Annotated in this window: 88 protein-coding genes, 1 tRNA gene and 2 pseudogenes (1 of these 91 running past the window's edge); 33 read left to right on the top strand and 58 right to left on the bottom strand. The window is 61.2% G+C overall.

The annotated features are described in order from the left end of the window. The 11 genes and pseudogenes from HNR38_RS11700 to HNR38_RS11650 all read right to left on the bottom strand — a co-directional run. Positions 1 to 1813, bottom strand: a pseudogene (locus tag HNR38_RS11700) (hypothetical protein); the annotation flags it as partial. Positions 1814 to 1890: 77 nt separating this feature from the next. Beyond that, positions 1891 to 2805, bottom strand: a complete 915-nt coding sequence (locus tag HNR38_RS11695; protein WP_183704294.1) for a transglutaminase-like domain-containing protein — start codon at positions 2803 to 2805, stop codon at positions 1891 to 1893. 12 nt (positions 2806 to 2817) lie between these two features. Next, on the bottom strand, positions 2818 to 3645 hold the full coding sequence (locus HNR38_RS11690; protein ID WP_183704293.1) for a rhodanese-like domain-containing protein: 828 nt from the start codon (positions 3643 to 3645) through the stop codon (positions 2818 to 2820). Between the two features lie 196 nt (positions 3646 to 3841). Further along, positions 3842 to 5785, bottom strand: a complete 1944-nt coding sequence (gene gspD / locus HNR38_RS11685; protein ID WP_379919065.1) for a type II secretion system secretin GspD — start codon at positions 5783 to 5785, stop codon at positions 3842 to 3844. Positions 5786 to 5893: 108 nt separating this feature from the next. Continuing rightward, positions 5894 to 6481 (bottom strand): type II secretion system protein N, encoded by a 588-nt coding sequence (locus HNR38_RS11680; protein WP_183704290.1) that lies wholly within the window; start codon positions 6479 to 6481, stop codon positions 5894 to 5896. Between the two features lie 171 nt (positions 6482 to 6652). Continuing rightward, entirely contained in the window at positions 6653 to 7432 is a 780-nt protein-coding gene (locus HNR38_RS11675; RefSeq protein WP_183704288.1) for a slipin family protein, read from the bottom strand. A 28-nt stretch (positions 7433 to 7460) separates the two neighbouring features. Beyond that, positions 7461 to 8843: an NfeD family protein gene (locus tag HNR38_RS11670; protein WP_183704286.1), complete on the bottom strand. Its 1383-nt coding sequence runs from the start codon at positions 8841 to 8843 to the stop codon at positions 7461 to 7463. Between the two features lie 45 nt (positions 8844 to 8888). Beyond that, positions 8889 to 9917 carry a L,D-transpeptidase family protein gene (locus HNR38_RS11665; RefSeq protein WP_183704284.1) on the bottom strand — a complete coding sequence of 343 codons (1029 nt, stop codon included), beginning with the start codon at positions 9915 to 9917 and terminating at the stop codon, positions 8889 to 8891. 52 nt (positions 9918 to 9969) lie between these two features. Further along, the gene (locus HNR38_RS11660; protein ID WP_183704282.1) at positions 9970 to 10539 is read right to left on the bottom strand and encodes a TMEM165/GDT1 family protein; all 570 of its coding nucleotides are present in this window, start codon (positions 10537 to 10539) and stop codon (positions 9970 to 9972) included. A gap of 249 nt (positions 10540 to 10788) precedes the next feature. Further along, a complete protein-coding gene (locus HNR38_RS11655) occupies positions 10789 to 11214 on the bottom strand; it encodes a MarR family transcriptional regulator (protein WP_183704280.1) in 426 nt (141 codons plus the stop codon). 171 nt (positions 11215 to 11385) lie between these two features. Then, positions 11386 to 12672 (bottom strand): MFS transporter, encoded by a 1287-nt coding sequence (locus tag HNR38_RS11650; RefSeq protein WP_183704278.1) that lies wholly within the window; start codon positions 12670 to 12672, stop codon positions 11386 to 11388. 232 nt (positions 12673 to 12904) lie between these two features. Between HNR38_RS11650 and HNR38_RS11645 the strand changes: the two genes are divergently transcribed. Together HNR38_RS11645 and HNR38_RS11640 are read left to right on the top strand one after the other, a co-directional pair. Beyond that, positions 12905 to 13804 carry a BrxR family helix-turn-helix transcriptional regulator gene (locus HNR38_RS11645; RefSeq protein WP_183704276.1) on the top strand — a complete coding sequence of 300 codons (900 nt, stop codon included), beginning with the start codon at positions 12905 to 12907 and terminating at the stop codon, positions 13802 to 13804. A 12-nt stretch (positions 13805 to 13816) separates the two neighbouring features. Continuing rightward, positions 13817 to 15571, top strand: coding sequence for an ExeM/NucH family extracellular endonuclease (locus HNR38_RS11640; protein WP_343068298.1), 1755 nt, complete (start codon positions 13817 to 13819; stop codon positions 15569 to 15571). Here the strand turns inward: HNR38_RS11640 and queE are convergent. Both queE and queC read right to left on the bottom strand, forming a co-directional pair. Then, the gene (queE, locus tag HNR38_RS11635) at positions 15555 to 16214 is read right to left on the bottom strand and encodes a 7-carboxy-7-deazaguanine synthase (protein WP_183704274.1); all 660 of its coding nucleotides are present in this window, start codon (positions 16212 to 16214) and stop codon (positions 15555 to 15557) included. The genes HNR38_RS11640 and queE overlap by 17 nt on opposite strands. Then, positions 16214 to 16879 (bottom strand): 7-cyano-7-deazaguanine synthase QueC, encoded by a 666-nt coding sequence (queC, locus tag HNR38_RS11630; protein ID WP_183704272.1) that lies wholly within the window; start codon positions 16877 to 16879, stop codon positions 16214 to 16216. Before queC ends, queE begins: the two co-directional genes overlap by 1 nt. Before the next feature lie 148 nt (positions 16880 to 17027). Between queC and HNR38_RS11625 the strand changes: the two genes are divergently transcribed. Next, positions 17028 to 17540, top strand: coding sequence for a 3'-5' exonuclease (locus tag HNR38_RS11625; protein ID WP_183704262.1), 513 nt, complete (start codon positions 17028 to 17030; stop codon positions 17538 to 17540). On the opposite strand, the gene HNR38_RS11620 is transcribed toward HNR38_RS11625, so the two are convergent. Further along, a complete protein-coding gene (locus HNR38_RS11620; RefSeq protein ID WP_183704260.1) occupies positions 17509 to 17745 on the bottom strand; it encodes a hypothetical protein in 237 nt (78 codons plus the stop codon). The two genes, HNR38_RS11625 and HNR38_RS11620, sit on opposite strands and share 32 nt — an antisense overlap. 549 nt (positions 17746 to 18294) lie before the next feature. Between HNR38_RS11620 and HNR38_RS11615 the strand changes: the two genes are divergently transcribed. Continuing rightward, the gene (locus HNR38_RS11615) at positions 18295 to 18567 is read left to right on the top strand and encodes a hypothetical protein (protein WP_183704257.1); all 273 of its coding nucleotides are present in this window, start codon (positions 18295 to 18297) and stop codon (positions 18565 to 18567) included. 49 nt (positions 18568 to 18616) lie between these two features. Here HNR38_RS11615 and HNR38_RS11610 read toward each other — a convergent pair whose 3' ends face one another. Next, a complete protein-coding gene (locus tag HNR38_RS11610; RefSeq protein ID WP_183704254.1) occupies positions 18617 to 19843 on the bottom strand; it encodes a GGDEF domain-containing protein in 1227 nt (408 codons plus the stop codon). A 125-nt stretch (positions 19844 to 19968) separates the two neighbouring features. Here HNR38_RS11610 and HNR38_RS11605 point away from each other — a divergent pair, with 125 nt between their 5' ends. Next, entirely contained in the window at positions 19969 to 21162 is a 1194-nt protein-coding gene (locus tag HNR38_RS11605) for a cation:proton antiporter (RefSeq protein ID WP_183704241.1), read from the top strand. 95 nt (positions 21163 to 21257) lie between these two features. Here HNR38_RS11605 and HNR38_RS11600 read toward each other — a convergent pair whose 3' ends face one another. From HNR38_RS11600 to HNR38_RS11565, 8 genes are all read right to left on the bottom strand, one after another. Beyond that, a complete protein-coding gene (locus HNR38_RS11600) occupies positions 21258 to 23498 on the bottom strand; it encodes an NADP-dependent isocitrate dehydrogenase (RefSeq protein ID WP_183704238.1) in 2241 nt (746 codons plus the stop codon). 351 nt (positions 23499 to 23849) lie between these two features. Continuing rightward, entirely contained in the window at positions 23850 to 25841 is a 1992-nt protein-coding gene (locus HNR38_RS11595) for an acetoacetate--CoA ligase (RefSeq protein WP_183704235.1), read from the bottom strand. A 17-nt stretch (positions 25842 to 25858) separates the two neighbouring features. Then, entirely contained in the window at positions 25859 to 26638 is a 780-nt protein-coding gene (locus tag HNR38_RS11590) for a 3-hydroxybutyrate dehydrogenase (protein ID WP_183704231.1), read from the bottom strand. Positions 26639 to 26650: 12 nt separating this feature from the next. After that, positions 26651 to 28015: a TRAP transporter large permease gene (locus tag HNR38_RS11585; RefSeq protein WP_183704228.1), complete on the bottom strand. Its 1365-nt coding sequence runs from the start codon at positions 28013 to 28015 to the stop codon at positions 26651 to 26653. Beyond that, positions 28015 to 28653: a TRAP transporter small permease subunit gene (locus HNR38_RS11580; protein WP_183704225.1), complete on the bottom strand. Its 639-nt coding sequence runs from the start codon at positions 28651 to 28653 to the stop codon at positions 28015 to 28017. Before HNR38_RS11580 ends, HNR38_RS11585 begins: the two co-directional genes overlap by 1 nt. 111 nt (positions 28654 to 28764) lie before the next feature. Beyond that, a complete protein-coding gene (locus HNR38_RS11575; RefSeq protein WP_183704222.1) occupies positions 28765 to 29817 on the bottom strand; it encodes a TRAP transporter substrate-binding protein in 1053 nt (350 codons plus the stop codon). 341 nt (positions 29818 to 30158) lie between these two features. Further along, positions 30159 to 31571, bottom strand: coding sequence for a sigma-54 interaction domain-containing protein (locus HNR38_RS11570; RefSeq protein ID WP_183704219.1), 1413 nt, complete (start codon positions 31569 to 31571; stop codon positions 30159 to 30161). 24 nt (positions 31572 to 31595) lie between these two features. Further along, positions 31596 to 31958 (bottom strand): DUF6164 family protein, encoded by a 363-nt coding sequence (locus tag HNR38_RS11565; RefSeq protein ID WP_183704216.1) that lies wholly within the window; start codon positions 31956 to 31958, stop codon positions 31596 to 31598. A gap of 79 nt (positions 31959 to 32037) precedes the next feature. Here HNR38_RS11565 and HNR38_RS11560 point away from each other — a divergent pair, with 79 nt between their 5' ends. Genes HNR38_RS11560 through HNR38_RS11545 form a run of 4 tightly spaced genes read left to right on the top strand, consistent with a single transcriptional unit; the run spans position 32038 to position 36491 of the window. Further along, positions 32038 to 33423 (top strand): DUF2868 domain-containing protein, encoded by a 1386-nt coding sequence (locus HNR38_RS11560; protein ID WP_183704213.1) that lies wholly within the window; start codon positions 32038 to 32040, stop codon positions 33421 to 33423. Beyond that, positions 33420 to 34850 carry a GTPase/DUF3482 domain-containing protein gene (locus HNR38_RS11555; RefSeq protein ID WP_183704210.1) on the top strand — a complete coding sequence of 477 codons (1431 nt, stop codon included), beginning with the start codon at positions 33420 to 33422 and terminating at the stop codon, positions 34848 to 34850. Before HNR38_RS11560 ends, HNR38_RS11555 begins: the two co-directional genes overlap by 4 nt. Positions 34851 to 34900: 50 nt before the next feature. Then, the gene (locus HNR38_RS11550) at positions 34901 to 35290 is read left to right on the top strand and encodes an ectoine synthase (protein ID WP_183704207.1); all 390 of its coding nucleotides are present in this window, start codon (positions 34901 to 34903) and stop codon (positions 35288 to 35290) included. A gap of 10 nt (positions 35291 to 35300) precedes the next feature. Then, positions 35301 to 36491, top strand: coding sequence for an MFS transporter (locus HNR38_RS11545; RefSeq protein ID WP_183704204.1), 1191 nt, complete (start codon positions 35301 to 35303; stop codon positions 36489 to 36491). Here HNR38_RS11545 and HNR38_RS11540 read toward each other — a convergent pair whose 3' ends face one another. Together HNR38_RS11540 and HNR38_RS11535 are read right to left on the bottom strand one after the other, a co-directional pair. After that, positions 36492 to 37283 carry an alpha/beta fold hydrolase gene (locus HNR38_RS11540; RefSeq protein ID WP_183704201.1) on the bottom strand — a complete coding sequence of 264 codons (792 nt, stop codon included), beginning with the start codon at positions 37281 to 37283 and terminating at the stop codon, positions 36492 to 36494. It lies immediately after the preceding gene. A gap of 83 nt (positions 37284 to 37366) precedes the next feature. Continuing rightward, positions 37367 to 37537, bottom strand: a pseudogene (locus tag HNR38_RS11535) (type III PLP-dependent enzyme); the annotation flags it as partial. A gap of 41 nt (positions 37538 to 37578) precedes the next feature. Here HNR38_RS11535 and HNR38_RS11530 point away from each other — a divergent pair. Then, positions 37579 to 38424 (top strand): eIF2B alpha/beta/delta subunit family protein, encoded by an 846-nt coding sequence (locus HNR38_RS11530; protein ID WP_183704198.1) that lies wholly within the window; start codon positions 37579 to 37581, stop codon positions 38422 to 38424. On the opposite strand, the gene hrpB is transcribed toward HNR38_RS11530, so the two are convergent. The 7 genes from hrpB to HNR38_RS11495 form a co-directional block, all read right to left on the bottom strand. Then, positions 38378 to 40855: an ATP-dependent helicase HrpB gene (gene hrpB / locus HNR38_RS11525; RefSeq protein ID WP_183704195.1), complete on the bottom strand. Its 2478-nt coding sequence runs from the start codon at positions 40853 to 40855 to the stop codon at positions 38378 to 38380. The two genes, HNR38_RS11530 and hrpB, sit on opposite strands and share 47 nt — an antisense overlap. A gap of 23 nt (positions 40856 to 40878) precedes the next feature. Then, complete coding sequence (locus HNR38_RS11520; protein WP_183704192.1) at positions 40879 to 42069, bottom strand: YbfB/YjiJ family MFS transporter; 1191 nt, start codon at positions 42067 to 42069, stop codon at positions 40879 to 40881. 93 nt (positions 42070 to 42162) lie between these two features. Then, positions 42163 to 42828, bottom strand: a complete 666-nt coding sequence (locus HNR38_RS11515) for an SCO family protein (protein WP_183704356.1) — start codon at positions 42826 to 42828, stop codon at positions 42163 to 42165. 140 nt (positions 42829 to 42968) lie between these two features. After that, positions 42969 to 43877, bottom strand: a complete 909-nt coding sequence (gene cyoE, locus HNR38_RS11510; RefSeq protein WP_183704189.1) for a heme o synthase — start codon at positions 43875 to 43877, stop codon at positions 42969 to 42971. Beyond that, complete coding sequence (locus HNR38_RS11505) at positions 43874 to 44968, bottom strand: COX15/CtaA family protein (protein ID WP_246362641.1); 1095 nt, start codon at positions 44966 to 44968, stop codon at positions 43874 to 43876. The genes cyoE and HNR38_RS11505 overlap by 4 nt, the downstream gene beginning before the upstream one ends. Before the next feature lies 1 nt (position 44969). Further along, the gene (locus tag HNR38_RS11500) at positions 44970 to 45611 is read right to left on the bottom strand and encodes a hypothetical protein (protein ID WP_183704186.1); all 642 of its coding nucleotides are present in this window, start codon (positions 45609 to 45611) and stop codon (positions 44970 to 44972) included. Then, positions 45592 to 46311, bottom strand: coding sequence for an SURF1 family protein (locus tag HNR38_RS11495; protein ID WP_183704184.1), 720 nt, complete (start codon positions 46309 to 46311; stop codon positions 45592 to 45594). The genes HNR38_RS11500 and HNR38_RS11495 overlap by 20 nt, the downstream gene beginning before the upstream one ends. A gap of 67 nt (positions 46312 to 46378) precedes the next feature. Here HNR38_RS11495 and HNR38_RS11490 point away from each other — a divergent pair, with 67 nt between their 5' ends. Beyond that, positions 46379 to 46582, top strand: coding sequence for a twin transmembrane helix small protein (locus HNR38_RS11490; protein WP_183704181.1), 204 nt, complete (start codon positions 46379 to 46381; stop codon positions 46580 to 46582). 13 nt (positions 46583 to 46595) lie between these two features. On the opposite strand, the gene HNR38_RS11485 is transcribed toward HNR38_RS11490, so the two are convergent. The 3 genes from HNR38_RS11485 to coxB are packed head-to-tail and all read right to left on the bottom strand — an operon-like array spanning position 46596 to position 50308. Continuing rightward, complete coding sequence (locus HNR38_RS11485) at positions 46596 to 47483, bottom strand: cytochrome c oxidase subunit 3 (RefSeq protein WP_183704178.1); 888 nt, start codon at positions 47481 to 47483, stop codon at positions 46596 to 46598. 52 nt (positions 47484 to 47535) lie between these two features. Next, entirely contained in the window at positions 47536 to 49119 is a 1584-nt protein-coding gene (ctaD, locus tag HNR38_RS11480; protein ID WP_183704175.1) for a cytochrome c oxidase subunit I, read from the bottom strand. Positions 49120 to 49177: 58 nt separating this feature from the next. Continuing rightward, positions 49178 to 50308, bottom strand: coding sequence for a cytochrome c oxidase subunit II (coxB, locus tag HNR38_RS11475; protein WP_183704172.1), 1131 nt, complete (start codon positions 50306 to 50308; stop codon positions 49178 to 49180). A gap of 259 nt (positions 50309 to 50567) precedes the next feature. Between coxB and HNR38_RS11470 the strand changes: the two genes are divergently transcribed. The 4 genes from HNR38_RS11470 to HNR38_RS11455 all read left to right on the top strand — a co-directional run bounded on the left by HNR38_RS11470 (position 50568) and on the right by HNR38_RS11455 (position 54568). Next, positions 50568 to 51839, top strand: coding sequence for an MATE family efflux transporter (locus HNR38_RS11470; protein ID WP_183704352.1), 1272 nt, complete (start codon positions 50568 to 50570; stop codon positions 51837 to 51839). A 180-nt stretch (positions 51840 to 52019) separates the two neighbouring features. Then, the gene (locus tag HNR38_RS11465; RefSeq protein WP_183704350.1) at positions 52020 to 52679 is read left to right on the top strand and encodes a hypothetical protein; all 660 of its coding nucleotides are present in this window, start codon (positions 52020 to 52022) and stop codon (positions 52677 to 52679) included. A gap of 72 nt (positions 52680 to 52751) precedes the next feature. Continuing rightward, positions 52752 to 53138 carry a DoxX family membrane protein gene (locus HNR38_RS11460; RefSeq protein WP_183704169.1) on the top strand — a complete coding sequence of 129 codons (387 nt, stop codon included), beginning with the start codon at positions 52752 to 52754 and terminating at the stop codon, positions 53136 to 53138. Between the two features lie 107 nt (positions 53139 to 53245). Further along, complete coding sequence (locus tag HNR38_RS11455; RefSeq protein ID WP_183704166.1) at positions 53246 to 54568, top strand: Na+/H+ antiporter family protein; 1323 nt, start codon at positions 53246 to 53248, stop codon at positions 54566 to 54568. A gap of 52 nt (positions 54569 to 54620) precedes the next feature. Here HNR38_RS11455 and ccoG read toward each other — a convergent pair whose 3' ends face one another. The 4 genes from ccoG to prlC all read right to left on the bottom strand — a co-directional run bounded on the left by ccoG (position 54621) and on the right by prlC (position 59877). Next, a complete protein-coding gene (gene ccoG, locus HNR38_RS11450; protein WP_183704163.1) occupies positions 54621 to 56006 on the bottom strand; it encodes a cytochrome c oxidase accessory protein CcoG in 1386 nt (461 codons plus the stop codon). 97 nt (positions 56007 to 56103) lie between these two features. Further along, positions 56104 to 57513: an aminotransferase-like domain-containing protein gene (locus HNR38_RS11445; RefSeq protein WP_183704160.1), complete on the bottom strand. Its 1410-nt coding sequence runs from the start codon at positions 57511 to 57513 to the stop codon at positions 56104 to 56106. A gap of 3 nt (positions 57514 to 57516) precedes the next feature. Then, positions 57517 to 57771 carry a YheV family putative zinc ribbon protein gene (locus HNR38_RS11440; RefSeq protein ID WP_183704156.1) on the bottom strand — a complete coding sequence of 85 codons (255 nt, stop codon included), beginning with the start codon at positions 57769 to 57771 and terminating at the stop codon, positions 57517 to 57519. Between the two features lie 60 nt (positions 57772 to 57831). Further along, positions 57832 to 59877 (bottom strand): oligopeptidase A, encoded by a 2046-nt coding sequence (prlC, locus tag HNR38_RS11435; RefSeq protein WP_183704153.1) that lies wholly within the window; start codon positions 59875 to 59877, stop codon positions 57832 to 57834. Positions 59878 to 60077: 200 nt separating this feature from the next. On the opposite strand from prlC, the gene HNR38_RS11430 reads away from it, so the two are divergent. Then, positions 60078 to 60614: a gamma carbonic anhydrase family protein gene (locus HNR38_RS11430; RefSeq protein WP_183704149.1), complete on the top strand. Its 537-nt coding sequence runs from the start codon at positions 60078 to 60080 to the stop codon at positions 60612 to 60614. A 181-nt stretch (positions 60615 to 60795) separates the two neighbouring features. Beyond that, positions 60796 to 61245: an Hsp20/alpha crystallin family protein gene (locus tag HNR38_RS11425; RefSeq protein WP_183704146.1), complete on the top strand. Its 450-nt coding sequence runs from the start codon at positions 60796 to 60798 to the stop codon at positions 61243 to 61245. A 66-nt stretch (positions 61246 to 61311) separates the two neighbouring features. Here HNR38_RS11425 and HNR38_RS11420 read toward each other — a convergent pair whose 3' ends face one another. From HNR38_RS11420 to HNR38_RS11390, 7 genes are all read right to left on the bottom strand, one after another. Continuing rightward, complete coding sequence (locus HNR38_RS11420; protein WP_379919064.1) at positions 61312 to 62133, bottom strand: flagellar motor protein MotB; 822 nt, start codon at positions 62131 to 62133, stop codon at positions 61312 to 61314. 18 nt (positions 62134 to 62151) lie between these two features. Then, positions 62152 to 62925 (bottom strand): motility protein A, encoded by a 774-nt coding sequence (locus HNR38_RS11415; RefSeq protein ID WP_183704142.1) that lies wholly within the window; start codon positions 62923 to 62925, stop codon positions 62152 to 62154. Between the two features lie 34 nt (positions 62926 to 62959). Beyond that, the gene (gene aroE, locus HNR38_RS11410) at positions 62960 to 63787 is read right to left on the bottom strand and encodes a shikimate dehydrogenase (protein ID WP_183704139.1); all 828 of its coding nucleotides are present in this window, start codon (positions 63785 to 63787) and stop codon (positions 62960 to 62962) included. Then, positions 63780 to 64706, bottom strand: a complete 927-nt coding sequence (gene hemF, locus HNR38_RS11405) for an oxygen-dependent coproporphyrinogen oxidase (RefSeq protein WP_183704136.1) — start codon at positions 64704 to 64706, stop codon at positions 63780 to 63782. Before hemF ends, aroE begins: the two co-directional genes overlap by 8 nt. Positions 64707 to 64714: 8 nt before the next feature. Next, the gene (gene tsaC / locus HNR38_RS11400) at positions 64715 to 65287 is read right to left on the bottom strand and encodes an L-threonylcarbamoyladenylate synthase type 1 TsaC (protein ID WP_183704133.1); all 573 of its coding nucleotides are present in this window, start codon (positions 65285 to 65287) and stop codon (positions 64715 to 64717) included. A 44-nt stretch (positions 65288 to 65331) separates the two neighbouring features. Continuing rightward, positions 65332 to 66477, bottom strand: a complete 1146-nt coding sequence (dprA, locus tag HNR38_RS11395) for a DNA-processing protein DprA (RefSeq protein WP_183704121.1) — start codon at positions 66475 to 66477, stop codon at positions 65332 to 65334. A 72-nt stretch (positions 66478 to 66549) separates the two neighbouring features. Next, on the bottom strand, positions 66550 to 67566 hold the full coding sequence (locus tag HNR38_RS11390; protein WP_183704106.1) for a LysM peptidoglycan-binding domain-containing protein: 1017 nt from the start codon (positions 67564 to 67566) through the stop codon (positions 66550 to 66552). 358 nt (positions 67567 to 67924) lie between these two features. Here HNR38_RS11390 and def point away from each other — a divergent pair, with 358 nt between their 5' ends. From def to fic, 8 genes are all read left to right on the top strand, one after another. Beyond that, a complete protein-coding gene (def, locus tag HNR38_RS11385) occupies positions 67925 to 68428 on the top strand; it encodes a peptide deformylase (protein ID WP_221275777.1) in 504 nt (167 codons plus the stop codon). Between the two features lie 97 nt (positions 68429 to 68525). Further along, on the top strand, positions 68526 to 69461 hold the full coding sequence (gene fmt, locus HNR38_RS11380) for a methionyl-tRNA formyltransferase (RefSeq protein WP_183704100.1): 936 nt from the start codon (positions 68526 to 68528) through the stop codon (positions 69459 to 69461). A gap of 2 nt (positions 69462 to 69463) precedes the next feature. Further along, positions 69464 to 70765 (top strand): 16S rRNA (cytosine(967)-C(5))-methyltransferase RsmB, encoded by a 1302-nt coding sequence (rsmB, locus tag HNR38_RS11375; protein WP_183704097.1) that lies wholly within the window; start codon positions 69464 to 69466, stop codon positions 70763 to 70765. After that, positions 70762 to 72165 carry a Trk system potassium transporter TrkA gene (trkA, locus tag HNR38_RS11370; RefSeq protein ID WP_183704095.1) on the top strand — a complete coding sequence of 468 codons (1404 nt, stop codon included), beginning with the start codon at positions 70762 to 70764 and terminating at the stop codon, positions 72163 to 72165. Before rsmB ends, trkA begins: the two co-directional genes overlap by 4 nt. Positions 72166 to 72301: 136 nt before the next feature. After that, complete coding sequence (glyQ, locus tag HNR38_RS11365) at positions 72302 to 73327, top strand: glycine--tRNA ligase subunit alpha (RefSeq protein WP_183704091.1); 1026 nt, start codon at positions 72302 to 72304, stop codon at positions 73325 to 73327. A 2-nt stretch (positions 73328 to 73329) separates the two neighbouring features. Next, on the top strand, positions 73330 to 75411 hold the full coding sequence (gene glyS, locus HNR38_RS11360; RefSeq protein WP_183704087.1) for a glycine--tRNA ligase subunit beta: 2082 nt from the start codon (positions 73330 to 73332) through the stop codon (positions 75409 to 75411). Positions 75412 to 75509: 98 nt separating this feature from the next. Next, positions 75510 to 75586, top strand: a tRNA-Pro gene (locus HNR38_RS11355). A gap of 261 nt (positions 75587 to 75847) precedes the next feature. After that, the gene (gene fic, locus HNR38_RS11350) at positions 75848 to 76954 is read left to right on the top strand and encodes a protein adenylyltransferase Fic (RefSeq protein WP_183704084.1); all 1107 of its coding nucleotides are present in this window, start codon (positions 75848 to 75850) and stop codon (positions 76952 to 76954) included. 60 nt (positions 76955 to 77014) lie between these two features. Here fic and HNR38_RS11345 read toward each other — a convergent pair whose 3' ends face one another. The 8 genes from HNR38_RS11345 to HNR38_RS11310 form a co-directional block, all read right to left on the bottom strand. Beyond that, positions 77015 to 77407, bottom strand: a complete 393-nt coding sequence (locus HNR38_RS11345; RefSeq protein ID WP_183704081.1) for a globin domain-containing protein — start codon at positions 77405 to 77407, stop codon at positions 77015 to 77017. Between the two features lie 125 nt (positions 77408 to 77532). After that, on the bottom strand, positions 77533 to 78399 hold the full coding sequence (locus HNR38_RS11340; RefSeq protein ID WP_246362665.1) for a phosphate/phosphite/phosphonate ABC transporter substrate-binding protein: 867 nt from the start codon (positions 78397 to 78399) through the stop codon (positions 77533 to 77535). Beyond that, the gene (locus HNR38_RS11335; RefSeq protein ID WP_183704076.1) at positions 78399 to 80729 is read right to left on the bottom strand and encodes a putative bifunctional diguanylate cyclase/phosphodiesterase; all 2331 of its coding nucleotides are present in this window, start codon (positions 80727 to 80729) and stop codon (positions 78399 to 78401) included. The genes HNR38_RS11340 and HNR38_RS11335 overlap by 1 nt, the downstream gene beginning before the upstream one ends. A gap of 48 nt (positions 80730 to 80777) precedes the next feature. Next, on the bottom strand, positions 80778 to 81899 hold the full coding sequence (locus HNR38_RS11330) for an ABC transporter permease (RefSeq protein WP_183704073.1): 1122 nt from the start codon (positions 81897 to 81899) through the stop codon (positions 80778 to 80780). A 1-nt stretch (position 81900) separates the two neighbouring features. After that, entirely contained in the window at positions 81901 to 84618 is a 2718-nt protein-coding gene (gene rbbA, locus HNR38_RS11325) for a ribosome-associated ATPase/putative transporter RbbA (RefSeq protein ID WP_183704071.1), read from the bottom strand. Further along, entirely contained in the window at positions 84611 to 85609 is a 999-nt protein-coding gene (locus HNR38_RS11320) for an HlyD family secretion protein (protein ID WP_183704068.1), read from the bottom strand. The genes rbbA and HNR38_RS11320 overlap by 8 nt, the downstream gene beginning before the upstream one ends. Before the next feature lie 71 nt (positions 85610 to 85680). Next, entirely contained in the window at positions 85681 to 87951 is a 2271-nt protein-coding gene (locus HNR38_RS11315; protein ID WP_183704065.1) for a helicase C-terminal domain-containing protein, read from the bottom strand. Beyond that, positions 87948 to 89651: a VRR-NUC domain-containing protein gene (locus tag HNR38_RS11310; protein ID WP_343068293.1), complete on the bottom strand. Its 1704-nt coding sequence runs from the start codon at positions 89649 to 89651 to the stop codon at positions 87948 to 87950. Before HNR38_RS11310 ends, HNR38_RS11315 begins: the two co-directional genes overlap by 4 nt. A gap of 138 nt (positions 89652 to 89789) precedes the next feature. Here HNR38_RS11310 and HNR38_RS11305 point away from each other — a divergent pair, with 138 nt between their 5' ends. From HNR38_RS11305 to recD, 5 genes are all read left to right on the top strand, one after another. Then, positions 89790 to 90260: a hypothetical protein gene (locus HNR38_RS11305; RefSeq protein ID WP_183704062.1), complete on the top strand. Its 471-nt coding sequence runs from the start codon at positions 89790 to 89792 to the stop codon at positions 90258 to 90260. 21 nt (positions 90261 to 90281) lie between these two features. Beyond that, positions 90282 to 90506 carry a hypothetical protein gene (locus HNR38_RS11300; protein ID WP_221275776.1) on the top strand — a complete coding sequence of 75 codons (225 nt, stop codon included), beginning with the start codon at positions 90282 to 90284 and terminating at the stop codon, positions 90504 to 90506. A 90-nt stretch (positions 90507 to 90596) separates the two neighbouring features. After that, entirely contained in the window at positions 90597 to 94190 is a 3594-nt protein-coding gene (gene recC, locus HNR38_RS11295) for an exodeoxyribonuclease V subunit gamma (RefSeq protein ID WP_183704056.1), read from the top strand. After that, entirely contained in the window at positions 94187 to 97924 is a 3738-nt protein-coding gene (gene recB / locus HNR38_RS11290; protein ID WP_183704052.1) for an exodeoxyribonuclease V subunit beta, read from the top strand. Before recC ends, recB begins: the two co-directional genes overlap by 4 nt. Then, positions 97921 to 100173: an exodeoxyribonuclease V subunit alpha gene (recD, locus tag HNR38_RS11285; protein WP_183704049.1), complete on the top strand. Its 2253-nt coding sequence runs from the start codon at positions 97921 to 97923 to the stop codon at positions 100171 to 100173. Before recB ends, recD begins: the two co-directional genes overlap by 4 nt. 130 nt (positions 100174 to 100303) lie before the next feature. Here the strand turns inward: recD and HNR38_RS11280 are convergent, their stop codons facing one another. Then, on the bottom strand, positions 100304 to 102094 hold the full coding sequence (locus HNR38_RS11280; RefSeq protein WP_183704047.1) for an ABC transporter transmembrane domain-containing protein: 1791 nt from the start codon (positions 102092 to 102094) through the stop codon (positions 100304 to 100306). 229 nt (positions 102095 to 102323) lie between these two features. Here HNR38_RS11280 and HNR38_RS11275 point away from each other — a divergent pair, with 229 nt between their 5' ends. The 3 genes from HNR38_RS11275 (at position 102324) to HNR38_RS11265 (ending at position 106324) form a co-directional block, all read left to right on the top strand. Continuing rightward, complete coding sequence (locus tag HNR38_RS11275) at positions 102324 to 104093, top strand: ABC transporter transmembrane domain-containing protein (protein ID WP_183704043.1); 1770 nt, start codon at positions 102324 to 102326, stop codon at positions 104091 to 104093. A gap of 75 nt (positions 104094 to 104168) precedes the next feature. Then, the gene (gabT, locus tag HNR38_RS11270; protein ID WP_183704030.1) at positions 104169 to 105446 is read left to right on the top strand and encodes a 4-aminobutyrate--2-oxoglutarate transaminase; all 1278 of its coding nucleotides are present in this window, start codon (positions 104169 to 104171) and stop codon (positions 105444 to 105446) included. Positions 105447 to 105556: 110 nt separating this feature from the next. Further along, on the top strand, positions 105557 to 106324 hold the full coding sequence (locus HNR38_RS11265) for a VC0807 family protein (protein ID WP_183704027.1): 768 nt from the start codon (positions 105557 to 105559) through the stop codon (positions 106322 to 106324). A 70-nt stretch (positions 106325 to 106394) separates the two neighbouring features. Here HNR38_RS11265 and gyrB read toward each other — a convergent pair whose 3' ends face one another. The 3 genes from gyrB to HNR38_RS11250 all read right to left on the bottom strand — a co-directional run. After that, the gene (gene gyrB / locus HNR38_RS11260) at positions 106395 to 108809 is read right to left on the bottom strand and encodes a DNA topoisomerase (ATP-hydrolyzing) subunit B (RefSeq protein WP_183704024.1); all 2415 of its coding nucleotides are present in this window, start codon (positions 108807 to 108809) and stop codon (positions 106395 to 106397) included. 72 nt (positions 108810 to 108881) lie between these two features. After that, the gene (gene recF, locus HNR38_RS11255; protein WP_183704020.1) at positions 108882 to 110000 is read right to left on the bottom strand and encodes a DNA replication/repair protein RecF; all 1119 of its coding nucleotides are present in this window, start codon (positions 109998 to 110000) and stop codon (positions 108882 to 108884) included. A gap of 13 nt (positions 110001 to 110013) precedes the next feature. After that, positions 110014 to 110073: the 3' portion of an ABC1 kinase family protein gene (locus tag HNR38_RS11250; protein WP_183704017.1), read on the bottom strand. The gene runs 1224 nt beyond the window's last position; only the last 60 of its 1284 coding nucleotides appear in the window; its start codon lies beyond the right edge, outside the window; its stop codon occupies positions 110014 to 110016.

Here is a 110073-nt window from a genome sequence, read left to right as displayed (position 1 = left end):
CAAAGGTGTGGGTGCCTGTCAGGGCCAAACGACCACCATCAACGTTGACCGCACCACCTGTTGCTATCTCTTCCTTCTCGAAGGTCACTCGGGCGCGTTGAATGGTTATTACATCCAAATCAGACGCACTCTTACGAATGCTCGTTGTCTGAGTATTAATGCCGGATCCGCCAATCAACAGCTCCGAGTGCCCCTGAGACTCGTCCTTAAAATAAACTGTCCCAGCACCTCCATCCTTGGTATCGCTTGAGCTGCTACCCGAGCCGCCAAGGGCCGTTACACCCGACCTATTAAAGCCATCCAACGCTTGATAATAGATCGCAATACGGCCGCCACCACCACCGCCACCGCTACTACTGTAAGATCTGGCATTACCACCATTGGCTTGAATGGACCCCGACCCTGAGAGCGTATTAACACGGAGCCAAATAGAGCCACCGCTCCCGCCACCGCCGTTTCTGCTCTCTGAGTCGCCATTCGAGAGAATCTGACCATCTAGGGTCAAGACGTCCGCGGTCAGCCGAACGGAACCACCACCTCGAGTTAAATCGGAACTCCCCGTCCCATAATCGTCAGGCTCCTCATAGCTGCCATACTCTTCGCTGCTTGAATACGTATAATACTTGCCTCCGCGGCCACCGTAGCTACCCCCAGCTCGATAATGAATGTCGCCCTTTTTTTTGCCAGATCCACGGCCATTGACATTAATTTGGGACGTCGAATCAATTGACACCGAGCCCGAAACTGCAATATCCAACTTGGTGTCAGCGGCAGTTGGATGAACCAAGGTTGCTTCATTGCTAAGAGCCAAGGAGCCAAAGGTGTGGGTGCCTGTCAGGGCCAAACGACCACCATCAACGTTGACCGCACCACCTGTTGCTATCTCTTCCTTCTCGAAGGTCACTCGGGCGCTTTGAATGGTTATTACATCCAAATCAGACGCGCTCTTACGAATGCTCGTTGTCTGAGTATTAATGCCGGATCCGCCAATCAACAGCTCCGAGTGCCCCTGAGACTCGTCCTTAAAATAAACTGTCCCAGCACCTCCATCCTTGGTATCGCTTGAGCTGCTACCCGAGCCGCCAAGGGCCGTTACACCCGACCTATTAAAGCCATCCAGCGCCTGATAATAGATCGCAATACGGCCGCCGCCACCACCGCCACCGCTACTACTGTAAGATCTGGCATTACCACCATTGGCTTGAATGGACCCCGACCCTGAGAGCGTATTAACACGGAGCCAAATAGAGCCTCCGCTCCCGCCGCCGCCATTTCCGCTCTCTGAGTCGCCATTCGAGAGAATCTGACCATCCAGGGTCAAGACGTCCGCCGTCAGCCGAACGGAACCACCACCTCGAGTCGACGAGGAACTCCCCATCCCATAATCGTCAGGCTCCTCATAACTGCCGTACTCTTCGATGCTTGAATACCTATCATACTTGCCTCCGCGGCCACCATAGCTGCCACCGACCCGATAGCGAATACTCTCTTTATTGCCATATCCACGGCCATTGACCTTAATTTGGGAAGACGAGTCCACCGTCGCTTTACCCGATACGACAACGTTGAATTTATTGTCGGTAGCAACCGGATGGGTCAAAACAGCTCCATCAATGAGACTGAGCGTATTAAAGGCGTGCGATCCATCAACCGTCAGGGTCGCTCCTTCAACCACCACGTCCTGATTCTCGTAGGACTGATCATCTGCCGATATGGTGGTATCTTCCGTGATGGTTACGCCCCAGGACTTTGCCAGCGGCGCCATCAGCAGGAGCAGAACACACAGGGGCTGTAACTTGTTGAAGGTTTTCACACGCTATTCCTTAAGGCTTAAAACCTGACATCTGCCGCCTTCCGCTTGCGGCACTGGTATTCGTATTCAATGGCTCACTAATTCATCTGCACTCGAATTCGCGGGTCATAAGAGAAGAATCTCTGGGAGTTCAAAGCATCGCCGCTTTGGTTCTGAAACAGTCGAAAGGCGATGTAACGGTCGGCATCGTTGTCGAATACCCCCGCATGAGGATCGGCGACACGCCATTGGTTGTTGGCGTTAGCCATAACCCAGTTGTGGTAGTCCGACGCCTGAAGAATGCTGTTTCCCGCCTGAGCAGGGAAGCCGGCAACCATAAGCGCCGGCATGTCTTCCGAACGTGCTATGGCAATCAACGCCTGTGCGAACTCGGTGCAGTCTCCTTTCAGTTCACGGAGGGCATATTCCGCCCCCCGGTCTTCGGCAACGTAGCCTACGTCCTCCAGGTTTTCGTGGACCCAACGGTTCGCGGAGCCAAGACGCTGAAGAGGGCCTGAAGCATTCTCCATCTGGCTGACAGCCTCAACCAGATACCCGGCTGAGCCCGGGACGATGGGCGTTAAAAAGGACTCCGGAGTTAACGGGGAGTCATAAGCAGCTCTATCCGCCAGCTTGAGCCACACACTGATGGAAATGGATTTTTGCCCGAAGGGCGGAAACTGTTGAATGCTGAATACCAGGGTCTGGTTACCGAGGGCATCGGTTTCCAGTTGGTATGGCAAACTGGCTTCGATGCGTTCGACTTTCTGAAAAGGGGTCTGACTGACAGGAGCGAACACCTTGAATTCTGTTTGCTCAAGGGCCTGATTGGAGTGGTTTTCCAGCGTAAAACTGTAGCGGACCATCCTCTCTGTGATGACAGGGCTCAACTCATGCCCCTGTTCCTCCGTCATAAAAAAACCAACGATGCCCACAGCGACAAGAACAGCAAAGCCAACGAGACTCAGAAGAATCGGTTTTCGCTGCATCGCTTTAGTGAGTTGATCGCTCATGCTTATCGCTTCCTACCCACCGCATCGGTATCGTGCCGGAATTCTGCTTCGCTGGGATGCAGAGGCCAGCAGTTGGCTGTGGTTGGTGCGCAATTCTTGCGGGGAGAGCTCCAGTACGTGGATTGAACGATGTTTACGGGCGAACGCCTTCACATCGGGTCGGGAGCCAATGTACACAAGGGGGAAAAATGCGTCGTACCCTCCGGAGGTAAACAGGCGGGCCAACTGACTCTCAAGTGGGACATCCGAAGACAAGCGATGAAGGGCAGCATCGTCACCGATGACGGACAGCATAGCCTCCGCCTCACCTTCATCAACAAGTATGGATACTCGCTGACGGGCCAGTTCTGTAAAAAAAGCATCGGCTTCAATTTCTGGCAGGCGGGCGATGGCGCCAGGGTCGCCTTGCATCCTGGTGCCTGCCGCACTCCAGGCAGCAACGCCACCGGCAAGGACCGTCAAGTTATCAAAGTGATGATCCCCAGCCCGTGCGCACAACTCTGCCATCCGGGTTCGGGAAAACCCCTGGTCTACTACCAGAACCCTTCGCTTTTGCAGGGCAACCGTATTCATTAACTGATCGGGGGAGAGGTTTACGCTGCCCGGGATGTGGGCTTTTCTGTAGAGATCGGAGGGTCGGACATCCACGATCAGGAAGTGATCGGGCGGGATCTCATCGACCGTTCGGAAACAACTGAAACTTTCATTTTTGTTGCGGGGGCGGGCGGTCAAGGCAGCCTGCTCGAGATAATCGGCCTCTACCTTGCATTCCGGAACGACGGCATCATCGCCTTCAGCCGCTTTAGTGGGAAAAGACACCCACAGAACCAACAGGCCCAACACAATTTTCCTGGCGACACATCCATGTCTGTACATCTTCCGGGCCTTTTCCAGAAAGCCACCCCGTCCATAGGGGACTCAAAAAACCCTACCACAGGAAAAATGTTAATGGTAGTTAATCGAACGGTAATTTTTAAAATCGGCGAATTTAGCGGTTTTACATGCATAAAGCACCGAAAATATGCGCGAATTGGCCTTAATTAATGGGAACAAAAAGATGGTCCGTCGTTAGGGGCTGTCGTTTTTCTGAAAGATTGAGTTTTTCCCTTGTACTCAGATCTATGTCATAGAAATCGTCAAAGGTATCGTTGGTGATCTCTGCGGTATCGGCCTGATCTCGCATAATACTCGGCCTCAGGAACACAACCAGGTCCCGTTTCACCCATTGTTTGGTCTCTGAGGAAAACAGCTTTCCAATACCCGGAAGGTCGCCCAACAGAGGAATCTTGCTGGTCGTCACCTGGAGGTCATCACGCGTCAGGCCACCAAGGACAATGGTCTCCTGGTTATCCGCCAGGACAGTCGTCTTGATGCTTCTTTTGTTGGTGATTAAGTCAGACGCCCCCTCAATGTTTGTCCGGGCCAGATTCTCGGTCGTCTGCTCCACTTCCAACCTGACCAGCCCGTCCTCGCTGATGGTTGGCGTAACATTGAGTGTCAGCCCGATGTCTCTGCGCTCAATGGTGGTAAACGGATTGGTGGTGCCATCGCCACTCACGGTACTTTGCCCGGTACGAAAGGGGACATTCTGCCCGACGATGATCTCCGACTCCTGGTTATCCAGGGTAATAAGGCTTGGCGTTGACAGCAGATTGGCAGCGGCGGAGGTATTCAGCGCCTGAATCAACACCCCCCAGGTAATACCGGACTGATTCACCTCGGTAACGCCCACGGTGAGGCCGCTTGCAAGTTGGGGCAGGGTATCTCCAACAAGCGCACCGATGACCGAGTTCAATCCAAGCATGCCGCTGCTGCTGGTGAGATTCGTTCCGGCGCCCGTTACCCTGCCGCCAGATTGCTCCCCGGCGACCACCTGAACACCGGCAGACTCGCCGGTCTCATCACTGATTTCAACAATGGCCGCCTCAATCATGACCTGAGCCCGACGAACATCCAGCTGGGCAATGATCGACTTCGCTTTCTGCATTATTGCCGGCTTGCCACGGATGACCAGGGCATTCAAATCGTTGTCGGCGATAACGGAAAACCCGTCATCCGGTTGACCAGACGCGTCCCCGGCTTTCTGACTTGCCACCGTATTCAGAATTTTCGTCAGGTTATCCGCGTCCGCATGTTTCAGGCGCACAACCCTGATATCACCCTGCGTGGCAGAGGGCTGATCAAGCTTTCGAACAATTTTGTACATGCTGTCGCGGAACTTCTGATCACCATAGATGATCAATCGGTTCGAGCGCTCGTCCGCCGTTACCTGAGCCTGGTTTGCCTGTTCAGCACCACCAGCCGCGATAGGTCCGAGTTTTGACAACACAGGCGCAAGATCCCCAACCCAGGCTTCGTGCAACTGAATCACCTCAACCTCAAAGCCGGACGGAACATCCAACGACTTAATAAGACGTCGAATCCGGGCAATATTACTGCGCCGGTCGCTGATGATCAGGGCGTTGGCCGTTGGCACGCCCGCCAGGTGTCCGTATTTTGCGACCAGTGGGCGTAGGTGTTGAGCCAACTCAGTTGCACGGGTGTTTTCGACAGGAATGACCTCTGTCATTAACTGGCCAGAGGGAGGGCGGGTAAAGCGATCGAGCGCTTCCGGAGACTCTTTCGCATTGACCTGCTGCACCACCTTGATCGCGTCTTCACCAGAAATGGCCGTAAAGCCGTGGACTTCAAGCACTGACAGAAACAGGTCATAGATCTCGGCTGCATTCATCGGCGTGCTAGAAAGAACCGTTACCTTGCCGCGAACCTGAGGATCGACAATGATATTAAAACCCGTAATATCAGCAACCTGCTCAACAAATGCGCCGATATCGGCTTGCTTGAGGTTCAGACGCCAGGTTGGTTCATTCTGGGCATAACTCTGGGTTACCAGTAGTGAGGAGAAAAGAAAAACCAACAACTGGAAGAAAGGCATAAAAGACGGGAACCCTCGTCTGCTTCGCAGTGCGGTGACATCCATTTTCACTTATCTCCTTGTTAACCGTTGCGACTCGCACCCTTGCCCTAGCCTTCGCTCTATGGCGGGAATGGGGCTTGGACAGGCACGCTAATATGACCACCGTACTGCTCAGCCAAGTTCAGCGGGGTGATTTGTATCCGTCGTTTTTACATTGGAATCGGGCTGTTTCACGGGCTCGGCAATGGCGGGCCGTTTTTTTCCATCCTCGTCTCGCCCCTCGAAACTCAGAGCCTCATATTGACCATTACGCCTAAGAAAAATCCGGTCTGGCTCAACACGGATGAGTTCAGCATCGCCAGGAAGTGTTTCGCCTACGCGAAAGTATCCGGTATTTCCTTTATCGTCTGTGACAATTGCCCCGGAAAGCTGTCCATCAATACCGGCAATAATGCCCAAGAGGGATAACGTCAAATTGGTTTCGGGCACATTTTCCTGAACAGGGACTTTATCGGCCTCTTCTCCCGCTCGCTCTATGGAGCCAAACATCTGATAGTTCTGCAAAGGACTCTTTATGCTTTGCCTATCGGTCGCACGCGCAGGGGCTTCGGGGAGAGATAATGCGGCAGGATTCGAAGTAAACACGCGAATCGCTTTTGCGACATCAAACGCAATAAGAGCAACCAGCCCCAAGGCCAGAGCCCATGAGGCTACATGTGCCAAACTTGACGCGCCGACCCGTCGCGTTAACTTCTTCATACCCGACATCCATGTGACTAACTCAGGGGCGTGCCGCCCCCTTCAATTCCATCGATTGTACAGAGAAATGTCGCCAACGTTGACCCAAAGCGACTCTGATTTGTAGCTTATTGAAACAGATTGGCCTGAGCCACTGATCTACTGACTCAGGCTCTCACGCCATGTTCGCACCTACTCGTCCTTGCCCTTGTCCGCCGGCTTGTGCTGCATAAAGCCCTTGATCATGTCCATCGGCAGGGGGAACACGATGGTGGAGGAATTCTTGGTGCTCATGTCCGACAGGGTCTGCAGGTAGCGCAACTGCATGGCGCCGGCTTCGGAGGACATGACTTCCGCGGCCTCCACCAGTTTCTTCGATGCCTGCAGTTCACCCTCGGCGTGGATAACCTTGGCCCGGCGCTCCCGTTCGGCTTCGGCCTGACGGGCAATGGCGCGGATCATGGAGTCATCCAGATCCACGTGTTTGATTTCCACGTTGGCCACCTTGATGCCCCAGCCTTCGGTCTGGGCGTCGATGATTTCCTGGATGTCGGCGTTGAGCTTGTCACGCTCAGACAGCATTTCGTCCAGGTCGTGCTTGCCCAGCACCGAGCGCAGCGTGGTCTGGGCCAGCTGACTGGTGGCGTCGCCGAAGTCCTCAACCTGAATGATGGCTTTTTCCGGGTCCACAACCCGGAAATAGAGCACCGCACTGACGTGCACCGTGACGTTGTCCCGGGAGATGACGTCCTGGGTGGGCACATCCAGGGTGATCACCCGCAGGTCGACCCGCTCCATCTGCTGGATGCCGGGAATCACGATGATCAGGCCCGGGCCTTTGACGCTCTGGAAACGGCCCAGGAAGAACACCACGCCGCGCTCGTACTCGGGCAGGATCTTGATCGCCGATCCGAGGATCAGCAACAGCACCACAGTGGGTGCGAGATAGGGAATGAAATCGCCCAGGTTCATACGGCCTCCTTGGTTTTGCCGTTAACGTTCAGTGATCAGCATCCTGCGGCGTGACCCGCAGGACCAGTCCTTCCATTGCCTGCACCCGGACCGGCGTGCCCCGGGTGATCGGCTCCTGGCTGAGTGCATTCCAGCGCTCGCCATTGACCTGCACATGGCCCTGGTAGTGGTTATGGTCAGCCCGGAAGTCGTCCATCGCCTGGCCCGTTTCGTGGACCATCTGCTCGCTGCCACTGACCGGGTGTTTGCGCCTCAGGCCGATGAACCGGGTCACCGTCCAGAGAATGAAACCACCCGCCACCACGGCAGTGCCACCGATGGTGGGCAAGGAAATGTCCCGGTGACTGCCATCCATCAGGATGACCGAACCGGTCACGAAGGCGACGATGCCCCCCACACCCAGTATCCCGAAGCTGGGCACAAAGGCTTCGCCAACAATAAAGGCCAGCCCCAGGAGAATCAGTGCCAGCCCGGCGTAGTTGACGGACAGCACCTGGAAGGCGAACAGCGCCAGCACCAGGCTGATGGCCCCGATCACACCGGGCACCACCGCACCGGGGTTGGCCAGCTCGAAAATGATGCCGTAAAACCCGATCAGCATCAGGAAATAGGCGACGTTGGGGTCGGTAATGACGGACAGCAGGCGGGTGCGCCAGTCCGGCTCTGACCGGACCAGCTCAAGATCGGCGGTGGACAGCGTCTGCTCACCGGAGGCAAGGGTCACGGTGCGCCCATCCACTGCCTCGAGCAGGGCATCAAGGTCCGGCACAACCAGATCGATAACGTTGCGCTCGCGGGCTTCAGCGGCGCCCAGGTTAACGGCGTGGCGGACCGCCGCTTCCGCCCAGTCGGCGTTGCGGCCGTGGCGATCCGCCAGCCCGCGGATGTAACTGACCGCGTCTTCCAGCACTTTTCGCTCCATGGCGGAGCCGGGCTCGCCACTGGCGTTACTGTCGTCTTCGGAGGTGTCCGAGTTGTCTGAACCGGAGTCGCCGGTGCCAGGCAGGCCGCCCATCTGTACCGGGGTCGCGGAGCCCAGATTGGTGGCCGGCGCCATGGCGGCAATGTGACTGGCGTACAGGATGTAGGTGCCGGCACTGGCCGCGCGTGCACCCTGGGGAGACACATAGGTGACGACGGGCACCTCGGATGCAAGGATGGTTTTTATGATGTCGCGGGTCGAATCCATCAGGCCGCCTGGGGTGTCCATTTCCAGGATCACCAGTCCGGCACCCTGATCCCCGGCCTGCTCAATGCCCCGGATCAGGTAATCCGCTGTGGCCGGGCCGATCGCGCCTTCCACCGATAGCAACAGGGCGCTGTCAGCATCGAGAGAACGGGCCTGGAGCGGGCTGGCCAGGATCAACAGCAATACCAGGCTGCTCCACAGGGTTGCGATCGTGCGGCTCATGGCAGTCTCCCTTCGGCCGTCGACGGCCGATGTTATCAGCCGGCCTCAGAAATACAGGGTCTGGCCAGGGTCCGATCCGGAGCCCGAGGTGTCCTGTGTTTCATCGGCCACCATGCCCTTGAGTTTCTCACCAACCATGGTGGGGATGCCATCCGCCTGGTCCACCGCAATCTCGATGGCCTGGCGTTTAAGATGAACATCCGGGTGCTGGTCACGGAACCGGGCAAGCTCCGCTTCCACCTTCTGCCAGAGCGCCTGGCGGTCTTCGGCCGGGTACTCCTCGTGAGGCCGGTGCACCTCCAGCCACACCTCGCCTTCGGACAGGCCCAGCTTGACGGGCTGGCGAATCACCTGCACGGAGGTGCCTTTGCCCACCTGATGCACGAAACGGGAGATATCCTCGTTGTACATCCGGAAACAGCCGTGACTGACCGGCATCCCCACCCCAAACCGCTTGTTGGTGCCGTGGATCAGGTAGCCTTTCTCACTGAGCAGCAGGGCATGGCTGCCCAGGGGATTGTCCGGGCCGGGAGGGATCATCCGTGGCAGGTAATCCCCGGACGCCGCGTATTCCGCCCGGATACTTGCCGGGGGATACCAGGCGGGGGACTCCAGCGGCATCGTGACCTTGGCATCCGCCAGCGGCGAAGGATTCTCTTCCGTGCCAACACCAACCGCGTAGACCTGCACACCCTCATCGGTGAAATAGTAAAGGCGGTACTCGGCCAGGTTGATGACAATGCCTTCCCGGCGCACATCCGGCATCACGTAACGGCGCGGCAGGGTAATGGTGGTGCCTTCGCCCGGCAGCCAGGGATCGACACCGGGGTTGGCCTTGACCAGTTCCAGATACCCCAGGGCCTGATTGCTGCCAATGCCGGCGAAGGTATCCTCATACCGGGTGGTGAAGGCCTGTAGCTCCCCGGCCAGATCACCGGACAGTTCAAAGGTGGGCACCCGCGGGGCCCGCTGTGCTGCCTGCGCATCGGATTCGTTGCTTTGCGCTGCATGGCCGGAAACCGGCGATACCAGCAAAAGGCCCAGCAATAACAGGCAACCATTTTTCAACCGCATAGCTTTCCATTCCAGTTCTTATCGGTTCTCCGGGGAATGACTCCGGAAAACGTCAGGAGTTCATCACGGTGGCCCATACCGTCACTACGGCAAGGATCACAAACAGGATACTGGCACTGATTCTGGCTGTCGCCAGTGGCAGACGTTCCATCAGCCAGCCTCCGGCCAGGATGACCGGCACATTGGCCAGCAGCATACCCACAGTGGTACCGATGATAACCCAGAATGTCTCAGTATACTTGGCGGCCAGTACCACGGTGGCCACCTGGGTCTTGTCGCCAATTTCAGCCAGGAAGAACATGACCGTGGTTGCCATGAAGGCGCCCATGCCCAGGAATTTCGAGTCCTCGCTGTCGTCCTTGTCCGGCACCAGCAGCCAGAGGGCAATTGCCACGAAGCTGACGGTCAGTATCCAGGGCAGCCAGGCATCGGGAATCCAGCTCGCCACCCAGGCGCCAAGCCACGCGGACAGGGCGTGATTGAGCACTGTGGCAACCAGAATACCGAGAATGATGGGGGTACGGGTGGCGTAACGTGCCACAAGAAACAGGGAAAGCAGTTGGGTCTTGTCGCCGATTTCCGCGATGGCGACCGCCAGGGTTGAAGCTAGAAAGGCATCCATTCACACAGACCTCAGGGCGGAGATTACCAGACACGAGGCAGCTCACCTTCCGCCCTCTGGAGGTGATCTGCCCCGGGTCTTGCCAATCCCGCCAGTCTGGTGCGGGACACGATAGCCACGGAGATTGAGCTCCAAGCATGTTGACTACCGTTCGGCCTGCAGGACGCAGGCGAAGGCTACTCCCCCGAAGGAAGGGCCATACTAATCGATTGCCATCAGCACCTCAACCGCCGCCAATGGCCATAAAGGTCACTTCTGGGCTTCAGCGTTTTCCAGAATACGGTTGAAGACCTTGAGCGCACATTCGATTTCCTTGTCCGGAATGCCCGCCAGCATTTCCTCACGCAGGTTTTCGGCACGCTCGGACAGCTCTTCCATGAAGTCGATACCGGCCTTGGTCAGGTACAGACGACGGGCCCGGCGGTCGTTGGGACAGGGGCGGCGCTCAATCAGGCCCTGCTGTTCGAGGCTGTCCAGCAGACGGACCAGCGTCGGATTCTCGATCGCCATGAGGCTGGCCAGTTCCCGCTGGGTCAGCCCTTCACCCCCCTGCTTGAGGTACACCATGGTACTCCATCGCGCCTGTGTGACCCCCAGGTCCTTGAGGCGCTCATCAAGCATCTTGCGCCAGCGGCGGGTAACCCTGGCAACCGCAAAGGGAAACTGATCTCTCATGGTGTTACTCCTGATCGTCATCCGGTCGGACCGGCATGGAATACCGGACAATCCGGCACAAGACTTACCTTATCGAATATTTACCAATAGTAAGCTAACCGATGAAATAAAAACAGATGTGCAACCGAAATCATCATCCCGGAAAACCGAGGGAAAACCGCCACCAGCAGCTTACCCTGCCTCCCGGTGGACTTCGGTGGCCACCTCTTCCATATCCGGAGCTTCCTGGAACTCGGTGTTCCGGGGATCCATCTCGGTCAACACAGCGGAGGTTTCCGGCATGGCAGCCACAAAGTGCTCCTGATCCGCCACCGGCACATCGTCGGTATGGCTGATCCGGTAGCTGGTAATCAGCGCCAGCACCATCAGGAAACCGGCATTGCCGTAGAAAAGCCCGGAGGGCCCCAACAAATCCATCAGCTTGGCCATCACCACAGGGCCAATGACGCTGCCGACACCGTAACTGAGCAGCAGGGTGGCACTGGCTGCCACAATCCGGTGGCTCTCCATGCGGTCGTTGGTGATCGCCACCGCGATGGGGTAAATGCTCGCCGACAGCCCGGTAAACAGGCCAACCAGGATCGTCAGCAACACCAGATTGAGCGCTCCGAGCAGGGCCACGCCCACAGCTGACAGGGCGGCCAGCAGTCCCACCCAGAACATCACCCGGCGCCGGTCAAAACGGTCACAAAGCCGACCCAGTGGCCAGGCCAGTAACATGGCAGCCACGATGGCGCTGGCCATGAACGTGGATGTCCGGGCTACATCCAGCCCCACCAGCGTGGCGTATACCGGGCCCAGCGCGTAGAAGCCCCCGATCATCACACCGCAGATCACGGCGCCGGCAACGCCGGAAAAGGACTCGCGGGCCAGTTTGAACACCGACATCCGGGGCGCAGGTTCAATCACCGGTGCCTCCATTCGTGTCAGTGACAGCGGAACCAGCGCCAGCGCCAGCAGGATAGCCGCCAGGGAAAACGGCATGAAGTTGGCCGGGTCTCCCACATTGATGATCAGTTGCCCCCCGGCGGCGGACAGATAGAAAACAATCTGGTAAACGGCAAAAAGCGCACCCCGGGTGGTGTTGGTTGCCCGACTCGAGAACCAGCTCTCAATCACAACCAGTACACCCGCTATACTGAAGCCTGACAGAATCCGGAGTATGGCCCAGAACATGCTCGACACCGCCATGGGGTACATCAGGGCGGCCACTGCCGCCATGGCGGCAAACACGGCAAAGGCACGGATATGGCCAACTCGGGTGATGATTTTCTGGACAAACAGCGTTCCCAGAACAAAACCGATGGAATAGCACACCAGAACCCAGCCGATCACGTCCGGCGCCACCGACTCAATGCTCAGGCGTATGCCCAGCAGGGTGGACAGAAAGGCGTTACCGCTGACCAGCAGAACAATGCTCATTATCAGCGCAGACAGGGACGCGACCATTCGGGTCATCAAAGGCTCCGGAATCACTTACATGCAGGTTTTAAAAGATAGCAGCCTCAACGGTCGGCTGCTGGCCATTTAAGCAGCAAGCCTGAGATCCGTGAACTAGGCACTTGCCGAGATTACCGTGCCGTTGGCAGGCTATTTGACAATGTTTTACATTAATGGGACGTAACACACCCCGCTTCCGGGGACGGGTAACATAGCTCCCTGCAATCTATCGGATCACGAGCACCTGGTTATGAACAGAACGGACTGGCCCATTCGGTGGGACCTGTTGCTTCGCTACAGGCTGATCGAAATTGTTGCCCTGTGGGAGGGGCGTCTGACCACTAACCATATCTGCCATACCTTTGGCATCGGTCGTCAGCAGGCCTCCAAGGATATCAACACCTATCTCCGGGAGCTGGCGCCGGGCAATCTGGTCTATGATCGCCACCTCAAAGGCTATGTGCCGGCTCCGGAATTCCGTCCGGTCGTGACACAGGGGCAGATCAATGAGTATCAGGATCTGATCGCCCGCCAACATTCCCTGAGCAGCACCTTTGAAGCCCTGGACCTGACCGTGCCTGGCTCCACCCTGGTGCCGGAACCTGGCCGACGGATTGCTCCGGAAGTCATGCGGGCGGTGGTCACGGCAACACGCTATCGGCGGCCGCTAAGAGCCAGCTACGTTTCCCTGAGCCGGCCGGAAGCCGTGGAAAGCCTGATGGAACCCCACACCCTGGTGTGCACTGGCACCAACTGGCATGTGCGGGGCTGGTGTAATGCCAACAGGGAATACCGGGACTTTGCCCTGAGTCGCTTCACCGGCCAGCCTGAGGCTCTGCGTGAACGGGCCAAACATACCATTGACCGGGACGAGGACTGGCAGCGGATGGTGACGCTCGAGATCGTACCGGACAAGCGCCTGACCGAAGCCCAGCAGGCCATTATTGCCCGGGATTTCGGCATGGATGACGGCTACCTGACCCTGCAGAGCCGGGCGGCCCTGGCCCCCTACCTGCTGTCCCGTATGGGCATCACACTGGACAACAACCATCCGGACCCGCTGGTCCAGCAACTGGAGCTGGCCAACCCCGATCAGCTCGGCTTCGGCAGCAAGCGTGAACGGGCACTCAAAGCCATTGCCGGAGTCTGATAAGCTGCCCGGGTGATTACACCGATCCGACTGCTACCAGCCGCTCTGGCAGCCCTTCTGCCTCTGGCTGCGAATGCCGGCGCTACAGGAGTCTGTGGCGACCCGGCCACGCCGATTCACCAGGTTCAGGGTGAGGGGGCTGCCTCGCCCCTTCTGGGCCGGGAGGTAACCGTTGAAGGGGTAATGACCCTGGACGCCCGCCACCCGGGCGGGTTCAAAGGGTTCTACCTGCAGCAGCCCGATGCCCTCACAGACGGCAATCCGCGAACCTCTGAGGCTCTGTTCGTCTATACCGATCATTCCCGTGGCCACCCCGGCGATCAGGTACGGGTGACCGGTGAGGTCAAGGAATATCACGGCCTGACCGAACTGGTCGCGGTCCAGTCCATGTCGGTGTGCGGCAAACGTCCGATGCCGGCTGCCACCGATGTCTCCCTGCCCTGGTCCCGGTCGCCCGAATCCCTCGAGAACATGCGGGTGCGCCTGACTGACCCTCTGGTCATTGTCGATACCTACAATCTGGGCCGCTATGGCGAACTGACGCTGGCGCCCGGGGATCCGGTCATGCCAACCGAATACATGGCACCGGGGCCGGAGGCCCTGAACCGTTACCAGTCCAGCCCCCAACAACAGATCACACTGGATGATGGCCAGGGCGAACGCGAGCCCCGGCCCGTTCGCTGGCTGCAACAGGTGGACTCACTCCGGGCCGGTGACACCGTCTCCCGCCTGAACGGCGTTCTCGATTTCCGCTTCGAGCAGTGGCGCCTGCAACCCGCAAAGGCGCCGGTATTCACCACAACCAACCCGCGCCCGGCACCACCTCCGTCACGCCCTGACAACCATCTCCGGGTGCTCTCCATGAATCTGCACAACTATTTCAACGGCGACGGCCGGGGCGGCGGCTTTCCCACCAGCCGGGGCGCACAGACACCGGAGGCACTGGCAAGACAGAGCCGCCGGCTCATCAACGCCATCCAGGCTGCCAGCCCCGACATACTGGCGGTGACCGAGCTGGAAAACGACGGCTACGGGAACAACAGTGCCATTGCCGACCTCGCCCGCCACCTGGGACCGGCGTGGCGTTTTGTGGCCACCCCGGGCGCGGACGGCAATGATGAGATCCGTACCGCATTGCTGTACCGGTCAGACCGGGTGCGGGCAACGGGACCGGGGCATCGACTGACCGTCGGTCCTTTTGCCGGCAAAGGCCGCCCGCCGCTTCTGCAGACGTTCACACCTGTCGGCGGCAACACCGGGATCCAGGTTGTGGCAGCACACCTGAAATCCAAATCCTGCCGGAATGCCAAGGGCAATAATCAGGCCCGGGGGGATGGCCAGGGCTGTTTTGCCACACGCCGGGTCGCGGAGGCCGAGGCCATCATCTCGGCCCTGGCCGACAGCAAAGATTCCGGGAAGGTGGCAGGCACCGTTCTGGCGGGCGATTTCAACAGCTACGCCATGGAAGCGCCGATGCAGTTACTGGCGGAGGCGGGCTTCACCAGTCTGGTACATAAGTACCACCCCTGTGGCCCGGACAACTGCCCGCACTACAGCTATCGGTTCCGCGGCCACCGGGGCACCCTGGATTACATCCTGGCCTCGGAATCACTGGTATCCCGGGTAGGGCGGGCCCTGACCTGGAACATCAACGCGGATGAGCCCAGAGTCCTGGACTATCGGGGCAAAGCCGACATATCCGGTCCCTGGCGCGCCTCGGATCATAATCCGGTGATTGTCGACCTGGACCTCAGTCAATCCCGATGATCTTGTGCATCTGCAGGGTCAGGCGCCAGCGGGGGTGGGCCAGGCAGTAGTCCGTAGCACGGCGGGTATTGCTCATTTTGACCGGATCGTCACCGTGTTCGGGAGCACTCGGTGATGCCATGGGTGAGAGAAAATAATGGCGGGCCCGGATGTCCTGAAATCGCTCCGGCGGGGCCAGCGGCTGCGGGTAAACCAGCTTCAGTTCATCACACTCGGCAATCACCACCGCGGCATCGGCTTTTGGCGAGACACACAGCCAGTCAATACCGGCAGGCGCTGGCAGGGTGCCATTGGTTTCCACCCCGACTTCGAACCCGGCCGCATGAAAGGCGGCAATCAGGAGCTCATCCAACTGGAGCAGGGGCTCACCGCCGGTGCAGACCACATAGGGGGCGCCACCGGCGTTTTCCGGCCAAAGGCGACGGACATGCTCCGCCAGGGCCTCGGCCGTTTCGAACCGGCCACCATTCTGACCATCGGTGCCAACGAAATCGGTATCGCAGAAGTCGCAGACGGCGGTGGCACGGTCCTTCTCCCGGCCAGTCCACAGGTTACACTTGCTGAACCGGCAGAACACAGCGGCCCGGCCGGCCTGGGCGCCTTCGCCCTGGAGGGTGTAGAACGCTTCTTTGACCCGGTACATCAGGCGCCGCTCTCATAGTCCAGGGGATCGGTCACGCCATTGTCGGCGAAGGCCTCCAGCCGCTCCACACAGGAACCGCAGCGGCCGCAGGCCTTGTCCCGGCCGTTGTAGCAGGTCCAGGTCTGGCCGTAGTCAAGGCCAAGCTTCAGCCCTTCGGCCAGGATCTGGCCCTTGTCCATGGCCATAAAGGGCGCTTCGATCGCCACCGGCTGGTAATTGGCCACCCGGCACACCGCATCCATCTTCTGGACAAACTCAGGGCGGCAGTCCGGATAGATCGCATGATCACCACCATGGGCACCGTACCAGACCGAGCCCGCGCCCAGGGTCACCGCGTAGCCGGTGGCGAGAGACAGCAGGATCATGTTGCGGTTGGGCACCACGGTGGATTTCATGTTGTCTTCTTCGTAGTGCCCCTCCGGTACGTCAATATCCGAGGTCAGCGACGAACCACTCATCACCTCGCTCATTGCCCGGATGTCGATCACCTTGTGGGAAATGCCTTCGGCCTGGCAGACCGACCGGGCGGCTTCCAGTTCACGGACATGGCGCTGGCCATAGTTAAACGACAGGGCGTGGACCTCAAGGCCCCGGGCCTTGGCCCGATGCAGCAGGGTGAAGGAATCCATGCCTCCGGAATAGATAACAACAACAGAATCAGTCATGAGTGTAACGCCGGCTGAGTAGGGGATTTGTCATCGGGGTTTGCGCAATCATGGGCACATTGTAACAGTGCCTCGCGCGGTTAGGTTCGCGTCGGGGACGGATCGGCTGTAAACTCAAGCGAAAACGAAGAAATCCAGCAGTGGCGCTATGACACCAGAGTTCGAACCCGCATTCATCGACTTTGAGGCCTCCAGTCTCGACCTGATCGCCAGCTACCCGATTGAAGTCGGCATCTGCATGCCCGACGGTGGGCTGCACAGCTGGCTGATCCGCCCGGAAGGGCGCTGGAGTGACTGGTCAGAGAGTGCCGAGGGCATCCATGGCATTTCCCGCCAGCGTCTGATGGACGAAGGCATCAGCGCCGGTGAGGTGGCAAGACAGCTCAATGCGCTGCTGCCGGAGCAGGTATTCTGCGACGCCTGGACCTTCGACAGTTTCTGGCTGCACCGGCTCTACCGGGCCGCCGGTGAAACACCCGCTTTCCAGTTGGAATCCATATCCATGCTGCTTGAGCCGGCCCAGGTCCGGGAATGGTCAGGGGTGCGCCAACAGGTGATCTCGGATCTTGGCCTGCCGGTGCACCGGGCAGCCAACGACGCCCTGATTCTTCACCAGACCTGGCGCAGAATCATTTTGAGTGACGAAGCCGCAGCGCAATAACTTCCAGTCCATCCCGCACAGTGTGCAGCGTCCACCAGGTGGCCAGCGCCATCAGGCCGGCACCGAGCACGGTGAATGACAGATCATCGCCAACCACCTGATCCCCGGCAACCACCAGGTACATAATCACGGCCACGATAAGAGCGGCTTCGACGACAAAATCTGAAAGAAACTTGTTTTGTGCGGGTTCGGGGTCTTCGGGCATGTTCGTAGGTCTCAACCTCTTGGTCTATGCGGTTTTTGATGACCAGATTGTCGCCAAAAAACCGTCACATGGCTGTACGAACTAATGGCTACGCAGATACCGAGACGAAAAAAAAGCAGCCATAAGGCTGCTTTGAAAGGAGAGATCCATGTGATACCTGGAGAACAGGTATCTGGATTGCACAACGTAAAAACACGTGACAGGACGAAGTATGAGGCTGCGCGCGGATGGCGTCTGTACGGGGTTACCACATCCGTAGCCGCCGCAGTCAGTCGGGCTATTGCAAAGCCCGTGATTGCCGATACACTGGTAGACGAGATCGAATTCAAAGAGCCGATATGACCAACTCGACGTCCATGAACATGACTTATTTCACCGCTGGGTGCCTCCGAGGGCATTCTGCGCGCGCCATCATGAAAGACAGTTGACGGCTTTCGGTCAGTTCCGGGGGCCGCTACGGCAACCGGGACAGCTTCTCCGCCAGACCCCGGTTGCCTGAGGCTCCGGGGTTTTCTGTTTTTGCAGCCGCAAAACGACAAGGAGAAGATCATGAAAAGACATCCGACTTCACGCGCAGCCAATCAAGCGGCCGGCAACCGTCAGGGCCCGGTCAAGCGCCCGGAAAAGCTGCCACTGCTGGATGCCATCTGCAAAAAGCTGAATCAGCGCGTCAACCTGGATGACGAACAGCGGGTGCTGGGCCTGTACGAACGGGGCTGGATATTCAACGGTGTGCTGGCCAACATGAGCAGCGCCGAGGCCCGCTATGTCCGAGCGCTGGCCAGCCGCTACAATTCCTGGATTGCCCGCCAGGTCGCCTGAACCCTGACCCACACCAGGCCGGACCGCCCGGTTCGGCCATTACCCGTTTTCAGCCCGGCTTGCGGCTTCGCGCCGCCTCCGGGGCACCCGCTTCAACCACACGATCACGCCCCTGCCGCTTGGCCAGATACATGGCCTTGTCCGCCGCGATGCCCAGGCTGTCGGCATCTCCGCCATGCTCCGGGTACAGGGCAATCCCGATACTGATGGTCAGGTAGATATCGTGTGACGGGTTCAGGGAAATAGGCGTTCGCCGCACCCGCTGGCGAAGACGTTCAGCGGTTTCCCTGGCCTCCTCCCGGGCCATCTCCGGCAACAGGATGGCAAACTCCTCACCACCGAACCGGCCAACGGTGTCCACCGAGCGCACACTTTCCCTGAGCGTACGGCTGACCGAGCAGAGCACGGCATCCCCGGCGGCATGGCCCCAGGTGTCGTTGACATCCTTGAAGTGGTCGAAATCGACCCAGAGCAGGGCCATGGGCCTGCCGTAACGATCGCAGCGGGCCATTTCCTCCTCGATGATGCGGGTAAACTCCCGGCGGTTGACCAGACCGGTAAGCGGATCACGGGTGGCCAGCTCAGCCAGTTCGTTTTCCAGCGCCTTGCGGGTGGAGATATCCAGGATAATGCCTTCCAGGACCATGCTGCCGTCCTCATCCCGCACCGCGCAGCCCCGCTCCCAGACCCAGAGGGAGCGTCCGTCCTTGCCGGTAATGGGGTATTCCACAGAGAAGGCCTCATCCCGGGCGGTGGCTTCGGCGACCCATGCGGCGACCTCCCCCGCGGCGTCATCATCAATCAAATCCGCGAAGCTCCGTACCCGGTTGTGGATGAGTTCCTCCGGCTGATAACCGGTGAGCTCCACGCAGCCACCCGAAACAAACAGCATGGTCCAGTGCTCGTCATTGAGGCAGCGATAGGCCATACCCGGCAGATTGTCCATCAGCACGGTCAGTTGGCGCTCACGGCGCCACAATGCCTCCCGCTGGCGCAGTTGTAACCGCAACCGGACGCGATCACTGCGCAACTGGCGGTGGAGGCCTACGGCCAGGACCAGACCGGTCACCAGTACAAAGAAATAGCCCTTCCAGGTCTGCACCACCGAGAGAGTCGCAGGATCCGGAAACCAGGCCTCCGCCAGGCGGTCGGAAAACGTAATCCAGAGCAGGCCTGCCGACAGGTACAGGAGCACCGCCCAGACCGTCCGTCTCAACGGGCCATGCCGGTCCTCCAGGCGCCGCAGGGCGTCGCGTTCCGGACGTTTTGGAAGCATTTTGGTACCGCTCACCATTCTGGGTATGTATACATACAAGGTAGACAGTCCGGGGTGACGGGTCGAGTGGCCGGTGGTGCTACAATGCCCGGCAAATCACTCTCTGCCCGGATCCCGATCCCGCAATGAATCACATTCACGATTTGCTACTGATTGGCGGAATCATGCTGCTGGCACTGGGCGCCCACACCATTGGCCAGCGGCTGCACGTGCCCCGGGTCACCCTGCTGATCCTGATCGGGGCCGTTGCCGGCCCGCAAATGCTGGACCTGGTCCCGGCCAAGGCCAGCAACAACTTCACCCTGGTAACGGAACTGACGCTGGCCATGGTGGGCTTCCTGCTGGGGGAGCGGATGGCCTTCCGGGATCTCCGGCAGGGCCGGGCAGCAATCATTATCAGTCTCAGTGTCACGGTGGGCACCGCGCTGGTCATTCTGCTGGCCACCTGGCTGGTCACCGGTAACCTGGCAGCTGCCCTGTTGCTCGCGGCCATTGCCACCGCCACCGATCCGGCCGCCACGCTCGATGTCATCAAGGAGTCCGGCGCCAGGGGGCCGCTCACCCGTACCCTTGCCCAGGTCGTCGCGATTGACGATGCCTGGGGCGCGATACTGTTCAGTGTCCTGCTGGTGTTTGCCGAACTGTTCAGTGGCAACGGCCACAGTATCGGAGCCACACTCGGGCACGGCGCCCTGGAAGTGGTGGGTGCCCTGATGCTCGGCACCGTACTGGGTCTGCCCATGGCCTGGCTGACCGGCCGCATACGCCCGGGCGAGCCCATGCTGCTGGAGTCGGCGGGGTTTGTTTTCTTCGCTGCCGGCATGGCCGGACTGCTGAACGTGTCTTACCTGCTGACCAGCATGGCGCTGGGCGTCACCGTCGCCAACATGGGACGGCACCATGTCCGTCCTTTTCGCTCCATCGAGGGCATTTCCGAGCCTTTCCTTGCCATGTTCTTTTTCCTGGCCGGGTTCAGCCTGGACTGGTCCGTTCTGCCGACACTCGGGATGCTGGGCGCGACCTATGTTCTGGCCCGGATTGGCGGACGTATCGCCGGAGGCTATGTCGGCGGAGTACTGGCCGGTTCCAGCCCGGATATTCGCCGCCGCAACGGCGCCTGCATGCTGCCCCAGGCCGGTGTCGCCATGGGGCTCGCCCTGGTGGCAACCGACCGCATGCCGGAGCTGACCTTCCTGCTGCCACTGGTGATCGGATCCACGGTGATTTTCGAGGTCATCGGCCCGCCGGTCACCCTGTACCACCTGGGTAAGGCCGGGGAAGCGGGCAAGGCCGGTTCGATGTTTGACGACGACGCCTGAACGACAGACACAAAAAAACCGGAACCCCGTGGACGGGATTCCGGCTTTTCGAATCACTCCGGTGACAGACACCGGAGTCGCTCACCCGGGGGCGGTTATTCTGCCGCTTCAGCAAACTCCGCCAGGATGCTGTTCAGGGTTTCGCTCGGCTGCATCACGGCACACACCTTGTCTGCCGGAGCGTGGTAGTAACCACCGATATCAGCGGCGTTGCCCTGAATAACCGTCAGCTCTTCAAGGATCTGATCCTTGCGGGCTTCCAGTTTCTCGGAGAAGCGCTTGGCGAATGCCTTCAGGTCCTGGTCCTCATCCTGCTCCGCCAGGGCAGCTGCCCAGTGGCAGGCCAGGTGGAAGTGGGAACCACGGTTATCCAGCTCCCCCACCTTGCGGGACGGCGACTCGTTATTCTCGAGCAGTTGCCCCACAGCGGTGTCCAGCGTCTGACCCAGCAGACGGGCACGGGCGTTGTCGTGTTTCTCGCCCAGCTCCTCCAGGGAAACCGCCACGGCCAGGAATTCACCCAGGGAATCCCAACGCAGGTGGTTTTCCCGGATCAGCTGCTGAACGTGCTTGGGCGCGGAACCGCCGGCACCGGTTTCGTACAGGCCGCCACCGTTAAGCAGCGGTACGATGGACAGCATCTTGGCACTGGTGCCCAGCTCCAGAATCGGGAACAGGTCCGTCAGGTAGTCACGCAGCACGTTACCGGTCACGGAGATGGTGTCCTCACCACGGATCATGCGCTCCATGGTGTGATTGATGGCATCCACCGGCGACATGATACGGATATCCAGACCGTCGGTGTCGTGCTCTTTGAGGTAGGCCTCGACTTTCTTGATCAGCTCGGCATCGTGGGCCCGGTTGCTGTCCAGCCAGAAGATGGCCGGCATGCCACTGGAACGTGAACGGTTCACCGCCAGCTTGACCCAGTCGCGGATCGGGATGTCTTTGGTCTGGCAGGCGCGCCAGATGTCGCCTTCCTCAACCTGGTGCTCCATCAGCACCTTGTCGTCAGCGATCACGCGTACGGTACCGGCTTCCTTGAGGATAAAGGTCTTGTCGTGAGAACCGTACTCTTCGGCTTTCTGAGCCATCAGGCCGACGTTGGGAACGGTGCCCATGGTGGTCGGGTCAAACGCACCGTGCTTCTTACAGAAGTTGATGGTTTCCTGGTAGATGGTGGCGTAGGAACGGTCCGGCAACACGGCCTTGGTGTCACGCATGCCGCCTTCGCTGTCCCACATCTTGCCGGAGCTGCGGATCATCGCCGGCATGGAGGCATCGACGATCACGTCGCTCGGCACGTGCAGGTTGGTGATGCCGTTGTCGGAATCCACCATGGCGATTTCAGGACGGTCCTTGTAGATCTTGGCCAGGTCCTGCTTGATGTCGTTCTGCTTGTCTTCCGGCAGCTGCTGGATTTTCTCTTCCACAGAAGAGACACCGTTGTTGGCGGTGACACCGATTTCCTCGAACAGGTCGCCGTACTTGTCGAACAGCTCCTTGTAGAAGCTCTTGACGGCGTAACCGAAGATCACCGGGTCGGACACCTTCATCATGGTGGCCTTCAGGTGCAGGGAGAACATGATGTCGTTCTTCTTGCAGTCTTCAATCTGCTCATCGAAGAACTTGAGCAGGGCTTTCTTGCTCATGAAGGTGCTGTCCAGCACTTCACCGGCCAGCAGCGGCAGCTCGGATTTCAGGACGGTCTTCTCGCCGTTGGCATTTTCAAAAACGATTTGCGCGGTGGTGTCGTTTTCCAGGGTCACGGACTGCTCGGCGGAGTAGAAGTCGCCGTCTTCCATGTGTGCCACGTGGGTCTGGGAGTCGGAGCTCCACTCACCCATGGAATGCGGGTGCTTACGGGCGAAGGCCTTGACGGCGGCCGGAGCGCGACGGTCGGAGTTGCCTTCACGCAGAACCGGGTTAACCGCACTGCCCAGCACCTTGGCGTAACGGGCTTTGACTTCTTTCTCTTCGTCGGTCTTCGGCTCTTCGGTGTACGCGGGCACTTTGTAACCCTGGGCGTTGAGCTCCTTGATCGCGGCGTTCAGCTGGGGAACAGAGGCACTGATGTTCGGCAGCTTGATGATGTTGGCGTCCGGATCCTTGGTGAATTCACCCAGTTGAGCCAGAGCGTCCGGTACCCGCTGATCGTCTTCCAGGTAGTCCGGGAAGTTGGCCAGGATGCGCGCCGCCAGGGAAATATCGCTGGTTTCAAAGTCGATGCCGGCTGGCTTGGCGAAGGTTTCCAGAATCGGGAGCAGGGAACGGGTCGCGAGGGCAGGTGCCTCATCCGTCAGTGTGTAGACAATTTTGGCTTTGGGAGCTGTCATTTTCGTCCTCAGGCTAATGGGTGGATTCGGGACGGTCATCGGCGGGCCCTGGGTCTTTTGGACGAGCAGGCCGGCACCATGACGGATTCAGAAACTTTTGATAGACCTACTAAGATACCATTTTCTGGCAAATTTTGGTTACGATCTTAGTATAAGAACGGACTTAAAGTGCCTGATCTTTCGTGACAGCACGATGAAAAGGCCGGATTTTACGAAACTTTCTAAAATTCGCGCTTTTATAACCCTGCCAGGCCCGGCCCCCATAAAAAAGGCGCCCGGAACACAGGGGGTCAGGGCGCCTGAAACGCAGATCATCACAGCGGGTTGTCAACAATCCGGTGGAAAAGACCGTCAGTCAGCGGGAAGCAGTTCCACGTTTGCCAGTTGCTCACGAATACGGTCCAGCGCCTCCGGATTGCCCAGGGCATCCCGGTTATCCGCCTTGCTGGAGCCGTTGATCAGCCGGGCCACCGCCAGCTCCACCTTCTTGCCGCTGCGGGTGTAGGGAATGTCCGGCACCTCGACAATGTGTTTCGGTACATGCCGTGGACTGGCGCCCTGACGGATACGGGTCCGCAGTTGCTTGGCGAGATCGTCGGTCAGGTGCTGGCCGTCGGCCGGTACCACCAACAGCACGACTTCCACATCCCCCTCAGTCTGGCGACCTACCACCAGGCTGTCCTTCACCTCGGCGACGGTTTCCACCTGCCGGTAGATTTCAGCGGTACCGATACGCACCCCGCCCGGGTTGAGCGTGGCATCGGAACGGCCATAGATGATCGCACCACCGTGTTCCGTGAACTCGATGAAGTCGCCATGGGCCCAGACACCGGGGAAGGTGCTGAAATAGGCCTCGCGGTAACGCTCGTCGTTCGGGTCATCCCAGAAGCTGACCGGCATGGACGGCAGCGGCTGGCGGCAGACCAGCTCGCCCCGGCCCTGACTGACCGGCTGGCCGTCATCGCCATAGGCCACGGCATCCACACCCAGGAACCGGCACTGGATTTCGCCCCGGCGTACCGGCAGCAAGGGGCAGGCCCCCACGAAACAGCCGCAGATATCGGTACCGCCAGCAATGGAGCCCAGCAGAACCTCCGGTGCCCCTTCGCTGTAGATCCAGTCGTAATCCTCCGGCAGCAGCGGAGAACCGGTGGAAAACAGGACCCGAAGCGCAGTCAGGTCCAGATTTCTGGCCGGCTGTATTTCCGCCTTGCGGCAGCCGGCGATGAACCGGGCACTGGTGCCAAAGTGCGTCACTTTCTCAATGGCCACGGTGTCCCAGAGGAAGTTGAGATCCGGATAGCCGGGAGAACCATCGACAGTAATCACCGCCGCGCCGGTCAGCAGCGCCGAGGCCTGCCAGTTCCACATCATCCAGCCACAGGTGGTGAAATACAGGAACCGGTCACCGGGGCCAACATCCCCGTGCAGCATCAGCTCCTTGGCATGGTTGACCAGCAGACCGGCGGTGCCGTGGACGATACACTTGGGCTTGCCGGTGGTGCCGGACGAATAAAGGATGTACACCGGATGGTCCGGATCCATGGGCTCAAAGGACGGCGACTGGCCTTCACCCTGGGCCAGGGCATCCTCCCAGGTGGTGACCAGGTCGCCAGCCAGCGGTGCCTCATCCGGCAACTGCTGGACACTGACCACGGTTTTCAGGGACGGCAGCTGGCTGACCAGTTGCGCGAAGTCCGCCTGGCGAGCAAACACCTTGCCGCCATAGCCGTAACCGTTCACCACCACCAGGGCCGCAGGCTCAATCTGGCCAAACCGGTCATTGATCGCCCCGACACCGAAGTCCGGCGAGGCGGAACTCCAGATGGCGCCCATGCTGGTCGCGGCCAGCATGCCGACCAGCGCTTCATAGCCATTGGTCACCACCCCGGCCACGCGGTCGCCCTTGCTGACACCCTGACTGCGCAGGAACGCTTCCAGGGCACCGGCGTCGGCTTTCAGTTCGGCGTAGGTCCGACGCAGTACCGGACGGGTTTCACAGTAAGCAACCACCGCCTCATCATCGGCATGCTCTCCGTCTGCCAGACGCAGCAGGTTGGCAGCGAAGTTCAGCTTCATGCCGGGGAACCACTCGGCCCCCGGCATCTCCCGGCTACCGAGCACCTGTTCTGCCGGGGTGTCGCTGACCAGGCCGCAGAAATCCCAGACTTTCTGCCAGAAAGTCTCAAGATCACTGATCGACCACTGATACAGGGCATGGTAGTCGGCAAACGGGCCAAAGCCCTGGCCTTCCAGCCAGGTCTTGAAGCGGCCCATACGGGAGTCCCTCAGGGTGGTTTCCGAAGGAGACCAGACTACCGGTGATTGTTCTGTTGTACTCATCCGTCTCTCCTGAAATGTTATTGCATATGCCAGCCGTGACTGACCACGATGGACTGGCCGGTCAGCGCGGCAGAGGGGAACGCCGCCAGATGCACGGCCAACTCGGCCACGTCTTCCTGGGTGGTAAATTCCCCATCCACGGTATTTTTCAGCATCACCTTGCTGATCACTTCCTCTTCGGAAATGCCCAGCTCCCTGGCCTGTTCCGGAATCTGTTTGTCCACCAGTGGTGTACGCACAAAGCCCGGACAGATGATGTTGCTGCGAACGCCATACTCCGCGCCTTCCTTCGCCACAGCCCGGCACAGGCCGAGCATGCCGTGTTTGGCGGCGACGTAAGGCGACTTGAGCGGCGAGGCCTCCAGTGAATGCACCGAGCCCATGTACAGCATGGTGCCGCCATCGCCCTCGTACATGTGCTTGAGTGCCGCCCGGGTCACCAGAAAGGCCCCGTCCAGGTGCACCCGCATGACCTTGCTCCAGTCGGCGTAAGCCAGTTTGTGCACAGGGTCAATATGCTGGATGCCCGCGTTGGCGAGGGCCACGTCCAGGCGCCCCCACTGTTTGACCACAGAGTTGACGCCCACGTCAACCTGTTCTTCATCGGTCACGTCCATGGCGACACCCATGGCAGTGCCACCGGCCTGCTCAATGGCTTCCACGGTCTCACGGGTGGCGTCCAGGGTCAGGTCGGCCACGGCCACCTTCGCACCCTCGCGGCCGTAGGCCTCGGCGATGGCACGGCCAATGCCGCGACCCGCACCGGTAATCAGCGCAACACGGTTTTGCAAACGCATGACAATTTCTCCTTAGTCATAGGCCACGCTGGGCAGCCAGGTCGCGATTTCCGGAACCAGGAAGACAATCGCCAGGGCAACCAGCTGGATAAGAATGAAAGGGATAACCCCACGATAGATGTCGGTGACCTTGATCTCCGGTGGCGCCACCCCTTTGATATAAAAGAGTGCAAAACCAACCGGCGGCGTCAGGAAGGACGTCTGCAGGCACATGGCGAACAGGATGGTGAACCACACCAGATCGAAACCCAGATGCTGCACCACCGGTGCAACCAGCGGCAGAATGATCAGGGTGATTTCCACCCAGTCCAGGAAGAAGCCCAGGATAAAGACACCAAACAGAATGGTGAGGATCACACCATAGGGGCCGAATGGCAGGCCAAGCAGGGCCTCTTCGATAACCTGGTCACCACCGAGCCCCCGCAGGACCACCGAGAAGGCGGTGGCGCCCAGGAAGATGGCGAAAATGAAAGCAGCGGTACGGGTGGTCTGCTGCAGAGAGCTGTTCATCACCTGCAGGTTCAGCCGACCAGAGATGAGCGCCAGCAACAGGGCGCCCATGGCACCGACACCGGATGCTTCAGTGGGTGTCGCCACCCCGGCAAAAATGGAACCAAGTACGCCCAGAATCAGAGCAGCTGTGGGCAACACCGCCTTGGCCACGTCCCAGACCACCGACCAGGTGATTTTCTCGATCCCTTCCGGAACCGGCGCCACCTTGGGCTGAAACAGGGGGCGGAGCATGGCGTAAGCCACATACATGGCACCCAGCAGGAGGCCCGGCAGGAAGGCACCCATGAACAGGTCACCGACGGACGCTTCGGGCACCGCCAGGCGGTCGGCCATCAGCACCAGCATGATGGATGGCGGAATCAGGATACCCAGAGTGCCCGTGGCGCAGGCGGTGCCCACGGCAAAGCCCTTGTCGTACTTGTTCTCCATCATCACCGGCAGGGACAGCATGCCAAGAAGGACCACGGAGGCACCAATAATGCCGGTGGTGGCGGCCAGCAGCACACCAATCACAATCACGGTAACCGCAAAGCCACCACGAACATTGCCGAACAGCTTCACCATGCTCTTCATCAGCTTTTCAGCCACACCGGACTGGTCCAGCATGATCCCCATGAAGATAAACATGGGCAGGGCAACCAGGGTTTCGCTCTCCACGATCCCCCAGATACGTTCCGGTACCAGTCCCATGGAGGACGGGTAGTCAAACCACAGATTGGCACCAAAATCCTCAACAGCGACAACCCCGATCAGGGTCCAGATGACGGCCGTGCCACCCAGCACCCAGGCGACGGGATAGCCGGTCATCAGCAGCACGCCGAAGGTCAGGAACATGCCGATTACAAACAGCGCTTCAAGCTCCATCAGGATGCGTCCTCTTTGTTCTCAGTGCCGGTGATGATCCGGATGGGTTTGGGAAAGCCGAACAGCAGCGCTGTGACCTTCAGCAGTCGCGACAGGGCAGCAATCAGGATCATGGCAAAAGACAGTGCCAGCACGGCCTTGAGGACCCAGCGATGGGACAGACCAGCCGGCGCCTGGCTGGTTTCACCGACCTCCCAGGAACTGATGGCGTAGGGCACCATTTCGTATACGGCCAGTGCCAGGAACGGCATCAGCAGGCACATCAGGCCAAACAGCTCGATCCACGCCTGAGTCCGGAGCGAGAGCCGCTCATGCAACACATCCACCCGCACGTGATCATCGACCACCAGGGTGTACGCCAGGCCCAGCAGCCAGCCAGCCCCCGCCAGGTGCCACTGCACCTCTTCAAGCAGGACCGACCCCTGGCCAAAGACGTAGCGGCTGACCACCGCATAGATAATGACACCGGTCACGACCAGCCAGAGCCAGGAGGCACCCTTGCCGATCGCCGTCATGGCTGCATCCAGCCACTGGCTGATCCGGGTGGTCGGCAGTTCGGTGTGATGATGGAGAAATTCGTCCGCGACCGGAATGGGCGTATAACCGCCCTTCGGTGCGTCGTGTTCAGACACCGTCATGATGGCGTTCCTCACTCAGAAAACCTTGTGGAAAAACACGGATGGCCCCGAAGGGCCATCCTGTTGGTCCGGACACCGGATCAGAATCCGGTGTTCAGCTCTTAGCCGGCGTTAGAGGTCCGCCGGCAGGTAGGCGCGCTCGTCCCACACCTTGTAGGTTTCCATGAACTCCTGCTGGCTTTCATAGACGCGCTTGAAGTCGGCATCCTTGGAGGCTTCCTCCTTGAGCACCTCATCGGTCACGTCTTTGAGTTCCAGCAGAACGTCGCGGGGGATCTGCTCGGCGTGAACGCCTTCATCCTGGAATCCGGCCAGGACCTTGCCGTTCTTGTACTCGCCTTCGGCCAGGCCGCGGGTGGTGGCAGCCGTACAGGACGCTTCAACCAGGGCTTTCTGGGCTTCGGTGGTCTTCGCCCATTCGTCCTTGTTGATCAGCATGTACTGGGCAGTGAACTGCTGGTGCCAACCCGGGAACAGGTTGTACTTGACCACCTGATCGAAACCGAGCAACTGGTCGATGGCCGGCATGGAGAACTCGGTGCCATCGATGGTGCCCTTCTCAAGGGCCTGGTACAGCTCGCCACCCGGCATCATGGTGACTGAGGCGCCCAGCTTCTCGAGCACCTTGCCGCCGAGGCCGGCGAAGCGGATCTTCATGCCCTTGTAGTCTTCCAGGGACTTGATGCTTTCCTTGTACCAGCCGGCGGTTTCAGGACCGATGATGCCGCACAGCTGGGCGTGCACGTTAAAGCCTTTGTTGGCGTAGACTTCCTGCAGCATTTCGTGGCCGCCACCGTAGTAGTACCAGCCAATGTAGGGCCACGGCTTCATACCGAAAGGCACGGCCGCAAACAGGGGAACCGCCGGCACTTTGCCCTGGTCATAGCCGATCCAGGTGTAACCCGCAGCGATCTTGCCGTCAGAAACGGATTGCAGAATATCGAACGGCGGCACCAGCTTGCCCGGCTCGTAAACACGAACCTGGATGCTGCCATCAGACGCGGTGGTGAGGTTATCCGCCACCCATGCGGCCGGAGAACCGAGGCCAGGGAGGTTGGTTGAGAAGGCAACAGGCATTTTCCAGCGCAGGTCGTCTGCAAAGGCGGAGCCTGTGGTAAGCGCAATCGCACCGGCCACACCGGTGAGAGCCTTCAGAAGTTTCATTGGCAAGTCTCCTCGCATTGTTATTGTCATGGCCTGGCGGCTTGCACACCACCTTGGAGGCCTGGTCTGAGTCGGGTCAGACAACGCAGGAACAGACGGACAGAATCACGGTATGGGTCCAACACATCACGTCAGTCTTGTTCTAGGCATTGTTCTGACGCCCTGCACGGGATCTACAGCAGACTGTGTGCCAATAAGTATTTTTTCTTATATATCAGCGCCTTAAATTTAAGCCACAGGTTTACGTTTACGGAAACCGAAAGAAAACCGTCCGAAAATCCAGACAAAACAAGACGTGAGTATTAGGATATCGTCCTGAAAACTGGACACATGTCCGGAAATCAGGACATTCTGGAGAGTTTTTCGTAGAGAACCGAGCGGGAAATACCCAATGCCCGGGCGGCCCGGGTGCGGTTGCCACGGCAGGCCACCAGAGCCTCCTCAATGGCCTCCGCCTCGGCGTCGGCGACAATCTGGGCCAGCGGGCGCACGGCCCGGACCGGCGCCCGGGACTCCGTGGCACCGCTGGTACGGGGCAGGACCTTGAAAATGGCGTCCGCATCCAGCAGATCACCGTCCTCGCTCATGGTCAGTGCCCGCTCCAGGACATTGCGTAATTCCCGGATGTTGCCGGGCCAGTCGTAGCCGCCCAGGGCGGCTACCCCGGCGTCGGTGATTTCTCCCCGCAGGTCCTGCCCCTCGCAGATTTCCCCGAGCAGAGCTTCACACAGGACCCCCAGGTCCGCCAGCCGCTCGCGTAGCGGTGGGATACCGATTTCCACCACATTCAGCCGGTAATACAGGTCGGAACGAAAGCTGCCCTCGGCGATCATGGTCTCCAGGTTCCGGCTGGTGGCCGCGATCAGCCGGATATCCACATGAGAAACCTTGTTCGAGCCCAGCGGCTCTATCTCGCCCTCCTGCAGCACCCGAAGCAGTTTTGCCTGCAAAGGCAGGGGCATATCACCAACTTCGTCCAGGAACAGGGTGCCGCCATTGGCCAACTGGAACTTGCCTTCGCGGGTTCGGCGGTCGGCGCCGGTGTAGGCACCCGGCGCCACCCCGAAAAATTCCGCTTCCAGCAGGTTTTCCGGCACCGCCGCCACGTTGACACCGACAAACGGGTTCTCCGCACGCGCCGAGGCCGAGTGGATGGCCTGGGCCAGTACCTCCTTGCCGGTGCCGGTCTCGCCAAGCAACAGCACGGGCATGTCTCGTCCGGCCGCCAGCCGTGCCCGGCGCTTGACTTCCAGGGCTTCCGGGCTGGCTCCGACAAAATCGGCAAGGCTGTAGCGGGTGCCCCGGGCCTTGCGGGCCAGGGCCTTGCGCGCCGCTGCCAGGTCCCGGTGCAGACGGCGGTATTTCGACACCAGCGGCGTCAGTGGTTGCAGATCATCGTAAAGGACAAAAGCCACCGCCCCTTCAATGGCCCCCTGGTCGTCGTAATAGGGCATTCGGGTCACCACCAGCTGCTGCTGATTGTGCTCCATGATATCGAGCAGCAGCGGTTTGCCGGTTTCCACCACTTCCGGCATGCGGGTATGCGGAATCACCTGGCGCACGGGCTTGCCGATCACCTGCTCGGGATTCCCCAACCCCAGAAGCTGCGAATAGCTGTTGTTGATCCAGGTGATGTAGGACTGGCGATCCACCGCAATGGCACCGGCGCTGGCCTCTTCGAACATCGGCAGCAGCGCTTCGATCAACTCCCGGGTCAGGCCGGGTTTGCTGTTACCGGTAAAGAGATCGGTCATGAAATCAAACCTATAAAACGGGAATCAGCCGATGCCCAGAAAAGGCATCAGGCTGAAGCCAATGATCACCACAATGGCCACACAGGCAGCCAGCGTTCGTAACGGATGCCGCAGGAACATCTGCCAGATGCCGCCCACTTCACCCCGGGCCATACGGTCTTCGTACTCCCGGCGGTGACGGTCGAAACGCTGCCGCTGGTAATCGTCCAGCAGGGCACGGGCCCTTTCGGCCTCGTCGTCATCGTGAACCCAGAAGCCCCCCATGCTGATCCCCCAGCGGCTCGGCGGGGTTTCATAATAGGCCACGTTGTTGGCGTCAAACAGGTCCCGGATCTCGTCAGCCTCGTCATCCGGCACATGGCGCAGGTTCATCAGGTGATGGGGCATGGTCTCTCTGGTATCACAATCGGTATAGGGGATATGCTAGCACCAAAACCCCCTTGACCGAATCGGAACCCGGACCCGCATGAGCCAACACCCCCTTCGTCTGCTGCTGGATTTCGACGACTGCATCCGGCGCGACAGGGACCAGCCCGCCAGCTTCCTGCATCGCCGGGATCGTCGCTTCGCGCTGGACTGCCAGGACAAAGGCATCAGCCCGACCATCGAACAGTGGCTGCAACAGCGTCACCGGCTGTCTGGCAGCGCGCCGGAAGGGCCGGACCAAGACCTGCGGCGCTGGCAGCGGATCACCACCGGGTTCTGTCTGGCCGGAGGGGGGCTGGGCGTGCTGGCCATGACAGGCCTGCTGTTCTATGACGGCGGCCAGCGCATCAACATCACCGTCATGCTGGCATTTGTCGGCTTTCAGTTACTGCTGGCGCTATTCACCACGGTGCAATCCATGATGGGCTGGCAACCCTGGCACTGGCTCACCCGGCGCCTGCGGCTGGAACCCGCTACGGCAACCCGGGCCAACCTGCAGCCTCTGTTGATGGCCCGATCCGCCCAGGCCGGCGGGAGCGTATTCGCCGCCACCGCACTGACCACTCTGTTGCTGATGGTGATCCTGCAGGACCTGGCCTTTGGCTGGAGCACCACCCTGGACACCGCCGCCGGCAGTTACCACGCTCTGATCCGGGCCATCGCCACCCCCTGGGCCTGGCTCTGGCCTGACGCGGCTCCCTCCCAGTCACTGGTGGAAGCCACCCGCTTTTTCCGGGCAGCGTCCGAGGCTCCGGATACCCCACCCGCCATCTGGGGCCAATGGTGGCCTTTCGTGGTCATGCTCTGGTTGAGCTGGGTACTGATTCCCAGACTGTGCCTGCTGGCACTGAGCCACTGGCTGGTCCGTCGCCGGGCTGCAGCGCTGCTGGCCAGCCACCCCGGCTGGCAGGCATTGAGCGATCGCATGACAACCCCGACAGTGGAGACCGGCAGTGACCACACCGACGCCTCGGAGCCTCCAGCCCCACGCAGGCACACCGCTCAATCCACCGTGCCCCAGACGCCGCAAAGGATCTGCTGGGCCGGTGCGGAGCAGCCCTCCCTGCCCGGACAGGCCGAAGCGGACGCCCTGCGGGCTGGCGGTCGGGCCACGCTGGCGGAGGATAAAGCCGTGATAGACAGCATCGGGCGAGACCTGATCGGGCAACCTGCGCCAGCGGTCATTCTTTTTACCCGTAGCTGGGAGCCGCCGACCGGCGAACTTCAGGATTTTCTGGAAACCGCGCGCCATCGGTGGCCCGCCAACACCCATGTCACCCTCGTGCCACTGGCCACGGATGCTGAATCCAGCCCCGCCGACCACCTGATCCAGCCCTGGTTGAGATTCGCTGAATGCCAGCCCGAAACCTTTATCAGCGTTGCCCTGCCATTCGGCAGCGGGGCGCCGGGGAGGCAGAGCGCATGAGCAGAGCACCCGTGTTTGCGGTGGTGGGACACCCCAACAAGGGCAAATCCAGTGTCGTTGCCACCTTGTCGCAGAACGATGCCATTGCCATCGCCCTGGAGCCCGGCACCACCCATCAGCATCAGGATTACCCCCTGACCGTGGACGGCGAGGTGCTTTATACCCTGGTGGACACACCGGGGTTCCAGCGTCCCCGCCGGGTGCTGGACTGGCTCAGGGCTCACAGCGTATCGGCCTCGGACCGGCCGCAGACGGTAAGAGCCTTCGTGAACGAACACCGGCACGATTCCCGTTTTACCGATGAATGCGAACTGCTCGAACCCATTATCGACGGTGCCGGCATCATCTATGTGGTGGACGGGTCGGTGCCCTACAGCGATGAGCATGAAGCAGAGATGACCATACTCCGGTGGACCGGCAGGCCCAACCTCGCTCTGATCAACAGCATCGGGCCGGACGACCACAGCGACACCTGGCAGGCGGCGCTGGGCCAGTTCTTTCAGGTTGTCCGCCGGTTCGACGCTGTTCGGGCCCCGTTTGAACAACATCTCGGGCTTCTCAAAGCCTTCGGTCAGCTTGAACCAGGCTGGGAAGCCCCCCTGGCAAAAGCCACCCATCACCTGGAACAGCAACGGGAAAACCGCCGCCACCAGGCAGCCCGACTGATTGCCGGCGCCATTGAAGACATGATGACCTGGCGCGAAACCCGGACGCTAACGCCGGCAATGGCCGCCGGGACCAGCGATCAGGGCCTGGCCAACCAGCTCCGCGACCGCTGGTTCAAGCACCAGCGTCAACGGGAGCAGGCCCTGAGAACGGACATTGAACACCTGTACCAGCACTGGCGACTGGAGCGCAGGGAACAGGATCTGGAATGGCAGGGCGACCGCGACCTGTTCTCGGAGGATACCCGCAAAGCCTGGGCCGTCAGCCGGGGTTACCTGGCCACCGCCGGGTTTGGCGCCGGCGCCGTCAGCGGTGCCGGCATTGACGCTCTGACCCTGGGCTCCTCTTTCGGTACCGGTGCGCTCTTGGGCGGCCTGGTGGGTGCTGCCGGCAGTTACCTCTACGGTGACCGGCTGGCGCTGGCCGCCCTGAACATCGGCCCACTGAAAAACGGCATAAAAACCGCCAGTTTCGGACCTGCACAGGACAGCCAGTTCGGCTATGTTGTATTGGGCAGGGCCGTGGATCACTGGTGGCGCATCAGCACCCGCAATCATGCCGGGCGCGAGCCACTGGAACTGGACTCCGCTGACCACCACTGGCTGGAGGGCCTGGACCGGCACAGTCGCCGGGAGATCCAGCGGGCCTTCAGCCGGTGCCGGCGGCGCCAGGGTCTGGACGGCGCCCAACGTCAGAAATTCATAATGGCCATTGAACAGGCGATGGCGGCGTACGACAACTGGCGGTTGAATCGTCGCTGACCCGCGTGTTTATACTGATAGGCTGTTCCATCACCCAATGAGGAATGCGCATGAAAATCGTACGAGTGCAAGACATTATCGGTACCGAGCGTGAAGTCAGCGACAAGCAATGGACCAGTCGCCGCCTGTTGCTGAAGAAGGACGGCATGGGCTTCTCTTTCCACGAGACCATCATCAAGGCCGGTTCCGAGCACACGTTCTGGTACAAGCATCACCTGGAAGCCGTGTACTGCGTGGCCGGTAACGGCAGCATCAAGGATCTGGCCACTGGCGAGGTTCACGAAATCACCGACGGCACTCTGTACGCGCTGGACAATCATGACCGGCACACCCTGTACGGTGGTACCGAGGACATGCGTCTGATCTGTGCCTTCAACCCGCCGGTTACCGGTCGTGAAATCCACGACGAAGACGGCGCGTACCTGCCCGACACAGACTGAGCGAGGCCCCGTGGGTTCCCCACAGGCCAACCACACACCGCCACCGCCAGCGAAACTGCTGCCGGTGGCGGTGTTGCTTTGGCTCTCCGGTGTCTACCTGAGAATTCCCGTGCTGGTGGCACCACCGCTGGCCCCCTTCATCAGTGATGACCTGTCACTGTCAAAGACCCTGACCGGCGCACTCACCACCCTGCCCATCCTGATGCTCGCCATCGGCGCCATGCCCGGTTCCCTGGCGATTGCCCGTGTAGGCCCCCGCAACACCCTGGCACTGGCCCTGATTGTCACCGTTCTGGGATCTGCCGGCCGTGGACTGGCCCCGGACACACTGACCCTGATGCTGATGAGCGCCGTCATGGGGCTCGGCGTCGCGATGATGCAGCCGGCGCTGCCAGCCCTTTTGCCCCGCTGGCTTCAGACCCGCCATCTGGCACTGGGCTCTGCCATTTACATGAACGGCATGCTGATGGGGGAATTCATTGGCGCCGGGATTACCCTGCCTGTCCTGATGCCGTTACTGGACAACAGCTGGCGCGCCACTTTGGTGGCCTGGTCAGTGCCGGCCCTGGCCGTAGCGGTGGCCCTGTTCCTGCCCCGCCGCGATCTGGCAAGGCCGGCCCGGAAACCGGAATGGCTGCCAGACTGGAAAAACCCGCTGACCCTCAAAATAGGGCTGCTGCTGGGGCTGTCCGGGTCCCTGTTTTTCGGACTGAATGCCTACATGGGTGAACTGCTGGAGCAGCAGGGCCAGTTCGACCGGCTCCCACAGGCCCTGTTCTGGTTCAACATTGCCCAGGTGTTCGCCTCTCTGATGACGCTCCGTTTTGCCCGGGCCTGGGTCGGCCGCCGCAGTGTGATCGTCGTGACCGCCGTACTCAGCATTCTGGCAACCGTGGGGATTATGGTGCTTGATGGCTGGTGGTCCATCGCCAGTGCCACCCTGATGAGTCTGGTCGCCGGTACCCTGCTGATTCTTCTGGTGGCACTGCCACCGCTGCTGGTCAGCTCCGAGGAAACGGGCCGGCTGTCGGCGGGTACGTTTCTGGTGGGGTACACCCTGGCATTCTCGATCCCGATGGCCGGTGGCGCCCTGGCGGATGTCACCGGTGATATCCGCCATGCGGTCATGGTGATGATCGGTTACAGCCTGCTGGTACTGCCGTTGGCTTTCACCCTGGACCTTACCCGCCAGTCCGAGTGATCAGGCCCCGATGCGGTCCAGAAACCGGGCCACCTCACTGAGCACAACGTCGGGCTGTTCCCGGTGCGGCACGTGGCCGCAGGCCGGCAGGATCCGAATCTCTGCCGGGCCGGCACTGAGGCTGGCAATGCGTTCGGGCTGACCGGCGGACCCGAATTCATCCTGATCCCCGTGCATGGCCAGAACCGGACAGGACACCCGGACCAGGGTATCGTCCAGGCTCCAGTGATCAAAGGCCTTCGAATGCCAGGTGTCCACCCAGGCGCGCAGCACCCAGTCGGCTTTTTCGCCATGGTAGCGGGCCAGCCGGGCCATCTGCTCCGGATCGGCAAAGCCCTGCTCGGCTTCCCGTATGCCCTGTCGGGTTCGTTCCTCCACATAGGCCTGGGCCGCCTCGGTCACCAGCCCAAGACAGCGCTCCGGAAAGGCTGCGGCCACGGCGGCGGCCATGCCCCCGCCAACGCTGTGCCCCAGAACCACAAAATCGCCAATCCCGAAATGGTCGAGTACTGCGGCAAACGCCTGGCCCGGCTCGTCGTCGATGAAACTCGGTTGCTGGCGCCCCTCATGGGGAGTCGATTCGCCGTAGCCCGGCCGGTCATAGGCAATGACACCCCGGCCCAGGCTCCGGGCCAGGGCTTCCGGGAAATCCCGCCATAAGGCCACGCAACCCAGCGAGTCATGCAGCAGTACGATGGGTGCACCGGCAGCCGACTTCGGGGACCAGCGACGGGCAAAAACCTCGCCCCGGGACGTTCGGATACGGCTATCGTCAATGGCTACCTCTGTCATGGCGTTTCCTCATAGGCAGGATCCAGAGCAGACACCATAGCAACCCCGCCGTCACCGCCCAATAGGCATAAAGGCGGGCCTGTTCAGAGGTAATAGTCTTTCAGCGGAGGAAAACCGTTGAACTCCACTGCACTGTAGGTAGTGGTATAGGCGCCGGTGGAGAGCCAGTACATGCGATCTCCAATCGCCAGGTTCAGCGGCAGGGGGTACTTTTGGTCCTCATACATAATGTCAGCGGTGCGCGCCTGGCAGGTAGTATTCAGGGTGTTACCAGAGATTGACGGAGAAACCGACAATGGATGAGCCAGACCAAGACATCATTGAGACGATTCGACAGGATCACAGCTCGGGCGCGGCACAGCTCGCCGTCCGGGCGCTGAACCTGGTTGAGGCCCGTATGGCCCGGCAGGACATCAGCCGATCCCGGTTGGACCGGTTGCTTTCGTCCCTTGCGAAAGCCAGGCCCAGCATGGTTCCTCTGGCCAATGCCGTCACCCGTTGCCGGCAGCAACTGGCGGACAGCAGGGAGAGCGCACAGGCCGTGGTCCGCTCGGTGCGGGAACAGCTGGAAAACGCCAACCGGCAGGTGGCCGGGCATGCCACCACCCTGATTCCTGACGGTGCACGGGTACTCACGCACAGCCGCAGCTCCCAGGTGCTGGCCCTGTTCCAGCGACTGGCGCAACAGGGCCAGCCGTTTTCCGTGATCTGCACCCAGAGTGCGCCCGGCAATGAGGGCTTTACGCTGGGCGAGGAACTGGACCAGCTCGGCGTGCCGGTCACGCTCATCACCGATGCCCAGATGGGCCTGTTCGTGGACCAGGCTGACCTGATCCTCTGCGGCTGCGATACCTGGCTGGCTGACGGGCACTTTATCAACAAGAGCGGCAGCTACCTGCTGGCACTGGCCGCTGCGGACCGTAACCGGCCATTCTGGGTCCTGGCCGACAGTTTCAAGGACAGCGATGCCGGGCTCCGGGACACGGAACTGGAGGAGATGACCGGCGACGAACTCGGTGCGCCGGCGGGCCAGCGGATCACGCCCCGTAACATCTACTTCGAGCCGGTACCGACGCGGCTGATTGCCGGACGGGTCAGTGAGCAGGGCGTTTTTTCGTACCCTGACGGGGCTCGGCGGTAAGCGGGTCCTCGGGCCAGGGGTGTTTGGGGTATCGCCCGCGCATGTCCTTGCGAACGTCGGGGTAGGCATTCACCCAGAAACTGGCCAGATCCGCGGTCACCGCCAGTGGTCGCTGGGCGGGAGACAACAGGTGAATGACCACCGGCAGCCGGCCGCCCGCGATCCTGGGGGTTTCGCTCCAGCCAAACAGGGCCTGCAACTTGGCCGGCAGCACCGGCCCGTTATCGGCCGTGTAGTCCAGGGCCACGGACTGCCCCGTGGGAATGGTCAGCCTGCGGGGAGCCAGTTCCTCCAGCTGCTGTTGCTGTGGATAGTCCAGCAGTGACTGCAGCGCCATCAACAGGTCCAGTCGCTGTAACTGGGACCAGCGCTCGATGCCGGCCAGGAAAGGCGCCAGCCATTGTTCCAGGGAATCCAGCAGGGCCGGGCCACTGACATCCGGCCAGTCACCGGGGCAGACACGCGCCAGGGTCTGTACCCGGGCGCACCATTGCCGGGCTGATTCGCTCCAGGGCAGGCGGTCCAACCCCTTTCGGCGAACGGCATCCAGCAGTCCCTGCTGAAGCCGTTGTGGGTCCACCGTTTTAAGGGGCTGCTCGGACAGCACCAGATCCCCCAGCTTTCGGGCCTGACGGGCCACCACCATGCCGCGCCGGTCATCCCAGCTGGCTTCCTCCTGTTCGGTGATGTGCTCTGCCAGGTCCTGTTCCAGGTCGGCCAGATCCACCGGCGCCGCCAGATAAATCGTGGCTTCCCGGGCCTTGCCATCCAGCTCAGCCGCCACCAGCCAGTCGTGCCTGGCCAGCGGGTCTTCGGGCCGCAATGCCGCACCCCGGCCGTTGCTCAACCGGTAACGGGGCGCGTTACCTGACCGTCGACGGGCCACCCGGTCCGGATAAGCCAGGGCCAGTAACCGGCCGACCTCGGCTTCAGAAACCGAGGAAGCGTCATTGGATGACTCCGGGCACAGACGCCTGGCCGCCTGACGAATGGCCTTCAGCCGGGCCGCATCCACGGCACCCGAGGGCCTCTGCGCACGCAGCAGTCGAACCCGTTCATGCAGATCCGCGCCGGCTGAGGGACCCAGCAGATCCCGCTCTTCCAGCAATGCCGCCAATTCCGCAGCCAAGCGCCCAAACCCGATGTCACGACCACGCAACACCATGTGTGCCAGCCGCGGGTGCAGGCCAAGCTCCCGGGCGGCCTTGCCATGCCCGGTGATTGCGCCTTCGCCATCGAGCATGTCCAGCCAGTTGAGCAGCCCTGCCGCCTGTTGCCAGTGGGCGGGCGGCGGTGGGTCAATCCAGGCCAGTTGCCCGGGTGAACGGGCGCCCCACTGGGCAAGCTCCAGCACCAGCGGGGCAAGATCGGCCTGCTGGATTTCCGGCGGCGTGTGATCGGCCAGGCCGAACTGCTCCGATTCGCTCCAGAGCCGGTAGCAGACCCCGGGCTCGAGGCGGCCAGCCCGACCACGACGCTGTTCTGCTGACGCCCGGGAAACACGCCCGGTCACCAGCCGGGTCATACCACTGTTCGGATCAAACACCGCCCGGCGCTGAAGGCCGGCATCAATGACCACCCGTACGCCCTCAATGGTCAGGCTGGTCTCGGCAATCGCCGTGGCCAGCACCACCTTGCGGCTGCCCTCGGCGGCCGGTGCGATGGCCAGATCCTGCTCGGCGGACTTGAGGTTGCCATACAGCGGCGCCAGGACGACATCGGAAGGCAGTTGCCCTTTCAGTTGCTGCTCCAGGCGGCGAATCTCACCCGCACCCGGCAGAAACACCAGCACCGAACCGGATTGCTCCGCCAGTGCCTCACGGACTATCGAGGCCGCCTGCTCCACCGGGCGGGCGTTGCGGGGCGCCGGCCGGTAGAGCACCGCCACCGGAAAGGCCCGGCCCTCACTGTTGATGACCGGCACCTCCCCCAGCATCCGGGCAATGGGGGCGGTATCCAGGGTGGCCGACATGACCAGCACCCGCAGATCCTCGCGCAAAGCCTGCTGGGACTCACGGACCAGCGCCAGCCCCAGGTCCGCCTGCAGGGACCGTTCGTGGAATTCATCAAAGATGACGGCGGCGTAGTCCTCCAGCATCGGGTCGTTCTGGATCAGCCGGGTGAGGATGCCCTCGGTCACCACTTCAATTCGCGTGTCGTTGGACACCCGGGTGTCCAGCCGGGTGCGGTAGCCGACGGTCTGCCCCGGTTTTTCACCCAAGTGCCGGGCCATATAGCGGGCCGCGGAACGGGCCGCCAGGCGCCGGGGTTCCAGCATCAGAATCCGGCGCTCCTCACGCCAGGGCGCCGACAGCAGGGCCAGGGGCACCCGGGTGGTCTTGCCCGCCCCCGGAGGCGCCTGCAACAGGGCGGTGCTGGCCTGTTCCAGAGTCCGGGTAAGTGTTGGCAGTATCTGATCGATGGGCAGCATGCGGTGACTCAATCAGGGATCATCTAGGCGCTGGCCGGCCGGGGCACAAAGAAGGTGAATACCAGACCAAAGGCCAGAGCCGCGACGCCAATGCCGAAGGCCGACACCAGCGTGCCGCCGTTATCCAGCCATTGCTTGGTCAGCCAGGGGCCAGCCATCTGGGTAAAGCCGTAAAGAGCCACGGTTGCCGCTGAAAGCCGTGGCCCCTGGTGCGGGTGCAGGGCCCGACCGATGCGCTGGGTCAGAAGGACCGTGCCCACAAACGTGCTGCCAACCAGAGCGGCACAGAGTACCAGACCAATGGCGCCCGGCCAGACGACCGCCGCCAGGGCGCCCAGCAACTGAATCGCAAAGTTCAGCCGCAATGCCGGCAGATCCCCCATTACCGCGCCCAGCTTGTTCCAAAGCCAGGGAGAGGGGATGGTGAAAAGCGCGGCTACCACCCAGGTACCATCCACCAGGGCATGGCCCTCGGGCAGTTCCATTTGCGCCAGCAGAGGTAGAAAGGTCATGGGCAGGATGTAGCCCAGCCCGGCCCCCGCGTAGGACAGGAACAGGGGGCCACTGGCCCGGTCCACCAAAGGTGTGTTGGCCACCGGTTCACCGGCATCATCCTGCTGGCGAACCGGTATATCCAGTTTGCGGAGCTGGGCCACGCCCCACCAGGCCAGCGGCACGGATAGCACAACCGCCGGCCACCAGCGCCCGGCACCCGAAAGCCAGTCTGCCGTGCCCGAGACCAGGCCGCTGGAAACCAGCAGGCCTATCCCCACACCCAGATAGACCAGACCACTCATCGAGGCCCGGTTGCGCGCCACCAGCCACTCCAGAATCAACGCCGGCGCCTGCACAAACACCACGCCATTGGCCAGGCCATTGAGCCAGCGGGTGGTCGAAATCACGGTCAGGTTATCGGTCTGGGTCATCATCAGCGTCGTGATGACGTGGATGGCCAGGAACAGGGGCAGCATGAAACGGATCTGATCAATACGGTGCCACTTGATGGCCACCATCGCGCCCATCAGATACCCCAGATAGTTCCAGGTGGCCACGGCGGCGCCCTCGGGCGCCGTGAGCTGCCCGTCCGACACCAGGTAGGGCAACAGCGGTGTGTAGATAAACCGGCCCAGAGTATGCACCACCAGCAGCACCAGGCCGCCGGCAAGCAGAACGGTAAACAGTTGTCGTGGGGTTACACAGTCTTGAGTGGTCATGACGCCGCCCGATTGTTATTGGCATTGAGAATCAGCAGCGCCAGTGTATGCAAAGCTAACGAATAAGTCAGTGTGACCTTGGAATAACCCGCCCTAACTGCCGGTTGCCCGCTCACGGTTGGCCCGGGCCCACTGGTAGATACGGCGATAGGCCTCGGCCAGTTGTTCCGGTTTATGCGGCGGCTGGATCAGCGCCTGAACCTGCGCCTGGGGATTGAGCAACGCAAAATGGCCGCTGTGATCAACCAGCAACTGGTCATCCACCTGACGGTGCTGGAATACCGCGCTCAGGCTCTTGGCCAGCTCGCGGGTGGTCTCCAGGTCGCCGGTCAGGCCATGGAAGTTGTCACCGAAGAAACCGGTGTAATCCCGCAGCCTCTCGGGGGTGTCGTGCTCCGGATCGGCGCTGATCAGCAGATAATCCGGCTGGGGCAGGTCTGCCGGCAGCATGCCATCCATCCGGCGCAGGTTGGCCATGGCGGCCGGGCAGATATCCGGGCAGTTGGTATAGCCGACAAAGGCAAAGGTCCACCGGCCCTTGAGGTCTTCCCGGGTCACGGTCTCGCCGTTTTCATCGGTCAGGGAAAACTCCGCCAGCGGCCGTCCCTGATCGTATACATAGGCGTTGTACTCCGCCAGGTCCGGAGCCGGTTCCGGCTCGGCACTGACCAGATTCATCTGGCGGTAGACCACAAACGAGAAAATGCTGGCGACAACCAGCAATAAAACGATCAACGTTGTCCTTACAGACCCACTCATCATGACTCCGGAATCCTTGTATGAACCAGGGAGGGTATGGGTGGTCTTTTCTGGAGGAAAAAGGATGTCTGAGCAAAGCGAGTTGCTTTTTCCGTAAGAAAAGATCACCCATGGCCTCCCGGCACCCCGTTATTCGGGGTTCAGAAGAACACAAAATGGTCCACAAGGAGTACCACAAACAGCGCCATGAGATAAGTGATGGAATACTTGAAGGTCTTCAGCGCCACCCGGCGGTCATCGCCCCGCAACAACCGGACAGCGTACTGCAGAAAGCGCAGGCCAAGGGCTGTGGCGCCAACCAGATAAATACCGCCGGACATGCCCGTGACAAAAGGTAGCAGGCTCGCCGCCAGCAGCATCAGGGTATAGAGCAAGATATGGAGTTCGGTGTAACGGTTGCCATGAGTCACCGGCAGCATGGGAATTCCCGCCTTGGCGTACTCCTCCTTGCGATGGATCGCCAGCGCCCAGAAATGCGGCGGCGTCCAGGCAAAGATGATCAGCACCAGCAGCAGCGCATGCCCCTCAACCTGACCGGTAACCGCCGTCCAGCCCAGCAGCGGCGGCATGGCACCGGCCAGCCCGCCAATGGTGATGTTCTGGGGTGTGGCCCGCTTCAGAAACAGGGTGTAGATGCCCGCATAGCCCACCAGTGAGGCCAGGGTCAGCCAGGCCGTCAGCGGATTGATCAGCGTGATCAGGATCGCCATCCCGGCGCAGGCCAGCACCGTGGCGAAGAGAATGGCATCGAAGGCCGCAATCCGGCCTGTGGCCACCGGGCGGCGGCGGGTCCGGGCCATCACCGTATCGATCTTCTGGTCCACCACATGATTGACCACCGCAGCGGAGCCAGCCAGCAGGGCAATCCCCAGGTTGCCGAACAGCAGCACATCCCAGCCGGGCACTCCGGGCGCGGCCAGCAGCATGCCGATGACCGACGTCAGGATCATCAGGGCCACCACCTTGGGCTTGGTCAGTTCCAGAAAATCATGCCAGGAAATGGCCCGCCGGGGAGTCTGAACCGCCAGTGCTTTGGCTTGTTCACTCATGCCGTTACCTCCCGTTGAATGGGTGTTCTGTCAGTGTTCGCCAGTGGCCGGGGCGCCAGCAGCTGGTGATGACGCCAGACCAGATACACAACCGAAAGCAGCAGCCCGGCGCCCATGGCGTTGTGGGCCACCGCCACCGGCAGCGGAATATGCAGTAAAACGTTGGCCAGCCCCAGAGCCACCTGCGCGGCCAGCGCCAGGGCAACCAGCTGGATGGGCCGCTCCAGCCCGTTATCAGCCCTGCGACGCCAGAGCATCAACAGCAAGGTCCCGAGATACCCCAGAACCACCAGGGCGCCGACCCGGTGGGTCACATGGATGGCCACCCGCCCATCGGCCTTCAACTGCCCGCCCAGATAATTGGGGCCCACATGCTGGGTAATATCGAAACCGTGCCGGAAATCCATGTCCTCCGGCCACCACTGGCCCTGACAGGTGGGCAGATCGGTACAGGCCACGGCCGCATAGTTGGCCGCCGTCCAGGCCCCCAGGGCAATTTGCAGCACCACCAGTAGCAGCCCACCGTACAACCAGGGCCGGAAACCCGACAGCATCGACGGCCCCGCCGGTAATGACTCGCCACGGGCACGCTTGCGCAACCGCAAGGTCAGCAATACCAGCAGGGTCAGAGTGGTGAACCCGCCAAGCAGATGCAGGGCCACCACCTGGGGCCAGAGCTTCAGGGTGACCGTCCACATACCGAAGGCCGCCTGCAGCACCACGAACCCGGCGATGAACAGAGGAAGGCGAACCGGCACCCCTTTGCGACGATGACGCACCGCCGTCAGTGCCAGGCCAAACACCAGCAACCCCAGGGTGCCGGCGGCGTAGCGATGGATCATCTCCGGCCAGCCTTTGGCTACGTCCACCGGGGATTCCGGGAAGCGTGCGTTGGCAATGGCAATCCGGGCCTCGTCACCGGGTACGGTGAGAAACCCGTAGCAGCCCGGCCAGTCGGGGCAGCCCAGCCCCGCGTGAACAAGGCGGGTCCAGGCACCGAGCATGATCACCACCACCGCCAGCCCGCAGGCCAGCGTGGCCCATCGGGCCATCAGGCGATTGATTCGCTGCTCGTCCCCGTCGTGCTGCATTTCACCCCACCTGGGAAAGTTTCAGCAGATGCTTGAGATCCTCCAGCATCTGTTTGCCGGTATGACGGCTGTCGTAACGCATCATGACATTGCCCATGGGGTCCACCACCAGGATGCCGGGCGCCTGCTCCGGTCCGACGCCCTCGGGCCAGGCGGGGCGGGTTTCCGGCAACGGCTGGAGGCGCTCCATCCGGCCATAGTCGCTACCCCACCGGCTTTCCAGCGTCGCTGGCACAGACTCCAGGTAGGCCGCACGGGAGACCCTCGGGGCATTCTTGCCCAGCGCGATGTTCACCTGGCGGGTACGGAACAGCAGTTGCTCACACCCCTCACCACAGGCACCAGCCACCACGATCATCTGCCATTGGGGATCCGCGGCGCCGGGGCCGAAGCGATCAGCCAGGGGCTGGCCGTCGGCGCCCATCAGGTGAAGTTCCTGGACCGGCACCACCGGCTTGATCAGCACCCCTTCGTTGGTATGCCCGGCGGGATTGAGCCAGCCGGTGTAGTACATCACCGTGGCCAGAATCATCGGGCCGAAACCCACGGCGAACAGCAGCAATGCGGTGCGCCGGCCCCGGCGCACCTGGGCCGGGGTGGGTCCGTCAGATCCAGACACGGAATCAGCCGTTATCATTGTCATTATCGGCTCCTGTTCTTCGGTAACTTGCCACTACCGTCAATGTAGTCAGCGCCACGGCCATCGCAAACCATTGAGCAGCATAGCCATAGTGTGTGCCCGGGCCCATGATGTCAGGCTGGCGGTCCGCCCGGAACGCGCCCGGCTGCTCGCTGTCTGCCAGTTGTACGGCCATCGGGGCCGGGGCGGCAACCTGCCGGGCCACCGCTTTTCTGGGCAGCGCCTGTACCCGGCGGGGCCAGCCACTCTCCGGGGCGGGCGTCTGCGCCAGCACCGGAGGCTCTGGATAATCATCAAGCCTGCCGCTGAGGGTCAATCGGCCCTGCGGTGTCGAAAACCCGGGCAGCTGGTCCCGGCTTCTGGGTGCCGCCAGCCAGCCCCGATTAATCAGTACCACCGGGCCAGACTCCGGCTGGAACAGCGTCAGCACCTCGTAACCGGCCCGGCCATCCCGGGTTCGATTGTCCAGCAGCCAGGAGGGCCCAACGTATCGGCCGGTCACAGTCACCGGCTGCCCCACTTTCCACGGATTGTTGGCCACCTCAGCCCAGGGCCAGTCGTTGGCCGGTTCCTTCCAGGCCGCCAACAGGGCCTCTTTCTCATGCGCCCGACCGAGCTGCCAGATACCCAGTCCGACCAGCAATGGAAACAGCAGTCCCGAAAACAGCAGCAGCCGCCAGTCAAACCGCCAGTACCCCGCCATCAATCAGGCCCGTGCCAGCTTTGCTATAGTGGGTGCATCAATCCGACAACCGGCAACGGGGCCTGACATGCTGAAAATCATCATCGTGCTGTTACTGCTGGCCGTGGTCATAAGTCTTTTCAGCGGTCTGTTCTTCCTGGTGAAGGATGGCGGCAAGACCCGCCGGGTAGTCAACTCCCTCGCTGTCCGGGTGGGCCTGAGCGTACTGCTCCTGGTGCTGATACTGGTTGCGCTCTGGACCGGCGACCTGTCGCTCAATCCCACCCCCTGACGGGTTCCGCCCGTCAGAGGATGTACACAAACACAAACAGGCCCAGCCAGACCACATCGACGAAGTGCCAGTACCAGGCCGCGGCTTCAAAGCCGAAATGACTGTCGGCGGTGAAATGCCCCTTGAAGATCCGCACCAGCATGATAATCAGCATCAGCGTGCCCAGGGTCACGTGGGCGCCATGGAAGCCGGTCAGCATAAAAAAGGTACTGCCGTAGATCCCGGAATCCAGTGTCAGTTGCAGCTCCTGGTAAGCGTGCACATACTCTTCCGCCTGCAGCACCAGAAAAGCCAGCCCCAGCGCAATGGTCAGCCCCAGCCAGAGCTTGAGTTTCTGCCGGTTGTCCGCCTTGAGCGCATGGTGGGCAACCGTGATGGTGAAAGACGACGACACCAGCAGGATGGTATTGATCAGGGGCAGCCCCCAGGGGCCGACCACCTCGCTGGGCCCCGGAAACGCCTCCGGATCGGGGTTCTGGATCAACGGCCAGGTGGCATTGAAACCTTCCCACAGCATGGACGATGAGCCCCTGTCCCCTTCGCCACCCAGCCAGGGCACGGCAAACATCCGAACATAGAACAGAGCACCGAAGAAGGCGGCGAAGAACATCACTTCCGAGAAGATGAACCAGCCCATGCCCCACCGGAACGACCGGTCCATCTGATCACTGTACAGGCCCGCCCGGCCTTCCCGGATGACACTGCCAAACCAGCCAAACAGCATGTACGCCATGATCAGCGCGCCGACAAAGAACATCACCCAGGACGCTGTGGTGCTCTCACCCTGGTTGCCATTCACCAGGATCGACGCCACCCCGTAGAGGGTGACGCCCAGGCCAACCGTGGCAACGATTGGCCATTTGCTCTGCTCCGGAACGTAATAGCTCTGGTTATCCGCCATAACAGCCTCCGATGGCTTGGCCGTTGTTGGTTGTCACCCGATCTGCCGGTTGTTATTTAATTTCCGGCGGCGTCTCAAAGGTGTGGTAGGGCGCCGGTGACGGCAGGGTCCACTCCAGACCCTCTGCACCATCCCAGGGTTTGGCCGGTGCTTTCTCACCACCCCGAACACACTTCACAACGATAAACAGGAACAGCAACTGCGTGGCGCCGAACATGAAGGCACCGATGCTGGACACCATATTGAAGTCAGCAAACTGCAACGCGTAATCCGGAATCCGGCGCGGCATCCCCGCCAGGCCCAGGAAGTGCATCGGGAAGAACGCCAGGTTCATGCCCACAAACGACATCCAGAAATGGGTCTTGGCCAGGGTCTCGTCGTACATGTGCCCGGTCCACTTGGGCAGCCAGAAATAGGCGGCGGCAAAAATGCCGAAGATGGCACCCGGCACCAGCACGTAATGGAAGTGGGCCACCACGAAATAGGTGTCATGGTACTGGAAGTCGGCCGGGGCGATGGCCAGCATCAGGCCGGAAAAACCGCCGATGGTGAATAGCACGATAAAGGCCACCGCGAACAGCATGGGAGCCTCGAAACTCAGCGAGCCCCGGAACATGGTGGTCACCCAGTTGAACACTTTAACCCCGGTGGGCACAGCAATCAGCAAGGTCGCGTACATGAAGAACAGCTGGCCGGCCAGCGGCACCCCGACGGTGAACATGTGGTGGGCCCAGACGATGAACGAGAGCAGCGCGATGGCCCCGACGGCATACACCATGGACGAGTAGCCGAACAGCGATTTTCGGGAGAAGGCCGACACAATGTGGGAGATGGCCCCGAATGCCGGCAGGATCATGATATAGACCTCGGGGTGCCCGAAGAACCAGAACACATGCTGGAACAGCACCGGGTCGCCGCCGCCGGAGGCATCAAAGAAACTGGTACCGAAGTTGATGTCCATCAGCATCATGGTGACCACGCCCGCCAGCACCGGCATGACGGCAATCAGCAAAAACGCGGTGATCAGCCAGGTCCAGACGAACAGGGGCATTTTCATCAGGGTCATGCCTGGGGCCCGCAGGTTCAGGATGGTGGCGATCACGTTGATGGCGCCCATGATCGATGACACCCCCATGATGTGGATGGCAAAGATAAAGAAGGTGGTACTCGGCGGCCCGTAGGTGGTGGACAGGGGCGCGTAGAAGGTCCAGCCGAAATTGGGCGCACCGCCCTGCATGAACAGGGTGGAGACCAGAATCAGAAAGGCACAGGGCAGCAGCCAGAAGCTCCAGTTGTTCATACGCGGCAACGCCATGTCTGGCGCGCCGATCATCAGCGGCAGCATCCAGTTGGCCAGTCCCACGAAGGCCGGCATGACCGCGCCAAACACCATGATCAACCCGTGCATGGTGGTCATCTGGTTGAAGAATTCCGGCTCGACAATCTGCAGGCCGGGCTGGAACAGCTCCGCCCGGATCACCATGGCCATGCTGCCGCCAAGAAGGAACATGGCAAAGCTGAACACCAGGTACATGGTCCCGATGTCCTTGTGGTTCGTGGTCAGCAACCAGCGGCTGATGCCCCTGGCCGGACCATGGTGATGTTCCTGGGTGTGGGTATCTGCAACCGCGCTCATGAAACCCCCCGTTACCGCCGTTCAGTGCGGCTGGCGTTCATTGATTATTGTTGTCCCGTTACTGCTGGTTCTTGAAGTCCAGCACCTGCTTGGGCGTGACCATATCCCCGGTGTTATTGCCCCAGGCGTTACGCTCGAAGGTCACCACTGCTGCAAGGTCCACTTCGCTCAGCTGGCTGCCGAACGCCTGCATGGCAGTACCCGACTTGCCGTTGACCACTATATCCAGATGCCCCTGAACATCGCCGGTGGCAATCGCACTGCCCTTGAGCGCCGGGAACGCCGGGGGCGAACCACTGCCGTCAGGCTGGTGACAGGACGCACAGGTGGTCTGGTAGGTCTGTTCACCCCGGGCCATCAGCTCTTCCATGGTCCAGTCTTTCTGGGTCAGCTCCCGTTCCTTCTCGGCTGCCGCTTTCTGGTCGGCCACCCAGGTGTCGTATTCGTCCTGGGGCACGGCCTCCACCACCACCGGCATAAAACCGTGGTTCTTGCCACAGAGCTCGGTACACTGGCCCCGGTAGGTGCCCGGTTCCTCCACCTTCACCCAGGCTTCATTGATAAAGCCCGGAATGGCATCTTTCTTGACCCCGAACGCCGGTACCCACCAGGAGTGGATAACATCGTTGGACGTCAGCAGAAAGCGCACCTTCTGGCCAACCGGAATGACCAGCGGGTTGTCCACTTCCAACAGGTAGTTCTCCCCCTTGTTCTGGCGGTTGCGGATCTGGTCCGCCGGTGTCGCCAGATTGGAAAAATAGCCAAATTCCTGATCGACGTACTCGTACTGCCACTTCCACTGATAGCCGGTTACCCGGATATCCAGATCGGCATCGGTGGTGTCGTACATCTCCACCAGGGTCGCGGTGGCCGGAATGGCCATGGCCACCAGAATGGCAAACGGCACAATGGTCCAGAGAATTTCCACCACGGTGTTTTCATGGAAATTGGCCGGCTTATGGCCCTGGGATTTCCGGTGGGCCAGAATCGACCAGAACATGACCCCGAACACCACCACGCCTATGGCGACACAGATCCAGAGGATGGTCATGTGAAGGCTGAAGATCTGGTTACTGGTGCCGGTGACACCCGGTGACATATTGAGGGTCCAGTCCGCCATCGCCATGGCCGGGGACAAAAGACCCAAGAGCGCGACCACAGGAGTTAGCCGCTTGCCTCGCACGCGCATACTGTGTCTCCGTAGTGTTATTCTTGTCGGTTTACTGCGGCTTTGTCTGACCTTTCTGGCCAGGATTCCGAGCCACACCGGGAGTCTGGAGAAAAAGTCTTCATACGGATACATCATTAGGAAGTATAGACACAGATCAAAAAATTTCTAAAAAATCCTTAAATCCAATACGGATAAGCAGAAAATTTTGAGAAATACAGCTTATAAACCGCGCATCAGCATCACTGACCGGCGCCTGTGGGCCCTGGCCTGGCCCCTGATGCTGACCAACCTGACGGTCCCGTTGCTCGGCCTGGTCGATACCGCGGTCCTCGGCCACCTTGAAAGCCCGGAATACCTCGGTGCCGTGGCGGTGGGCGCCAACCTGTTCAGTATTCTTTACTGGACCTTCGGTTTCATGCGCATGGGCACCACAGGCCTCGCTGCCCAGGCCTGGGGTCAGCGGGACGCTTTCGCCCAGGTGGCCCTGCTGGTGCGCTCACTGTTACTGGCGGTGGTTATTGGCCTGCTGCTGATTCTGCTGCACCAGCCCCTGATAAGGCTGGGCCTGGAACTGATGAATCCGAGTGAGTCGGTAGCGGAACTGGCGGCGGAATACGCCGGCATCCGGATCTGGAGCGCGCCCGCCGTGCTGTGCCAGTACACTCTGGTCGGCTGGCTGATCGGCAACCAGTACCCACGCGGGCCCATGGTCATGCTGATCATCGCCAACGGCATCAACATCCTGCTGGATGTCTTTTTTGTGACGGTACTGGGCTGGAACAGCCGGGGTGTGGCCATGGCCACGGTGATGGCCGAATACGGCGCCACCCTGATCGGCCTGGCCATTGTGCTCCGGCGCATGCCCGAGGGCCAGCGGATGACCCGCGAACTGCTGGGCCGGCTGGCCGATTACCTGAAGATCCTCCAGGTAAACCGCTACATCATGGTGCGCACCATTGCGCTTCTGCTGGCTCTGGCCTTCTTTACCGCCCAGGGAGCCAGACAGGGCGATACCATTCTGGCCGCCAACGCCGTGCTGATTACGTTCCTTCTGGTGATCTCCAACGCTCTGGATGGTTTTGCCAATGCCGCCGAGGCACTGATCGGCGAGGCCGTCGGCAAGCGCAGCCGGCCGCGTTTCCGCGCGGTATTCCGCAGTGCCCTGCGCTGGTCCCTCTGGGGGGCACTGGCGCTGACCATCGGGTTTGTCCTGGGTGGCCGGTGGCTGATCGCCCTGCTCACCGGCATTGAAGAGGTCCGGACCACCGCCTGGCAATACCTGCCCTGGCTGTGGCTGCTGCCTTTCGCTGCCGTTTGGGGCTTTCTTCTGGACGGCGTCTTCATCGGTGCCACCCGCACCCGGGAAATGCAGAACACCATGCTGTTTTCCGCCCTGGGCGTATTCCTGCCCGTGTGGTGGCTCAGTACCGGCTGGGGCAACCACGGCCTGTGGCTGTCGCTGATCTGCCTGATGCTGGCCAGGGCGGTGAGCATGGGTTGGCTTTGCTACCGCTACACACGCCGGGGGACCTGGTTCCGCGACACCTGAAACCCGGCCCCGCGACTGATCAATGTGTGAATGATTGTCACTCAATTCTTCAGGCAGGCGCCGAAATCTTGACTACACTATGCGTAAATGGCGGGCCGCCAAGGACTCCGCCCCGACTCCACCGGCTGGCACGGAGGCGCCTTGCGACCCCAATTTTCCGAGACATTGGCTGCGGCAGAAATGACTCCACAGGCCGTGCTTGAAATCATCGATCATGCCCGACGCCAGGAAGCCCGTTCAGGCACGTTCTTCCGTCAGATGAAGGACACCGTCCACCGGTTGCCTTCATCGGTGATGGTCGACTGCCATCAGCCGGCCAACTGCCTGTTCCGGTTCGTGATCGAGTACATCGAAATGGCACCGCGGCTGATCGAGTGCGTGGAAGCCTGTGCCATGGAAGCCGGCCAGAAAAGCCTGTTCCAGCCGTTTATTGACGCTGCCACCCGCTATTTCACCCGGCCTTCTGTGCTGCTACTCAAGTACGACGGGCTGGATGGCCTGTTGATCCGTGCCTATCAGTGCCATCGACTGATGGAAGAGATGCATGATAACAACCGTTCCATGCGCGCCGGGGAACTGATTGATCTGGAAGCCACCCGCGCCAACCTGCTGGCCCACGAGTTGATCGGCGAACCTTTCGCCAACGAACTCGACGATGCCATTACCATCACCGTGGTCCAGCTCGCCGGCACCCCGGACTTCTACCATCTGGACCTTGAGCCCTTCATTGACCAGGTCAACAACCGGGCCTGGGACTGGATGCGCAACTACTGGGAAAGCCTGCTGGAGCGCAACCACATACACTTCCGGCTGGGCACCGCCGGCCAGCCTCTACCGTAACAGATCACTGAATCTTCTCCGGAAAACCAGTATTCTTCGTGGCATTCAGAACTCAACCACGGAGATGACAACGTGCTCGATAATGCCGACCTCGGAAAACTCCTAATCCGCCTGACCCTCGGTGGCCTGCTGCTGTTCCATGGCGTTGCCAAGATTCTCAATGGTGTGGGCTTTATCGAAAGCCTGCTGGTCAGTCACAACCTGCCGGCCGTGCTGGCCTGGGGCGTGTACATTGGCGAGGTGCTGGCTCCGCTGATGGTGATCCTCGGCTACCAGACCCGGATCGGCGCCCTGCTGATTGCGCTGAACATGATTGTCGCCATCGTCCTGGCCCACACCCACGAACTGCTGGCACTCAACAGCCATGGCGGGCTGGCCCTGGAACTGCAGCTGTTCTTCCTGCTGAACGCCATTGCCCTGGTATTCCTCGGTCCGGGTAAGTACAAGCTCAAGAATTGACCTGTCGCTTTGACTACGCAGGGCATTTCCTGCAAATTAGCGCACTTTTCTGACTGCCGGCGCCCCAAAAGCGCCGGTAAATCCACAATTCCTGTCCGGAGTCTGCCATGAATGCCGTAGTTGCCGCGGTACTGATCATGCTCGTTCTGAGCCTGTGCCGCATCCATGTTGTCGTCGCGCTGATCGTGGGCGCCATATCCGGCGGCCTGGTGGCCGGCATGTCCCTTGACGACACCATCAACGCCTTCAACACCGGTCTCGGCGGCGGTGCCACCGTAGCCCTGTCCTACGCCACCCTGGGCGCTTTCGCCGTTGCCATCGGAAAATCCGGCCTGGCCCACGCCCTGGCCGACAAGGCGCTGACCATGGTCGGACGCCAGGGTGAGAACAGTGCCGGCAAAGGCATCCGTTTTGCGATCATCGGCTTACTGCTGGCCATTGCCGTGTCCTCACAGAACATCCTGCCGATCCACATCGCCTTTATTCCACTGGTGGTGCCGCCCCTGCTGTACGTCATGGCGAAGCTGAATATGGACCGCCGCCTGGTCGCCTGCGTGCTGACCTTCGGCCTGATCACACCGTACATGTTCCTGCCGGTCGGCTTTGGCGGCATCTACCTGAACGAGATCCTGCTGGCCAACGTGCAAGACAACGGCATCAACCCGGAGAACCTGAACGTCATGGCTGCCATGGCGCTACCGGCCCTGGGCATGCTCATTGGCCTGTTGATTGCGGTGTTCTTCAGCTACCGGGGTGGCCGCAGCTACGACCTGGAGCGCATTGAGCAAACCGAGCGCGTGGACGTGAAATACAACTCGAAAACCCTGTTCATGGCCATCGCCGCCATTATCGTGGCGTTCGTGGTCCAGCTCTGGCTCGGCTCCATGATTCTGGGTGCCCTGGCCGGCTTCGTGCTGTTCAACATTTCCGGCGTGGTGAAATGGAAAGAAGCCGATGACCTGTTTACCGAAGGCATGAAGATGCTGGCGATGATCGGCTTCATCATGATCGCCGCCAACGGCTTTGCCGAAGTCATGCGGGAGACCGGTGACATCGCCAGCCTGGTGGAAGGCTCCGTAGCGGCCATCGGCGACAACAAGGCCATGGCGGCACTGCTGATGCTGGTGGTGGGCCTGCTGATCACCATGGGCATCGGCTCGTCGTTCTCCACCATCCCGATCATTGCGGCGCTGTATGTGCCCCTGGCCATGGAACTGGGCTTCAGCCCCTTGGCCATCCTGGCCCTGGTTGGCACCGCCGGTGCCCTGGGGGATGCCGGTTCACCGGCTTCCGACTCCACCCTCGGCCCGACCGCCGGCCTGAACGTGGACGGCCAGCACAACCACATCTGGGATACCGTGGTACCCACCTTCCTGCACTACAACCTGCCCCTGCTGGCGTTCGGCTGGCTGGCGGCGATGGTGCTCTGATACCAACCCCGGGGACTCCAGGTCAGGAAAGACCTCCTGGCGTCCCCGGGATTCAACGCACCGCAGCGGTGAACTGACTGCTTTCGCTCACCGTCACGCCATGATCAAAGACCAGGCGAAACTCCACCGGGTTGCTCGGCTGCTTCAGATCCCTGGCGTCCATTGAGATAGCGACCGGAATATCGACAGCCTTTCCGCCTGGTACCTGACCGGAGACCGACCGGTTCAACTGCGCCCCTTCAAGCCCCGCCACCTGCAAATGATAGGTTCTTGGTGACCGTTCCTTGTTGCGCACAGTAAGCACATAGCTGTTCTCGACATCTCCGCCCGCGGTGTATCGGTACAGGCCCCGGTCCTTCGAGACATCAAGGGTCAGCAGTGGGCGTGAGACAAGGCCCCAGCCAAAGGCGCCAATCATCACCAGCAGCAAGGCCGCGTAACCCAGCAGTTTCGGTCGCAGGATCCTCGGGCGACCGCCTTTCAACGCGCGCTCACTGGTATAGCGAATCAGGCCTCTGTCGTAACCCATCCTGTCCATGATGGAATCACAAGCATCGATGCATGCCGCACAGCCAATGCATTCCATCTGCAACCCATCGCGAATATCGATACCCGTAGGACAAACCTGCACGCACATCTGACAGTCAATGCAATCACCCAGGCCCTGTGAACGGTAATCCGCCTCTTTCTTCCGAGCCCCTCGGGGTTCACCCCGCGCCACATCGTATGTAATCAACAGTGAATCCTCGTCCAGCATGGACGACTGGAAACGACCGTAGGGGCACATATGGAGGCAGACTTTCTCCCGCAACCAGCCGGCATTGAGGTAAGTGGCCAGAGTGAAGAAGAACACCCAGAACAGGGCCATGCCACCAACCTGCAGAGTGGCCATGTCCTGGGCCAGTTCACGGATCGGCGTGAAATACCCCACAAAGGTGATTCCGGTGGCCAGACTGATGAGCAGCCACAACGCGTGCTTTCGGGCGCGCCTGAGAAATTTGTGCCGGGTCATTGGGGCGTTGTCCAGGCGCAGACGCTGGTGGCGGTCACCCTCGGTCACTTTCTCAACCCAGAGAAAAACCCAGGTCCAGACACTCTGCGGGCAGGCATAGCCGCACCATACCCGGCCAGCCAGCACGGTCACGAAAAACAGCCCAAAGGCACAAATGATGAGAATCGCCGAAAGCAGCACCAGATCCTCCGGCCAGAACGTACTACCGAAGATATGGAACTGGCGGGTCGACAGGTCCCAGAGCACTGCCTGACGGCCACCCCAACTGAGCCAGACGGTGCCAAAAAACAGTAAAAACAGGACCGAACACCCGATGATGCGCAAGCGCCGGAAGTAACCGGTGAAGCTACGGGTCTGAATTTTTCCGCTGTCCGTGAACCGGCTCCGGTCCGGTGTAACGGTGTGAAGTGGTATCTGCTCGCCCATCGTTCATTCTCATATCGGTTGCTTTCCGACAGGCTAGGGCGGCGATGGTGATCGGTGCAGGCTCACATTTTTTATTTTCGATAGGGACAGATCAGACTCACGAAAGACCGAGTAGGCCGGGTAACTGGCCAAGGGCCTCCCGCCGATGCTCATTCCAGGGATGGGCAAAACTCAAACGCAGGCCATTGGCGTAATCGCCCGAGGCTGAAAACAGCGGGCCCGGCGTGATCACAATGTTCGCTTTGAGTGCATCCTGATAGGCCGCCAAGGTGTCACAGATCTCCGGCAACTCCAGCCAGAGCGCCAGGCCACCCACAGGGACGGTGACCCGCAAAGCGCCCGGCCACTGGTGAATCTCATCCAGAAGCTGATCCCGCTGTTCCCGCAGACGGATACGTTCCCGGCGCAGGTGGGCATTCAGAGCACCTTCGCTCATATAATCCGCCACGCCCTGCTGCAAATACCGGCTGCTGGCCAGTTGCGTGACCATTTTCAGATGCAGGATGCGATCATGCCAGCGCCCGCCGGCAATCCAGCCCAGACGCAGGTCACGGGACAACACCTTGGAGAAAGAACTGCAGTGGATAACCCGGGCGCTGACATCTCTGGCCTTGAGCGGGTCCGGCACCTGATCAAACCCGGTTTCGGCGTAGATGTCATCCTCAATGATGGCCAGGTTATGGGTCTCCGCCAATGCCATCAGCCGGTCCCGAGCCCGGTCCGGCATCAGTGCGCCGCCGGGCGTGGCAAACGCCGGGGAAACCACGCATGCCCGGATGTCCCAGCGCCTCAACGCCTGTTCCAGCGCGTCCATATCCATACCGGTCCCGGAACTGGCCGGTATTTCGATCACCTTAAGGTTCAGTTGCTGCAGCAACTGAAGCACACCGTAAAAACCCGGAGTCTCTACCGCTACCACATCACCGGCACTACAACAGGCCATCAGGGCAAGGAATAGCGCATGCTGGCATCCGGAGGTGACACAGAGTTCGTCCACGGTGACCGGCCAACCACGACGGGCGTAGCGCAGTGCCAGCTGTTCACGGAACCCCGGGTCGCCTGCCGGTTCATCGTAATACTGGTAACTGGAACGGCGCTGGCGGCGAAGCGCCCGGCCTATAGCCCGGTTGAGCGCCGTAATGCCGGACGGGGCATCGCCCGTTGCCAGGGCCGGTCTCAGGTCAAACGCCCCGTTGCGCGCCATGATGTCCAACAGCAGACTGCTTATGGTAACCGGCCGCGGTGCATCCAGTCGGGCTTTGAGGCTGGGAGGAGAAAGGGACTCCGGCAACCGGGCCACAAAGTAACCAGCCTTGGGACGAGCCTCTACCAGACCCCGGGCTTCAAGCCGTCGCAGAGCATGTTGCACCGTCGCTTTGGACAGGCCGCGTCGGGCACAAAGCTCACGGATGGACGGCAACCGCCCATGCACCGGCCACCGGCCTTCAGAGATCCCCTTGAGCAGCCATTGCTCCAGGGCACGGTAACGATGGAGCCCGTCCGTCAATGCTCAGTCATCGTCCGCCGATGCCTTGAAGAACACCACCTGCTTGACCGTGTGGTCGTCCTTGTTATCGCGCTGGTTCACCCGCGTTTCCAGTTCGGGATTCGCCGGCTGCTCCTGATCCGACATGGCATCAGTGAAGCCACAGGCCACGCACTCGCGTATCTGCTCGTCGTTGTCATCGGTGAACATCATGATTTTGTCCATCTCGGCGCAGCGTGGGCAGACAGCGCCGGCGATGAAGCGTTTCGGACTTGCCATAATTCAACTCCAGATCGCAATACCGGCCGCCTCAACGGCGGCCGGCTGCCAGTATATCAATCAGGCGGCGTCGTCCGTGATGCCGGTCTGCCGCAGCAGCGCATCCACCCGGGGCTCCCGGCCACGGAACGCCTTGAACAGTTCCATGGGTTCCCGGGAGCCGCCTTTCTCCAGAATATTGCTCAGAAAGGCCTCACCGGTTTCGGTGTGGAAAATGCCGTTTTCCTCAAACAGGGAGAAGGCATCCGCCGCCAGTACTTCCGCCCACTTGTAGCTGTAATAGCCGGCCGCATAACCACCGGCGAAGATGTGGGAGAAGGCATTGGGGAAGCGATTGAACGCCGGCGCTTCGATCACGGCGATCTCTTCACGCACCTTGCGGTGCATATCCAGCGGGTTGGTGGGCCGCTCCTCGGTGAATTCCGCGTGCAGACGGAAATCAAACAGCGAGAACTCCAACTGACGTACCATGGCCATACCGGACTGGAAGTTCTTCGCCGCCAGCAGCTTGTCCAGCAGATCCTGCGGCAGTGGCTCGCCGGTTTCATGATGGCTGGCGATCAGGGCCAGGGATTCGGGGTCCCAGCACCAGTTTTCCAGGAACTGGCTCGGCAGTTCCACCGCGTCCCAGGCCACGCCGTTGATGCCAGAGACATCCATCACATCCACTTGTGTGAGCATGTGATGCAGCCCATGCCCGAATTCGTGGAACAGGGTGGTCACTTCATCGTGGGTCAGCAGTGACGGCTTGCCCTTCACAGGCGGGGTAAAGTTGCAGGTCAGGAACGCTACCGGAAGCTGGAGCTGGCCGCGCAGGTTGCGCCAGCGCACTCGGCAGTCCGCCATCCAGGCACCGCCCCGTTTGCCCTGACGGGCGAAGGGGTCCAGATAAAACCAGGCCACTGGCTCGCCATCACGGCTAATGCAATAGGCTGTGGCATCGGCATGCCAGGTTTCCACCTCCGGCTTTTCCTCGATCTGCACGTTGAACAGCTTCTCGGCCACACGGAACAGGCCGCCGACGACCTTGTCCGCCGGGAACCAGGGACGCAGGGTTTCCGGGGAAATGTCGTAACGCTTCTGGCGCAGTTTTTCGCTGTAGTAGCCCACGTCCCAGGCCTGCAATTCCTCGACCCCGTATTCGTCTTTGACGAAGGCCTTCAGATCGGCAAACTCTTTTTCGGCCTGGGGCTTGGACTTGGCTGCCAGCTGATTCAGGAAGTCCATGACTTCCTCAACGCTGCGGGCCATCTTGGTGGCCAGCGACAGCTCGGCATAGTTGTCAAAACCCAGGAGTTTGGCCATGGCATGGCGGCGCTTGAGGATTTCCGCCATCACCGGGGTGTTATCCCAGTGGCCGGCATCCGGGCCCTGATCCGAGGCACGGGTGACAAAGGCCTCATAGACTTCCCGACGCAGATCGCGATTGTCGCCGTAGGTCATGACCGGGAAGAAGCTCGGGAAATCCAGGGTAATCACATAACCGTCCAGTCCTTTCTGCTCGGCAGCCTGCCTGGCACCGTCGATCGCCGATTCCGGCAGGCCGGAAAGCTCGTCAACGTCGGTGATGTGTTTGTACCAGTGCTGGGTGGCATCCAGCACGTTATCGCTGAACTTGTTGGACAGCTCCGCCAGCTCCCGGGACAGCTCGGCATACTCCTTCTTCTTGTCCTCGGGCAGGTCCACACCGCCGAGCCGGAAATCCCGAAGGGTATTTTCAACCGACTTGCGCTGGGCCTGGCTCAGCTGCTGGAAATCCTCTCTCGCAGCCAGCTTTTTGTAGGCTTCACACAGCTGGGCGTTCTGGCTGATCTCGGTGCTGTATTCGGTGAGTTTTTCCAGGCACCGCTTGTAGACCTGACGTAACTCGTCGTTGTTCGCCACGCCATTGAGGTGGGAAATCACCGACCAGGCATTTTCCAGCCGGTTTTCCAGTCCCTGCATGGGCTGGGCCAGGGTCTCCCAGACTGGATCCTCCTGGGCGGCCAGCTGTGGAATTTTCATCCGGTTCTCGCTGAGAATCTGGTCAATCGCCGGTTCCATATGTTCGATGCGGACGTGGTCGAACCTCGGCAGCAGATCGTCAGTCAGTAGCGGGTTGTTCATAAAGGCCCTTCTCAGCAGTTCGTTTATGAGATAGCTTGCACCAAACTACGGGTGCTGGTGGGGGAAGGCTTTCAGAAACTGTGCGGAGCCAGGGATGGCGGAGCCCAAGCGCCACAAGGATGTGCCGCAGGAGCGTGTTTCTGAAAGCCTTCCCCCACCGGCATCTTGCACCGTATTTGTACAATGTTGAGGTATATGTAATGGCGAATGTACGAACTCACAAGGGTATCACACCACAATTTGGCGAACGCTCGTGGGTGGACGACAGCGCGGTGGTGATCGGTGATGTTGTCACCGGCGAGGATTGCTCGGTCTGGCCGATGACGGTAATCCGGGGTGATATGCACCGCATCCGTATCGGTGATCGCTGCAGCATCCAGGATGGCTCGGTACTGCACATCACCCATGCCAGCGACTACAACCCCGGCGGCTACCCGCTCACCATTGGTGATGACGTCACCGTCGGCCACAAGGCACTGCTGCATGGCTGCACCATCGGCAGCCGGGTACTGGTGGGCATGGGCTGCACCGTCATGGATGGGGCCGTGGTGGAAGACGAAGTGATCATCGGCGCCGGCACCCTCGTGCCTCCGGGCAAGCGGCTGGAATCCGGTTACCTGTATGTCGGCTCCCCCTGCAAACAGGCCCGGGCACTGAGCGACAAGGAAAAAACCTTCTTCCGCTACACGGCTGCCAACTACGTGAAACTCAAGGATGAATACCTGGCAGAGGGGTGAGCCCCTCTGATTCAGATCAAACCACGAAAACCCGCCCTTGAAAATGCACCAGCCGATCCTACATTCGTGAATAGCAGAAGTTCACGGATACCATCCGGCTGGCGCCACCGGTATGGAGCTGTTCCGCGAGCGAAGCTGATGACAACCTCAGATTCGTTATCGTTAAAAAGGAGGAGTTCCCATGAGCAACATCACACGCTGGAATCCAATCAGCGAATTCGACGACCTGATGAACCGTTACAACCGGATGTTCGGCCTTGCCCGCAATGATCGCGACAGCAAGGACCTGTTCAGCCGCAGTGACTGGTCACCGGCGGTGGACATCAAGGAAACACCAGAGGCCTTCCTGGTGGAAGCCGAACTGCCGGGCATGAACAAGGACGATGTCAAAGTCACCGTTCATGACGGCGTGCTCTCCATTCAGGGCGAGCGCAGTATTGAGGAAGATAACCAGGACAGGAAACATCACCGTGTCGAGCGCTTCTACGGCAGCTTCCTGCGGCGCTTCACACTGCCCGACAACGTGGACGAGAACAGTGTGAAAGCCAGCTTCAAGGACGGCCTGCTGACCCTGACGGTCCAGAAGGCCGAGCCGAAAGAACCCAAAGCAATTGAGGTCGAAGTTCAGTAACCCCTTCCTCCAAGGCCTGATGGGCGGGCTCCGGCATCCCATGCAGCCGGGGCGCCGCCCCTTTTTTCAGGGCAGGATTTCCACCGGCAGGTCCTCGGTGGGCACGTCGTTACCACACTCGGGATTACGGATGGCAATCTCCACCCGACGGTTCTGGGCCCGGTTTTCAGCCGAGGTGTTCGGGACCAGGGGACGGGTCTCGGCGCGCCCGGCGGCCACCACCCGGTCTGCCGGTATCTGCCGGTTCAGCACCAGCTCATGCACCACCGATACCGCCCGCGCTGCCGACAGATCCCAGTTCGAACGGTACTGACTGCTGGAGATCGGCCGGTCGTCCGTATGGCCGGACACCAGTACATCCCCGGTGCAGCCACTGAGCACATCCACCACGCGCTCGATGATCGGGATCATTTCCGGCTTGATGGTGGCCTCGCCGGACGGGAAGGTCGCCTCCTCGGAGAAGCGGATCACCACCTGATCCTCGTCGTAATTGATATGCAGAGCGTCTGACGCCACTTCCGATTCCAGTTCCTGTACCAGGCGCGTGGCCAGGTCCAGCACGCCACCGGGGATCTGGGTAGTGTCTTCGGAGCCATCACTGCGCTCGTCAATAAACTCCGGCTGTTCCTGCAGGGATTCGGAAGGCTCGGGCAGGGAGACCGCATCAGACGTCACATTGCTCACCGGTGACCCGCCGATGTCTTCGCCGATCACGTTATCGGTACCGAAGGCCATGGCCATGGAATTGGCCATGGAGCGGTATTTTTCGACATCCATCTTGGAAAAAGACAACAGCAGGATGAAAAAGGTCAGCAACAGGGTGGCCAGATCGGCAAAGGTGACGATCCAGTCCGGGTTGCCCTTTTTCTGCTTTTTCTTTCTCGCCACCCGCAAGGTCCGCAAACGTCAGGCCTCCTGCTGATCTTCGATCTTGTTGCGATGTTCCGGTGTCACGTACGACGAAAGAATTTCGGTCATCACCCGCGGGTTCTCGCCCCGCATGATGCTCTTGATGGAGGTGATGATCAGGGTCTGATTGCGGGCATCGTCCTCCGCCTTGAGCTGAAGCTTGTCGGCCAGGGGCAGGGCGATCAACTGGGCGATGAAGGAACCGTACAGGGTGGTCAAAAGGGCTATGGCCATGGCCGGGCCAATAGAGGAGGGATCATCCAGGGTTTTCAGCATCTGGACCAGGCCCACCAGGGTCCCGAGCATGCCGATGGCCGGCGCCGATTCGCCAATACCGCGGAATACGCGCTCGGCCACTTCGTAGCGTTCTGCGGTCTGGTCGCTTTCCTGCCACAGGGCTTCCTCCACCAGTTCCGGCGGGTGGCCGTCAACACAGAGGTTGATGGCTTTCTGCAGGAATTCGTCGCCGGTTTCGTGGTTTTCCAGGCCCAGCAGCCCTTCCTTGCGGACCACCCGCGCCAGCACCGCCACCTCACGGATAAGCTCTGCCGGCCGGGGCAAATGGTCGGTGAAGGTTGCCTTGAAGGCCAGCCTGAAGGCACTGACCACGGACGCCATCCGGAACTTGATCAGGGTAACCGCAAAGGTGCCGCCCACCACGATGGCCAGGCCCGGCAGGTTCAGGAAGGTGGCAACAGTGGCATCCGCCAGCATCGCGAGCAGTACGATGAGTATGCCGGCCAACAGCCCGACAAGCGTAAGAATGTCCATGAACAGTCCTTTTCAGACAGCCGGCTGCCCGGCGTCAGTCAGTTCTCAGTTGTTCAATGACCGGGGCGGTTTCCGGCATAACGCCACGCCAGACACGGAAGGATTCCGCGGCCTGCTCCACCAGCATGCCCAGCCCGTCGAATACATGACGGGCACCATGATCCAGCGCCCACTGGTTAAAGGTCGTGGTCTGCAGAGAGTACATCATGTCATAGACCACGGTATCCACTCCGATCACCTTTTCCGAGACCGGGGGCAGATCCCCCTGCAGGCTGGCACTGGTGCCGTTGATGATCACATCGTAGGGCGCGTCCGGCTGTTCAAAGCCGCAGGCATCCAGCCGGGTGTCACCTGCGTCTTCGGAAAACAGCTGCACCAGAGTCTCGGCCCGGGCCACCGTGCGGTTGGCAATGGTCACCGCCGCCGGCTTTTGCGCCAGGATGGGGCCCAGAACACCCCGGACCGCACCACCGGCTCCCAGAATCAGCACCCGGGCGCCTGCCAGGGTGACCCGGTGGTTGTCACGCAGATCCCGTACCAGGCCGGCACCATCTGTGTTATCGGCCACCAGCGCGCCGTCTTGATCCTGATAGAGGGTGTTGGCAGCTCCGGCCTTCTGGGCGCGAGCCGTCCGTTGTTCCGCCAGTTTCCAGGCCTGCTCCTTGAAGGGTACGGTGACATTCAGGCCCTGGCCGCCACGCTCAAAAAACTCCCTGACCGTGCTCTCAAAGCCTTCCAGCGGTGCCTGGATGGCGGTGTACTCCACCGGCTCCCCGGTATTCCGGGCAAACAGGCTGTGAATGCGAGGGGATTTACTGTGGCTGATGGGATGGCCCACCACGGCATAGAGCTGATCAGGCATCGTCGCCCTCCAGCCAGTTGCGGGCGGTCAGGAAGTACTCGGTCAGCCGGGCCTCCTCACTGCCCGGTTCCGGGCGCCGGTCGTAGTCCCAACGCACCAGGGGTGGCAGTGACATCAGGATAGACTCGGTACGGCCGCCGGACTGCAGGCCAAACAACGTACCCCGGTCATAGACCAGGTTGAATTCCACATAGCGGCCCCGGCGATAGAGCTGGAACTCCCGCTCCCGTTCGCCCCAGTCATGATCCATACGTCGACGCACGATGGGTTCATAGGCTTCCACGTAACTGTCGCCCACGGCCTTCATGAAGGCGAAATCCTGATCAAACTCGCCGGTGTTGTAATCATCAAAGAAAAGCCCGCCAACGCCACGGGGTTCCTGCCGGTGCTTGATATAGAAGTAGTCGTCGCACCATTCCTTGAACCGGGGATAGACATCGTCACCGAAGGGGCGGCAGGCGTTGCGGGCGGTGCGGTGCCAGTCCACACAGTCGCGCTCGAAACCGTAATAGGGGGTCAGGTCATAACCACCGCCAAACCAGTACACCGGCTCACTGTCCGCCGGGGTCGCTATGAAAAAGCGGACATTGGCGTGCGAGGTGGGCACATAGGGGTTCTTCGGGTGGATCACCAGGGAAACACCCATGGCCTGCCAGGGCGCGCCGGCCAGGTGAGGGCGGTGCGCGGTGGCAGACGGCGGCATGGTGTCCCCCATGACGTGGGAGAAATTGACCCCGCCTTTCTCGAACACGGCGCCGTCGGTGATCACGCGGCTGGCGCCACCGCCACCCTCGGAACGCTGCCAGCTGTCACGGATGAAACGGGCCTGACCATCCACGGCTTCCAGGCGCTGACAGATGCTTTCCTGAAGCCCGAGCAGGTATTCCTTGACCGCCTGGCTATCCGGCTGTTGTGACATGGATTCTCCTAACGAAGCTGGTTTCCGGTGACAATATCAATAATGCGGCTGGGATTGCGATTGCCGCCCAAGGCCCCGGGCACAATCCGGTCAAGCCGGTTGCCGAAATACCGGCGGACCTGCCAGATATGGCGCGCCGGCTGGCGGCCGGCAGGGTTACAGGACGTGGAAACCAGGGGCATACCCGCCGTTTCGCACAGGGCACGCACCACCGGATGGTCACTGACCCTGACCGCAATCGAGGTGTGCCGTCCCCGCACCCAGTCCGGCACCTGTCGCTGCAGGTCCGGTAACAGGCAGGTGACCGGCCCCGGCCAGAAAGACATGGCCTGTTCCTGCATCGTCTGGGGCAGAGGATCAAGCAGGAACTGGACCTGCTCAACCGAGGCGGCCACCAGAATCACGCCCTTCTCAACCGGACGTTGTTTGAGTGCCAGAATGCGCTCAACAGCCTGTTGGTCCCAGGGATCGCAGCCCAGACCCCAAACCGCTTCGGTGGGATAGGCAATAACGCCTCCGGTTCGCAGCGAACGTCGGATCAACGGCTGCTGCCAGGCGCTCAGAGGGGATGTTGCCAGCATGATGACATCGCATAACCTGTTGAAATATGGACAGGATGCGTGGCTCAGGCGATTTTCAGGTAGCCTCCCGGGACGGTGCTGACCAGCCCTTCAAGTTCAAGCAACAGCAGGGACTGCATCAACTGGTCCGCCGGCAGGCCGGTTGCCTGACCCAGCGCATCGGTAGACTGTGGATCATACCCCAAAGCCTCGAATACCGCGATTTCACGGCTGTCCAGATGTTCCAGTTGTGCCGGTGGCTGTCGCCCCTGATGGCCGTCGGGTTGCGAGGCCAGGGACCACCAGGTACCCAGCTCCTCCAGCACATCGTCGACGGTTTCTACCAGACAGGCCCCCTGCCGGATCAACTGGTGACACCCTCTTGCCACCGGGCTGTGAACCGAGCCGGGGATGGCAAAGACTTCCCGGCCCTGTTCCAGCGCCAGTCGGGCAGTGATCAGCGACCCGCTTTTCAGGCCGGCCTCGACCACCAGCACACCCCGGGCCAGACCGCTGATGATCCGGTTACGCTGGGGAAAGTGGGCCGCCCGGGCCTGGGTGCCCGGCGGGTACTCGGAGACAATCAGCCCGTGCTCAATCACCCGGTGGGCCAGTTTACGGTGCTGGGCGGGGTAGATCCGGTCCAGGCCACAGCCGATGACCGCCAGGGTGGCAAAACCGCCATCCAGCGCCCCGGCATGGGCCGCACCGTCAATGCCCAGGGCCAGGCCACTGGTGACCAGCAGCCCCCGCTCCCCCAGAACCGCCGCAAACCGCCGGGCATGATCCAGCCCAGCCCGGGTGGCATTGCGGCTGCCGACAATGGCGATCTGATCCCGGCCTAGCAAGGCAGTGTCGCCCAGGGCATAAAGCAGCAGGGGCGCGCCGTGAATCTGGCGAAGCGCCTCGGGAAAGTGATGATGGTCCTGGCCCACCAGCGCAATGCCATGGTGGTTACAGGACTCGAGGATAGCCGTTACCCGCGCCATCACCGGGTGAGCACTGTCACCCGCCTGCCAGGCGAGCACCGCCTCCCGTGCGGCTTTGGGCACCGTCAGCGCCTGAAGGCTGGCCGGACTCATGCCGAGGATATCCGTCAGGGCATCGGTGTTTGCCGACACCCGTTCACGGACGCGAAGGCCGAAGCCGGGCAGGAGGGAAAGCAGAAGCCACCGGACGTCCGGTGACGTCAGAAGGGTTGGATCTGACATGGTTCATCCTTGAACAGAAAACCGGGCACTCCGGCCCGGTTTTTTAGTCGCTGAATCCGGCCCCGGGGTATCTCAGGGATTGGTGACCTGATCACCCACAGACAGCGGTCGACTGGCCTGCAGTACCAGGCCATAACTCATCTTTTCATAGACCTGGAACACCATCAGCAGACCCGCCCGCTCGGAAGGCAGCTCAATGGTTTCATCGGTCATCGGGTCGCGGACCCGGTTGCCACTCTTGAGCACCGCCAGCACGTTGCCGGCTTCCAGGCCCTCACGTTCACCCCGGTTGATCGCGACCACATCGTACTGCCCGATCTGGTTCACCCCGCCGTCCACAGAGATCATCTGGCCTTCGATGGTTTTATCCGGGGAACTCGGCACAAAGCTGGTGGTCAGGCGACGGTCTTCGCTGACCAGCAGGCGATCCCCTATCCGGACCTCCTCCGAGGAACGGGTAATATCCACGGTGAGCACATCGCCGTGTTCAGAAGCCACATTGCCCCGGGCAATGCTGCGTGCCTCAAGGCCCAGGAACTCGCCGGTCTCCGGATCGACAAATTCCTTGCTGCGCCGGAAGATACCCACCCGATCGGCAGGCTTCTCGCCCCGGGCATAGAGTTTGTCGCCCGCGCCGGTAATGATGCGGCCATCCTCACCTTCCAGCACGTAGGGCGCGTCATTGATTTGCTCTGGAGAAACAATCCGGGTATCGGTCAGGAAACCGGAAATAGCATCCAGGGGAATGGTGGGAATGGGCGTGTCGATCGGCTCTGACCGCACCTTCGGGGACAGCTTGACCACACCGTTCGAGGCCACTTTGGTCACCCGCGGTTTGCCATCAATGTACACCAGGGCAAGGCGGTCTCCCGGATAGATCAGGTGCGGGTTGGCCACCTGCGGATTGACGTGCCAGATTTCCGGCCAGTACCAGGGATTATTCAGAAAGCGTGCGGAAATATCCCACAGGGTGTCTCCCTTGACGACCGTGTAACGCTCGGGGTGATCCGACCTGAGCTCCGGCTGTGCCTGGACCCAGGATGTAAACAGCAGCGCCGATGCTGCCAGAGCGTACAGCAGTTTCCTCATGATCTATGTCCTTGATTGCGAGCTTGTCTCTTGGGGAACGTTTTCAGAGGTTCCTCGGCCTCGGTACTGTCGCAGCAGTTAACCCGCAGCATATTATGTTGCTATTCCCGTTACTATAGAAGATGTTGTGAACTTTGTAGCCTTATCTTCTGTTTCTACGAACAATTTCACCAGCGTTTGATAGCGTTTTGGCTATCAACTGATCAGTTTGTAATCAATCGACGATTTATCGGATAATAGAGCCATAAGCCACCGATCGCCACTGTCCATGATAGTGGGATACGAGGAATTTACGCAGTACGCTTTCGCATTTCCGGCAATGAGCGTACCGCAACGACAGACCGAAAGCTGGAGCGACATGATACGAGAAATTCTGGAATACCCGGACCCGCGGCTTCGGACCATCGCCAAGCCGGTGGACGAGGTGACCGACGACATCCGCACCCTGATCGACGACATGCTTGAAACCATGTACGACGCCCAGGGCATCGGACTGGCGGCCACCCAGATCAATGTCCACAAACAGATCATCGTGATGGATCTGTCCGAAGACAAAACCGAACCCCGGGTGTTCATCAATCCTGAAGTGGACGTGCTGGATGGCGATGCCCAGGCCATGCAGGAGGGCTGCCTTTCTGTGCCCGGCTTCTACGAGGACGTGGAACGGATCGAACACTGCCGGATCCGGGCGATGGATCGCAATGGCGCCGCGTTCGAAATCGAGGCCCGGGATCTGCTCGCCGTGTGTATCCAGCATGAGATGGACCACCTGAACGGCAAACTGTTCGTGGACTACCTGAGCGCCCTCAAACGCAACCGCATCCGCAAGAAGCTGGAAAAGCTCCACAAGAAGAGCGCCTGACCGGCAGCACCACATCCGTTAGACTGGGGCCATGGCCCCACAAGGACCGGGCTTGGGCCCGGTCCTTTTGTATCACCGACACAGAGACTGAACCACCGTGCGAGTCGTTTTTGCCGGCACCCCGGATTTTGCTGCCACCGCCCTGAAAACCCTGATCGAAGCCGGCCACCACCTGGTGGGCGTCTATACCCAGCCGGACCGGCCCGCTGGCCGTGGTCGCAAACTGCTGCCCAGCCCGGTCAAACAGGTGGCTCTGGAAACCGACATCCCGGTCTTCCAGCCCGAAAGCCTTAAAACCCCGGAAGCCCAGCAACAACTGGCAGACCTGAAACCCGACGTCATGGTGGTGGCGGCTTACGGCCTGATCCTGCCGGCCGCCGTTCTCGACATTCCCGGCCTGGGCTGCCTCAACATTCACGCCTCGCTGCTGCCCCGCTGGCGGGGTGCGGCGCCGATCCAGCGTGCCATTGCCGCCGGTGACGAAGAAACCGGGATCACCATCATGCAGATGGACGAGGGCCTGGACACCGGGGCCATGCTGCTGCGCGTCGCCACGCCCATTGAGGCTGACGACACCGGTGGCAGCCTGCACGACCGCCTGGCCACCATGGGGGGTGAGGCCATCATCGAAGCGCTCGCCGGACTCGTTGAAGGCCAGCTGGTAGCCGAACCGCAGGATGAAGCCGAAGCCTGCTATGCCCGCAAGCTCAGCAAGGAGGAAGGGCACCTGGACTGGCAACGCCCAGCAGCCGAGCTTGAACGACTGATCCGCGCCTTCAATCCCTGGCCCGGCACCTACACGGAACTGGACGGTGAACGGGTACGTATCCATGGCGCCCGGGCCCTGCCCGATAACAGTGACCAACCCGCCGGCACCGTGTTGCGCCGTGAGCGGGATGGCATTGATGTGGCCTGCGGCACCGGCACCCTGAGGATCGAGCGGGTCCAGTTGCCCGGCACCCGGGCCCAGAGCGTCAGCGATCTGATCAACGGCGGCAAGCCGGTACTCATGCCCGGCCAGGAGCTGCACTAACCATGGTCAGTCAGCCCCGGCTTCTGCGTGCGGTCGCCGCCGAGGTTCTTCTCGACGTCGAAAACGGCGACTCCCTGTCCCAGTGCCTGCCCCCGGCACTGAGTCGGCTGGCGCCCGAGCAACGCCCCCAGTTACAGGCCATCTGCTACGGCACCTGTCGCTGGTTCCACCGGCTTGACGGCGAACTGCGCCAGCGGCTGAAAAAGCCCCTGCGCAAGCCGGACCGCATCATTCATCACCTGATGCTGGTGGCACTGTTCCAGCTACGCTACAGCGAGCAGGCCACCTACGCCGTTCTCAACGAGTCGGTGGAAGCCTGCCGGACCCTGGACAAACCCCATCTGACCGGGCTGGTCAATGGCGTGCTCCGGGCCGCGGAACGTGAAGGCACCCCGGAAACAAAAGACGAAAGCAGCCGGTTCAGTCATCCCCAGTGGATGATTGAGAAACTGCGCCATAACTGGCCGGAGCACTGGCAGGCGGTGCTGGAGGCCAACAACATCCAGGCGCCCATGACCCTGCGGGTCAACGCCCGCCGGTTCAGCCGTGAACACTACCTGGACCTGCTGGCTGAAGCCGGTATCGGAGCCCGGCCGACCCGGTTCGCCCCCATGGGCATTCAACTGGAGCGGCCGGCACCGGTCGACCAGTTGCCCTGGTTTGCCGATGGCGCCGTCAGCGTTCAGGACGAAGCCGCCCAACTGTGCACCACGCTGCTCGATCTCAAGCCGGGCCAGCGGGTTCTCGATGCCTGTGCCGCGCCGGGCGGGAAAACCTGCGCCATTCTGGAGAGCCAGCCGGAACTGGCCGAAGTGGTGGCGGTGGACGAGTCCGCTGAGCGCCTGCCCCGGATACAGGAAAACCTGGACCGGCTCGACCTGGACGCCACCCTGCAGGAGGCCGACGCCGCCGACATTGACCAGTGGTGGGACGGCCAGGGCTTCGACCGCATTCTGCTGGACGTGCCCTGCAGTGCCACCGGGGTGATCCGGCGCCACCCGGACATCAAGCTGCTGCGCCGGGAGTCCGATATTGCCCCGCTGGCCGGCATCCAGTTGGGGCTGCTGGATGCCATGTGGCGCATCCTGAAACCCGGGGGCCGGCTGGTGTACGCCACCTGCTCAGTGTTTCCCCAGGAAAACCACCGTATAATCCAACGATTCCTCAAACAGCAGGACCAGGCAAGCCTGGTGCCCATCCAGGCGCCCTGGGGTCTGGAGCTGCAGGCCGGGCGGCAACTGCTGCCAGCCCCCGACAGTCATGACGGCTTTTTCTACGCCGTACTGGAGAAACCCGAAACATGAAAATCCTGATTCTCGGAGCGGGCCAGGTAGGCGGAACCCTGGCCGAAAACCTCGCCAATGAAGCCAATGACATCACCGTGGTGGACAGCGACAGTGCCCGCCTCCGGGAACTGCAGGACCGCCTGGATATCCGGACCATGCACGGCCATGCCTCCTACCCGACCAACCTCCAGGATGCCGGGGCCGAAGACGCCGACATGATCATCGCCGTCACCAACAGCGATGAAACCAACATGGTGGCCTGCCAGGTCAGCAAGATCCTGTACAAGACCCCCACCACCATCTGCCGGGTCCGGGCCAACGCCTACCTGTCCCGAAAAGAGCTGTTCTACAACAAGGACATGACCAAGGAACTGGACCGGCTGCGGGGCTTTCCGGTGGACGTGACCATCAGCCCGGAACAACTGGTAACCCGGCATATCCGCCGGCTGATCGAATACCCGGGCGCCCTGCAGGTGCTGGAATTCTCCAAGGGCCTGGCCCGTCTGGTGGCTATCAGGGCCACCCAGGGCGGCCCGCTGGTGGGCCACGAGCTGTCCTACCTGCGCACCCACATGCCGCGGATCGACACCCGGGTAGCCGCCATCTTCCGCAAGGACCGGGCGATCATGCCCCATGGCGACACGATCATTGAAGACGGCGACGAGGTCTTCTTCATTGCCGCCACCGACCACATCCGTTCGGTCATGAGCGAGCTCCAGCCCCTGGAGAAACCCTACAAACGCATCTTTATCTGTGGCGGCGGCAACATCGGCTTCCGTCTGGCCACCGATCTGGAAGACCGGTTCCAGGTAAAAATCCTTGAGCGTGGCCATGAACGCTGCGTGATGCTCTCCGAGCGCCTGAAGAAAACCGTGGTGCTCGAAGGCAGTGCCGCCGACAAGGACATCCTGCTCGAGGAGAACATCGAGAACACCGATGTCTTCTGCGCCGTCACCAACGATGATGAAGCCAACATCATGGCGTCCCTGCTGGCCAAGCGGCTGGGCGTGCGCAAGGTGCTGACCCTGATCAACAACCCGGACTATGTGGACCTGATCCAGGGCGGCGATATCGATGTGGCCATCTCACCCCAGCAGACCACCATCGGCAGCCTGCTGACCCACGTGAGGCGGGGCGACGTTGTGAACGTTCACTCACTGCGCCGGGGCGCCGCCGAGGCCATTGAGGCCATCGCCCATGGCGATCACCGATCCTCCAAGGTGGTGGGCAAACGGCTCGACGAGATCAACCTGCCACCGGGCACCACCATCGGCGCCATCGTCCGTCACAACGACGTACTCATCGCCCATGACCATCTGCGGGTTCAGCCGGACGACCATGTGATCCTGTTCCTGGTGGACAAATCCCGTATCCGGGAAGTGGAAAAACTGTTCCAGGTGGGCCTCACCTTCTTCTGAGGGATCCCCTTCAAAACAGACACCTGGACGGCACTTAGAAATACCGGCCCGGCAAGCGTATAATGCGCGTTTCAAAATTTCCGGGCGCCCGGTGAGGCCGGAGCGCCACACACAGACTGACCAGCAGGCAAACGTCGTGACAGACAAGGCAAGCAACAACCCCGCACCGGATCTCCAGACCTTTCAGGGTCTGATCCTGGCATTGCAGAACTTCTGGGCGCAGCACGGCTGCGTGGTTCTCCAGCCCCTGGACATGGAAGTGGGCGCCGGCACCTTTCACCCGGCCACCTTCCTGCGCTCCATCGGCCCGGAAACCTGGAACTCCGCCTACGTTCAGCCCAGCCGCCGGCCCACCGACGGCCGTTACGGCGAGAACCCCAACCGGCTGCAACACTACTACCAGTTTCAGGTGGTACTGAAACCGTCCCCGGACAACATCCAGGAACTGTACCTGGACTCCCTGCGGGCGCTGGGCCTGGACCCGCTGGTACACGACATCCGCTTTGTTGAAGACAACTGGGAATCGCCAACCCTGGGTGCCTGGGGCCTGGGCTGGGAAATCTGGCTCAACGGCATGGAAGTCACCCAGTTCACCTACTTCCAGCAGGTGGGTGGCCTGGAATGCTACCCGGTCACCGGCGAGCTGACCTACGGCCTGGAGCGCATTGCCATGTACCTGCAGGGTGTGGACAGCGTGTACGACCTGGTCTGGACCAAGAGCCCGGATGGCGTGGTCACCTACGGCGACGTGTTCCACCAGAACGAAGTGGAAATGTCCACCTACAACTTCGAGCACGCAGACACCGAGTTCCTGTTCCACAGTTTTGATGTGCACGAACGGGAAAGCGCCCGGCTAATTGAAGCGGGCCTGCCACTGCCGGCCTATGAGCAGGTGCTCAAGGCCTCCCATACTTTCAACCTGCTGGATGCACGCCACGCCATCTCGGTCACCGAGCGCCAGCGTTTCATCCTGCGCGTTCGCACCCTGGCACGCTCCGTTGCCCAGGCCTACTTTGACAGCCGCCGCAAGCTCGGCTTCCCGCTGGCGCCACAGGCCCTGCGTGAGGAAGTCCTGGCCGCCGCCGAAGCGGCAGACGCCAAGGCCGCCAAGAAGAAAGGCAAGCAAGCGAAGAAGGCACAGCAGGAACAGGGGAACGCATAATCATGGCTACACAGGATTTTCTGGTCGAACTGGGCACCGAGGAACTGCCGCCCAAGGCACTCAAGCCGCTGTCCGATGCTTTCACCCGCGGGATCACCCAGGGCCTGGAAGAGGCCGGCGTTGAATTTGGCGCCGTGGAATCTTTCGCCGCGCCCCGTCGCCTGGCGGTGCGGGTCCGCGATCTGGCCGACGCCCAGCCCGACAAGGCCGTGGAAAAACGTGGCCCGGCGGTCAAGGCCGCCTTTGACGATTCCGGCAATCCCACCCGGGCGCTGACCGGCTTCGCCACCTCCCTGGGCATTACCCCGGACCAGCTCGACACCATGGAGACCGACAAGGGCGCCTGGGTGGTCTACCGCACCGTGGAGAAAGGCCGCCCGACCGTGGAACTGATGCCGGAGCTGGTGGAGAAATCCCTGGCAGCCCTGCCGATTCCCAAGCGCATGCGCTGGGGCGCCCACAAGACCGAATTTGTGCGTCCGGTGCACTGGGTGATCCAGTTGTTCGGCAACAAGGTCATCGAAACGCCGATCATGGGCCTGAAGCCGGGCAACACCACCCGCGGCCACCGTTTCCACTGCCCGAAACCGCTGATCGTACCCACGCCGGCCGATTATGAAGTGGTCCTCAAGCAGGAAGGCTACGTGCTGGCCGATTTTGCCGAGCGTCGCGAGCAGATCCGCGCTGGCGTGACCGAACTGGCGGAAAAGGAAGCCGGCGGCAAAGCCGTGATCGACGAGGACCTGCTGGACGAGGTCACCGCCCTCAACGAATGGCCGGTGCCGCTGATGGGCCGATTCGAGGAACGATTCCTGGACGTGCCGGCGGAAGCGCTGATTTCCTCCATGAAGGAACACCAGAAGTACTTCCACGTGGTCGGCGCCGACAACCGGATGCTGCCGCTGTTCATCACCGTCGCCAACCTTGAGAGCAAGGACCCGGCCCAGGTGATTGCCGGTAACGAAAAGGTGATCCGCCCGCGCCTGTCGGACGCCGCCTTCTTCTACGACACCGACCGCAAGAGCCACCTGGAAGACCGCATCGACGCGCTCAAGCCCATCGTGTTCCAAGAGAAACTGGGCAGCATTTACGACAAGTCCGTGCGGGTGGCCGCCCTGGCCAGCAAAATCGCCAGCGCCATCAACAGCGACCCGGCCCTGGCCGAACGCGCGGCCATGCTGGCCAAGACCGACCTGGTCACCGAAATGGTGCTGGAGTTCACCGATCTCCAGGGCATCATGGGGCAGTACTACGCCACCAACGACGGTGAAGCCGCAGACGTAGCGACCGCCCTGAACGAGCAGTACATGCCGCGCTTTGCCGGTGATGACCTGCCCGGCACCCTGACCGGCTGCGCCGTGGCCATCGCCGACCGGATTGATTCCCTGGTGGGCCTGTTCGGCATCAACCAGCCGCCGTCCGGCACCCGGGATCCATTCGGCCTGCGCCGCGCCTCCCTGGGCGTGCTGCGCATCATCATCGAGCGGGAACTGCCACTGGATCTGCAGACCCTGAGCGAGTGGGCCGAGGAAAACTTCACTGTGCTGAGCGAACAAGGCACCGCCAGCACCGTGGTGGACTACATGCTCGAACGCTTCCGGGCCCACTACGACGAGCAGGGCATCAGCGCCGAGGTCTACCTGGCCGTGCACGCCCGCCGTCCGACCCGGCCACTGGATTTCGACCGCCGCGTGAAGGCTGTCGAAGCCTTCCGCCAGCTGCCGGAAGCCCAGGCCCTGGCCGCCGCCAACAAGCGGGTATCCAACATCCTGACCAAACAGGGTGGTGACAGCGTTGGTGAAACGGTGGATAACAGTCTGCTGCAGGACAGCGCCGAGAAGGCCCTGGCGGAACAGGTCGAAGCTCAGGCGGACAAGGTCGTGCCGATGTTCGAGCAGGGCGATTACGCCAGCGCCCTGAGCTCCCTGGCCAGCCTGCGTGAGCCCGTGGACACCTTCTTCGACGAGGTCATGGTGATGGCGGAGGACGACACCGTCCGCAAAAACCGCCTGGCCCTGCTCAACCGTCTGCGCAACCTGTTCCTGCGGGTGGCAGACATCTCCCTGTTGCCCACCGGCGGCTAACAGGGACCAACCGCCGGTAGAGTACGGTTACGCGGGAAAATTTCCCCGTTACGGGGGTGGCAAAAGCCCGCGTAATCCGTATAATACCGGCCGTTGTTCGGCGTGTGGCGCAGCTTGGTAGCGCACTTCGTTCGGGACGAAGGGGTCGCAGGTTCGAATCCTGCCACGCCGACCACTTTCCCGCTTTACCTTCCCCTTTTTGTTTCCAGGCTTGATAAGCCAAAGCCAATACTGACTTGACTCCAACCCAGCACAAATGGCCGAAATGATTTGGCCGCAACCCGGTGCCTGAGGACTCGATGTTTATAGATTCGGCAATGGCTAATCTGTGTCGATTTTTTGCTTTTTTATCGACACACCTCATTGCTATGTTTACCGCATAAACATAGACTGCCTAAATCCTGTATCTATGTCGAAATTTCCAAAGGATTTAAACATGGCCTGGCAAGCGGATCAGCCTTACAACCAACTACCTCCTCTTCCACCGGCCAAGGCTGCGACAGAGACTCTCGATGTTCTCAAAGCCTGCATCCCCGCCCGGGCCGCTCTGGCTGAACTTAAACAGGCCGGGGAGCTGATTCCGAATCAATCGCTGCTTATAAATCTGCTACCACTACTGGAGGCCAAAGACAGTTCCAAGATCGAAAACATCGTAACCACAACGGACAAGTTGTTTCAGTATTCCCAGGAAGATCAAGGAGCCGATCCGGCTACCAAAGAAGCCCTTCGATACCGGACGGCACTTTACGAAGGTTTCGTACACCTTCAGCAAAGGCCCTTATGCGCCAGCACCGCTATTGAGGTGTGCGGCACCCTCAAGGGCACCGATATGGATGTCCGCAAAGTCCCCGGGACCCTGATCGGCAATCAGGCAACCGGTGAAACAATCTATACACCTCCGGTTGGGGAGACCGCTATTCGCAACTTTCTCACTAACTGGGAAAACTATCTGCATACGAACGATGGCATGGACCCGCTGATCAAAATGGCCATCAGCCATTATCAATTCGAAGCCATCCATCCGTTCCACGACGGCAACGGACGCACCGGCCGCATATTGAACGTTCTGTACCTGATCGAACAGCAGCTACTCACCCTGCCCATACTCTATCTGAGCCGGTATATTGTTCAGCATAAAAGTGATTACTACCGCCTTCTGACCCAGGTTACCCGCACCGGTGAGTGGCAGGAATGGATTATCTTTATGCTTAAAGGCGTGGAGCAGGTATCGTCCTGGACCTGTTCCAAAATCGCTGCCATGAGAAAGCTTATCACTGAGACAGAAGACCATGTCAGACAGGCACTACCCAAAATATACAGCCACGAACTGGTCCAGCTCATTTTTGAGCAGCCCTATTGCCGTATTGGAAGCCTGGTGGAAAAAGACATTGCCAAACGGCAGACCGCTTCCAATTATCTGAAGCAACTGGTTAACGCCGGTATATTGCAGGAGAAAGCGGTAGGCAACGAAAAACTCTTTCTCAACCCTCGACTACTACGTTTAATGACCAGTGACAGCAACGAATTACAGCCTTATCAATAAGTTCATCAGTCCCGGGAAACACCATCAACAACGACGGCATCCTGCACAAACGCGTCTCCCTCAGTATGCCCCACGAATAATATCGATACCCGGCTTTAGGACCTCACGCCAGGCCTCGCGCAGCTCCGGCGTATAGTGCGGGTCGTGCTCCCTGATGGTTTTCAGCAGTGCGTCTTCCCACAGGCTGTACCACTCGGGTTTGATGTCGTAATTGTTCCGGTTGTGGCTGTGGCCCAGATCGCGCAGCTTGCGGTCCGACATGCCTCGGGCCGTCAGCATCAGTTGCATGACGCCGTGCCTCAACAGATGGCGTTGCGCCGCCATGTCGGTATGGCGGAAACGTTCACGAATGGCGTCAGAGCTGGCCATGAAGTGCTCGTAGAAATGGGCAAAGAAGGCATCATTCCGGCAGCAGCGGCCGTAACTCTGAAAGACAAGATCCACGGAAGTCATATTTGCTCTAGGTCCTTGCAACAGCAAAACTTTTCAGCGAGAGTGCATTCTAGGGGAGCAAATAAAACTGTCTATAGTCCCATTTGATAGTGACGCTGAGGGCGTCAGTTTCAGGCAAGCCTGAATTATTTCATCAAGTTTTCCACCGGCCGATAATCCGCATGCTCCACCGGCGTAATGTCGGTGGCATGAACACTCTCCAGAAAGGCTTGTCTGCGTTCCGATGGTTGAGTCATCAACTGGCTGATTCGTTGCCTGAGTGCCGGGCACAGGCCACTGCGAAAGACGAAGGGATCATAGTGCAGGGGCTCGGAGTTCCACAGCACCCGGAAAGTGTCCTTGTCGATCAGGCCCCGGCGCAGGTATTCATCCACCCGTGAGCTGGACACAAACGCGGCATCCACTCGGTCCGCCAGCAGGGCGTCCATGGCGTTGTCATGGCTGCCGGCATAGACCCGGCCACCAAAGAAGACCTCCAGAGGCCGGTTGATGGCATCGGCGAACGCCGTTTTCGGAATCAGCGAGCCGGAGGTGCTGGCCGGGTCGGTCAAGGCTACCCGGGCACCACGCAGGTCGGCGGCACGCCGGAACTCGCGTTCGGCCCGCACCAGCAGCAAGGAACGGTAAAAACTGCCCGCCGGGGTATAGTGCCCGGGGCGCACCGCCAGCGAGGCAAAGGCCTGGATGCCGTCATCCCGCTCCCGCGCCATGATGTAGGCTGCCGGCCCCAGCACCGCCACATCCACCGCCCGTGACACCAGTCCATCCACCACGCTGTCGTAGGAACTCGGGCGCACCATCTCCACAGGGATGCCCAAACCTTCGCCCAGCAACGCCACCAGCGGGCGGTATTCCACCAGCTGCTCGTCCATGTCCTTTTTGGGGATCATGGTGAACACCAGTTTGCCGGGCAGGCATTCATCCCATCGGTTGTCGGCCCAGAGCAGAGGGGCCGGAACCACGAGGATCAGGATCAGCAGGGCCCGTAACATCACGCGCTTTCCTGCAGCCGGTGAAAGTTACGGATGAATTCCGGCACATCGCCAGCCGGCATGGGCCGGCCCAGATGGTAGCCCTGGGCCACGTCACACCCGGCTACTTTCAGGTGCACCAGTTGTTCCGGCGTTTCCACACCCTCGGCCACCACCTGCAACTTCATGCGCTTGGCCAGGATGATGGTGGACGACACCACCGGGCTGTCGTCATGACTGTTGCAGATGCTGGCGATCAGACTCCGGTCGATCTTCAGTTTGTCCACCGGCACGGCCTCCAGATGGGCAAGGCCGGAATAACCGGTGCCAAAATCGTCCAGGCTGAGGCGAATACCGGCTTCCTTCAGGCAGTGCAGGTTGGCCATGGCCTGGTCATTGAGGATCGCCGTTTCGGTGATTTCCAGCTCCAGTTGCCCCGGCTCCAGGCAGTGCTCATCCACCAGTGCCCGGACCTGCTCACAGAATTCGCTGCGGCCAAGCTGGATGGGGGAGACGTTCACCGCCAGGGTCTTCACGGGCACCTGGTCGAGTCGCCACTGAACCAGTTGTGCACAGGCCAGGCGGATGACTTCCAGCCCCATCGGGATGACAAAACCGGTCTTCTCCGCCACCGGGATAAAACGATCCGGATAAACCAGCCCGAATTCCGGGTGCTGCCAGCGCACCAGGGTTTCGTAACCGGTCACTCGCATGGTGTTCAGACACACCTGGGGCTGGTAGTGCAGAACAAACTCCCGGTTCTTCAGGGCCGCCGCAAAGGCCTGTTCCAGATGGAATTCCTCCACGTCTTTATTCAGGTTCAGGGATTGGTCGAAGAACCGGTACTGGCCGCGTCCGGCCTCTTTGGCCGAATACATGGCAGCGTCTGCACTGCGGATCAGCTCATCGATGCTCTGGCCATCCCGGGGTGAAATGGCGATGCCGACCGAGGGGCTGTTATTCAGCTCGGTACCATCCAACTGGTACACCGAGGATAGATGCTGCACTAGATCCGATGCCCACTGTTCAATACCGGCCTCGCTGCGGTTCCCGGTGAGCAGAATCACAAATTCGTCCCCCCCGAAACGGGCGGCTACATCCCGTTCGCCCAGCATGCGCTGTATGCGCCCCGCCACGGCCTGCAGGAGCTGATCACCGACGTGATGCCCCAGGCTGTCGTTGATGGACTTGAAGCGGTCAAGGTCGATGAACAGCAGGGCCGACATATGCCTGGCCCGCCGTTGGGCGGCCAGGGTTTCCCCCGCCACCTCCAGGAACTGGCGCCGGTTGTACAGGCCACTCAGGTGGTCGATGGCCGCCGCCCTTGAACTGCGGGCGTGCTCACCGGCCAGTCGTTCAATCAGGTTCTGGTTCTCCTGCTCCGACGCCTGCAGAGCCAACTGCTGCTGCTTCAACACCCGAACCAGCCAGACAATACTGCCGGCAATCAGCAGCGTGATAATACTATTGACCATCAACTGCCAGCCCCGGCTTCGTTCCAGAGGCCCAAGGATGGTCTTCTGGGGCTGGGCGACGCCGATGGTGAAACCATGGTTACTGCGTGAGGCGTGGACATACTGGTAGGACTCACCGTCCAGGGTGAGAGTGGTCGAGCCAGTGCTGACCCGTTGATCGCTCATCATGCTGGCGCCATTGATCCGCGGCCCACCGACAACCACGCCGCTGCTGTCAGCCCGCAACCATTCATCGCCATTGGCATCCAGCACCTGGATAAACCCGCCCGTGCCCAGGGCGACGTGCTGCAGCAGCCCGGCCACATAGCCCACATCCAGTTCCACCAGTATCCAGCGGGCCACCCGGTCGTTGGCCGGAAAGCCCACAGGGATCAGAAAGGACAGGCGCCATACCGGTTCGGCCGAGGCCGAGGTTGTCTCGCCATTGGCCGGGTAACGGGGAGGCAGCACCGGCACGAAACCGGAGTCCGCCAGCTTCGGCTGCAGGTTTCGCGTCCAATCGCCAATATCCGGCCGCGCCGAGGCCGGGTGGGTCGCATAGACCAACCGACCATTGGGATCGTAGATGCCTAACCGGTTGAATACCGGGTCTTCAGCAAGCAGGCCAAGTAGACGGTCAGGCTCGTCAGCGCCTGTTTCGTTGCCGTCGCCGATCAGGCTGGCCACAGCGCCGGCGCGGTCGGTCATCTGCTTGAGGCTTTCCGAAACAATCAGGGCCAGATTGCGATTTTCCGCCAGCCGCGCCTGCAGGGCTTCCTCCCGTGAGTTATCACCCTGAACCAGGAAAAAACCCCAGACAAAAAGAATCATCAGCACGCCCGGTAACACCATGGCGATCTGAACGGCACTCACTGGACGGTCGGGCTTGTGATACATACCCGGGAAGCTAGCAAGCGCTTATGGCAATTCCGTGACAGCTGTCTATCAGACCGACAGGTGCCGGCGGAACAGCGCCAGAGCCAATGACAGGAACACCGTGCCAATCGCCAGCAGCGCCAGCATCTGTGGCCAGACCACCTCCAACCCGGCCCCCCGGTACAGGATCGCCTGGGCCATGCTGACGAAGTGGGTGGTGGGCGCCGCCAGCATCAGGTCCTGCACCATCTGTGGCATGCTTTCCCGAGGCGTGATTCCACCGGACAGTAACTGCAGGGGCAGAATGGTGAGGATCAGCAGCAGCCCGAATTGCGGCATGGTGCGGGCCACGGTGCCGATCAGAATGCCGATGGCGGTGGTGGAAAACAGGTGAATCAGGGTGCCCACCAGGAACAGCGCCACCGAGCCGGCCACCGGCACCTGCAGCCAGCCCTGGATCACCAGGGTGACTGATACGCCCGCCGCCAGCAGCACCACCAGACCGTTAGCCCAGATTTTCCCCGCCATGATCTCGAACGGGCGCAGGGGCATCACCATCAGATGCTCCACGGTGCCGTGTTCACGCTCACGGATGAGGGCGGCTCCGGTCAGGATGATGCTGATCAGGGTCACCTGGGTAACAAGCTCCATGACCCCGCCAAACCAGGTGCCGTCCAGATTCGGGTTGTAGCTGATGCGAGTGATCAGTTCGATCGGCAGGCCGTCGGTTGCCGAGCTCCCCGGTTTCAGGAATTCGGCCACCTCCGCCGAGGCAAAACGCTGGATGTAGGTGGTCCCGATAAAGGCCTGACTCATCCGGGTGGCATCAATGTTGAGCTGCAACGCCACCGGCTGGCCCTGACGGACATCCCGCTCAAACCCCTCCGGGATCACCAGTGCGAAGGTGTGGCTGCCATTGTCCAGCAGGCCGTCAACTTCATGATAGTCCACGATATCCGGGGGCAGGAACCAGGGTTCCTGCAGGGCGTTGATCACCCGTCCGGAGAGTACGGTCTGGTCTTCATCCACCACCGCGACCGGCGCGTTGTGCAGTTCCATGGAGCCAGCCGAGCCGGCGGTGTAGATCATCACCGTAAAGGCGACCAGCACGAAGACCAGTAGGGCCTTGTCATGCCAGAGGCTGCGCAGTTCCTTGATGCCCAGGTGCCAGATATGTGCCAGTGATTCCATCTCAGCGCCCCTGTTTCCTGAGCAGCGCCACCGCCATCAACGTCAGCACCGGAATGAAGGCCGCCAGGGCCAGGAAGTCGCCCTGCATGTCCGCCAGCGTCAGCCCCTTGGTGAACACCCCACGGCTGATCTGCAGGAACCAGGTGGCGGGCCAGAGGGGGCCGATCAGGGCGCCGGCGCCGGTCAGCGACGACACCGGTTCGGTCAGCCCGGAAAACTGTACCGTGGGCAGGATGGTCAGGATGGCCGTGGCCGCCAGGGCGGCAATCTGGGTGGAGGCAAACGTGGACATCACCTGGCCCAGGGCCGTGGTGGCAGTCACAAACAGCAGGGCACCCAGGGACAGCGTCGCCAGGCCGCCCTTGAGAGGCACATCGAACACATAGACCGCCAGCAGCACCAGGCTAAGATAACTGATCATGCTGAAGGCGATGTAGGGCAGCTGTTTGCCCAGCAGGAATTCCAGTCGGGTAACCGGTGTCACGTACAGGTTGGTGATGGAGCCCAGCTCTTTCTCCCGGACAATCCCCAGGGCCATGAGAATCGCCGGGATAAAGATCAGCAGGATCGGAATAACCGCCGGTACCATGGCATCCAGGCTGCGAAAATCCTGATTGTAGCGATAGCGGTCTTCCAGGGAGACCAGGCTCACGGCCGGGACTTCCCCCAGCGTGCGCTGGGCCAGTTCGCTCAGGTAACTGATGTGCAGCCCCTGGACGTAACCCTGGATGGTTTCACCCCGGAACGGCATGGCACCGTCCACCCAGACCGCCAGTTCCGGGGCCCGGCCACGCTTCAGATCCCGGCCGAATCCGGGCGGAATCTCAATGGCCAGACTCAGCTCGCCGGCCCGCATGCGCTGGTCCAGCTCGTCGGTGTCCTGTATCGAAGGCCGCTCCATGAAATACCGGGAGCCGGCTACCGCCGCCACGTAATCCCGGCTCTGGGGTGTCTGGTCCCGGTCCAGCACGGCAAAGGTGAGGTCTTCCACATCCAGGGTGATGCCATAGCCCAGAATCAGCATCAGCAAGGCTGAGCCGATAAAGGCGAACGCCATCCGGATCGGATCCCTCAGCAGTTCCCGGGCTTCCCGGCGACCATAGGCCAGGAGCCGGCGCAGGCTGAAGGCGCTGGGGCGATGGGCATGGTCACCGCCAGCCAGCATCAGGCCGTCGGTATCGGCCGGCGCTTCCTGGTCGACGGTTTCCAGGGTCTTCATGAAGGCGTCTTCCAGGCTGTCGCCCCCGGCGTCGCGAATCAGCTCGTCCGGCGTGTCGCAGGCCAATACCTCGCCGGCGTGCATCAGCGAGATACGATCACAGCGTTCACCCTCGTTCATGAAGTGGGTGGAGATGAAGATGGTCACGCCATCCTGGCGCGACAGCCGCTGCAGCAGTTCCCAGAAGCGGTTACGGGCCCCTGGATCCACGCCCGAGGTGGGCTCATCCAGAATCAGCAGTTCCGGCTCGTGAACCACCGCGACAGCCAGCGACAGGCGTTGGCGCACCCCCAGGGGCAGTTGGCCGGCGTCCTGATCCATGACGGCCTGCAGGCCGAATTCCCGGGCCAGGGTATCGATCCGTTCTCCAATGCGCTCTTCCGGCAGGTGGAACAGCCGGGCATGCAGGTCCAGGTTCTGGCGTACGGTCAACTCCCCATACAGGGAGAAGGACTGGGACATGTACCCCACCTTGCTGCGGGTCGTCAGGTCCCGGGCGTCCAGGGGCTCACCGAACAGCTGAACCTGTCCCTCGGAGGGTGTCAGCAGGCCGGTCAGCATTTTCATGGTGGTGGTCTTGCCACAGCCGTTGGACCCCAGGAACCCGAAAATCTCACCCCGGCGGATACGAAAACTCACATCATGGACAGCCGTGAAGCTGCCAAACCGCAGCGTCAGGTTCTCGGCCTCAATGGCGGGGGTCTGCCCGCTCTCCTGAAGGGGTGCGCTACCGGCAGTGCCGGAAAGGGCCGGTTGCTCACCGGGGGACAAAGCCACAAAGGCATCATCCAGGGTTTCGGTGCCGGTCTGGCTGCGCAGCGCGTCCGGCGAACCGGTGGCCAGTACCCTGCCGTCGTCCATGGCCACCAGCCAGTCGTAACGCTCGGCCTCTTCCATGTAGGCGGTGGCCACCAACACACTCATGCCGGGCTGCTGACTGCGGATGCTGTCGATCAGATCCCAGAAGCGCTTGCGCGACAGCGGATCGACCCCGGTGGTGGGCTCATCAAGAATCAGCAGTTCCGGGTTGTGGATCAGCGCACAGCACAGGCCCAGTTTCTGTTTCATGCCGCCGGACAGTTTGCCGGCAGGCCGGTCCCGGAAGGTCCGCAGCCCGGTGGCATCGAGCAACCGGTCAATCTGGTGGCTCCGGGTCTTTCCAACCAGCCCGAACAGATCGGCAAAAAAGCCGATGTTCTCGTCCACGGTCAGGGTGTGATAGAGATTGCCGCCCAGGCCCTGGGGCATGTAGGCAATGCGCGGCGCCACCCGGCTGCGAAAGCGCTGGCTGGCCATACTCCCGCCCAGCACCTGCAGTTGTCCCTGCTGGAGTTTACGGGCACCGGCCACCAGGCCCAGTAAGGTCGACTTACCCACGCCATCGGGACCAATCAGCCCGACCATGCAGCCAGCAGGAATGTCGAGGTCAATTCCCTCCAGCGCACAGGTATCCCCGTAGTAGTGACTGACGCCCTCCAGCCGGGCCACCGCCTCAGTCATTGGGCAGGCTCACCTGCAGGTCCTCCGGCCAGGGCTGACTCTCATCCAGCCGGACGTAGGCCTCGCCCGGCACGCCGGTTTTCACCCGGTCACGGTAGGCCTGCAACAGCTCCGGATTGATGCGGATACGCACCCGGAACATGAGCTTTTCCCGCTCGCTGCGGGTTTCCACTGACTTGGGCGTGAACTGGGCCTCGGCCGCCACGAAGCTGACCTTGGCGGGCACCACGTAATCCGGCACCGCATCGAGGATGATCCTGGCCTCTGAGCCCACGCGCACGCGGCCGGCCTGATCCGTGGGCAGGAAAATGGTCATGTAGACATCGGTGACGTCCAGAATCGTGGCGACCTTGCCACCGGCCGCCAGCACCTCGCCCGGTTCCGCCAGCCGGTAGAGCACCCGGCCGCCGATGGGCGTGCTGAGCTGGCTGTCGTCAATATTGGTCTGGATCTGCCGGATGCTGGCGTGGGCTGCCTCGATGCCGGCCTGAGCGGAAGTCACCTGAACCTTGGCCGCCTGTAGTGCGGCATTGGCGGTTTCCGCAGAAGTGCGGGAGCGGTCCAGTTGCTCCTGGGAGGCATGGCCGCGATCCACCAGTTGTTCAATCCGTTCCAGTTCTGCCCGGGCATAGCGCAGCTCGCTCTGGCGCTGCGCCACCGTCGCTTCCGCCAGCAGCCGGCTCTGCTCGGCCTGGTTCAGGTTCGCTTCGGCCGAGGCCAGGCGGGCCTCCAGTTCATCGGTATCCATCACCGCCAGCAGTTGGCCGGGCTCCACCATGTCACCTTCCCGGACATCAAAGGATTCCAGGCGGCCGGCAATCCGGGTGGCAATGTCCACCTCGGTGGCTTCTATGCGGCCATTGCCGGAGCCAATGTGCTCCGGCAGGGTCTCGCCTTTCGGCATAAGCATCCAGGTGACAACCGCAACAGCGGCAATCACGGCGAGAATCAGGGCAGTTCTGATGGCGAAGGTCTTGCGATGACTGGACATACTTCTTCCTTGACCGGGTACTGGCGGGTATTACCAATCAGTATAAGGCAAAAGGGTGGGGGTGTGGCCAATTACGGATCACATTCCTCCGTTGCGGAAAACCACCAGCCCGGCAGTTGCCGGCGCACCGCTGGCTGCAGGAAACGGTCATCAATCAGCCAGATCACGCCTTCATCCTCGGGTGTGCGAATCACCCGGCCGGCGGCCTGGGCCACTTTCTGCAGGCCCGGTACCTGGTAGGTGTATTCATAGCCCTGGCCGAAACGCGCCTGCAAACGCCCGCGCAGCACCTCGTGCCAGGCGTCGAAGGGCGGCAGACCGAGGGTCGCCACAAAGGCGCCAATCAACTGGTCGCCGGGCAGGTCAATGCCTTCACCAAAAACACCGCCAAGCACCGCAAAGGCCACTGCACCCTTCTGCTCACGGAAGCCGGCCAGAAACCCGGCCCGCTCCGCCCCGCTCATACCCGGCCGCTGGGAGCGCTGGGGAATATCCGGCGACCGCTCGGCCAGGGCATCGCTGACCTCCCGGGCATAGGCAAAGCTGCTGAAGAAGGCGAGGTAATGGCCCGGCCGTTGCCGGTACTGGTTGGCAATCAGATCCGCGATGGGCCCCAGGGACGCCTGCCGGTCGGGCTTGCGGGTGCTGATGCGCGGGGTGAAGTGGACCTGCAACTGATCGGCACTGAACGGGCCCGGCAGGGCCGAAAAACGGCTGTCCTCCGGCAAACCCAGCAGGTCCCGGTAGTACACGCCCGGGCTGAGCGTGGCGGAAAACAGCACGATCGAGCGGGCAGCGGCAAACCGCTGGCGCAGGAAATCCGCCGGTATCAGGTTCTGAATGCTCAGGCTAGCTTTGCCCCTGCCGGCCCGCTGGAATTCGCACAGGGAATGGTCGCCGAAACTGTCCGCCAGCCGCATGAAGGCGACACTCTCGAACATCAGTTCCTGCAAGGCCAGGTCCGGCGGGTTGTCCGCCAGATAATCGGTGATGGTCGAGACCATGCCCTGGAGGGCACCGAGCAGCGGCGCCGGCAGGGTTTCCAGAAACACCGGCTCACCGGTTGTGGTGTCCTGATCACGGATCAGGCTCTGCCAGGCACGGGCGGTCCGGTCCAGAGCGGTTCTGACCGGTTTCGGAGCGGTCTTTTTCAGCTTGAGCAGGCGCTGCTGGTCCAGCCGGACCGAGTACATACCCCGGCCCCGGTCCACCAGGTTGTGGGCTTCGTCCACCAGCACCGCAGCTTTCCAGCGATTCTGCTGAACCAGTCCGTGGAGCAGGGCGGACTGGTCAAACAGGCGGTTCACGTCGGCAATCACCAGGTCCGACCAGCGCGCCATTTCCTGAGCCAGGAAGTAGGGACAGATGCCATGGCCGGCGGCAATGCGGGCCAGGACCTCGCGGGTCAGGGTTTCCCGGGTCTGGGCGGCTTCCGCTCTGGCATCAGGCAGCCGGTCGAAAAAGCCTTTGGCCAGCGGGCAGGCATCGCCATGGCAGGCCTTGTCCGGGTGTTCACAGGCATCGTCCTTGGCCACCAGCTCCAGGGTCCGCATTGGCCAGTGGCCACCACCGTCGTGGCCCTGACGCAGTTTTTCCACCGCCTCCATCCCAAGCTGTCGGGCGGTGTTACGGCAGGTCAGGTAGAACAGCCGGTCCTGGCCGTCCGCAGGCATGGCCTTCAAGGCTGGAAACAGCGTGCCCAGGGTCTTGCCCAGTCCGGTCGGCGCTTCCAGCAGCAGACTGCCCCCACGGAGCGCGTTCTTGTAGACCGTTTCCGCCAGTTGGCGCTGACGGGGCCGGAAATCCGGAAACGGGAAGCCCAGCTGCGACAGCAGCTCATCCCGTTGCTCCCGATGGTGCTCTTCCTGTTCGGCCCAGGCCCGGTAGATCCGGCACAGGGCCTCAAGGTCCTGCCAGAGTTCGTCGGCAGACGCGGTCTCGGTGAGCACGGTCTCCCGATTCCGGCCGGTGTCGTAGTAGACCAGTGCCAGCTCCAGGTCAGAGCGGTTTTCCTGGCGGCAGAGCAAAGCCCCATAGGCCCGGAGCTGGGCCCGGTGCAAGGCCCGCTGATGCTCCCGGATGCGCGCGACATCGCCCCGGTGGGTCTTGATTTCCTCGAGCCGGTTCCGGTGCGGGTGATAGCCGTCAGCACGGCCGGACAGCTCCAGCCCCAGGCACTGGCCGGTGAGTGGGTACTCGCTTTGATAGCCATAGCCGCGATTGGCCTGAATCGCCTGATGGCCGGCAATGCCCTCCTCGGCACTGGGCGCCGGGGTATACCGATAGTCCAGATCGCCATGACGGGCGGCGAATTCACAAAGGGTGCGGACCGCCACTTTCACACCGTGTCCTCCTTCCAGCGCAGGTAACAGACGCTGGCGGGCATACCGTGACGGGCAAAGAAATGCAGCCAGCGCCGCTGGTGATCCTGCAGGCGATCCCCGGGGCCTTTCACTTCGATCATTTCATAACGCGCCGCCGGATCTGGTGCACCGGGCTCAAACCGGATCAGATCCGGAAACCCGCTGCGGTGCTCCCTGATGTTATCCAGCAGGCGCCGGAACATGGCTTCCAGATGCGCCGCCGGAATACAGTCCATGGCCAAGGCCAGTAGTGCTTCGGACAGCACCGGCCAGGCCACGAAGGGGTTGGCCAGCTCCTGTTTCACATGGAACCTGTCGAGAATAACCTGACGGTAACGGCCGTCGTGCAGTTGCTCAAAGCAGCGTTCAAAGCCGGCCCGGCGACGGCTGACAAAGTCCTCCCGGGTCAGATCCACCGGGCCGGTATGAAACGGGTGGAAGAAAGCGCCGGGTATCGGCTCGAAAATCACCGGCCAGCACAACAGGCCGAACAGGCCGTTGATCAGGGTGTTTTCCACATAGAACACCGGTGCCTGCTCGGTGTGCAGATGGCTCTGGACCACCAGCTCCACAGGCATCGGTGCCCCGGGCGGCAGTGTCAGTGTCCGTTCCCGGATGGCCGGCGGCTCAGCCAGCGCCGGGCGGGGCTGGCCCACTTTCGGCGCCAGCCGCTTGAGAATGCGGTGCAGCCCCTGGGCCTCGGCATCCGACAGTTCGCCCTGCTGCCATTCGGTGGCCATATGCCAGGCGGTGTCATGGCGCTTCATCCTTTCCAGCAACCGGAGGTGCTTGAGCCGGGCTTCCCGATGACCACTGGCGGCCAGAGCCTGCAGGGCCAGTTCCCGGTCCCCGGCGCGCTCGGCCTGTCGCCCGAGTTCCAACAGCAGACGGTCGCGACGACTGCTCAGCCAGGGGTTCTCCGTGGGCGGCGGCACCTGCTGCCAGACCTCGGCGGGTGGCACTCCCTCGTCCAGTTGTTCCCGGCACTGGTGCATGAGCAGGTAGGTATCCACATCCGCACGCTGGTGAAAAGCCCGGGAGGCCGGGGTAAACGGCACGGACTCGAAACGCTGCAGACCCAGCTCCACCAGTACAAAGTCTGTCCAGCTCTGCCTCAGATTGCCGAAAAACATCAGACGCACCCGATCAAACAAGGCCATGTCCCGCACGCGAACCACCTGGCCGGCGCCGTCGCCAAGCCACTGCTCTACCGGGCCGGATTCAACGGACGCCCCGGCCACCAGCTCCCGTAACTGACGCTTGCTGACCCGGGCCGGGGAACCGCCGGCCTCGGCCACCCTGTCGGCAAACGCGGGCCGCAATTCCGGCAGGGTAAACAGCCGGAACAGATCATCCAGTGACAATTCTGGTTCTGCGTCCAGCCAGCCTTCGCCAACCAGTGCCGACAGTGCCACGTGTTCAGGTTCCGGCAACTCCGGGTAGTGCAGGCGATCACTCCGGAACAGCTCCCCTGACCGCATGACCAGGCGGGTCAGCAGGGCACGCGCCGCCTCGGGCAAGGCCAGGAAATCGGTCAACCGGCGGTTTTCATCCGCGGTCAGCAAATCCCCGTGATGGCTGCTCACCCAGGCCACCACGGTATCCATGTTGCGCAGGTAATAGAGGGGATCGTCCAGGGCAGCGGACTGCAGTTGCGACGGGTAATCGGTGTCGGACACGGGGGCCTGGGTCCTGAAAAGGGGTTCGGGCACAACTCTACGACGACCGTCCTTTTCTCTCAAACAGGAAATCCGGGGAAGACCACTTGCCAACAATCTAAATGATAACTATTATCATCCATAAAGAAGGAGATTGTTATGGAATTTCTGTGCCCCAATCACAAACGCATGTTCGCCGACCTGCCCCTGGATAACCAGCAGGATCTCTGGCTGTCCTGGATGGAGCACTCCCGGAGCCATTCCCAGCAGCAGGACTGGGACAATGTGATTGCCCTGGCCGGCAGTGCGTTCGACCTGGCCTGCCTGGCCCGCACCCGGCACCCGGAAACCATGCACGTGGAGCTTACCCTGTCGGCCATTATCGCCTATCGCAGCCTGCAAATGCGGGACCGCGCCGGCCATGCCCGCCAGATGGTACTCCGGGCCCTGGACAACCTGCAGTCCCAGACTGCCCGGCACACCGGCCTCAATGGCTACTGCAACACCGACGAGTGCATCGAGGTCCTGCTGGACGCCTCCCGCCAGCCCGGCTTCTTCGCGGATTATCTCAACTGGCCATCGTTTCCGTTCAGCCAGCATCGCGTGCGTCCCGCCAGGGTCATTCACTGAGTACCGGGGGGATTTATGGGGATGCCTTTTATCCAGTCCACAGCCAGCCGCCGTCGGGTTTACAGCCCGCCAACCTGGCAGAACACTGCCAAACCGGACCGGGTGACCATCTCGATGGACGCCGACTGCCTGGCCCGACTACTGGAGAGCCGCCAGTTGCACGTCCAGGACATCGCCTGCCAGGATGCCGAATCCCGCGAGCGCGTTCGACGGCTGCTGTTGGCACTGGTGACCGCCTCCCGATAATCAACCGACAGTCAGAGGCCTGCGAATCCCGGGTCGCATAAGGTAACCTGTGCCATCAGATGCAGTGACCTATCCGACCAAGGGAGCCTCATGGCCAACCGTAACGCCATCGAACCCGGCTTTCACGCCATCCACGCCAATCACCTGGAAGACCTGCGCCGGGCGGTGGTGTACATCTGCCGCCAGAACCCGCTGCCGCCGCTGCAGAGCGAAACCTTCCTGGTGCAGAGTAACGGCATCGCCCAGTGGCTGAAGCTGGCGCTGGCCGAGAAGCGCGATGACGAGGGCATGGACGGTGGCCTGGGCATTGCGGCGGGCATGGATTTTCTGTTTCCCGCCCGTTTCATCTGGCAGGCCTACCGGGCGATGCTCTCCGATGCCGAGGTGCCCGAGCAGTCCCCCTTCGACAAAAGCCGGCTGGTATGGCGGCTGTATCGCCTGCTGCCCACCCTGCTGGATCAGGACGAGGCGTTTCTGCCCCTGGCCCGGTTTCTGGATGGCACCGACCCGGACGTGCGCACCTTCCAACTGGCGGAAAAAGTGGCCGACCTGTTCGACCAGTACCAGGTGTTCCGCGCCGACTGGCTGGCCGCCTGGGAGCAAGGCCGGGATGTGTTGATCACCGCCCGGGGCGAGGAAAAGCCTCTGGCTTCGGAGAATCTGTGGCAACCGCTGCTCTGGCGGGCCCTGGTGAGCGATGTCGGCGAGGCCGCCCACACCAGTCGCTCACGGATTCATACCCGGTTCATGGAGCAGGGCCAGCAGCTTTCGGCCCCGGCCAATCCGTCACGGCTGCCCAGACGCATTGTGGTATTTGGCGTCTCGTCCCTGCCGCGCCAGGCGCTGGAGGCCCTGTACGTACTCAGCCGCTTCAGCCAGGTGGTGCTGTGTGTCCACAACCCCTGCCAGTTTTACTGGGCCGACATCATCAGCGACCGCGAACTGCTGAAAGCCGAGCGCAAGCGGGGTGCGGCGCATCCCGTGCTGTCCACGGTGGACGATCCGGATCAGCTGCACCAGCACGCCAATCCGCTGCTGGCCGCCTGGGGCAAACAGGGGCGGGACTACATCCGCCTGCTGGACGAGTTCGACAACCCGGGGGAATACCGGGACCGGCTGCAGACCCCGGACCGGAAGATCGACATCTTCTCCGAACACGGCAGCGATGAATCGCCCTGCCTGCTGCACCAGTTGCAGGACGACATCCTCAACCTGACGCCCCTGCCCGAAATCCGTGAACAACAGCGCACCCTGGACCCGGGCGAGGACCACTCATTGGTATTCCACCAGGCCCACAGCCCCCAGCGGGAAGTGGAAATCCTGCACGACCAGCTGCTGGCCGCGTTCAACACCGATTCAAACCTGCGCCCCCGGGACGTGATGGTGATGGTGCCCGACATCAACGTGTACGCGCCCCATATCCAGGCGGTGTTCGGCCGCTACCAGCCCGGCAGCAAGCGCCACATTCCCTTCACCATTTCCGACCAGGGCCAGCGCCACCACGAGCCGGTGCTGATTGCCCTGGAAACCCTGATGTCGCTGCCCCGCAGCCGTTTTGGCGTGAGCGAGATCCTGAGCCTGCTGGAGGTGCCCGGCATCCGGGCCCGTTTCGGCATCGGTGAAGACGAGATTCCCCTGGCCCGGCGCTGGGTGGAAGGCGCCAACATCCGCTGGGGCCTGCACGACGCGCACCGGCAAAGCCTGGATCTGCCCGCCGAGCTCAACCGCAACACCTGGCAGTCCGGCCTGCGGGCCATGCTGTTGGGTTACGGCATGGGCGAGGACGACCCCTGGGGCGGAGTGGAGCCTTACGGGGAAATCGGCGGGCTGCAGGCGGATCTGGCCGGTCGCCTGGACGCATTCGTGCATCAGCTCGAAACCCTGTGGCAGGCCCTGCAGGAAAGCCGCACTCCCGGCGAGTGGGAAACCCTGTTCTCCGGCATGCTGGAGCAGTTTTTCCACAAGGTGGAAGACACCGACTTGTTGCTGCTCAACCGTTTCCGCCGCCAGCTGGAACAATGGCTGGAGGATGCCCTGGCCGCCGGGCTTGCCGACCAGCCCCTGCCGCTGAACATCGTCAAGGATGTGTTGCTCGACGGCCTGGACGAGGGCGGCCTGAACCAGCGCTTTTTGGCCGGCAAGGTGAACTTCGCCACACTGATGCCCATGCGCGCCATCCCGTTCCGCAAGGTGTGTCTGCTGGGCATGAACGACGGCGACTACCCACGCTCCCGCCCGCCGGTGGATTTCGACCTGATGGCCCAGGACTACCGGCCAGGGGACCGCTCCCGCCGGGAGGACGACCGCTACCTGTTCCTGGAAGCCATGCTGTCCGCCCGGGAGCAGCTGTACATCAGTTGGGTCGGGCGCAGCATCAAGGATGACTCCGAGCGCCCGGCCTCAGTGCTAATCGGCCAGCTTCAGGACCACCTCAACAGCCTGTGGGCGCTGGACGGTCACCCCGACAGCGCGGTGACCGAAGCCCTGACCACCCAGCACCCGCTGCAGCCGTTCAGCCGGGCCTATTTTCCGAAAGCCAACGGCACCGGGGAGGGCGAAGACAGCTCACCCAGGCCCTTGGCCGAGGTGCTGAAAAGCCGCCGCCTGTTTACCTTTGAACGGGAATGGCGAAGCGCCCACGGTGAGGAAGTGGTTACTCACGCTGCTGAGCCTTTGTCCTACCAGACGCCGGAAGAACCCATCACCCTGAACGATCTGGCCAGCTTCCTGAAAAAGCCCATCGACACCTTCTACCAGCGCCGCCTGCAGGTTCGCTTTGAAGACGTGGACGACGAGGACACCGACAACGAGAACTTCGACCTGACCGGTCTGGACCGCTGGCGCCTGGACAACGAGCTGATCCAGAACGCCGTGTTCAAGGCCGCCAGTGAAGAAGAGCTGTACGACCGGGTGGACACCACCCTCGACCGCATGGCCCGACGCGGCGACCTGGGTATGGGTGTGACCGAACACCGCCTTCGTAACGAATTGTCCGGGCGACTGCCGGACCTGTTCGGCCGCTACCGCACGGCCCTGGCGGAATGGCCTGAGGCGGTGGAGGAGCCCATCGGCTTTGATGAACGCTTCACCAACGACCTGGGCGAAGTGGAAGTCGTGGATCTGATCGACGGCCTGCGCCGCAACAGCGAAGGCCAGCTGTGCCGGCTGGTGGTAGCCCAGTCCGGCCTGCTGACCGGCTCCGGGTACAGCAAGAAAGTGCGCTACGCCAACCTGCTGCGGGACTGGGTGATTCACCTGGCCGGCCAGCTCACTGCCCAGCCCTTCGAAACCCGCATCCTGGCGAAAGAAGAGGGCCGGGATTTCCGCTTCGCCCCCATGGACCCGCTGGCTGCCCGCAGCCATCTGGAAGCCATCGTCGGTCGGTGGATGGCCGCCACCACCCGCACCCTGCCACTGCACTGCGAAGCGGGCTTTGCCTGGATTACCAGTTTCTACAAAAAAGGAAAATATCTAGGGAATCACGAACAGGCACTGGAGGAAGCCGAAAAGGCCTATCTCACCGCACTGGAACGGGACACCGGCTACCTGCGAGCCGCCTACGACAGCCCGGAACAACTCTTGGAAAGCGGAGAATTCGAAGCCCTGCTGCACGACCTCTACGTGCCTTTGTGGGAAGCGGAGCAGGGCAAATCGGCAGCCGAACAGATCGGGGGGGAGCAATGAGTCAGCCTGTGGATAACGTCACCCAGATCCCGAACCCGAACCTGGACCCACTGGCCCTGCCCCTGAATGGCAGCGCCCTGATTGAGGCCAGTGCCGGCACTGGCAAGACCTTCACCATCGCCATCCTTTATGTGCGCCTGGTGCTTGGCCACGGCCAGAGCGAGGACAGCCCGCTGCAGAACCTGCTGCCGCCGAACCTGCTGGTGGTCACCTTCACCGAAGCGGCCACCAAGGAGCTGCGCGACCGCATCCGCACCCGGCTGACCCAGGCCGCCGAGGTGTTCTCCGATACCCCGGACGACCCGGAGCCGCCCGCGGAAACTGCCCTGATCTATCAGCTGCGCAACGAAAGCTACCCGGATCCGGCCACCTGGCCGGATTGCCGCAAGCAACTGTTGCTGGCCGCCGAATGGATGGACGAGGCGGCGGTCTCCACCATTCACAGTTTCTGCAATCGCATGCTCAGCGAGCACGCCTTCGACAGCGGCAGCCTGTTTAAACTGACGCTGGAAACCAACCAGAACGATCTATTGGACGACGTGGCCCGGGATTATTGGCGCACCTTCGTCTATCCGCTGCCTCCGGCCTGGATGGACGAAGCCCTGAGCCACTGGAAAACCCCGGAAGACCTGCGCCAGGCCGTGCGCAACCTGATGGACGACCCGGACAGCCTGGGTACACCGCCGGCCAGTGTGCATGCGGCCATTCAGCAATCCGTCGAGCAGCGCGAGCAGGAGTCCCGGGCTCTGAAAAACCGCCCCTGGGCCGACTGGCAGGAAGACGTGCTTGACCTGCTGGCCGACCTGCAAAAAGCCAAGCGCCTGCACGGCAACAGCAAGAAATCCATGCTCACCGCCTGGGACAATCTGGTGGCCTGGGCAAGCTCGGACGAGCTGTTGCCCGAAGGGCTGGACAAGGCCGGTTTCAAGAACCAGACCCCGGAAGGGCTGGCCAAAACCCTGAAAGGAGAGGGCGAAGCGCCGGATCATCCTGCGTTCCATGCCATTGAGGAACTGCTGAATTTCGCCACCAACCCACCCAGCGCCAAGGCCGACATCCTGCGCCACGCCAGCCACTGGATGGCCGACCGGCTGGAGGCGGAAAAACAGCAGCGATCAGAAATGGGTTTTGACGACCTGCTCACCCGGCTGGACGAGGCCCTGCGCGGCTCCCGGGGCGACCAACTTGCCGCCACCATTCGCCGGCAGTTCCCGGTGGCCCTGATCGACGAATTCCAGGACACCGACCCGGTGCAGTACCGCATTTTCAACCGGATTTACGATGTCCAGGCCAATTCCCCGGACACCTGCCTGCTGATGATCGGCGACCCGAAACAGGCCATCTACGCCTTTCGGGGCGCGGATATCCACACCTACCTGCAGGCCCGCCAGGGCGTGAAAAACCGCACCTACACCCTGGGCACCAACTTCCGGTCCGCCCAGCCCATGGTGGCGGCAGTGAACCGGGTGTTCGAATACAGCGACCAGCACAGCCGGGCCGGGGCCTTCCTGTTCGGGCAGGGCGAGGCGTCGGAGTTGCCGTTTCAGGGCGTGGCCGCCAAGGGCACCAAACGCCTGTGGACGGTGAACGGCGAATTGCAGCCCAGCCTGACGTTCTGGACCCACGAATCCAACGACGAAGACAAAAACGGCCAGCCCAAGGGCCTGGCCAAAGGCGCTGCCACCGCTGACCTGGCGGAAAGCTGCGCCAGCGAGATTGCCCGCCTGCTGACCCTGGGCCAGGCCGGACACGCAGGCTTCGCCCGGCCCGAGGACCCGAGTGATCTGGAACCGGTGGCACCCAAAGACATCGCGGTATTGGTCAACAAGGGCACTGAGGCCAAGGCGGTCCGGGACGCCCTGGGCCAGCGGGGCATCAAGAGCGTGTATCTGTCGGACCGGGATTCGGTGCTGACTTCCGCCGAGGCAAAAGAAATCCTGTGCTGGCTTCGGGCCTTCGCCGAACCCCGACAGCTGGCTTACCTGCGCGCCGCCCTGGCCACGCCCACCCTGGGCCAGTCCTGGCAGGCATTGGACGAACTGCTCACCGATGAGCTGGTACTCGAAGCCCAGATCGAGCGCTTCCTCGGCTACCAGAAGCAATGGCAACAGCAGGGCGTGCTGCCCATGCTGCGTCGTTTCCTGATGGACTTCGAAGTACCCGGACGCCTGCTACAACGCGCCGACGGCGAAAGGCGGCTCACCGACATCCTGCACATCGCCGAACTGCTGCAGCAGGACAGCCTGCAACTGGATGGCGAGCACGCACTGGTACACCACTATACCCAGATTCTGCGTGCCGCCGACGAAGAGGAAGAAAACCGCACCCTGCGCCTGGAAAGCGACGCCGGGCTGGTGAAAGTAATCACGGTGCATAAATCCAAGGGCCTGGAATACCCGCTGGTGTTCCTGCCCTTCGGCACCGCCTACCGGGCGCAGAGTGAAAAGCAGGCCTTCGTGCGTTACCACGATACCAGTGACCGGCTGGTGACCGTGTTTGATCCCACGCCGGAGGATGTCGCCCACGCCGACCAGGAGCGGTTGGGCGAAGACATCCGCAAATGCTACGTGGCCCTGACCCGCGCCCGCTTTGCCACCTGGGTGGGGGCGGCTGCCCTCCAGGACTGGCCCGAAAGCGGGCTGGGCTACCTGATTGCCGGCGATAATGAACGGTCGATCACCGATTGCCTGGCACCACTGGCCGAAGGGCGAGACGAGATCGTGATTGAACCATTGCCCGAACCTGAAACCCGCCACTTCACCGAACAGGCTCCCGCGGACCTTGGCCCGGCACTGGAATCCAGCCGCGAGGCCCGGGAAGACTGGTGGATTGCCAGCTATTCGGCCATCGAATACCGCGACATGGCCGGCACCGGCATTGCGTTCACCGGCGAGGTGGAAGACGCCCAGACCCAGAACCTGCTGGAGGAAAGCGCCCAGCAACCAGACGATGAGGTCAGCGGGGCCAGACCCGCCACTCGCAACCAGCACCAGTTTCCGAAAGGCGCGGCCCCCGGCACCTTCCTGCACGAATTGCTGGAATGGTGTGCCCAGCAGGGCTTTGACCGGGTTGTGGATAACCCCGAAGCCCTGCGGGATCAACTGACGCGCCGGTGCAGTACCCGGGGCTGGAGTGAGTGGGTGGAACCACTGGAACACTGGCTGCTGGCGCTGATTCGCACACCCCTGACCCTGCAGCGAGGCAGTGACGAACAAAGCTCACTGGCCGGTCTGGTCAGCCTGCGCCCGGAACTGGAGTTCTGGTTTGAAAGCCGCAACGTGCCCATAACCCGGCTGGACCAGCTCGTTACCCGATACACGCTGAACGGAGCGGATCGTCCCCGGGTGGAGGAAAAGCGCTTCAACGGCATGCTCAAGGGCTTTATCGATCTGGTGTTCGAACACAACGGGCAGTATTACGTGCTGGACTACAAATCCAACGCCCTGGGCGAGAGCGACAGCGCCTACACCGACCAGGCCATGGGCGAGGCCATTCTCGACAAGCGCTACGACCTGCAATACGTGCTCTACCTGCTGGCCCTGCACCGCCTGCTCAAAGCCCGCCTGCCCGATTACGACTACGACCGGCACGTGGGCGGGGCGGTGTATCTGTTCCTGCGGGGCATTGAAGCCCCCGGCAACGGGGCCTTTGTGGACAAACCGCCCAGAACACTGATCGAACAACTCGACGCCCTGTTTGATGGCAACACCGCCGAAGGGGAGGTGGCCGCATGAGCCGGACGCGACATTCCGACAACCAGTTCACCTTTGATCTGGGCGAGGACGCCCCCGTGACAGCCCCATCAGGGCAGAATCCGGTTGTGGATAAGCCCGACCCGCTGACCAGTCTGGCCAATACCGAAGCCTTGCTTGAACACTGGCAGCAGGCCGAATGGATTCGCCCCCTGGACACCGGGTTTGCCCGGCTGATCCGGGATTTATCGCAGGAGCAGGGCGAGACGCCGGAGCCGCTGGTACTGCTTCTGGCGGCGCTGACCTCCCACCAGGTGGGGCGAGGCCATGTCTGCATTGATCTGGCGACACTGCTGGAGGCCAGCAACCACACCCTGGCGCTGCCACCGGAGGACGCCCGGGCGGTGCCCACCGTTGCACCGGAGGAACCCGAGTCAGAGACCCCCACGCCGGCCGAGGTCTTGGCCCGCATCACACTGGCGGAGTGCCTTTCTGCCCTGAACGCCTCGCAGGCCGTCAGTGGGGGCGAGTTATCCACACCGCTGGTGTTGAACGACACCCGGCTGTACCTGCGCCGTTTCTGGCGTTACGAACAGCAGATTGCCGGCGCCATCGACAACCGGCTGGCACTGCCTTCGACGTTGTCTGATCCGGGGTCGAACGCCAGCGATACGCTGTCCCGGGCCCTGGCGGCGCTGTTCCAGTCTTCCGATCCCGTGGATTACCAGAAACTGGCCTGTGCCCTGGCCGCCCGCCAGCGTTTTTCGGTGATCACCGGCGGACCGGGCACCGGCAAAACCACCACCGTGGTCAACCTGCTGGCCGCACTTCAGGCGGTGGCCGGGGAAGACCCGGACCGGGCCGGGCGCAAGTACCGCATTCGCCTGGCCGCACCCACCGGCAAGGCCGCCGCCCGACTGAACGAATCCATCGGCGGGGCGGCACGCCGCCTGCCTCTGGATCAACTGCCGGGGCAGGTGGTGCAGGACGACATTCCCACCAAGGTCACCACCCTGCACCGCCTGCTGGGCAGCCGCCCGGATACCCGACAGTTCCGCCACAACCGAGACAACCCGTTGCTGGTGGATATCCTGGTGATTGATGAAGCCTCCATGGTGGACGTTGACTTAATGGCCTCGGTAGTGGATGCGCTGCCGGAGAAAGCCCAACTGATTCTGCTGGGCGACAAGGACCAGCTGGCCTCGGTGGATGCCGGCGCCATACTCGGCGAACTCTGCCAGCGCGCGGCGAATGCCCATTACACGCCGGAAACCGCCGACTGGCTAAGGGCCGTGACCAGCATGACGGTACCCGCCGAACTGCTCGATGAGCAGGGCCAGCCGCTGGACCAGGCCGTGGCCATGCTCCGGAAAAGCTATCGGTTTCAGGAGGATAGCGGAATACGGCAGCTCGCCGAGGCGGTTAATACCAACACGCTGGATGCGGCCATGCTGGAGCGGATTCGCACACCGGCTTTCGACGACGTGGTCTGGCTCAACGGCCACACCCCCCGACCCGATGCCGAAGCGACGCTGACGCAGATTTGTCAGCATGCAGTCACCGGCACGCCCAACGCCTTTGCCAATCAAGGCGAGGGACGGGTTATCCACAACCAGCCGCTGCCACCGCCCGTGGGTTACCGGAAATACCTTGAGCGCATGAACAACCATGGTCTGGGCACCAAGAGCCTGCGTGCCGAGTGGGACGCACTGGCACTGGAGGTGCTGGCGGCGTTCAACGATTTCCAGGTGTTGTGTGCCCTGCGCAAGGGCCCCTGGGGCGTGGAAGGGCTGAACGACCGCATTGCCCGGCACCTGCTGGCGGAAAAACTACTGCCTCGTGCCGAAGGCTGGTATGCCGGCCGCCCGGTGCTGATTACCGGCAACGACTACAACCTGGGCCTGATGAACGGCGATATTGGCATCACCTTCTCGGTGCCCTGGGGTCAGGATGATGATGGTCAGCCCACGTTCGTGCTGCGCGTGGCCTTCCCGGACAGCGACAGCCCCGGCGGCATTCGCTGGATTTCCCCAAGCCGTCTGCAGCAACTGGAAACCGTGTACGCCATGACCGTGCACAAATCCCAGGGTTCGGAGTTCAATCACACCTGCCTGGTGCTGCCGGACCGCCTGAGCCCGGTGCTCACCAAGGAGCTGGTGTATACCGGCATTACCCGGGCGAAAAACTGGTTCAGCCTGATTACGGGGGATGCGCAGGTGTTCAACGAGGCAGTTAATCAGAAGGTCGTCAGAGCATCGGGCCTGGGACTTCGGTTAAGCGAGAAGGAGTAGGGGCAGGGACAGGGGGAAGGCCTCTCCAAAACCGTGCGGAGCCAGGGATGGCGGAGCTCGAGCGTCACATGGACGTGCCGAAGGAGCGAGTTTTGGAGAGGCCTTCCCCCTGTCCCTTACTCCCGAATTCTCAGTCGCTCTCCTGATGCTGCTGCGCCCAGAGATGCGCATAGTGACCACCGGTTGCCAACAACTCATTGTGGCTGCCACTTTCTACAATCCGGCCCCCATCCATAACCAGAATCGTATCCGCATCCCGAATGGTGGACAGGCGATGCGCAATCACCAGGGTGGTGCGCTGTTCACTGACTTCCTTCAGGGCACCCAGGATCGCCTGCTCGGACAACGAATCCAGTGACGAGGTGGCTTCGTCGAGAATCAGCAGCGGCGGGTTTTTCAGGATTACCCGGGCGATGGCGACGCGCTGTTTTTCGCCGCCGGACAGTTTCAGACCCCGTTCGCCCACTTTCGTGTCATAGCCTTCCGGCAGACTGTGGATAAAGTGTTCCAGGTGCGCCAGTCGGGCGGCCCGGTGAACTTCCTCTTCGGTTGCCTCCGGTCGGCCATAGGCCAGGTTGCGGTAGAGGGTATCGTTGAACAGCACCGTGTCCTGGGGCACCACGCCGATCGCAGCCCGCAGGCTGTCCTGGGTGACGTCGCGGATGTCCTGGCCGTCGATGCGGATGGCGCCGTTATCCACATCGTAAAAACGGAACAGCAAGCGGGCGAGGGTGGACTTGCCCGCACCACTGGCGCCCACCACCGCGACCTTGTGGCCGGCGGGAATGGTGAAATCCACGTCCTTCAGGATCGGACGATCCTTACGGTAGGCGAAATGAAGATGTTCAAAACGGATTTCGCCTTTATCCACCGCCAGTTCCCCGGCATCCGGGGTATCCTCGATAACGGGTTTGTCCCCAAGCAGTTTGAACAGACGCTCCACATTCACCAGCGCCTGCCGGATTTCCCGGTAGACAAACCCCAGGGCGTTGAGGGGAATGAACAGCTGCAGCAGGTAGGCGTTGATCATGGTGAAATCGCCCAGGGTGATCTCGCCATTGGCCACCTCGGTGACCGCCATGGCCATGATCACAACCAGGGCCACACCGATAATCAGGGCCTGCCCGGTGTTCAGGGTTGCCAACGACAGGCGGTTTTTCAGGCGGGCCTGTTCCCATTCCTGCAGGTCTGCATCGTAAAGCTGGGCTTCGAAGCGTTCGTTGTTGAAGTATTTGACCGTCTCATAATTCAGCAGGCTGTCCACCGCCCGGGAGTTGGACTGGTTGTCCTTTGCGTTGGCTTCCCGCACATACTTGGTTCGCCATTCAGTGACCCTGATGGAGAACACCACGTAGACCACGACGGCCACCAGGATGGCGATCACGTAGCCGACGTTGAAAACCACCAGCAGGATGCCCGCTACCAGTACAATCTCCAGTAGAGTAGGGACGATATTGAACAGGGTGAAGCGCAGCAGAAAACTGATACCGCTGGTGCCCCGCTCGATGTCCCGGGCCAGACCGCCGGTCTTTCTATCCAGGTGAAAGCCCAGCTCCCGCTGGTGCAGGTGTTCGAACACCCGCAAAGACACGCGGCGCATGGCTCGCTCGGCCACCCGGGCGAAGATGGCGTCCCGTAGCTCGTTGAACAGGGTGCTGCCAAAACGCAGCAGGCCATAGGCCACCACCAGTAGCACCGGAACCCACAGCAACAGCTCGTCGCCGCTGTTCTGGTCCAGGTAATCGACAATGTATTTAAGGGCAACCGGTGTGGCGACGGTGGCCAGTTTGGCCAAAATCAGAAAGCCAAGCGCCAGGATAACCCGGCCCCGGAATTCGGTCAGGTAGGGCCAGAGACCGGCGATGATTTTCCAGTCCGGTTTGTGGTCAGCGGGGTAATCATTGTCGGCGTAGGCGCGCACTGGTTTATCCTTTGATATCGGAGTTGTCGAGCGCACAGCTGGATATACTTTCCAGGACACGCTGTAAATACATCCCTGTACGCTCGACAAAAGCCATCCCTGGCTTTTGACGGTCCTGGAAAGTATATCCAGCAGCACGCTCTTGTCAGAGTCCGGTGATAAGCCGCTATTCGAGTACAAATCGTACGGGTAACGAAGTCTACCTTATTAGCCCACAACCCGGAGGCACATGATTAACACCCAACATCGCAAAGCCCTGAAGCTGGTCGCGGAATTCATCAGCCCCTACAAACGCACCGTCGCCGGAGCATTGATCGCACTTGTATTTACCGCCGGGGTAACGCTGGGCCTCGGCCAGGGTTTACGCATTCTGGTCGATCAGGGCCTGGCCACCGAGTCGCCAGACAATCTCGCCAGGGCCATCGGCCTGTTCTTCGTGCTGGTGCTCGGGTTGGCCTTCGGGTCCTTTGCCCGTTTCTATCTGGTGTCCTGGATCGGCGAGCGGGTAATTGCCGATCTGCGCAAGAAGGTCTTCAATCACCTGATTGACCTGCATCCCGGTTTCTTCGAACAGAACCGGGCACTGGAAATCCAGTCCCGGTTCACCGCCGACACCACGGTGCTGCAATCGGTGATCGGCTCCACCGTTTCCATTGCCCTGCGCAATGCGGTCATGCTGGTGGGCGGTCTGGTGCTGTTGTTTATCACCAACGCCAAACTGGCCGGCATTATTCTCCTGGGGTTCCCGCTGGTGATAGCGCCGATCCTGTTCTTTGGCCGGCGGGTGCGCCGCCTCTCCCGACTGAGCCAGGACCGGGTGGCGGATGTTGGCAGTTACGTCGGGGAAAATCTTACACAGATCAAGACGGTACAGGCCTTTAACCATCAGCCCTACGATCGCCAGCACTTTGCCGGTGTGTCAGAAAATGCCTTCGAGGTGGCCCGATCCCGCATCCGGCAACGAGCCTGGCTGACCACCCTGGTGATCGGCCTGGTGATGGGCGCCGTGGGCATTGTGATCTGGATCGGCGGGCTGGACGTGATTCATGGCCGGATCTCGCCCGGGGAACTGGCCGCGTTTGTGTTCTACAGCCTGCTGGTGGGTGTCTCCGCCGGCGCCATCAGCGAGGTGATCGGCGAGCTGCAGCGTGCTGCCGGTTCTGCCGCCCGCCTGTTCGAACTGCTGCAGACCCAGCCGGCGTTTGTCCGTGATGCGCCCTCGCAACGTCTTCCGGATCCTGTCCGGGGAGAAATCCGCATCGAAGAGCTCAGTTTCCATTACCCCGGTCGGCCGGACAGCCCTGCTCTGTCGTCCCTGAGCCTGGATGTAAGGGCCGGCGAGACCCTGGCCCTGGTGGGGCCCTCCGGTGCCGGCAAGTCCACCCTGTTTGATCTGCTGCTGCATTTTTACCAGCCGGATGCCGGGCGCATTCTGATTGATGGCATCGATACCGCAGATCTGTCCCTGGCCGATCTGCGCCGGTGTTTTGCCCTGGTTCCCCAGACTCCGGCGCTGTTTCATGGTTCAGTGGCAGACAACATTCGTTACGCCCGTCCGGATGCCAGCCAGGCAGACGTCGAGCAGGCGGCGCGGGTGGCTCATGCCCATGACTTCATTGAAGCCCTGCCACAAGGCTATGACACCGGGTTGGGGGATGCCGGACTGGGGCTGTCCGGCGGCCAGAAACAGCGCCTGGCCATTGCCCGGGCGCTGTTGGCCGATGCGCCCATCCTGCTGCTCGACGAGGCCACCAGCGCCCTGGATGCCGAGAGCGAACATCTCGTCCAACAGGCCATGCCAGCCCTCACCGCCGGGCGCACCACACTGGTGATCGCGCACCGGCTGGCCACGGTACGTGACGCTGACCGCATTGCCGTGCTGGACCAGGGCCGGTTACAGGCGGTGGGACGCCATGAGGAACTCATGCAGCAAAGCGAGCTATACCGACGCCTTGCCCAGCTTCAGTTCCGCACCGAAACCAGGGGGGGCGGCCAATAGTCGGTTTGTTTCCTGGCAGCGTACTACCTACACTGTAGAGGAAACTTTTGAACCTGACCTCAGGAGAAGGACGACGTGAGCAATAAAGAATTGCAGGCACTCAAAGAACGCTATGTGGCAGCCGGGGCAGCAAGCCCCAACGAACAGTTTGCTGACCACGCCCTGAACGCGGAACTCTGGGATGCCGACGGCAAGCGTATGATCGATTTCGCCGGCGGTATCGGGGTGTTGAACATTGGCCACCGTCACCCGAAAGTGGTCGAGGCCGTGAAGGCGCAGCTGGACAAGCTCATGCATACCTGCCAGACCGTCATGCCGTATGAAGGCTACGTGAAGCTGGCCCAGAAACTCAGCGAAGTGGTTCCGGTGAAAGGCGATGCCAAGGTCATGTTGGCGAACTCCGGTGCCGAGGCCCTGGAAAATGCCGTCAAGATTGCCCGCGCCGCCACCGGTAAAACCAATGTGATCTGCTTCACCGGTGGCTATCACGGTCGTACCTTCATGACCATGGCCATGAACGGCAAGGCAGCGCCCTACCAGACCGATTTCGGTCCCATGCCGGGCATGGTCTACCGCGCCCCTTATCCGGTTCCTTATCACGGAGTCTCCGAGGAAGAAGCCCTGCGCGGTCTTGAAATGGCCATGAAAGCTGATTCCCCCGCCCGTAATACCGCTGCCATTGTGCTTGAGCCGGTATTGGGTGAGGGCGGTTTCTACCCGGCGTCCACCAGCTTCCTGAAAGCGGTTCGTAAAATCTGCGACGACAACGACATCCTGATGATCGTCGACGAAGTCCAGAGTGGCTTTGGCCGGACCGGCAAGATGTTCGCCATCGAGCATAGCGGCGTTCAGCCGGACATCATGACCATGGCCAAGTCCATGGCGGACGGCATGCCGATTTCCGCCATCGTCGGTACGGACAAGGTGATGGATTCCTCCGGTCCCAACTCCCTGGGCGGAACCTACACCGGCAGCCCGACGGCCTGCGCCGCGGCCCTGGCGGTCTTCGACGTGTTCAAGGAAGAGGACATCCTGGGCAAGAGCCAGCGTCTGGGCGAAAAACTGAACCAGCGCTTCACCCAGTGGCAGGAACAGTTCACCCACGTGGACAACGTTCGTAACCTGGGCGCCATGGCCGCATTCGAACTGGTCGAAAGCAAGGATTCCCACACGCCCAAACCGGAACTGGCGGCGGCGATCACCAAGAAGGCCAAGGAAAAGGGGCTGATCCTGCTGAGCTGCGGCATGTATGGCAACACCATCCGCTTCCTGATGCCGGTTACCATTGAAGACGAGGTTCTGGAAGAAGGGCTGAAGATCGTTGAAGAAAGCCTGAAAGAAGCCGGAGCCTGATAAGCCCCGGCAGTTTCACAGGATCGCGAAAGGCGGCGTAATCATCGTATACTGTTCCGGTTCGCCGGAACCCGATGGTTTCGCCGCCTTTTTTGTTTTCAGGGACTTACATGACTTCCGATTCGCAATCGAACACCCCACCTGAGCATCAGCCACGCCCCTGGATCGACCTTCTGGTCAGCATCGTAATCCCCTCGGTGATACTGATGAAATTCAGCGGGGACGAACATCTGGGCAGCGTTAATGCCCTGATCATTGGCCTGGCCTTTCCCCTGGGGTGGGGCCTTTTCGAACTGGTCCGCTACCACAAGAAAAACTTTATCGCCCTGCTGGGTCTGATCAGCGTGGCGCTGACCGGCGGTATCGGGCTTCTGGAACTGGACGCCGGCTGGCTGGCAATCAAGGAAGCGGCGGTGCCGGCGGTGATTGGCCTGGCCGTGCTGGTGTCCACACGCACCCGGTACCCGCTGGTCCGGACGCTGTTGTATAACCCCAGCGTGCTGAATGTGGACAAGATCCATGAATCGCTGGAAGAGAACGGCTGTGTCGATGAGTTTGAGGACCGTCTGCTCAAGGCGAGTTACTTTTTTGCCGGCACCTTCCTGTTTTCCTCGATCATGAACTATGTGCTGGCGCGCTGGATTGTGGTCAGTCCGTCCGGTACCGAGGCGTTCAATGAGGAACTGGGGCAGATGACGCTGGTCAGCTATCCGATGATTGCCATTCCCTCCATGATTATGATGATGCTGATTTTCTACTATCTCTGGCGCAGCATCCGGCGCCTGACCGGGTATACCCTGGAAGAAGTGATGGCACCGCATCTTCTTGAAAAAGAAAAGGAAAAACAGCGAAAGAGGGAAGAATCGGGGAAATCCTGAACCCGTTCCCAAATAAAAAGGGCGGTTCCTTTCGGGACCGCCCTTTTTTTATGCCGAAATCAACGCCGGACTATACGTCCAGGTTGCTGACTTCCAGGGCGTTGCTCTGGATGAAGTCCCGGCGGGGTTCGACATCGTCACCCATCAGTGTGGTGAAGATCTGGTCGGCCGCGAAGGCGTCCTCGATGGTGACCTTCATCATGCGACGGGTTTCCGGATCCATGGTGGTTTCCCACAGCTGTTCCGGGTTCATCTCACCCAGACCCTTGTAGCGCTGGATATTCAGGCCACGCTGGGCTTCCCGCATCAACCAGTCCAGAGCCCCCTCAAACGACAGGATGGTCTGTTTGCGTTCGCCACGCTGAACGTACGCGCCTTCTTCCACCAGGCCATCCAGGGTCTCACCCAGGCGAGCAATCGCCGCGTAGGAGGCAGACTCAAAGAAGTCATGGCCGAAGACATGCTCATGGGGCAGGCCATGCACGTAGATGGTCACCTTGGGCAGATAGAGACCCCGCTCTTCGTCACGGGTCACCGAGAAGGTGTACTTGGTGCCGGTGCGGGTATCCAGGTCCAGGCCTTCGCCAAGACGCGCCACCCAGCGGGCAACGGCCTCTTCATCCCTGAGCTGCTCGCTGCCCAGGGTGCTGTTCTGGATCATCTGCTTCAGAACCATGGCGGGATAGGCACGGGACAGACGGTCGATCATGGCCATCACCGCCTGGTAGTCCTTGACCATGGTTTCCAGGGCGGAATCCTTGATGGCCGGGGCATCCGGGTTGACGAACAGCTGGGCACCTTCCAGAGCGGTCTGGGTCAGGTAGGCTTCCTTGGCCTTCTCGTCCTTCAGATACTGTTCTTGCTTGCCGCGCTTGACCTTGTACAGCGGCGGCATGGCGATGAACACATGGCCCCGTTCAATGATTTCGCGCATCTGGCGGAACATGAAGGTCAGCAGCAGGGTACGGATGTGTGAACCATCCACATCGGCATCCGTCATGATGATGATGGAGTGATACCGGAGTTTGTCCGGATCAAATTCCTCACGGCCAATGCCGCAGCCCAGGGCGGTAATCAGGGTGCCAACCTCGGCAGAGGACAGCATCTTGTCGAAACGGGCTTTTTCCACGTTCAGGATCTTGCCCTTCAGCGGCAGGATGGCCTGGGTTTTCCGGTCCCGGCCCTGCTTGGCGCTGCCGCCGGCCGAGTCACCCTCCACAATGTAAAGTTCGGAGAGTGCGGGGTCCTTTTCCTGACAATCAGCCAGTTTGCCGGGCAGGCCTGCGATATCCAGGGCGCCCTTACGACGGGTCATGTCGCGGGCCTTGCGCGCTGCTTCCCGGGCCCGGGCAGCCTCAATCATCTTGTTGACGATCTGCTTGGCTTCGTTCGGCTGCTCTTGCAGGTAGTCGGCAAACTGCTGATACAGGTCCTGCTCAACCGCGGTTTTCACCTCGGAGGAAACCAGCTTGTCCTTGGTCTGGGAAGAAAACTTCGGGTCCGGCACTTTCACCGAGATAATCGCAGTCAAACCTTCCCGAGCGTCGTCGCCGGAGGTATGGACCTTGGCTTTCTTACCCAACCCTTCCTGCTCGATGTAGTTATTGAGCGAGCGGGTGAGGGCGGCACGGAAACCCGCAAGGTGGGTACCACCGTCCCTCTGGGGAATGTTGTTGGTGAAGCAGTAGATGTTTTCCTGGAAGGCATCGTTCCACTGCATGGCCACTTCCACGGCAATACCGTCGTCACGCTGGTGATCGAAGTGGAAGACCCGGTTGATCGGGGTTTTATTGGTGTTCAGGTGTTCAACAAACGCCTGCAAGCCGCCTTCGTATTCAAAGACGTCCTCTTTACCACTGCGTTCATCGGTCAGACGGATGCGCACACCCCGGTTCAGGAATGCCAGTTCCCGCAAACGCTTGGCCAGGATGTCGTAGTGAAACGCAATTTGGGTAAAGGTTTCCGGCGACGGAATGAAATGTACCTTGGTACCTGAGGCTTCGGTTTCACCCACTTCCGCCAGGGGCGCGTTTGGAACCCCGTGGGAATAGCTTTGCTCGTACACCTTGCCATCACGGCGAATGGTCAGCGTGAGGGTGGAGGAAAGGGCGTTAACCACCGAGACGCCCACACCGTGCAAACCGCCAGAAACCTTGTAAGAGTTGTCGTCAAACTTACCACCGGCGTGCAGCACGGTCATGATCACTTCGGCCGCCGATACACCCTCTTCCTCGTGCATATCCACCGGGATACCACGCCCGTTGTCCTGAACAGTAATGGACTCATCCGGATGGATTCGGATACCGATTTCCGAGCAATAGCCCGCCAGAGCCTCATCGATGGAGTTATCCACCAATTCAAAGACCATATGATGCAGGCCTGTCCCGTCATCGGTGTCACCGATGTACATGCCCGGGCGCTTGCGCACCGCATCCAGTCCTTTCAGTACCTTGATACTGGAGGAATTGTAGTTCGATTCGCTCATTAAAGAGACTCCTGAAGGTGGTACCTGCATGTCGCCAGTGCCATCCGGGCAACTGCCTGACAGGCAGATGAACTATTCTTCGGTCAATTTGCCATGTTCCACGTGGAACATCCTGTATTCCGGCGCCTGCCCGGCGGCCCATAACTGATCGGGCTCCGGGTGTTCAATGGACGTGATGAACACCTGACACTTCAGCTCCTGAAGCTTGCGGGCCAGTATCACCCGGTGCCCTTCATCCAGCTCGGCGTTAATGTCATCCAGCAACACCGTCACCTGTTTGCCCAGATCGCTCAGCACTTTACCCTGGGCGATCTTCATCAGAATCACCAGGGTCTTCTGCTGCCCCCGTGAAAAGGTTTCCGCAACCGGTCGCCCGCCATATTTCAGGCGCAGATCCGCACGATTGGGACCATACAGCGTGTGCCCCATCCGGAGCTCCTGTTCGCGATGGTTGCCCAACACCTCGGAAAGGCTATGATTCCGGTCCCAGCCGGGGTAAAGCTCGAGTTTCAGCCCCTGGCACCAGTCTGCCTCCAGTTCACCGAGGATGCCTTCAAAGGCAGCCTTGAACTGGCGAAACACCTTTTCCCTGGATTCACTCAAGGCCTCAGCCAGTGCACTGTATTGCGCGTCCCAGACCCGCAACAGGGATTCGTCAATTGTACCATTTCTGAGCGTCCGGTTGCGCTGTGATATCACTCTTTGGCATTGCTGCCAGAGGGAGGAAAAAGAAGGTTCCACGTGGAACACCAGCCAATCCAGAAACTGCCTTCGATTGGCGGGGCCTCCGGCTACGATGTCGAAAACACCGGGATCAATCACGGATACCGGCAAGTGCATGGCCAATGAGGACAGGCTGCGAACCGCTTCGCCATCAACACGCAGCTGGGTTTCCTTCCGGGTGATATCACGGGCAATGCCCACCCGGTGAGCAATGTCCCCCGGTTCTGATGTCGCCAGTCCGGAATCCAGTGCGCCAAACACCGTCAGCTTGTCCTGGCCATGGCAGACCACTGCCTGGTGCCGTTTGATCCGGAACGAGCGGCCAAGACCGAGATAGCCAATGGCCTCAAGTACGCTGGTCTTGCCACTACCATTGGCGCCGTAGAGCAGGTTAAAGGAAGGAGAGAAGGTGACCGGGTCCGCTGCCAGATTCCGGAAATGCTGGGTCTGGAGTTTCACTAGCGCCATAGGGACGAAACGCTCACGACAGCAGGTTCAATCGTTCGTCCATGAACATGTCCATCTCCGGTGCCAGCACATG

This window comes from Marinobacter oulmenensis (assembly GCF_014201735.1).
Lineage (GTDB): Bacteria > Pseudomonadota > Gammaproteobacteria > Pseudomonadales > Oleiphilaceae > Marinobacter > Marinobacter oulmenensis.
The sequence above is the reverse complement of the archived record's forward strand: the minus strand, read 5'-3'. Positions and strand labels throughout refer to the sequence as shown.

Coding starts and splice junctions, on each gene's coding strand:
- HNR38_RS11430 (WP_183704149.1), top strand. CDS start 60,078: ATGGCGAATGTACGAACTCACAAGGGTATCACACCACAATTTGGCGAA.
- HNR38_RS11265 (WP_183704027.1), top strand. CDS start 105,557: ATGACTTCCGATTCGCAATCGAACACCCCACCTGAGCATCAGCCACGC.
- HNR38_RS11595 (WP_183704235.1), bottom strand. CDS start 25,841: ATGAGTACAACAGAACAATCACCGGTAGTCTGGTCTCCTTCGGAAACC.
- HNR38_RS11425 (WP_183704146.1), top strand. CDS start 60,796: ATGAGCAACATCACACGCTGGAATCCAATCAGCGAATTCGACGACCTG.
- trkA (WP_183704095.1), top strand. CDS start 70,762: ATGAAAATCCTGATTCTCGGAGCGGGCCAGGTAGGCGGAACCCTGGCC.
- HNR38_RS11490 (WP_183704181.1), top strand. CDS start 46,379: ATGCTGAAAATCATCATCGTGCTGTTACTGCTGGCCGTGGTCATAAGT.
- hrpB (WP_183704195.1), bottom strand. CDS start 40,855: ATGCTGCCCATCGATCAGATACTGCCAACACTTACCCGGACTCTGGAA.
- HNR38_RS11615 (WP_183704257.1), top strand. CDS start 18,295: ATGAAAAGACATCCGACTTCACGCGCAGCCAATCAAGCGGCCGGCAAC.
- HNR38_RS11655 (WP_183704280.1), bottom strand. CDS start 11,214: ATGAGAGATCAGTTTCCCTTTGCGGTTGCCAGGGTTACCCGCCGCTGG.
- HNR38_RS11590 (WP_183704231.1), bottom strand. CDS start 26,638: ATGCGTTTGCAAAACCGTGTTGCGCTGATTACCGGTGCGGGTCGCGGC.
- rbbA (WP_183704071.1), bottom strand. CDS start 84,618: ATGACTGAGGCGGTGGCCCGGCTGGAGGGCGTCAGTCACTACTACGGG.
- HNR38_RS11550 (WP_183704207.1), top strand. CDS start 34,901: ATGAAAATCGTACGAGTGCAAGACATTATCGGTACCGAGCGTGAAGTC.
- recC (WP_183704056.1), top strand. CDS start 90,597: ATGGCCAACCGTAACGCCATCGAACCCGGCTTTCACGCCATCCACGCC.
- rsmB (WP_183704097.1), top strand. CDS start 69,464: ATGGTCAGTCAGCCCCGGCTTCTGCGTGCGGTCGCCGCCGAGGTTCTT.
- dprA (WP_183704121.1), bottom strand. CDS start 66,477: ATGTCAGATCCAACCCTTCTGACGTCACCGGACGTCCGGTGGCTTCTG.
- HNR38_RS11620 (WP_183704260.1), bottom strand. CDS start 17,745: ATGCCCGAAGACCCCGAACCCGCACAAAACAAGTTTCTTTCAGATTTT.
- HNR38_RS11670 (WP_183704286.1), bottom strand. CDS start 8,843: ATGAGCCGCACGATCGCAACCCTGTGGAGCAGCCTGGTATTGCTGTTG.
- cyoE (WP_183704189.1), bottom strand. CDS start 43,877: ATGAGTGAACAAGCCAAAGCACTGGCGGTTCAGACTCCCCGGCGGGCC.
- hemF (WP_183704136.1), bottom strand. CDS start 64,706: ATGTCACAACAGCCGGATAGCCAGGCGGTCAAGGAATACCTGCTCGGG.
- HNR38_RS11580 (WP_183704225.1), bottom strand. CDS start 28,653: ATGACGGTGTCTGAACACGACGCACCGAAGGGCGGTTATACGCCCATT.
- HNR38_RS11605 (WP_183704241.1), top strand. CDS start 19,969: ATGAATCACATTCACGATTTGCTACTGATTGGCGGAATCATGCTGCTG.
- HNR38_RS11470 (WP_183704352.1), top strand. CDS start 50,568: ATGCTGACCAACCTGACGGTCCCGTTGCTCGGCCTGGTCGATACCGCG.
- ctaD (WP_183704175.1), bottom strand. CDS start 49,119: ATGAGCGCGGTTGCAGATACCCACACCCAGGAACATCACCATGGTCCG.
- HNR38_RS11650 (WP_183704278.1), bottom strand. CDS start 12,672: ATGACCCGAATGGTCGCGTCCCTGTCTGCGCTGATAATGAGCATTGTT.
- HNR38_RS11585 (WP_183704228.1), bottom strand. CDS start 28,015: ATGGAGCTTGAAGCGCTGTTTGTAATCGGCATGTTCCTGACCTTCGGC.
- HNR38_RS11500 (WP_183704186.1), bottom strand. CDS start 45,611: ATGACAATGATAACGGCTGATTCCGTGTCTGGATCTGACGGACCCACC.
- HNR38_RS11465 (WP_183704350.1), top strand. CDS start 52,020: ATGACTCCACAGGCCGTGCTTGAAATCATCGATCATGCCCGACGCCAG.
- queC (WP_183704272.1), bottom strand. CDS start 16,879: ATGACTGATTCTGTTGTTGTTATCTATTCCGGAGGCATGGATTCCTTC.
- recF (WP_183704020.1), bottom strand. CDS start 110,000: ATGGCGCTAGTGAAACTCCAGACCCAGCATTTCCGGAATCTGGCAGCG.
- HNR38_RS11680 (WP_183704290.1), bottom strand. CDS start 6,481: ATGAAGAAGTTAACGCGACGGGTCGGCGCGTCAAGTTTGGCACATGTA.
- prlC (WP_183704153.1), bottom strand. CDS start 59,877: ATGAACAACCCGCTACTGACTGACGATCTGCTGCCGAGGTTCGACCAC.
- HNR38_RS11415 (WP_183704142.1), bottom strand. CDS start 62,925: ATGGACATTCTTACGCTTGTCGGGCTGTTGGCCGGCATACTCATCGTA.
- HNR38_RS11625 (WP_183704262.1), top strand. CDS start 17,028: ATGACACCAGAGTTCGAACCCGCATTCATCGACTTTGAGGCCTCCAGT.
- HNR38_RS11560 (WP_183704213.1), top strand. CDS start 32,038: ATGAGCCAACACCCCCTTCGTCTGCTGCTGGATTTCGACGACTGCATC.
- HNR38_RS11555 (WP_183704210.1), top strand. CDS start 33,420: ATGAGCAGAGCACCCGTGTTTGCGGTGGTGGGACACCCCAACAAGGGC.
- HNR38_RS11275 (WP_183704043.1), top strand. CDS start 102,324: ATGATTAACACCCAACATCGCAAAGCCCTGAAGCTGGTCGCGGAATTC.
- HNR38_RS11570 (WP_183704219.1), bottom strand. CDS start 31,571: ATGACCGATCTCTTTACCGGTAACAGCAAACCCGGCCTGACCCGGGAG.
- HNR38_RS11300 (WP_221275776.1), top strand. CDS start 90,282: ATGCCTTTTATCCAGTCCACAGCCAGCCGCCGTCGGGTTTACAGCCCG.
- HNR38_RS11565 (WP_183704216.1), bottom strand. CDS start 31,958: ATGCCCCATCACCTGATGAACCTGCGCCATGTGCCGGATGACGAGGCT.
- aroE (WP_183704139.1), bottom strand. CDS start 63,787: ATGCCTGATCAGCTCTATGCCGTGGTGGGCCATCCCATCAGCCACAGT.
- HNR38_RS11540 (WP_183704201.1), bottom strand. CDS start 37,283: ATGACAGAGGTAGCCATTGACGATAGCCGTATCCGAACGTCCCGGGGC.
- recB (WP_183704052.1), top strand. CDS start 94,187: ATGAGTCAGCCTGTGGATAACGTCACCCAGATCCCGAACCCGAACCTG.
- HNR38_RS11440 (WP_183704156.1), bottom strand. CDS start 57,771: ATGGCAAGTCCGAAACGCTTCATCGCCGGCGCTGTCTGCCCACGCTGC.
- HNR38_RS11505 (WP_246362641.1), bottom strand. CDS start 44,968: ATGCAGCACGACGGGGACGAGCAGCGAATCAATCGCCTGATGGCCCGA.
- gyrB (WP_183704024.1), bottom strand. CDS start 108,809: ATGAGCGAATCGAACTACAATTCCTCCAGTATCAAGGTACTGAAAGGA.
- HNR38_RS11345 (WP_183704081.1), bottom strand. CDS start 77,407: ATGACTTCCGTGGATCTTGTCTTTCAGAGTTACGGCCGCTGCTGCCGG.
- HNR38_RS11645 (WP_183704276.1), top strand. CDS start 12,905: ATGAACAGAACGGACTGGCCCATTCGGTGGGACCTGTTGCTTCGCTAC.
- ccoG (WP_183704163.1), bottom strand. CDS start 56,006: ATGGGCGAGCAGATACCACTTCACACCGTTACACCGGACCGGAGCCGG.
- HNR38_RS11600 (WP_183704238.1), bottom strand. CDS start 23,498: ATGACAGCTCCCAAAGCCAAAATTGTCTACACACTGACGGATGAGGCA.
- HNR38_RS11675 (WP_183704288.1), bottom strand. CDS start 7,432: ATGAACCTGGGCGATTTCATTCCCTATCTCGCACCCACTGTGGTGCTG.
- HNR38_RS11665 (WP_183704284.1), bottom strand. CDS start 9,917: ATGCGGTTGAAAAATGGTTGCCTGTTATTGCTGGGCCTTTTGCTGGTA.
- fic (WP_183704084.1), top strand. CDS start 75,848: ATGGCCTGGCAAGCGGATCAGCCTTACAACCAACTACCTCCTCTTCCA.
- HNR38_RS11530 (WP_183704198.1), top strand. CDS start 37,579: ATGGATGAGCCAGACCAAGACATCATTGAGACGATTCGACAGGATCAC.
- HNR38_RS11455 (WP_183704166.1), top strand. CDS start 53,246: ATGAATGCCGTAGTTGCCGCGGTACTGATCATGCTCGTTCTGAGCCTG.
- HNR38_RS11305 (WP_183704062.1), top strand. CDS start 89,790: ATGGAATTTCTGTGCCCCAATCACAAACGCATGTTCGCCGACCTGCCC.
- HNR38_RS11320 (WP_183704068.1), bottom strand. CDS start 85,609: ATGTCCAGTCATCGCAAGACCTTCGCCATCAGAACTGCCCTGATTCTC.
- def (WP_221275777.1), top strand. CDS start 67,925: ATGATACGAGAAATTCTGGAATACCCGGACCCGCGGCTTCGGACCATC.
- HNR38_RS11390 (WP_183704106.1), bottom strand. CDS start 67,566: ATGAGGAAACTGCTGTACGCTCTGGCAGCATCGGCGCTGCTGTTTACA.
- HNR38_RS11515 (WP_183704356.1), bottom strand. CDS start 42,828: ATGAGTGGGTCTGTAAGGACAACGTTGATCGTTTTATTGCTGGTTGTC.
- HNR38_RS11660 (WP_183704282.1), bottom strand. CDS start 10,539: ATGGATGCCTTTCTAGCTTCAACCCTGGCGGTCGCCATCGCGGAAATC.
- coxB (WP_183704172.1), bottom strand. CDS start 50,308: ATGCGCGTGCGAGGCAAGCGGCTAACTCCTGTGGTCGCGCTCTTGGGT.
- HNR38_RS11330 (WP_183704073.1), bottom strand. CDS start 81,899: ATGGAATCACTGGCACATATCTGGCACCTGGGCATCAAGGAACTGCGC.
- HNR38_RS11340 (WP_246362665.1), bottom strand. CDS start 78,399: ATGTTACGGGCCCTGCTGATCCTGATCCTCGTGGTTCCGGCCCCTCTG.
- HNR38_RS11575 (WP_183704222.1), bottom strand. CDS start 29,817: ATGAAACTTCTGAAGGCTCTCACCGGTGTGGCCGGTGCGATTGCGCTT.
- HNR38_RS11335 (WP_183704076.1), bottom strand. CDS start 80,729: ATGTATCACAAGCCCGACCGTCCAGTGAGTGCCGTTCAGATCGCCATG.
- recD (WP_183704049.1), top strand. CDS start 97,921: ATGAGCCGGACGCGACATTCCGACAACCAGTTCACCTTTGATCTGGGC.
- queE (WP_183704274.1), bottom strand. CDS start 16,214: ATGTACCGGGTCAAAGAAGCGTTCTACACCCTCCAGGGCGAAGGCGCC.
- HNR38_RS11610 (WP_183704254.1), bottom strand. CDS start 19,843: ATGCTTCCAAAACGTCCGGAACGCGACGCCCTGCGGCGCCTGGAGGAC.
- glyS (WP_183704087.1), top strand. CDS start 73,330: ATGGCTACACAGGATTTTCTGGTCGAACTGGGCACCGAGGAACTGCCG.
- HNR38_RS11485 (WP_183704178.1), bottom strand. CDS start 47,483: ATGGCGGATAACCAGAGCTATTACGTTCCGGAGCAGAGCAAATGGCCA.
- HNR38_RS11520 (WP_183704192.1), bottom strand. CDS start 42,069: ATGACCACTCAAGACTGTGTAACCCCACGACAACTGTTTACCGTTCTG.
- tsaC (WP_183704133.1), bottom strand. CDS start 65,287: ATGCTGGCAACATCCCCTCTGAGCGCCTGGCAGCAGCCGTTGATCCGA.
- HNR38_RS11495 (WP_183704184.1), bottom strand. CDS start 46,311: ATGGCGGGGTACTGGCGGTTTGACTGGCGGCTGCTGCTGTTTTCGGGA.
- gspD (WP_379919065.1), bottom strand. CDS start 5,785: ATGGATGTCACCGCACTGCGAAGCAGACGAGGGTTCCCGTCTTTTATG.
- HNR38_RS11695 (WP_183704294.1), bottom strand. CDS start 2,805: ATGAGCGATCAACTCACTAAAGCGATGCAGCGAAAACCGATTCTTCTG.